Source organism: Lacrimispora sp. 38-1 (assembly GCF_049890855.1).
Taxonomy (GTDB): Bacteria; Bacillota; Clostridia; order Lachnospirales; family Lachnospiraceae; genus Lacrimispora.
In genome coordinates this window covers 56,432-137,207 of sequence record NZ_JBANEW010000061.1, presented here as the reverse complement: position 1 = coordinate 137,207, position 80,776 = coordinate 56,432, and the positions used below count along the sequence as shown (strand labels likewise).

The 80,776-nt window shown below is 43.2% G+C and carries 57 protein-coding genes, 3 pseudogenes and 1 other annotated feature (1 of these 61 only partly in view); of the genes and pseudogenes, 8 read left to right on the top strand and 52 right to left on the bottom strand.

The features are described from left to right. The 9 genes from V7D18_RS17885 to V7D18_RS17845 form a co-directional block, all read right to left on the bottom strand. Nucleotides 1-199: hypothetical protein (locus V7D18_RS17885; RefSeq protein WP_426156141.1), on the bottom strand; the 199-nt coding region annotated here is incomplete at its 3' end. Nucleotides 200-376: 177 nt separating this feature from the next. Next, nucleotides 377-553 carry a hypothetical protein gene (locus tag V7D18_RS17880; protein ID WP_426156139.1) on the bottom strand — a complete coding sequence of 59 codons (177 nt, stop codon included), beginning with the start codon at nt 551-553 and terminating at the stop codon, nt 377-379. An 18-nt stretch (nt 554-571) separates the two neighbouring features. Beyond that, a complete protein-coding gene (locus V7D18_RS17875) occupies nt 572-1,012 on the bottom strand; it encodes a hypothetical protein (protein ID WP_426156136.1) in 441 nt (146 codons plus the stop codon). Between the two features lie 12 nt (nt 1,013-1,024). Further along, the gene (locus V7D18_RS17870) at nt 1,025-1,972 is read right to left on the bottom strand and encodes a ParM/StbA family protein (RefSeq protein WP_426156146.1); all 948 of its coding nucleotides are present in this window, start codon (nt 1,970-1,972) and stop codon (nt 1,025-1,027) included. Further along, nucleotides 1,935-2,390: a hypothetical protein gene (locus tag V7D18_RS17865; protein WP_426156134.1), complete on the bottom strand. Its 456-nt coding sequence runs from the start codon at nt 2,388-2,390 to the stop codon at nt 1,935-1,937. Before V7D18_RS17865 ends, V7D18_RS17870 begins: the two co-directional genes overlap by 38 nt. Before the next feature lie 160 nt (nt 2,391-2,550). After that, nucleotides 2,551-3,447, bottom strand: coding sequence for a ParB/RepB/Spo0J family partition protein (locus V7D18_RS17860; protein ID WP_426156132.1), 897 nt, complete (start codon nt 3,445-3,447; stop codon nt 2,551-2,553). 347 nt (nt 3,448-3,794) lie between these two features. Then, entirely contained in the window at nt 3,795-4,700 is a 906-nt protein-coding gene (metA, locus tag V7D18_RS17855; protein ID WP_426156130.1) for a homoserine O-acetyltransferase MetA, read from the bottom strand. 3 nt (nt 4,701-4,703) lie between these two features. Then, nucleotides 4,704-6,662 (bottom strand): NAD-dependent DNA ligase LigA, encoded by a 1,959-nt coding sequence (gene ligA, locus V7D18_RS17850; RefSeq protein ID WP_426156129.1) that lies wholly within the window; start codon nt 6,660-6,662, stop codon nt 4,704-4,706. Then, complete coding sequence (locus V7D18_RS17845; RefSeq protein WP_426156127.1) at nt 6,652-7,440, bottom strand: pseudouridine synthase; 789 nt, start codon at nt 7,438-7,440, stop codon at nt 6,652-6,654. The genes ligA and V7D18_RS17845 overlap by 11 nt, the downstream gene beginning before the upstream one ends. Nucleotides 7,441-7,618: 178 nt before the next feature. Between V7D18_RS17845 and V7D18_RS17840 the strand changes: the two genes are divergently transcribed. Continuing rightward, complete coding sequence (locus V7D18_RS17840) at nt 7,619-8,017, top strand: bacteriohemerythrin (RefSeq protein ID WP_426156124.1); 399 nt, start codon at nt 7,619-7,621, stop codon at nt 8,015-8,017. A gap of 52 nt (nt 8,018-8,069) precedes the next feature. Here the strand turns inward: V7D18_RS17840 and V7D18_RS17835 are convergent, their stop codons facing one another. The 9 genes and pseudogenes from V7D18_RS17835 to V7D18_RS17795 form a co-directional block, all read right to left on the bottom strand. Further along, entirely contained in the window at nt 8,070-8,297 is a 228-nt protein-coding gene (locus V7D18_RS17835; protein ID WP_426156123.1) for a hypothetical protein, read from the bottom strand. A gap of 64 nt (nt 8,298-8,361) precedes the next feature. Continuing rightward, nucleotides 8,362-9,207, bottom strand: a pseudogene (locus V7D18_RS17830) (nucleoside recognition domain-containing protein); the annotation flags it as partial. Nucleotides 9,208-9,219: 12 nt separating this feature from the next. After that, the gene (locus V7D18_RS17825; protein WP_426156121.1) at nt 9,220-10,845 is read right to left on the bottom strand and encodes a recombinase family protein; all 1,626 of its coding nucleotides are present in this window, start codon (nt 10,843-10,845) and stop codon (nt 9,220-9,222) included. After that, complete coding sequence (locus V7D18_RS17820) at nt 10,842-11,096, bottom strand: hypothetical protein (protein ID WP_426156120.1); 255 nt, start codon at nt 11,094-11,096, stop codon at nt 10,842-10,844. Before V7D18_RS17820 ends, V7D18_RS17825 begins: the two co-directional genes overlap by 4 nt. A gap of 12 nt (nt 11,097-11,108) precedes the next feature. Beyond that, entirely contained in the window at nt 11,109-17,249 is a 6,141-nt protein-coding gene (locus V7D18_RS17815; RefSeq protein WP_426156118.1) for a hypothetical protein, read from the bottom strand. Nucleotides 17,250-17,620: 371 nt separating this feature from the next. Further along, on the bottom strand, nt 17,621-19,129 hold the full coding sequence (locus V7D18_RS17810) for a VanW family protein (protein ID WP_426156116.1): 1,509 nt from the start codon (nt 19,127-19,129) through the stop codon (nt 17,621-17,623). 4 nt (nt 19,130-19,133) lie between these two features. Then, nucleotides 19,134-20,459, bottom strand: coding sequence for a cytochrome c biogenesis protein CcdA (locus V7D18_RS17805; protein ID WP_426156114.1), 1,326 nt, complete (start codon nt 20,457-20,459; stop codon nt 19,134-19,136). A gap of 169 nt (nt 20,460-20,628) precedes the next feature. Next, nucleotides 20,629-21,324 carry a hypothetical protein gene (locus tag V7D18_RS17800; RefSeq protein WP_426156145.1) on the bottom strand — a complete coding sequence of 232 codons (696 nt, stop codon included), beginning with the start codon at nt 21,322-21,324 and terminating at the stop codon, nt 20,629-20,631. 84 nt (nt 21,325-21,408) lie between these two features. Further along, nucleotides 21,409-21,774 (bottom strand): annotated as a pseudogene (locus tag V7D18_RS17795) (FeoB small GTPase domain-containing protein); the annotation flags it as partial. Between the two features lie 285 nt (nt 21,775-22,059). Here V7D18_RS17795 and V7D18_RS17790 point away from each other — a divergent pair. Beyond that, on the top strand, nt 22,060-22,413 hold the full coding sequence (locus V7D18_RS17790; RefSeq protein ID WP_426156112.1) for a hypothetical protein: 354 nt from the start codon (nt 22,060-22,062) through the stop codon (nt 22,411-22,413). Nucleotides 22,414-22,445: 32 nt separating this feature from the next. Here the strand turns inward: V7D18_RS17790 and V7D18_RS17785 are convergent, their stop codons facing one another. After that, complete coding sequence (locus V7D18_RS17785) at nt 22,446-22,604, bottom strand: hypothetical protein (protein ID WP_426156110.1); 159 nt, start codon at nt 22,602-22,604, stop codon at nt 22,446-22,448. Between the two features lie 129 nt (nt 22,605-22,733). On the opposite strand from V7D18_RS17785, the gene V7D18_RS17780 reads away from it, so the two are divergent. Continuing rightward, a complete protein-coding gene (locus V7D18_RS17780; RefSeq protein WP_426156108.1) occupies nt 22,734-24,131 on the top strand; it encodes a recombinase family protein in 1,398 nt (465 codons plus the stop codon). Nucleotides 24,132-24,157: 26 nt separating this feature from the next. Here the strand turns inward: V7D18_RS17780 and V7D18_RS17775 are convergent. Beyond that, nucleotides 24,158-24,316: pseudogene (locus V7D18_RS17775) on the bottom strand (FeoB small GTPase domain-containing protein); the annotation flags it as partial. Then, nucleotides 24,307-24,621 carry a FeoA family protein gene (locus tag V7D18_RS17770; protein WP_426156106.1) on the bottom strand — a complete coding sequence of 105 codons (315 nt, stop codon included), beginning with the start codon at nt 24,619-24,621 and terminating at the stop codon, nt 24,307-24,309. The pseudogene V7D18_RS17775 and the gene V7D18_RS17770, both read right to left, overlap by 10 nt. Nucleotides 24,622-24,781: 160 nt before the next feature. Here V7D18_RS17770 and V7D18_RS17765 point away from each other — a divergent pair, with 160 nt between their 5' ends. Continuing rightward, entirely contained in the window at nt 24,782-25,201 is a 420-nt protein-coding gene (locus V7D18_RS17765; RefSeq protein WP_426156104.1) for a metal-dependent transcriptional regulator, read from the top strand. 72 nt (nt 25,202-25,273) lie between these two features. Beyond that, the gene (locus V7D18_RS17760; protein ID WP_426156102.1) at nt 25,274-26,470 is read left to right on the top strand and encodes an NADP-dependent isocitrate dehydrogenase; all 1,197 of its coding nucleotides are present in this window, start codon (nt 25,274-25,276) and stop codon (nt 26,468-26,470) included. A 69-nt stretch (nt 26,471-26,539) separates the two neighbouring features. Here V7D18_RS17760 and V7D18_RS17755 read toward each other — a convergent pair whose 3' ends face one another. Further along, nucleotides 26,540-27,079, bottom strand: coding sequence for a hypothetical protein (locus tag V7D18_RS17755; protein WP_426156101.1), 540 nt, complete (start codon nt 27,077-27,079; stop codon nt 26,540-26,542). Nucleotides 27,080-27,304: 225 nt separating this feature from the next. Here V7D18_RS17755 and V7D18_RS17750 point away from each other — a divergent pair, with 225 nt between their 5' ends. Then, the gene (locus tag V7D18_RS17750) at nt 27,305-28,183 is read left to right on the top strand and encodes a LysR family transcriptional regulator (protein ID WP_426156100.1); all 879 of its coding nucleotides are present in this window, start codon (nt 27,305-27,307) and stop codon (nt 28,181-28,183) included. Nucleotides 28,184-28,254: 71 nt separating this feature from the next. Here V7D18_RS17750 and V7D18_RS17745 read toward each other — a convergent pair whose 3' ends face one another. From V7D18_RS17745 to V7D18_RS17710, 8 genes are all read right to left on the bottom strand, one after another. Continuing rightward, nucleotides 28,255-29,544: an aminotransferase class I/II-fold pyridoxal phosphate-dependent enzyme gene (locus V7D18_RS17745; protein ID WP_426156098.1), complete on the bottom strand. Its 1,290-nt coding sequence runs from the start codon at nt 29,542-29,544 to the stop codon at nt 28,255-28,257. Nucleotides 29,545-29,572: 28 nt separating this feature from the next. Beyond that, nucleotides 29,573-31,006 (bottom strand): Asp-tRNA(Asn)/Glu-tRNA(Gln) amidotransferase subunit GatB, encoded by a 1,434-nt coding sequence (gene gatB / locus V7D18_RS17740; RefSeq protein ID WP_426156096.1) that lies wholly within the window; start codon nt 31,004-31,006, stop codon nt 29,573-29,575. Next, complete coding sequence (gene gatA / locus V7D18_RS17735; protein WP_426156094.1) at nt 31,007-32,503, bottom strand: Asp-tRNA(Asn)/Glu-tRNA(Gln) amidotransferase subunit GatA; 1,497 nt, start codon at nt 32,501-32,503, stop codon at nt 31,007-31,009. Between the two features lie 11 nt (nt 32,504-32,514). After that, nucleotides 32,515-32,808 carry an Asp-tRNA(Asn)/Glu-tRNA(Gln) amidotransferase subunit GatC gene (gene gatC, locus V7D18_RS17730; RefSeq protein ID WP_426156092.1) on the bottom strand — a complete coding sequence of 98 codons (294 nt, stop codon included), beginning with the start codon at nt 32,806-32,808 and terminating at the stop codon, nt 32,515-32,517. A gap of 27 nt (nt 32,809-32,835) precedes the next feature. Further along, nucleotides 32,836-34,167, bottom strand: a complete 1,332-nt coding sequence (gene aspS / locus V7D18_RS17725) for an aspartate--tRNA(Asn) ligase (RefSeq protein WP_426156091.1) — start codon at nt 34,165-34,167, stop codon at nt 32,836-32,838. 476 nt (nt 34,168-34,643) lie between these two features. Further along, nucleotides 34,644-36,077 (bottom strand): MFS transporter, encoded by a 1,434-nt coding sequence (locus V7D18_RS17720; RefSeq protein WP_426156090.1) that lies wholly within the window; start codon nt 36,075-36,077, stop codon nt 34,644-34,646. A 13-nt stretch (nt 36,078-36,090) separates the two neighbouring features. After that, nucleotides 36,091-36,525, bottom strand: a complete 435-nt coding sequence (locus tag V7D18_RS17715; protein WP_426156088.1) for a MarR family winged helix-turn-helix transcriptional regulator — start codon at nt 36,523-36,525, stop codon at nt 36,091-36,093. Between the two features lie 132 nt (nt 36,526-36,657). After that, nucleotides 36,658-36,966, bottom strand: coding sequence for a hypothetical protein (locus V7D18_RS17710; protein ID WP_426156087.1), 309 nt, complete (start codon nt 36,964-36,966; stop codon nt 36,658-36,660). Between the two features lie 332 nt (nt 36,967-37,298). Here V7D18_RS17710 and V7D18_RS17705 point away from each other — a divergent pair, with 332 nt between their 5' ends. Continuing rightward, nucleotides 37,299-37,862, top strand: coding sequence for a manganese efflux pump MntP family protein (locus V7D18_RS17705; RefSeq protein WP_426156086.1), 564 nt, complete (start codon nt 37,299-37,301; stop codon nt 37,860-37,862). Between the two features lie 13 nt (nt 37,863-37,875). Here the strand turns inward: V7D18_RS17705 and V7D18_RS17700 are convergent, their stop codons facing one another. The 11 genes from V7D18_RS17700 to V7D18_RS17650 all read right to left on the bottom strand — a co-directional run bounded on the left by V7D18_RS17700 (nt 37,876) and on the right by V7D18_RS17650 (nt 58,853). Then, the gene (locus V7D18_RS17700) at nt 37,876-38,685 is read right to left on the bottom strand and encodes a polysaccharide deacetylase family protein (RefSeq protein ID WP_426156084.1); all 810 of its coding nucleotides are present in this window, start codon (nt 38,683-38,685) and stop codon (nt 37,876-37,878) included. Then, the gene (locus tag V7D18_RS17695; RefSeq protein ID WP_426156083.1) at nt 38,682-39,731 is read right to left on the bottom strand and encodes a glycoside hydrolase family 88/105 protein; all 1,050 of its coding nucleotides are present in this window, start codon (nt 39,729-39,731) and stop codon (nt 38,682-38,684) included. The genes V7D18_RS17700 and V7D18_RS17695 overlap by 4 nt, the downstream gene beginning before the upstream one ends. Nucleotide 39,732: 1 nt before the next feature. After that, entirely contained in the window at nt 39,733-42,903 is a 3,171-nt protein-coding gene (locus V7D18_RS17690; RefSeq protein WP_426156081.1) for an SGNH/GDSL hydrolase family protein, read from the bottom strand. 35 nt (nt 42,904-42,938) lie between these two features. Then, a complete protein-coding gene (locus tag V7D18_RS17685) occupies nt 42,939-45,560 on the bottom strand; it encodes a hypothetical protein (RefSeq protein WP_426156080.1) in 2,622 nt (873 codons plus the stop codon). An 85-nt stretch (nt 45,561-45,645) separates the two neighbouring features. Next, nucleotides 45,646-47,208: an extracellular solute-binding protein gene (locus tag V7D18_RS17680; RefSeq protein WP_426156078.1), complete on the bottom strand. Its 1,563-nt coding sequence runs from the start codon at nt 47,206-47,208 to the stop codon at nt 45,646-45,648. A gap of 37 nt (nt 47,209-47,245) precedes the next feature. Then, a complete protein-coding gene (locus V7D18_RS17675; protein WP_426156076.1) occupies nt 47,246-48,148 on the bottom strand; it encodes a carbohydrate ABC transporter permease in 903 nt (300 codons plus the stop codon). A 16-nt stretch (nt 48,149-48,164) separates the two neighbouring features. Then, nucleotides 48,165-49,127: an ABC transporter permease gene (locus V7D18_RS17670; protein ID WP_426156074.1), complete on the bottom strand. Its 963-nt coding sequence runs from the start codon at nt 49,125-49,127 to the stop codon at nt 48,165-48,167. A 225-nt stretch (nt 49,128-49,352) separates the two neighbouring features. Further along, complete coding sequence (locus tag V7D18_RS17665; protein WP_426156073.1) at nt 49,353-51,536, bottom strand: helix-turn-helix domain-containing protein; 2,184 nt, start codon at nt 51,534-51,536, stop codon at nt 49,353-49,355. Nucleotides 51,537-51,548: 12 nt separating this feature from the next. Further along, nucleotides 51,549-54,599 (bottom strand): glycoside hydrolase family 2 TIM barrel-domain containing protein, encoded by a 3,051-nt coding sequence (locus V7D18_RS17660; protein WP_426156071.1) that lies wholly within the window; start codon nt 54,597-54,599, stop codon nt 51,549-51,551. Nucleotides 54,600-54,711: 112 nt separating this feature from the next. Continuing rightward, complete coding sequence (locus V7D18_RS17655; protein ID WP_426156070.1) at nt 54,712-57,990, bottom strand: sugar-binding domain-containing protein; 3,279 nt, start codon at nt 57,988-57,990, stop codon at nt 54,712-54,714. A gap of 164 nt (nt 57,991-58,154) precedes the next feature. Continuing rightward, nucleotides 58,155-58,853, bottom strand: coding sequence for a DUF1961 family protein (locus V7D18_RS17650; protein ID WP_426156068.1), 699 nt, complete (start codon nt 58,851-58,853; stop codon nt 58,155-58,157). Between the two features lie 198 nt (nt 58,854-59,051). On the opposite strand from V7D18_RS17650, the gene V7D18_RS17645 reads away from it, so the two are divergent. After that, on the top strand, nt 59,052-60,383 hold the full coding sequence (locus tag V7D18_RS17645) for an HD domain-containing phosphohydrolase (RefSeq protein ID WP_426156066.1): 1,332 nt from the start codon (nt 59,052-59,054) through the stop codon (nt 60,381-60,383). 101 nt (nt 60,384-60,484) lie between these two features. On the opposite strand, the gene tyrS is transcribed toward V7D18_RS17645, so the two are convergent. The 11 genes from tyrS to V7D18_RS17590 form a co-directional block, all read right to left on the bottom strand. Then, complete coding sequence (gene tyrS, locus V7D18_RS17640; RefSeq protein ID WP_426156065.1) at nt 60,485-61,705, bottom strand: tyrosine--tRNA ligase; 1,221 nt, start codon at nt 61,703-61,705, stop codon at nt 60,485-60,487. 41 nt (nt 61,706-61,746) lie between these two features. Beyond that, nucleotides 61,747-62,001 (bottom strand) — a binding site (T-box leader). Between the two features lie 92 nt (nt 62,002-62,093). Next, nucleotides 62,094-62,858 (bottom strand): type I 3-dehydroquinate dehydratase, encoded by a 765-nt coding sequence (gene aroD / locus V7D18_RS17635; RefSeq protein ID WP_426156063.1) that lies wholly within the window; start codon nt 62,856-62,858, stop codon nt 62,094-62,096. A 234-nt stretch (nt 62,859-63,092) separates the two neighbouring features. Continuing rightward, nucleotides 63,093-64,928, bottom strand: coding sequence for a flavocytochrome c (locus V7D18_RS17630; protein ID WP_426156061.1), 1,836 nt, complete (start codon nt 64,926-64,928; stop codon nt 63,093-63,095). 281 nt (nt 64,929-65,209) lie between these two features. Continuing rightward, nucleotides 65,210-66,082, bottom strand: a complete 873-nt coding sequence (locus tag V7D18_RS17625; RefSeq protein WP_426156059.1) for a sugar ABC transporter permease — start codon at nt 66,080-66,082, stop codon at nt 65,210-65,212. Next, nucleotides 66,082-67,476 (bottom strand): carbohydrate ABC transporter permease, encoded by a 1,395-nt coding sequence (locus tag V7D18_RS17620; RefSeq protein ID WP_426156057.1) that lies wholly within the window; start codon nt 67,474-67,476, stop codon nt 66,082-66,084. Before V7D18_RS17620 ends, V7D18_RS17625 begins: the two co-directional genes overlap by 1 nt. A gap of 48 nt (nt 67,477-67,524) precedes the next feature. Further along, nucleotides 67,525-68,805 (bottom strand): extracellular solute-binding protein, encoded by a 1,281-nt coding sequence (locus tag V7D18_RS17615; protein WP_426156055.1) that lies wholly within the window; start codon nt 68,803-68,805, stop codon nt 67,525-67,527. A 109-nt stretch (nt 68,806-68,914) separates the two neighbouring features. Beyond that, nucleotides 68,915-71,164: a glycogen/starch/alpha-glucan phosphorylase gene (locus V7D18_RS17610; protein WP_426156053.1), complete on the bottom strand. Its 2,250-nt coding sequence runs from the start codon at nt 71,162-71,164 to the stop codon at nt 68,915-68,917. Between the two features lie 17 nt (nt 71,165-71,181). Continuing rightward, a complete protein-coding gene (gene malQ, locus V7D18_RS17605; RefSeq protein WP_426156052.1) occupies nt 71,182-72,639 on the bottom strand; it encodes a 4-alpha-glucanotransferase in 1,458 nt (485 codons plus the stop codon). A 114-nt stretch (nt 72,640-72,753) separates the two neighbouring features. Then, nucleotides 72,754-73,749 carry a LacI family DNA-binding transcriptional regulator gene (locus V7D18_RS17600; RefSeq protein WP_426156050.1) on the bottom strand — a complete coding sequence of 332 codons (996 nt, stop codon included), beginning with the start codon at nt 73,747-73,749 and terminating at the stop codon, nt 72,754-72,756. 197 nt (nt 73,750-73,946) lie between these two features. Then, nucleotides 73,947-75,044 (bottom strand): GGDEF domain-containing protein, encoded by a 1,098-nt coding sequence (locus V7D18_RS17595; protein ID WP_426156048.1) that lies wholly within the window; start codon nt 75,042-75,044, stop codon nt 73,947-73,949. A gap of 221 nt (nt 75,045-75,265) precedes the next feature. Then, nucleotides 75,266-80,776 carry the 3' portion of a fibronectin type III domain-containing protein gene (locus tag V7D18_RS17590; RefSeq protein WP_426156046.1) on the bottom strand. 438 nt of this gene lie beyond the right edge of the window, so 5,511 of the gene's 5,949 nt are visible here — the last part of the coding sequence; its start codon lies off the right edge, out of view — the gene reads right to left on this strand; the stop codon is at nt 75,266-75,268.

Below are 80,776 nucleotides of genomic sequence, written 5' to 3'. Positions count from 1 at the left end.
TTGCTACCAATGCACTAATTGCCACTGCTGCAATAATTACTGATCCGTACTGTTCAAAAATCTCTTTCATTTGATTTACCTCATTCTCTCTTAAATTTATTTTTATATTAAAAAAACAGCCTCTACCAGCTGCTTTGATTTGCCTACCCATTACTTGTATGGGATAGGCTTGGTTGTGTTCCGCATCAAACCTATCCACTATACAATTGGACTTCTTAATCTTTGATTTTACGGAGACAACCTATGGTTTGTCCCGTATCCAGTGCATTTTCTCCTCCTATGCAAACTCTTTCTGATACATCTTGAAAAAATACTGTACCAATCTACGATTTGCCAAATAGTTCTTAAATCTCATAAGCATATGCCTCACCCCCTTTCAAGGAGTGCCTGCTCTGACAAATGCAAGGAAAATTCTCATTATCAAACCAAAGAGTAATAAAGCAATCTTTAGCATTTCAATTGTAAACTGAAAAATTACAAGTATCACTTTTAGAGTACCTTTCAGTATCATTCCAAAAATCCACACCAGACTGCTTAAAATTCTCCCTATCATAAAGAGCACCTCCTTAAATTAACCCCATTTTGTTGCTAGTCCATCCATCGTATCATCAGTTTCAATTTCAAATGCTTCAAGCTCTATAGCACTTACAGCTGTCTGCTTAGCAACAGGCGAAAATGAATTAGCCATATTTCCAGTAAATGTTCCTAGAAGTGCCAACATTTCCTTTTGCATTTCTATCATGATACCGTCTCTGATTTCACATTTAATTTTTTCCAAATCTCCACGAGTAACAAAACTGTTTCTTTTTTCTTTCTCCATTGCCCCCGTTAACGTCAAATCATCCTTATCAAGAGCATTTGTATAATATTCAATGGCATCTACAATGTACTGATTTTTAGATTTAACCACATTGGGATTTAGATCCCTCAGTATTTTATTAACACTCACATGTTGAGCATTGCTATTGCTTAATCTAAAATTGTGATAATTTCCTTTGTCTACCTTTGCCATGAAACTGCCCTCCTATCTAGCTTTGCGTCTGCTATTCAAAAACACCTTAGCAAGATATTCATAACCTTTGGCATTTGCCTTCACATCTTCAATGTATTGAATATTACTGTGCTTTAAATTGCCAAATAACTTCATAACAGTTGCTCCTCCACCAACAAAAGTAATTGGGGTAGTCTCCAAATTGTAACCATATTCTATAAGCTTGTTTGAGATTTCTGCCACAAACCTCTTGATCTCAGTTTCGATGATTGCATAATACCTGCTGTCAATATCGCTAGTTCCATACATCATTACCTGCTTAATATCGCTTTCTTCAATGGTGCCATTTAATTGTCTGATGCATTCGTCTTTAATCGTTCTCATACAAGTAAGAAGACCTTCATTAACTGTCCTGCATCTTGATTCATCCGGTGATTTATCTTCAATTGGCATTATATCAATTGTCCACGAACCAATGTCTACAACTACTCTTTTTCTGACATAATCAGAAATCTGCTCTGTAACCGCTGAATAACACTGAGGAAATACCGATACTCTGAAAATGGTTATATTATATGTTCTTTTTTCAAATCGAAATGTGACCTGTCTGTTTTTTGACAGATAATCAATGAAGTCCTGTTTCTCTGCTCCAAATCTAGTTAATGGAAGTCCAACAGCAAGAAATACATTTGCACAGCGTAACCCTTTCCGTTCTAATTCCTTTGCAACGGCTGCCAGCGTTAGAAGATAGTAATTTTCATCTTCCACTTTTGTCTTTTTTACCTCAAGTCGTTTTCCACCAATCTTATAATACTTTCCTCTATATTCAAGTACATTATCATAAAGTGCAGGTTCTGTAGTTATCTCCTTAATTCCCGAAACAAAAATTTCATTGCAGGACTTCATATTTGCCCAACCGTGATCTATTCCAATTACTTCAATATTATTGTTTTCCACTTCTTCGCTCCTCCTTAAATTCATTAACAATCTTCTGCATGCAGAATCCAAAACATGTACCAACTTCATTTCCATATGGACAATTTCCTTCCTTATCCTTTGGACATTTTATTTTCTCGACAATTTCCTTTTCTTCAAATTCTTTTCCTGATTCTAGAGGACACCTTGTTTTCTCAAAGCATTTTCTGGGTCTTTCGTAATATAAGCAGTACTCACAATCATGTCTTTCCCGAAAATTCTTAGTATCCTCTCTTTTCTTAATAAGGCGGTATCGTTTTAAAAGATAATCTAAATTAAGTGTCTTTTCTTTTTCAGTTACCGACCTGGTTATGTTGGCAAATTCAATTTCTGAATTAATCTGTTTAACAAGTGTAATTAATTCCTGTTCACTTTTTACATTGATTTCTTGAAAATTAATAATTCCATTTTTTTGTAATCCCATCTTCCAACCCTCCTATCTTCTATAAAAAAAGACTAGAGTAGTCAGAATCAAGCCATTGCTTGTATCTTAGCTAATCTAGTCTATCTTGTGATTATTGTTTACTTTAATTTAGTGACCATAAAGCAAACACTAAATTAGCTAATATACTATATTTTATTGTCTATCTTTCCTTTTTGGATCTACATTTCATATTCCATTCTTTCACCAACTTTTCAATCAGCTTTATTTTTTGTTCTACAGTGAAATTTTTCGGAAAATATTTACTGAGTGAATCTGCACGTATTTTAATCATTTCAATTTGATTTGGTTTCTCCTCTTCCATTATTTGATATATTTGTTCTACATCTAAGGTCCCGTCTTGACTCATTCTCTTCATTTTCTGTGCCTGGGATAATGTTGGTGTACATTGCTCTAAATCCATTACCTCAAATAATTCACGTTGCTCTTCATTTTTTAAAAATGATATTTCAACAGCAGGACGAAAAGCTATTTGACCCATATCGACCATATCTAAAATTTCAGGTAATAAGTTAGTCAATCGAACATATCGAGCAATCTGTGCCTGACTTTCACCTACTAACTTACCTAACTCTTCTGTAGAATTTATCTTTTTATCCATTGGATAAAAAGTATCGGTAGATAAATCTGTTCTTTTTCCTTGCCGTTTCATGGCATCTAATTTCAACTTATATGCAAATGCTTTTTCGCTAGGTTTGATGCTTTCTCTTTGCAAATTGCTATCTACCATAGCAATTATAGCCTGATTGTCATCCAGCTCTTTTATTATTACTGGCACTTCATCTATTCCAGCCCACTTACTTGCTTCTTTTCGTCTATGACCGGCTATTATTTCGAAGCCATCACCGTTTGGATTTGGTCTTGCTAACAATGGTACTAGTACACCTTCTTCCTCAATACTTCTCATCAGTTCAAACAGTTCCTTGTCATTTTCTACTTTAAAAGGATGTTTTTCAAAATCATGTAATTCATTAATTTTGATATTTCTTATAACAGTTACTTGCTGGTTTTTATTCATTTCCTCCTTCGTTTGATCCAACTTTATCACTTCCTTTCGATATTAACCAATGTGCAAATAATCTTCTAAACAAAAAAAGACCTCTTATTTCCAATTGGCTTAGAAATAAAAGGTCACTTCAATGATTAAGTTATTACCATCAAAAAAGGTATCACCATATAGGCAATACCTGATCTGAATTGTAAAAAACTTAATTCTTTTTCTATTGTTTTTTTGTTATTACCGTACGCCACGAAAATCTCTACCGTACGCCATTCGTACGCCATTTTTCATAAAAACTACGGTATTTTGCGATAAATTACGATATGTTTGATTTTATCTTCATATCGTCTAAACCCTTGATAAATCAAGGTTTTAAGGCACTTTTCCTATAGCTCATAAGGGGTTACCTGATAAACATAATAATTCAACCAATTCCCATAAATCGTATTCGCCGCATTCCTCCAGCACAGCACCGGCATCGTATCGGGATCATCGTCCTCATAATAATTACAGGGAATCTCCGGATTCATCCCCTTATCCAGATCCCTGTGATACTCCCCATTCAGCGTCATCCGGTCATATTCCGGATGCCCCTGAATAAATACCTGCTTCCCATCCTCACTCATCACCATCAAGATCCCGGCCTCTTTCGATTCCGCCAGAATCTTCAGTCCCGGATGTTTCTCAATATCCTCTCTCCTCACTTCAGTATACCGTGAGTGAGGCGCCATCACATAATCATCAAGGCTGCGCACCAGCGGCACTTTCCTGTCCAGCACCCTATGCCTGTAAATACCAGAAAGCTTCTTATCCCTCTTATACTTCGGCACTCCATAATGATAATAAAGTCCAGCCTGAGCGCCCCAGCAGATATGAAGAGAGCTGGTCACATTTGTCTTGCTCCACTCCATAATCTTCGACAGCTCCTCCCAGTAGTTCACCTCTTCAAATTCCATATTCTCAACAGGTGCTCCTGTGATAATCATACCATCGAACTTTTTCTCTTTTACCTCATCAAAGAACACATAAAATTTATTCAAATGACTGGCGGAGGTATTCTTTGAAGTATGACTCTCCAGCATCAAAAATGTACAATCCACCTGCAGCGGAGTATTGGACAGTGCACGGAGAAGCTGTGTTTCCGTCTCTTCTTTAATCGGCATTAAGTTAATAATCAGGATTTCAAGGGGACGGATGTCCTGGCTTAAGGCCCGGTCCTCGTCCATGATAAATATGTTCTCTGTCTCCAGTATGGCTTTCGCAGGTAAATCCTTTTGTACTTTAATCGGCATAATTTATCCCTCCAGCAGTTTTATGAAATCCTCTTCTGAAATAATGGGCACTCCCAGTTCCTTTGCCTTTTTATTTTTGGACGAATTGGATGTGGTATCGTTGTTGATTAAATAAGTTGTCTTGGAAGTGACTGACCCGGTGGCTTTGCCTCCCTGTGCCTCGATGGCTTCCTGAAGTGCCTTCCGGTTCTCAAAATGCTCCACTGATCCGGTAATGACGAATATCATTCCCTCCAGCCGCTTCTCTCCCCCGGTCTCTGCCTCCTGCTCAATGGTTACCTCTGCTAACAGACGGTCTGTCATCTCGTTGTTCTTCTCGTCCTTAAAGTAGGTAATCCATGCATCTGCCAGCACCTTTCCGATGCCTGAGACAGCAGTCAGCTCCTCTTCCTCTGCGTGACGCATTCGGTCAAAATCGTAGCGGAATTCCCGGCAGAGCATCTTCGCATTGGCAACACCGATTCCGGCAATTCCAAGTCCGTAGATCAGACGGGGCAGTGTCGTATGGGACGCCTTTTTCACTGCCTGAATTAAATTATCATAAGATTTTTTGCCGAAGCCCTCCATCTGGGTAATGGCTTCCTCATGCTGGTCTAAATGAAACATATCGGCAAACTCCCGGATAAATCCGGCTCCGATAAACTTCTCCAGTGTGGCTTCTGATAAACCGTCAATATTTAAAGCATCCCGGCTAACAAACAGGGAAAATCCCTTGATCCGCTTTGCCTGACAATCCGGGTTCGTACAGTATAAACTTTTTACATCATTGACTTTACGGATTTCAGTCCTTCCGTCACAAACCGGACAATGGTCCGGAATCTTTATTTTTCCACTTCTGGTTAAGTTGTCAGCAATCTGGGGAATAATCATATTCGCCTTGTAAACCGTGATCTGATCCCCTTCTCCAAGCTCCAGAGCTTCCATAATGCTTAGATTATGCACACTGGCGCGGCTTACCGTTGTCCCCTCTAATTCCACCGGTTCAAAGATGGCTACCGGGTTAATCAGACCGGTTCTTGACGCACTCCATTCAATTTCCGTCAGCGTTGTTTCCCTGATCTCGTCAGCCCATTTAAATGCAATGGCGTTGCGGGGAAACTTGGCAGTCCGCCCAAGTGATTCTCCATAAGCGATATCATCAAGCAAAAGCACAAGCCCGTCTGATGGAATGTCATATTCCGGAACGGTCTTTGCAAATTCAGCCACTGCCTCACCTATGGTATCCTTCGTTACCATCTTATAATCCACCACATCAAAGCCCTGGGCTTTCAGCCACTGAAACTGCTCATTTCTGGAGTTTTTAAAATCAACACCTGCAGCTGAAACAAGAGCAAATGCCTTGAAATTCACATTTCGGCGTGCTGTGATCTGGTTGTTTAACTGTCTGACGGAACCGCTGCATAAATTTCTTGGATTCTTATACTTTGCGGTAACATCCTCAATTTCGTCATTAATCCGGTTAAAGTCGGAATATTTTATCACAGCCTCTCCTCTTAAAACCAGTTCTCCCTGGTATGAAATAGTAAGAGGGATATTGGCAAATACCCTGGCATTGTTGGTAATTACTTCTCCGATTTCCCCATTTCCCCGGGTAACTGCTTTTTGAAGAGTCCCCTCCCGGTAGACTAAGACAACGGTCAGTCCGTCCAGCTTCCATGAAAGAATTCCTCTCTGGTCTCCCAGCCAGTCCGCTAAATCCTCCGTGCTTTTCGTCTTATCCAGAGAAAGCATGGGGGATTCATGGGCTTCCTTGGGAAGCTCGCTTAAGACCTGATAGCCTACGTTCTGGGTTGGGCTGTTGGAAAGAACAATTCCGGTTTCTTCTTCCAGCGCCGCCAGTTCATCATAAAGACGGTCATACTCATAATTGCTCATGATTTCCCGGCTTTCCTGGTAGTAGGCCTTTCCTGCCTCCTGTAACAGGGTAATCAGTTCTTTGATTCTGTTTAATTTATCGTCCATCAGATTTCTCCTTTTTCTGTTCTTGATAGGAAAGACTGGTCGAGCCTTTTAAAGATTCCTTCATCTGGTGGTATTCACGCCGGGAAAGTTCACGGTAGGCACCCGGCTTTAAATCTCCTAATTCTATATTCATAATCCGCATTCGTTTTAACATTCGTACCTCAAAACCAAGCTGGCTGCACATTCGCCGGATCTGACGGTTTAACCCCTGGGTTAGTACGATGCGGAATGCTTTCTCTCCCGCTTTCTCTGCAAAGCAGGGTTTTGTGGTTACGTTTAACTCGGAAAGAGTAACGCCCTTCCGCATCTTTCTGATGAAATCATCTGTGACAGGACGGTTCACTTTTACTAAATATTCCTTTTCATGAGCATTACCGCTGCGCATGATTTTATTCACTAAATCTCCCTGGTTGGTCATGAGAATCAGACCTTCGGATTCCTTGTCCAGTCGGCCTATGGGATAAATCCGCACAGGATAGTTTACCAGATCCACGATATTGGGAGCCCGGTCCTTGTCTGAGGTGGTGCAAACCACTCCCCGGGGTTTATGGACTGCTAAAAAGACAGGCTCTGCCTTATGTCCGGCTTCGCCTTTGGCTGCGTGAACAGGACGGCCCTTTACCATAACAGACTGCCCTGGAAGAACTTTCTGTCCCGGCACTGCAGCCTGTCCGTCGATTTTAACCTTTCCGGTCTCAATAAGCCGGTCTGCCTCCCTGCGGGAACAGATACCTGCCTCGCTTAAATATTTATTCAGACGGATTCCATTTGCATCCATAGTTGTTCTCCCTTACTGTTTGCTAGATAAAAATTATAACATTGCACGGGGGGAACGTCAAATTATTATCTTCATTTTAAAATTGATTTTTCTTTCCTGAATGGTAAAATATGGTTTGCTTTTTTCAACCTTAAGTATTATAATAATAAATATCATTATTACTTAGGAGGATTTGATTATGCCGTGGACACAGAATTTATCAGTTGGAATATCAATGATTGACGATCAGCACAAGATGTGGTTTCAGAAAGCAGAAGCACTTTTTGACGCAGGAAAGAATAACAAAGCAAAGGAATACGTGGGAGAGCTGTTAGATTTTCTCGACGATTATACAAAGAAACATTTTGCAGACGAGGAAGTTTACATGCAGAAGATCCATTACCCGGGTTATGCCGAGCAGAAGCAGGCTCACACTGCTTTCATTGCCCAGCTTACCAAGCTTAGAAGCGATTATAAAACTTCAGGCGGTAATCTGCTTGTTATTTTAAATGCAAATCAGATGGTGCTGGAATGGCTGACAAAACACATCTCAAATATGGACAAAAAGATCGGCGAATACGCAAAGACCGCCCATTAAAAGGAAAAGAGGACTTAAATGCATTTCCATTCAAGCCCTCTTTTTATTATTCTTACGTAAACTTATAATGCACTTCACAGCCGTCAGAAATGCGGTTGCAGATATTTACCACCCGCTCCATGACAGCCGTAATCTTGCTGTTTTCCATCTCAATGTTCATTACCTTCAAGTCTTCTGAGATCTTTATTACCCTCACCCCATCAACCTTCGCAATCTCCCGCTCAATTTTTCTGGCCTTCAGCCGGTCTGACAGGGCGTAAACGTGGTAACTCCTGTTCACGCTTCTCCCTCCTTTCTATGAGTGTCTTACCCCTATTGTAGACAATCAGAAGGGATTTTAAACATTACAGGAACGCTCTTGCGGCGGTGGTAAACAAAAAGCAGACTATCACCCCGGTAACAGTCGGCACAAGCCAGGAAAGAAGAGTCCATTTCATGCTTCCTGTCTCCTTTTTTATGGTCAGACAGGTGGTGGAACAGGGCCAGTGCATGAGGGAAAAAAGCAGGGTGCTGACAGCAGTCACCCAGGTCCAGCCATTGGCAGTTAAAAGATCCCTTAATATGGATAAATCATTGATTTCCCGTATGCTTCCTTCGGAAAGATAGGCCATAATCATGATGGGAACAACGATCTCATTGGCAGGAAAGCCAAGGATGAATGCCAGAAGAATCACGCCGTCAAGACCGATTACTCTGGCGAAAGGATCTAAAAAACCGGAGCAGTGGGATAATAAGGTCATATCTCCTACTGTGATATTTGCCATCAGCCAGATTATCAGACCAGCCGGAGCAGCTACTGCAGCTGCCCTTCCAAGAACAAAGAGCGTCCGGTCAAATATGGACCGGACAATAACCTTTCCGATCTGGGGTCTGCGGTAAGGAGGCAGCTCTAAGGTAAAGGAAGACGGAATCCCCTTTAATATGGTTAAAGAGAGGATTTTGGATATTACAAGGGTCATCAGAATTCCAAGAAGAATAATACCTGACAGGATACCCGCAGATAATATAGTGGAAAATGGTCCCGCCGCTCCTCCGATAAAAAACATGGTAATAATTGCAATCATGGTTGGAAAACGCCCGTTGCAGGGGACAAAGTTATTGGTGATCATTGCAATGAGACGTTCTCTTGGAGAATCAATAATCCGGCAGCCTACAATCCCTGCCGCGTTGCAGCCAAATCCCATGCACATGACGGAGGAAATCTATGCTTTTTTGATGCCCGGCGGCTCTGACCGGTAACAGATCCGGACGGTAAGAAGCCTTTTGTCTTTCTGATCCGTATCTTTCCCGGACTGAAAAATTTCAATACGTTCAATAAACTGTTGCAAAAGATCGAAAGCAGGAATTCCGTTTTCCATTAACTCATTTAACAACCGGTCCACATCATGTTCTGATTTTCCTGTGCTTTTCCACACAGATGCAGTGGTTTCCTTCAATGCAGCTTCTTCTGCCTGTATCTCCTTTAGTTCGTGTTCATAAGAAGCGATAAGCTTATAAAAACGTTCTTCCTCTACCACTGCGTTAACACGGTCCTCGTAAAGCTTTCTTATGATACGGTCAATCTCCCTTTCCCTCTTTTTTAAAGAAGTGGCTGCCTGCTTTTCATCCGGATTACCCTTTTTTTTACCATAGGCTTCCAATTCTTTTGCAATCTCTTTTCTTTCTTTTTCCGTCAGGGTAATAAGTGCCGTAAGCTCCTGAGACACAATCTGGCAGAGCAGACCGTATTCCATGTAATGATTGGTACATGCTGTTTTCCCATACTGCTTATATCCGCTGCATACCAGCTTTCTCTCCTCTCCCTTCCTGCCTGCCATGGTTGTCGTCATTACTCTTTTACAGTCCCCGCAGTATACCAGTCCGGAAAATACATTGGTAAATTGGGAGGATTTTGATCTTTTTCTTGAAATTTTCCGCCTTCCTGCCTGCTCAAACATTTCTCTGGTTACGATTGGCTGGTGCTTATCCTTTACAACAATCCAATCCTCTTTGGGTATATTTAAGGTAATCTGGCTTTTAAAGGACAGCTTGGAGGATTTCCCCTGTACGATATCTCCTGTATAGACAGGATTGGACAGAACCTTGCAAATAGTACCGGATACCCACTCTTTATTTCCTTCCCCGTTTTCCAGAAAGAGTTCGTGGCGAAGGAAACAGCGATATTCCGCCGGAGTTTTAACTCCTTTCTGATTAAGAAGCTTTGCAATCTTCAAGGGTGCCTCACCCTTCGATGCGCGCTCAAAAATCTCTCTGACAACCGGAGCTGTAACCGGGTCAATCAGAAGATGATTTTTATCCTCCGGGTCTTTCCTGTACCCATATGGGGCAAAATTTCCGATAAATGCCCCCTCTTTCATTTTGGTCCTTAATGCGCTGCGGATCTTTTTTGAGGTATCTCTGGCATACATTTCATTCACAATATTCTGGAAAGGTGCCAGGTCGTTTCCCGGATTGAGGGAATCGTAACCATCATTTACCGCAATATAACGGACCCCTCTGGCTGGAAAATAGATCTCCGTATACTGACCGGTAAGGATATAGTCCCTTCCGAGCCTGGAAAGATCTCTGGTAATTACCAGATTGACTTTACCGGCTTCTATATCTGCAAGAAGGCATTTCCATGCCGGGCGTTCAAACGTAGTCCCGCTGAAGCCGTCATCTACATATTCCCGGTAAACAAAAAAACCGTTTTCTCTGGCATATTCCCGGAGCATGCTCCGCTGGGTGCTGATACTGGCGCTCTCTCCCGCTCCGTCATCTTTGGAAAGGCGCATGTAGAGTGCCGCCTGGCATCTGACTCCCTCCCCTCCTTTTACACCCCCGCTCATCTTAGACCTCCCCCTGCATGAAGACGCCTTTTCAGAAGATTAAGAATTATTTGCTGTATTGTTGCTTCACATTGAAAGCATCGCTCCACTTTGACTGTTACCGGCTTTTCTCCGCTTTCTTTTTCATAGGTGATCTCTTTGGACAAATCCATAGTGCCCACCTCCTGAAAGATCTTATTCTGCCAGGTTTGTACCTTATACTTGCGGAGACTGCATACAAATGAAAAAGGCATGGCAGCAATTCGTGCCATACCTTTCTCACCTTATGAACTGACTCTCGCCCCATCCGGGCCTACCCGGTAACCATCCGGGGTTACCGTATCCGTAAGCAGAGAACCTTCTTTTTCATCCGCTGTTTCCTTAAAATAATACCAGACTCCGTCAATGATCTGCCACCCTTTGAGCATGCAGCCTTTGTTCGTGCCATCCATAGGATTTAAATAATACAGATGTTCTCCATACCGAAACCAGCCGGTTACAATATAACCCTTTTCATCAAAGAAATACCAGCTGTCTGACCCGTTCCAGCCGGCTTTCGCCCAGCGGTTTGAGGGGTGAGATCCATCCTTTGCTACCAGCTTCCAGCCGTTGTTATCCTGCTGCCAGGAGCCATCATAATAATCAGTATCTTTTGATTTGTAATAATTTTGATCGTAACTATCGTCCTCTTCTTCCTCTTTCCGGATCACTGTAACTGTAAATAAATCCGTAAAACGGCGTTCCTCTCCCTTTTTGTCCTGCCCATAATAAACCACCTTTACATTTCTGGTTCCAGGCAGGGAAAGATCATACTCCACATCATAGTCATCTTCCGTGAGAATATTTTTACGCACTGCATTGGAAGGACTGGCCTTTTGATATTCCGTGACAACTAATCCTTCCGTGTCCAGATCTTCTCCCAGCTCATATTTTAACTTTCTTGGCTTTTTGGTTATCTCTATTTTAGAAGTATAATATTCGTCTTCCGGAACCATTTCACGGACTGTAACCGGAAAAGTATCCGTAAAGATTTTTTCTGTTCCATCTTCAGCCCACTCATAGTAGGAAACTGACACATCCGTTCTTCCTGGCCGGGAAAAATCATACTCCGTCTGATATTCATCTTCTGATAAAATGATTTCTCTTACGGCATTACTCGGGCTTGCTACTGCATATCTCGTGACCTCCATACCGGTCTGATCAAGTTCCTGTCCTGTTTCATACTCTTTTTTCACTGGTTTTTTAGTTACCCGGATTTTGGTCGTCTCATAGACTGATTCCTGGGGCGGCTCCTCATCCTTTACTTCATTTACGGCAAGCCAGCTGATCACCGGATCGCTGTCACCCGTTTTCTTCACCTTAAATTCCACAGTCTGATCAGCCGGAATCTCTATATTTACCAAAGGCTTCAAAATAGACTCTTCAGGCTTTGAAATGGTAATCTTACCCAAAGAAACGGTTACTTCTTTCCCCTCCTTATCCTGGTAAATCACAGATGCCTCCATTGGACGGATCACGCTCCACCATTCATAAAATCCGCTGTAAAACTGATAAATTCCAGCTTTTAATGGAAGCTTATAACTAATATCTTTACCATTCCTCGCCCACCAGCCGCTCTGAGACCGGCTGTCACTGTCTTCACCCATTGGACCACCTAAATCTTCCGGGTTTGTATAACCCCAGGAGTCCTCTTCATAGGGCTGGTCAGGTGTCTGGTTAAGCAGTCCTTCCTCTTCCTGTGAAATTGAGCGGTAACAGGAAGACGCTTCGCTGTCTGCCACTCCCGAATCAATAAAATACACCAGATGATCCGGTATGACTTCCACAGTCACTGCCACCGGCAGACCAAGATCTTTTATGGTGCCATTTATTTTTACCGTTGACCATGGCTTGGCGAAATCAGACTCTTTGACTTTCTTCCAGATAATCTCCTTCTCTTCTCCATCAACCATACCGCTAACCGGCAGTTCCGGCAGTTCCCCTGCCTTTGTTACCACAACGGAAGGGACATCTGCACTGACTTCCCTTGCTGCAGCAAGCCAGCTGATTAAGTGAATTTTGGTATCTGCCTTTTTGATTCTTACCTCGACCAGACCATCTTTTGGTATTTGCACATTTTTTACAAACTGGATATTATCAGAAGAAGAACTGACTGTAGCCGTTCCCAGTTCTTTTGTCTGCCACACTCCGTCTGTGTCTTCATAACCAATTTCAATTCTGCCGGAATGGGTTTCCCCCCAATACGCCTGAGCACCAATCATGAACCGGTAACTTCCCGCTTTCATGGGCAGTTTATAAATAATATCACGATCTGTATTATAATCCACATAAAGACCGGATTCATAGATACCCGTGTTATAGCCTACACTGCTTCCGCCTTTTACCGTCACTGCACTGTCTGCCACATATCCCCATGAGCCATCTTCATATACCTGGTCGGACCGGTCATTCTCCAGTTGTGTATTGGCTGCGATAACATCATATAAGCTGGAATGACCGGTTTCTCCGTTTTCATCAGTAACTCCGGCAGTTCCGCTGTCTATAAAATAGGACAGGCCATAGGGCACTACAGTAACCATAGTGCTGACCTTTAAGTCTGTGTCTTCCACCGTTCCAGTCACTGATACGGTACTCCAGAGTGTTTGAAACTGTTCTTCTGACACATCCCATGACACCGGTTTTTCCGATTCTTCCATGGCCGCATTTACCACTGTCACGGTATCCGGAAGATCCGGAATGCTAAACTGGACAGCTGTCAGAGATGCGGGTACATTCTTTACCTCTACAATGGTGTCGGAAGGTACCAGCTTTAACAGGGCATTACGCAGTTCGATTCCTGCCAGATCCGCTTCCATCTGGCTTGCCGGGTGAGCAAGCACTTCCTGAGCGGCTTTCGTCTTTTCTTCCAGCAAAAGCAGCAGCACCTGAGGATACTGACTGGAATCAAAGGTCTGGTTTTTTACATAGTTTACTAAATTGGACAGCGTTTCCGTCTCTATTTCTTCCCCATCCTCGCAAGCAGAAGTAAAAAGGTTGATTCCGTCTACCTGCCAGGTTCCCTGCACTACCTCTATGACCACCTCATGGTTTCCATTTGCAAGGGATTCATTCCAGTAAGAAGTCTGACGGTCTCCTGCGCTTATGGTATTGACAGTCTCCTCCTGCCCGTCAACGGTAACTTTAATCCTGGCAGATGAGGATTTTCCAAACACATCAAAGCCCACCCCATCTGCAGCCTCAAATGTCATCCGGCTGCCTGCAGGCATGGAGGTATAGCTTCTGTTATAAAATGCAAATCCCTGGCAGATGTTATGAGTTACATTCCCGTTCCAGGTGATCTCAGGAGATGTATCATCAAGCTTTGATAAAGCATAGGGGGCAGTTCCTTCAACAGGAAGAACTTCCAGATTGTCAAAACTGGTCTGATAAAATCCGCTCATCAAAGCAACACGTCCAGTCATGACCGGATTGGCTAAATCCACGAAACTTCCTGTTTCTGCCCCGTCAACGTACATGGTTATTGTGTTTTCTTCTGCCTTAAGCTGAAGTTTATGCCAGAGTGACGGAGAAAAATGGTCAATGGTCCCGGACTTTTTGACTGTATTGAAATTAAGCAGCTCCCATTTTCCGCTTTCGTAGAGCTTTGCCCGGTAAGGAGCTCCGCTTGAATGAACTAATTCCCTCACTCCCAATACCGCAAAATTATCTCCGTATCCATTTCCTTTCGTATCCAGTTTTACATCGATCCCTGCTGTATAGTTCGCCCAGCGGTGATCTCCCAGAACAGTCCATGGAACCGCTGTGGTCTGGCTGCTTTCATCGCTTCCGCTTCCCCAGGGATTCCAGTTATAGGGCCTGTTATCCCCATTAATCATCTGCGTCAGCACGTATCCGGTATCATCGGATTTTTTAACTTCAAACGCTCCCTCTAAATCTGTAGTGAACAAAGGCGTTCCTCCCCGTTCCTCCACAAATGAATCATCGTAATCGAAATGATCCCGGTAAGGAAGTTCCAGTACTGACCGGCTGGTTCCGCAGTCATTCTGCCCGCTTTCATAGCTGGTTCCCCGATCTGTCAGGCTTGTTACAGTAACTATGGAGTAAGGTTTTACAGTGAGCTCGATCTCGGATGTATTGTCTTTGCCCGTCAAAGGCATTTCCTGGTCAGTAATCTTTTGAAACCAATTGGCATCATAGGCTTCCCCGGAATCCGGACCTCTGGTCTCCCAGACATTGTATGCCTTCTCTCTGGTCTTCATATTTTTAAGAGAGATGCGGTATTTCCGTTCTTTGGAGGTATTGTTTGCAAACATAATGGAATAATCATCGGTTTCCGGGTCCTTCACTGCCAGACGGGTATCTGTAGAAGTATCTGTTGTAATATCTCCGTCTCCGGTTGAACCGTCTGAATAACATGCGCCCGGGAGATAATTCCAGTCACTGTCAGCAAACTCCATAAAATGCTTTGCCATCTGGATTCCGCCATCTGCTTCATAGTAGCCAGACCATGGATCAAAGGCTCCGATTAATTGCTTGGGACTGTAGGCACTTCCCTCGTAAAAGGCTCCGATTGCAGGCTGAAACAGCAATTCTGTCATATGGCTGGTAAAACCGTCTGCATTTTTGTATGCGTATGCAGCAATAAATCGTTCTGCCATGGCCGCAATTCCTGCTGATCCCCCGATTCCTCCGCGGTCCGGGTCCACATTTGCACGGTAAGAGGCATTGATCATGGGAGCTGTGGACTCTCCGTACCAGATCTCTTTTCCATATTCCTGATTAAGTTTTGTTAAAGAGGCGCTCCCCATCCAGATCTGATAATGGTCAGAAATAACATCTACCAGATCCTGAAATTCCTTATCCTTCATGAGATAATCTACGGTAGTGTTCATACCTCTGTATAAATCAGCAGCAACAATTTTGATTTTTCCATAATCAAAGGCTCCTACCCCATTTTCACTGTCTTCCTCAAAACGCTTTGCACAATATTTTATCCAGGCAAAATCATCCGCGTAGTCTTTCCTTCTTTCGTTCTGCCCCGGACTGACCTCTGTTATCTCATAGCCATATGTCTCGTATACTGCATCTATGGTCTTACGGTACCACTGATATCGGGCTTCATATTTCGGATTTTCGAATTCTTTATAGCCAATTCCCTCCTGCGTCCATTTTGGTTCTCCCCATCGCAGGATTTCTACCGTAATGTCCGGGTTTATGGACTTGGCATCCGCTGCAAAGGAAAATCCGGCTCCCCGTTTCACATTGGGGATTTCATCGAAAGAACGCATGGTAGCCGGTTCAGTCCCGGAAGATGAGTTAACATCTGCACCCATTTCTATTTTCACATGATTTAATCCGGCTCCTTCTTCTTTATCAAAAAGAAGATTCATCATTTTCCAGTACTGATCCTCATGAAGTGATTTATAATCCATTAAAAGTCTGGAAGTATTGTTACAGGTTACGGAGCCAAATCCTCCAAAGGTATTAGCCTCATCGATCTTAGTCCCGTCTACAGTTACATCAATCACATCCTTTGGTGGCAGTTCTTCTTCCGCCTTCAGAATGGTGAAACCGGATAATACTGCCTCCTGACCTGTTCCTGTCTTTTTTTCAAATATCAGCTGTACTTCCTGACTGCTGGTAAGCGTAAAGCTGCCCGCAGCTGTACTTTTGCTAAACTGATCTCCTAATACTGCGGTGTCAAGTAAATCCGTTCTGATCTGGCCGGCTGTGTCTGTATAGGTCACAGACATATTGACAGATCTTTGGTAACTGCCCCACCACTCTGCACATTCTCCTGCGGCAATATAGGTCCCTGCCTCAAGGGGAATCCGGTAGACAATGCGTTTTCCGGATAATGCATAATAACCGGTCTCATTCCTGGTGTTTTTATGCTGGCTGACTGCTCCCTTTTTACTCATATCTGTTCCAACTGAACCTGCATACCCCCATGTTCCGCTGCTGTACGCCTGATCGGGAACCTGGTTTTTCAGCAAAGCTGTGTCTCCGTTTTGTAAAAACGCAGTATACTCAGCAGAATTTGCTGCAGCAGTAACGTTCGCATCTACTAAGTACACCACCTGTTTTGGTACCGCCAGAATCGTGGCTTCCACCTTCTGACCATTTTCTGTAATAGTACCGGTCACAGATACCCTGCTTCCTGCGTTATAAAAGGAATCATTTCCATTTATTTCCCATGTAATGTTCTTTGGTGTCTGTATAGAACTGCCTTCTGCTACACAGTTCACACTGGTTGGCAGGCTCTCAATCGAAGACGCCTTTGTCGGAATCTCGCCTTCCTGAACTGCATACTGGGCGGCATGACTGGTCAATATGCCTCCCAACGGTAAACCGCTTCCAATCATCCCTGTACAAAGCAGGAGACAGACCGACCTGCGTATTTCCTTTTTTAAATTTACCCCCAATTTACGTTCCTCCCTCAATCGTTTTTCCTGCAGACTCCAATCACCGGCTGGATTATCAGCAGTTTTTTGCGCATATTTTACATATGCATAGCTATACCCCTTTGTTTTTTGTATCTTTTTTCTCCTTTCCAACTGTTATTTTTTATTTTACTGATTGGTTCTGGAGTTTTGAATGTAATTAATTATATAATTCCTGTACTTTTTTGTTAAATATTTCCAAAATTAGAATCAGTAAAAAATATGCATAAATAATCCTGTACTTTTTTTACAGTTTCCTGTAATATTTTTGTTTTCCATTTGTCCAAATAAAAAAAGAACAGGATACAGATAATTCGTTTAAGAATCTGTCCTGTTCTTTTACTTTCAAAAATTTACTGAACGTTTGCCCCTGTAACACCAGGTCCCACATTCTCTGCCTCATCTGTCTCTCTCTGGCCTTCTGCCGGTGGCAGACTGCTTTCTGCTTCCGTATGAGTTTCCTGCACCGTTTCTTCCGGCTTTAAGGTGGTATTCCTCTGAATCACTTCCGGCTTTCCTTTATAACTGCTGTTATGAAGAGGTTCTTCCTTAATTACAGTGTCGCCCTTCTTTAATACCCGGTAGCTTTTATAATATCCGCCCACAGTTCCTTTATCAACAACCTTCTCCGTTCCAAAAGGCAGGGCTGTATTTTCCTCATAGGTGACCGGAAGAGGATCTGAGTCCTTTACCTTTTCAGAACGAATGGTCACTTTTACTCCATCTTCCAGAACCGGAATCCCGACAACAGAAATTTTTAAAGTGGTTCCCTCTAAGGAAGCCCTCAATATTACGGAGGTACTTCCAGTATTGACAAATTTCAAATCCGGTCCGGCATAACCATCAAAGCTGACCATGGCATCCTGACCCTTTTCCACATAGGAAGGGGCAAAGCTGTGGGAATTCCGTTCCGTGGTCTTAAATCCGCTCTCTATAATCGCGTGATACAGTGTGGTGGAAACCTGGCATACCCCGCCTCCCGGCTCCTCAATCAGAACGCCGTTTCGATAGGCACCTGCAGGCTGGTATCCCTTTTCACTGGTTCGGTTTCCTGTGGCATTGTTAAAGGAAAATTCCTCACCGGGTTTTAAGACCAGACCATTGATTGCACCCACTGCCAGACTGATATTCTGATTGCGGTTTTTATTGGTGGTAGTTTTCGTGGTAAAAGTCCCGATTACCTTATACTGTTCTTTTGCCTGGGCCTGGGTTCTTTCGGGAGCCTTAAGTGAAAATTCTGCCGGAATCTCTGCCTGAAAATTCTCTTCTTTTGCGGCATCCAAAAGCTGCGTTACCAACTTCTCCTGGTCTAATACTCTTCCGCTTTGCTCTTTTGTATAACTGTATGCCCCTGTTTTCCGGTCAAAGGATTCCACTTCAGAATTGACTCCGTCTTTGTTCCAGCGTTTTGCAAGTATTTCTGCCTGCTTTTTAAAGTCTTCCTTCATGGAATCGTAATCAAGCTGGTAATCCTGGGGCTGATCTGGGGAAGCTTCACTCAGCTGTTTTAATATTTCCTCCAGCTGTCCGCTTATACTGTCATCGATTACTACGGAATCCGTCCCATCCGTAACTGTCATTCCCCACTGGTAACGTTCTTCAATGGTATCCTTTGCCTCTTTCACAGTCAGCCCGGAGAGGTTCGTCTGTCCGATCCTGGCCGATACCAATGCTTTCTCTGAAGCTGTTTCCCTGGCTTTTGTATCTGTAACGACCTGGCTGCTGTCAGAATCTCTGCTTTTTATGCTTCTTGCAAAACTATATAAAATACCAACTGTTAACAGGGCAGCTAAAAGCAATAATCCATAAACTATTTTTCTGTTTCTTCTTTCACGTATTCTTCTGGCCCTGTTTTTATCCATATTATCAGTTTCTTTCTCCTTTCATTGTCTGTTCAATAATGCTCTTCATCGTATCTTCTGATAATTGTCCGCTTGCGTAGCCGAATACATTGCCATCCCGGTCAATCATAAAGGTGGTTGGATAGGAGTATATCCCATAAGCTTCAAATAATTCAGCATCCGTATCAATGAGTACCGGATAGGTATATCCATTCTCTTTTAAGAAATTTTTAATTCCTTCCTCATCCTTTTCATTCCCGTAACCGGGAGCTGCTACTCCAAGGACTATCAGCGCATCATCGCCTTCTGTGCTGTAAGTTTCATATACTTTCTGTATATCCGGCATTTCTGCCCTGCAGGGCGGACACCAGGTCGCCCAGAAATTTAAAAAGATGGTTTTCCCTTTATAATCAGAAAGGGAATGGGTCTTGCCAAACTGGTCTGTTAAAGTGAAATCAATGGCCGGAAGAATCTTATCTTCTCCATCCTGGGCTCCATCCGTCTGTGACTCAGAATCAGTCTCTGCCGCCTCAGATTCCTGAGATGCCTGTGAAACAGTTTCCTCCGTCGTTGGCTCTGTCTCTTCCACCGGCTTTGGGGACTCCTTTGTAAAAGGAGACTTTACAGAAGAAAGATAACCGGTTACAGAATTCATCTTACCTGTAAACATAAGTAATCCCATAATTATCATCAGAACTCCGCCGACCTTAACTGCATTTTTTGCAACATTGCGGTGGGTTTTGAAAAATTCCAGAACTGAGGTGGTAAAAAATCCTACTGCCAGAAATGGCAGAACAAATCCCAGTGTATAGACTCCGATCAGCATAAAGCCCAGTGTTTTGGTGGAAGCAGATGCCGCCATGATCAGAACGCTGGCCAGTGCTGGTCCCACACAGGGCGTCCATGCGAAGCTGAAGGTAAATCCCATAAGCAAAGCGGTCAGGGGAGACATGGCAAGCTTGTCAAAAGAAACGGATAGCCTGCGCTCCTTCCCCAGCAAAGAGGAACTGCCTAAGAATCCCAGCTGATATAATCCAAACAGGAATACCAGAATTCCCCCCAGTCTTGCAAATAAAAGCTGATTGGTTTTAAAAAAACTGCCAAGTGCCGAGACACCAATTCCCAGCAGAAAAAAAGTAAAGCTGATTCCAATCACGAAACAAACGGTATGTATCATGACTTTACTGCGCTTATAGTAAATCCTGCCATCCTCACCTGTTACTCCGGTTCCCCCTGAGAGATAACCAATGTAAAGCGGAATCAAAGGCAGTACACAGGGCGAAAAGAAGCTTACAATCCCCTGTAAAAATACGGTTAAAACCGGAACACTCATGTCAAACGAAAATCCCAAATGTTTACCTCCTGTAAATAATGCTTTCACTGCATAGTTTATGCAGTTAACTTCGTGTTTCTGTACTATTTTTAATTACAGTTTATAGTTGTAACTATAACATTCAGAATAAAAAGTGTCAAGACAGTAATCCATCATTTAACAGTTAAAAAGGCATAGATTTCTTCTGTCACATGGTCAGTGCCTGCTTTCCGCATGCGGAGCACCGCTTAAAGCAGCGGTCCAGATTAAAGGCTACTCTGGGAAGGTAACCAAAATCTTCCAGGAGTGTAAAAAGCGGAAAGAAAATCGCCATAGGCGGCAGCATAACCGATATTACCCATGCCAGAACCCGGTAAACACCATGAATCAAAAGCCCGGAAACAAGTGCCGGAACCCCTGCTGCATCTGCGGCAATTGTAAGACGGTCTTCAATGGCAAACAGCACATTGCTTAGCAGCTGGGACGGATAATTGGCGCCAGTGATTGTCAGCCAGAAAACTCCTAGCAGAACCAGAAACATAATGGGAAATCCAGTAGCTTTGCTGGTAAAGATCCGATCCAGCTTCCGGTCTTTCCAGTTATAGGCTTTATTTTCAAATACGACTACTCCCCTGCATAAATCCTCCGCTTTCCGAATGAACACAGCAGCCATATCATCACTTACTTTTTCCTGACTGATCCCCTGCTCCCTCCACTCGTTCCAGATTTCCGTAAGGCAGGTCTTTACCTCCTCTGAATCTGCTATGGATTTTAAATATTTTCGTACCGCTCCCATCAGGTTTTCATTGGCATCCAACATCCTTGCACAAAGCCAGCGCACCTTTGCCCTGCCGTCTGAGGCCTCCTCTACTGCCGGAGCCAGCTTCTCAATTGCCTCTTCAATATATTCCGGGTAACGTATGAGTATGGGCCTTTCATAATCAGTCTCTCTCTCTGTTATACAGCGCCTTAAGCCCTGGTAAATCTGGTTCAGTCCCTTTTTACTTCTTGCTGTTGTTCCCACTACAGGGGCATGAAGCCGCTCTTCCAGCACATCCAGATTGAGGACAATCCGTTTCTTCTTTGCCTCATCCATCAGATTTACACAGATTACCACACAATCCGATGCTTCCATGATCTGGAGTACAAGGTTTAAATTCCGTTCCAGGCAGGTGGCATCGCAGACCGTTACCACAGCATCGGGATTTTCAAAACATATGAAATCTCTTGCCACCTCTTCCTCTGTGGAGTGGGCCATAAGAGAATAACATCCTGGTATGTCTACCATAACATACCCCTGATTTCCGTCACTGCACCAGCCCTGGGCATTTGCAACCGTTTTACCTGGCCAGTTTCCGGTGGGCTGATGTTATTAACGATAAAATGAAAATTCTTAATATCCAATTACGGGTTTGTGATGAAAGTTTGATCAAACTGTGAAATATTTGTGAATTTATTCTTAATTTTAACTAAATTCTATTTTTTTTATACAACTTAATTTTTTTTAAGAAATAAATAACAAATTTGCCATTGATTTTCTTCAATTTCGGTGCTACACTGAGTTCTGACTTCAGGGACATAGGACAACCGGAAGCCATACAACCATAATACCTATGCAGTCTCAAGGAGGAAAATAATTATGAGGTTAACAACAAAGAAAATGTTACTGACAGGTGTTGCAGTATTGACAATGGCAGCTATCTCCGCATGTGGAAATACCAAGAGTTCTGAAACAACTGCCGCTACAAAAGCAGAAGTGACAACCGAAGCAGCTACAAAACCAGCAGAAACGAAAAAAGAAGTAAAAGAAAGCAGTTCCTTAGCAGAAACCAAAAAAGACGAAACTAAGAAAGAAGAAACCAAAAAAGACGAATCCAAGAAAGAGGAAACTTCAGCAGTAGAAACCAAGGCTGGTGACAGCAAAGTGAAGGCAGACTCCCCAGCTGCAAAAGACAGCTCAGCAGTTACCGAAACAAAGAAAACTTCTAATTAGTAAGATCAGTACATAGCACACCAAAAGGCAGATCAGTCTATCCGATCTGCCTTTTTTGTTTCCTTTTCTTCCTTTTCCCGGAGACTTTTTAAAGTGATCTCAAGTCCCTCTTTTTCCCCTATAATTCTTGCCAAAGCCTCAAATGCCCTCACTGGATCCGCCTGATTCACTGTGGTGACAGTATCTGCCACTGCTACCGCCTCCTTTCTGGTAAAATGTATGTACCACAGTTTGTACTTCTTTCCCTTAATTAAGGCAATCCCATGAAACAGGTTTTAATTTCCTGTTGGAACGAGTAGATTATACCAGGAGATGATAGAATGAAACGTGCTCAGGAATCAGAGAAGCTGCTGCGTGTAGCCGTCTACATCCGTGTCTCTTCCGATGAACAGGCAGAGCGGGGAGATTCCATCCGGGATCAAAAAGAACGGGGGATCAGATATATAAAAGAACATAAAAACATGATATTGCAGGATATTTATCTGGATGATGGTGTTTCCGGACAGAAACTTGACCGGGACGATTTTACCCGTCTGATTAATCATGTAAAAGAGGGACTTGTGGATCTGATCATATTTACCAAGCTGGACCGCTGGTTCCGCAGCCTGCGCCATTACTTAAATACCCAGGCCATCCTTGAAAAATATAATGCTGCATGGACAGCCATTGACCAGCCGTTCTTTGACACCTCCACTCCTTACGGCAGGGCATTTGTGGCTCAGTCCATGACCTGGGCCGAGCTGGAAGCGCAGAATGGCGGTCTCCGTGTAGCTGACGTCTTCCGGACAAAGGTAACCCATGGAGAAGTTATAACGGGCAAAGTCCCCCGGGGATATGAGATAAAAGATAAACATCTGGTGTTATCAGAGGAGGCCCCTGCCATCTGTGATGCCATTCTGTATTTTTTGAAACATCAGTCAATGAACGGAGCTGTACAGTATTTAAAAGAAACATACGGAATCGTCATGACACTGCAGAATTTTAAGCAGTCAATTCTCCGTAACGAAAAAATTACCGGTCGTTACAGAGGGAATGAATCTTACTGCCCGCGTCTGATTTCCGATGAAGCTTTCCTTGATATACAGCGCATTCTTGATCAAAACAGCAATATAAAATCGGGCCAGAAGTACCCCTACATTTTTACAGGTCTTCTGGTGTGTGCTGAGTGCGGTCATAAAATGGGAGGGTGCCAGATCAATACAGTTTCAAAACGCAAAGACGGTACTGTACTCCGGTATAAATATCCAGCCTACGAATGCAAGCAGCATCGGTCTTACCGGAAATGCAGCAATCGGGGAGAAATCAGGGAAGTCCGTATAGAAGAATACTTATTAAAAAATGTTGGGAAGCAGTTTGATTCTTACATTGCGGATTTCGAAACCAAAAGCGCTGATGCAGTTGATAATCGTATGAAAAAGAATCAGCTTCGCAGGAAAATCAACCGGTTAAAGGAATTGTATTTAAATGAAGCAATATCATTAGAAGAATATAAAAATGACAGGGCAGGGTTAGAGGCCCGGCTGGAGCAGATTCCTGACATCACACTGCCGGCTGAGAATCCTGGTGCTTTAATAAGTATGCAGAATACCGGCTTTGAAAGCATGTATCTGCACCTTGACAATCAGCAGAAGCGACTGTTCTGGCGGTCAGTTATCAAGGAAATCCGCTTAAGCAGGTGCTCCTGCAGTCATCGGGAGTTCACCATCATTTTTTTATGAAATTTTTACCTCTAAACACAGCAGCAGGTGTGCTGGTTCATACCGGTCAGCTGGTTAAATACTGTGCTTTTTCCGACATTGGGATTTCCGGCAAGAGCAATCACCAGATCTCCTGCCTCCTTTTTTTTGATCTCCAGGCCGCAGTCCACCGATTTGATTCCCATGGATTCCCTGCTTAGTCCCATATTTTTTCCTCCGCTGTGGCACAGGCAGCCACAATCCCTTCTCCATAACCTGGTTCAAACGACTCCTGATCCTTATTCTTTATAAGAACCCTGACGGAATCTTCATTTCGCAGGGCTATTACAGCACCTCTGATTAAAAATGCAGTTGGGTCCCCAAGAGGACTTTTACCGACACACTCCACCACTGTGCCCTCAATCAGCCCCATATCCTGTAATCTCCGTCTCATATCATCACAAACGGTCAGTCTTGCAATGATACCTTTCTGACCTCTTTTTAAGTCATTTAAACAAAAGCGTCCCGACATCTCTTTAACCTCCGAAAAGTTTCCATATCCTAACATATGCAGCTGATAAAAAACAGGTTCCACTCTTACTGTCAGCCCGGTCCTGCCACTGATGATACATAGAATCCGCCGGTAGTGAATAGATATAAATAACATCCATGTATAGCAGGAGGAAATGACTATGCCGCAGACCGATAATTTTTATACATTAAAAGGCTATTCCCTTTTAGAGCATACAAAGATTACTTCCTCAATGGAAGATTACCTGGAAATGATATGCCGGTTGTCTCACGAAAATCAGCCTGTCCGCATTAAGGAACTGGCAGAGCAGCTTCATGTCAAACCCTCATCTGCGTCTAAAATGACTGGTAATTTAAGGAAACAGGGATTGGTTGGGTTTGAAAAATACGGAACTGTTTCTCTGACCAGTGATGGGCTGGAATTAGGCGAATATCTCCTTTTCAGGCATCAGATCCTTACTCGTTTCTTTTGTTATGTAAACCAAAGGAACGATGACCTGGAACAGGTAGAGAAGGTGGAGCATTTTATTGACCCGGAAACAGTGTATAATATTCAAAAATGGTTGGATAAATTTGCATAGATATGCTTGTGTGATTTGACAATTCGTCGTATACTATAGCATAACACGAACATTTCTAAGGAGGAGAAACACATGGATAAGATAAAGATGACAACCCCCATAGTCGAAATGGATGGCGATGAGATGACACGTATTCTCTGGCAGATGATTAAGGACAACCTTCTGCTGCCCTATATTGACTTAAAGACAGAATATTATGACCTGGGACTGGAGTACCGGGATCAGACAGATGATAAAGTAACCACTGATTCTGCTTTGGCCACAAAAAAATATAAAGTAGCCGTGAAATGTGCCACCATTACTCCCAATGCTGCCCGTGTAAAGGAATACAGCTTAAAAGAGATGTGGAAGAGCCCTAACGGCACCATCCGTGCAATCCTCGACGGAACCGTATTCCGGGCACCTATTGTTGTTAAGGGAATCGAACCATGTGTTGTAAACTGGAAAAAACCAATCACCATCGCCAGACATGCTTACGGTGATGTCTATAAAGGCTCCGAGATGAAGATACCAGGTGCCGGGAAAGTGGAACTGGTCTATACCGCAGCTGACGGAACAGAAGTCAGGGAACTGGTTCATAACTTTGACAGTGCCGGAATCGTCCAGGGCATGCATAATATTAACAACTCCATTGAAAGCTTTGCAAGAAGCTGCTTTAATTATGCACTGGATACCAAGCAGGATTTATGGTTTGCAACTAAGGATACTATCTCCAAAAAGTACGACCATACCTTTAAGGACATCTTCCAGGATATCTTTGATGCCGAGTATGAGAACCGCTTTAAGGAAGCCGGTATTGAATATTTCTATACCCTGATCGATGATGCGGTAGCCAGAGTTATGAAGTCAGAGGGTGGTTATATCTGGGCCTGCAAGAATTACGACGGAGATGTAATGAGCGATATGGTTTCCTCCGCTTTCGGATCTCTTGCCATGATGACTTCCGTTCTGGTTTCCCCTGACGGTGACTTTGAATATGAAGCAGCTCACGGAACTGTACAGAGACATTATTATAAGCACTTAAAGGGTGAGGAGACTTCTACCAACTCCGTTGCTACGATTTTCGCATGGACCGGAGCTTTAAGAAAGCGCGGAGAGCTTGACGGAAATAAGGAACTGGCTGCATTTGCGGATAAGCTGGAACAGGCTACCATCGATACCATTGAGGCTGGAGAGATGACAAAAGACCTTGCTCTTATCACTACAATTGAAAACCCCACTGTTTTAAACAGTGAGGAGTTTATTAAGGCGATTGCAACACGGCTTTAGTAAAACGAAAAACCAAGAATCGTAATTCTTATTCGTGAAAAAGGAAGGCATCATGATGCCTTCCTTTATTTAATCTTCCATGTCACCAGATGCACCAACATACCTGTCGCAAGCTGATATAGCTTCAATAGTACCATTTATACCAATAATTTCTGATGAGCAGTACACTCCATAATCACTTTTTTCTGCTTTCTGAGGAATATCCTTTTTTAACACCTTTGAATAATTACTGCCGTCCTTTTTATAGTATAACTGCCTTAAATCAGTGCTTCCTGGATTCTCATAGGAAGTAAGAGAATCGATAGAATCACCCACTTTTATACCATTCATCAATTTCCAGCTATCATCCTTCACCTGTATATAGGTAAGCAGATTTTCTTTATATCCAACAATGATATTTCCATAATCATAGCCTCCTGTCCAGCTACGTTCTTCCGTCTCTCCCAGAATTTTTTCTGCTTCTTCTCTTGGCATATATAGTTCAAGAATTTTCCCTTCTGAATTCTTAACTGCCAATTCTTCTGGAACTGATATTTTTTTTCCGCTGGCTGAGCAAGAACATAATAAAACAGACATGAATAATATTGAGATACAGATAAATTTTTTCATGGTTCCCCCTTAAAATTAATAATATTAATTGTTAAAGTCACTATAACATTTTACATAAATTCCAATATATAATCAACCATTATTTTCCAGTTACACTCAATAAACTTTAAATTATATCAAATAAATCATATCGACATTTTTTTCAAAATCTCTGTTCAACCCATTATCAAAATGATATAATGAAAGTTATCATATGAATCACTGGTAATGGAAGGACCTACAAACATGAATCTACGACATCTAACAATCTTTAAAACAGTATGTGAGGAAGGAAGCATCACCGGAGCGGCTAAGGCGTTGTCCATGACTCAGCCCGCTATCTCTCATGCCATCAACGAGCTGGAAGAATCCGTTGGCTCTCCCCTGTTTGACCGCGTATCACGCAAGGTAATGATCAACGAAAACGGAAAATTTTATTTATCCAAAGTGATTCCTCTTCTGGAGTTATACCAGGATCTGGAGAACTATTCCGGTTCCCTGCACTTACAGGCACCTTTGCGGGTGGGCTCCTGTGTGACTCTGGCCAGCTACTTACTTCCAAACGCTGTTTCCCGTTTCGCTCTGACAAATCCTGACATACAGCTGAAGGTTACCGTGGATAACTCCGGAGAAATCATCAGTAAGCTGTTAAGAAATGAGCTGGACCTGGCTCTTGTAGAGGGTGTCGTATCCGATGAACAGCTGGAGAAAATTCCATTCTCCTCCTATCCCATGGCCGTAATCTGCTCTCCAAGCCACCCCTTTGCAAACCGGGCTGCGCAGCCTGTATCACTGGACAGGCTGATTGAGGAACCTCTTTTATTAAGAGAGACCGGATGTACCATCAGGGATACGTTTGACTGCGCTCTGGCACTGAATAACTTATCTGCTGAACCGTTGTGGACCAGTACCAATTCCGACGTAATTCTGCAGGCAGCAAGAGAAAATATCGGTATCGGCGTTGTTCCGAGGATCTTTGCCGACGAATCCATTAAAAAAGGTGATATTTTTGAAATAGAGATAAAAGATATGGAAATCAGCTGCATGAACCATGTGGTTTTTCATAAAGACAAATTTCAGACAGAATCCTTTCAGGCTTTTATTAATCAGGTCTTATTTGATTAATATCAGACAACTGTAAAAACGCCGCACATCATCTCCCGTAAGGGGGGGGGACTTGTGCGGCGCTTTCTATTTTATGCTTTTTCAGCCAGAATATGGTCAATGCTTACGATCTTAACACAAATTGTAAATAATTCCATTGCCTGTTTTAAATCTGGCAGCGTCGGATAAGACGGTGCGATCCGAATGTTTTTATCATAAGGGTCCTTACCATATGGATAAGCAGCTCCTGCGCCAGTCATGACCAGACCTGCTTTTTTACATTTTGCAATAATGGTCTTTGCACAGCCATCCAAAGAATCAAAAGATATAAAATATCCGCCTTTTGGACTGGTCCATTCTCCCACTTCAAGACCGCCTAACTCTTTTTCAAGAGTTTCAATGACAGCTTCAAATTTTGGTCTCATGATGTCTGCATGCCTTCTCATATGTTCAACCATTCCATGAATGTCCTTGAAGAAACGCACATGACGAAGCTGATTTACTTTATCATGACCGATTGTCTGTATCTTCAGCTGCTTCATGATATCCGTTAAGTTATTCTCGCTGGCAGCTATGGCTGCAATACCGGAACCTGGGAAGCTTACCTTTGAGGTGGAAGCAAACTTATAAACCATATCCGGATTTCCGGCTCTCTTACACTCAGCCAGAATTTCAATTAAATGATCCTGATCATTGTCGTATAAATGGTGAATGGTATAAGCATTATCCCAATAGATGCGGAAGTCGCTGGCTGCCGGTTTTAAACGGGCAAAACGGCGTACTGTTTCATCAGAATAGGAAATTCCCTGAGGATTGGAGTACTTGGGTACACACCAGATACCCTTGATGGTATCGTCTGAAGCCACCAGCTGCTCTACCAGATCCATATCCGGGCCGGTTGGAGTCATGGGAACGTTCACCATCTCGATTCCAAAGTACTCTGTTATGGAGAAATGTCTGTCATACCCGGGTACAGGACAAAGGAATTTCACCTTATCCAGCTTACACCACGGAGTGCTTCCCATAACGCCGTGAGTCATGGAACGGGAAACTGTATCATACATTACATTTAAGCTGGAGTTCCCATAAATAATAATGTGATCCGGTGCAACCTCCATCATATCGGCAAGAAGTTCCTTTGCCTCCTTGATTCCGTCAAGTACACCATAATTGCGGCAGTCCGTACCGTCATCACAGGTTAAATCATCGCTGCTGCTTAACACATCCATCATTCCCATGGAAATATCCAGCTGCTCGGCACTTGGCTTTCCTCTGGACATATCAAGCTTTAAGTCTCTGCCCTGAAACTCCTTATACTGTGCAGAAAGTTCCTTTCTAAGCTCCTGTAACTCATCCTTTGTCATTTCAACATACGGCTTCATAGATTTCTTCCTCCTCATAAAGATTCCTTTAACCTAACAGTTCCTTCAGGATTCGGTTGACCGCTCCCGGATCAGCCTTTCCTTTCATGGAACGCATGGTCTGACCTACCAGAAAGCCCATGGCTTTCTCTTTTCCGTTCCGGTAATCCTCCACAGACTGGGGATTTGCAGCAAGAATCGCCTCAATGGCGGACTTAAGAGCACCTTCATCGCTCACTACTTTCAGTCCCTTTTCCTCTACGTAACGCTCCGGATCCGTATCCTTTAAGAAAATCTGCTCAAACACTTCCTTGGCTACCGTGCGGTTAATGGTTCCATTATCCACTAAGTTAATCAGTTTTGCAAGATTTTCCGCAGAAAATGTCATATTTTCCATTTCCATCTCATGCTCTTTTAACAGTCTCATCCCCTCTACCATCAGCCAGTTTGCAGCTTCTTTCGGCTTCTGACAGATGGATGTAACCTCTTCAAATATATCTGCCATATGCTTGGATCCGGTAATAATATCTGCATCATATTCTGAAAGATTATATTCCTCCTGATACCTTGCCATTTTTTCCGTCCGCAGCTCCGGCTGTTTCTCCCTTATACTCTGAATCCATTCATCGCTGATAGAGATGGGCGGCAGATCGGGATCAGGGAAATAACGGTAATCCTTGGCATCCTCTTTGGAACGCATGGCATGGGAGGATTCCTTGTTGTCATCCCATCGCCTTGTTTCCTGAACAACTGCCTTCCCTTCCTCAATCAGCTCGATCTGGCGCTTTCTTTCGCCTTCAATCGCACGGGCTATGGCTTTAAAGGAGTTTAAATTCTTCATCTCTGTTCTGGTTCCGAACTGGGAAGAGCCTGCCTCTCTTACCGATAAGTTCACATCAGCTCTCATGGAACCTTCCTGCAGCTTGCAGTCAGAGGCGCCTAAGTACTGAATCATTAAACGCAGCTTCTCTAAATAGGCAATTACCTCATCCGCGCTTCTCATATCCGGCTCGGAAACGATCTCAATCAAGGGAACTCCGCTTCGGTTAAAGTCAACTAAGGAGCAGTCTTCCCATTCATCGTGAATCAGCTTCCCAGCATCCTCTTCCATATGGATTTCGTGAATTCCTACCTTCTTCTTTCCTGCTGCTGTATCAATCTCCACATATCCGTCGTGGCAGATGGGCAGATAAAGCTGGGAGATCTGATAGTTCTGGGGATTGTCGGGATAAAAATAATTTTTCCGGTCAAATTTGCAATTCTGGTTGATCTGGCAGTTTGCAGCAAGACCGACCGCAAGGGCGTATTCCACCACCTGTTTGTTAAGAACCGGAAGGGACCCCGGCATACCGGTGCAGACCGGACAGGTATGGGTGTTGGGCGCTCCGCCGAACTCTGTGGAACAGGAACAGAAGATTTTTGTTTTTGTAGCAAGCTCAACATGAACTTCCAGACCGATCACTGTTTCATACTGTTTGCTCATTTACTTCTCCTCCTTTTCTATCATTGCCTTTGCAGCCAGAGAAGGCATCTCGAAGGCTCTGCTTTGCTCCACAGCAAAACCAGCCCTTAAAATATTCTTTTCCTGGAAGCAGTCTGCAATCAGCTGTACGCCGATGGGAAGACCCTTCTGATCCGTTCCAAAGGGAACGGAAAGACCTGGAAGTCCGGCTAAATTCACAGAAATTGTATAGATATCTCCAAGATACATCTTTAAGGGATCGCTTAAGCTCTCGCCCAGTCCCGGGGCTGTGGTCGGTGCCGCAGGCCCTAAGATCACATCATATTTGGAAAATGCCTCATCAAAGGCTTTCTTAATCAGCGCTTTTGTCTTTAAAGCCTTCAAATAATACGCGTCATAATAACCGGAACTGAGCACAAAGGAACCTAACATAATCCGCCGTTTTACTTCCGGACCGAATCCTTCCGAACGGCTCTTTTTATACATGCCGTGAAGACCTGTATATTCCTTTGCCCGGTAGCCGTATTTTACACCGTCAAAACGGGAGAGGTTAGAGCTTGCTTCTGCAGAAGCAATGACATAATAGGCAGGAATGGCGTATTCCACCATGCCAAGATCAAAGGTCTCCACAACGGCTCCCTTTTCTTCCAGAACCTTCGCCGCCTTTAAAACAGCCTCTTTCACTTCCGGGTCAAGACCATTTCCCATATAATCTGCAGGAATACCAACCTTTAAGCCTTTTACCTCACCGGTTAAGTACTTCGTAAACTCATGATCTTCCCGCTGTACAGAAGTGCTGTCCATTTCATCATGGGAAGCCAGAACCTCAAGAATAGCCGCGCAGTCTGTCACATCCTTCGCTACCGGTCCAATCTGATCCAGAGAGGAACCGTAAGCAATCAGACCGTAACGGGATATGGTGCCGTAGGTTGGCTTTAATCCCGTAACTCCGCAGAAGGAAGCCGGCTGTCTGATGGAACCGCCCGTATCAGAGCCAAGAGCGAAAAAGCACTCTGCAGCTGCAACCGCGGCACAGGAGCCGCCGGAAGAACCGCCGGGAACATGCTCCGTATTCCAGGGATTTCTGGTAACACCAAATGCAGAGGTTTCTGTAGTACTTCCCATTGCAAACTCATCCATATTGGTCTTTCCGATGATCACAGCTCCTGCCTGTTTTAAATTCTCCACAGCCTTTGCCGTATACGTGGGGATAAAATCAGAAAGGATTTTAGAACCGCAGGTAGTTTTCAGTCCTTCAATGCAGATATTATCCTTTACCGCTGCCGGAACACCGGCAAGAGGACCTGTAAGCTCTCCGGATTCAATGCGCTTCTGGATCTCCTCTGCCTGTTTTAATGCACCCTCTTCATCAATGGTTACATAGCTGTTTAGCTCCGGTTCCATAGCCTTAATCTGGCTCAAAACCGCTTTTACAGCTTCCATGGAGGTAACCTCTCCGTTTTTTATTTTTTTCCCCAGCTGTACCGCTGTGAGGGACAATATTTCACTTGCTGTCATTTCAATTCCCCCTATTCCACTGTCTTCGGCACTTTGAACGCTCCATCTTTGCTTTCCGGTGCATTCATTAAGATCTGGTCTCTGTTGTCTCCGTTTTTCACTGCATCTTCCCGGAATACATTGTATACTGGAAATACATGTGACATAGGTTCAATCCCATCTGTGTCAAGTTCGTTTAATTTATCAATATAATCAAGCATACGGCCCATATCCTTTTTCGCCGCTTCCTTTTCTGCATCATCAAGTTCCAGCTTCGCAAGAATGCCTACATACTCGATTGTTTCATCATCAATGATGTGTGCCATTTCTTTTTGTCTCCTTTCTGCTTTCTGTTACGGTTCCAGCCTTGTGACATCTCTTGGGAACAGAGTGGTCTCTCTGACGTTTGATTCATCAAGAAGACGCATGGTCAGACGTTCCAGACCGATTCCCAAACCTCCGTGAGGGGGCATTCCATACTTAAATATCATTAAATAGGAAGAAATGTCTTCCGGATTCATTCCTCTGGCCTCCATCTTTTTAATGATGGTGTCATAATCATGGATTCTCTGACCTCCGGTTGTGATCTCAAGTCCCTTAAAGAGTAAGTCAAAACTTAAGGTGAATTTGGAATCTGCCGGATCATCCATGGCATAGAACGGGCGTTTTTTGGAAGGATAATGAGTGACAAATACGAAATCACTGCCATACTCTTCTTTAAAGTACCGTCCGATTAAAACTTCCTCCTCCGGTTCTAAATCATAGGGGTTTTTAATCTTTCTGTTATATTTTTCAGATACCAGCTCTTTGGCCTTTTCAAAACGGACCTGCGGAATGTTTGTTACATCAGGAAGGCTGATCTTTAACATGGCAAGTTCCTGTGCATATTCCTCACAAAGCAGCTCAAAGACATACTGGAGCATGGCTGTTTCCATTTCCATGATCTCCTCAAAGCTGTCGATGTATCCCATTTCAAAATCCATGCTGGTATATTCATTCAAATGTCTGGTTGTATTGTGTTTCTCTGCGCGGAAAACGGGAGCGACTTCAAATACCCGGTCATATACCCCAACCATGGTCTGCTTGTAGAACTGCGGACTCTGGCCCAGCTCTGCTTTTTTATTAAAATAATCCAGTTTGAATACATTGGATCCGCCTTCTGCGCCCCGGGCTACAATCTTTGGTGTACGGATCTCAGTAAAATTCTGGGAATGAAGAAAATCCCGGAAGCCTCTTACAATTCCTTCCTGAATGCGGAATTTTGCACGCTCCATCGGATTACGCAAGGTGATCGGGCGCAGGCCCAGCTTCGTCTCCAGGGAAGTTTTTAACTTCCATTTGCTGATGGCGATGGGAAGCACTTCTGCCGGCTCTGACAGCACGGTTATTTCCTGAAGCCTGATTTCAAATCCATGAGGAGCCCGCTCCTCGCCGCTTACCACACCGGTAACCCGGATTGCAGACTCTTCCTTTAACTGGCTTAAATCGAAAGCTGTCTTTCCTTCTTCGAATACACACTGCACCAGTCCTTCGGCTTTCCGCAAAATGATAAAAGCTACTTCACCCATGTCACGAATGGTATGGACACTTCCTTCCAGCCTGACCGTTTTTCCTGCATAATCACCAGATATAATTTCCTGGATTCCCATTGTTTCTTTCTGTTTTACACCACTGATAAATTCCATGACTGTTTTCTCCTTACCTGAATGTAATTGCTTTGATTCCGGAGAAATATTTTATGACAATAAAATATCCCGTCCCGGAATACAGTTACATATTCCGGGACGGGATTACTATGGCAATAGACTCCCGCGGTACCACCCGCATTGAGATAAAGATATCTCCACTCAAACATTTAACGCATGTATACGGATAAACCTACTCATGTCACCGGTACAAAACTCAGTCAGTACCAGCCGCTTCGATCTATCGGCTCCGGAGTGTTCCCATAGCCAAGTCTCTCGTGAAAGCGCTCTCAGTCGGTGACGCAATCTTCCTGTCCGGATCCATAGGCCAGAGTCTCCTTCTCTGCCTTTTTTAAGTATTTATTTCATTCTGTAGCTTCATCATGCCCTGTTTTCAACTTTTTAAACAGTTCAACACTTCACTACAATGAATTTCACTTATAATATCACAATCCTTTTCCTGATGCAATATTTTTTTATAATTTATTTCCGGCCATGGCTGTGATGTTTTTTCTCTTTAATCTGAAAAATGTCAAAACAGCTCCAATCATACAGATCACAGAAGCAGTGATATATACGATATTCATGCCAAATAAAAACACATCACTTCTCCCCGGAATATAGTCAGTTACGCGGTATCCCAGCCTGCTGCTCATCATACCATAAAGAAGGGTGGTGGCAAGGGCGATTCCACATACCATACCCATATTTCTCACAAGAGCATTGATGCTTCCTGCCACGCCCAGCTTATCCCTCGGTACAGTAGACATAATAAGGGAATTATTGGGAGACTGAAACAATCCATTTCCAACAGACATAATTCCAATAAAACAGACCATCGTAATTACGGCTGAATTCTCATTTAAAAAGGACATAAAAAACAGCCCGATGCTGGTGAAAACAAGTCCGACAAATGTGAGAATTTCAGAGCCTGTTTTATCGGAGAAATGACCGCTCACAGGTGCGGCTACCATGAGTATGAGCGGATAGGCCATCATAATAAGCCCCGCCTTTTGAGGTGAAAATTCCATAACATCCTGTAAATAAAAAGGAAGTATAATATTGTTGCAGAACAAGGCTACAAAACTGATAAAGCCGCAGAATATACTTAAGGAAAACAAGCCGTTTTTAAAAATATCCAGCTGAATCATGGGATCCTTCCGATTCTTCTCTACAAAGAGAAATGCTGCAAAACAGGCTGCTGCAACCAAAAATCCTGTTAAAATAAGCGGATTCCCGAATCCCAGATTCAGGCCTTCACTCAGAGCACCAAATAGAGAGACGATTGTCACGATGAATAAAACAGCACCGATCAAATCCATCTTTCCTTTCGCTTTTGCCTTTGTTTTTGGAAGGAGACAGAATGCTCCTGCCGCTGCAATGATTCCTATTGGAACATTAATGGTAAAAATATATTCCCAGCTTAATACGCCTACAATCATTCCTCCAAGTCCTGGTCCCACCAGAGACCCCAGTGCAACCGCTGTCCCAAGGAGTCCAAGTGCCTTTCCTCTTTCATTAACAGGAAACACTTCTGTTATGATTCCCTGGTTATTTGCCATGGTTCCCGCCGCGCCAATTGCCTGAACAGCTCTCGCCATGATTAAAATCCAGAAGGAATGAGACAAACCACACAGCAGAGAGCCGATGGTAAAAACGATAACGCCTAATGTGAACATGCTTGTCTTACCAAACATATCTCCCAGCTTTCCAAAAATCAGAACAGTCCCCGATATTACAATTAAATAGCTTGTGGCAACGAACTGGATGCTCGCTGTGGTGACTCCCAGGGAGTCAGCCATACGGGGCAGTGCCACATTGACAATGCTGCTGTCTAACGTTGACATGAAGGTCGATAATACAACAATGATTAATACCAACCATTTATTTTGTTTCCTTACTTCTTCCATCTTAAATCCCTTCTTATGTGTTAAGTTCAAGCGTTTTATTAAGAATTTTAACAAGCGAAGATAAGGTAATTTCTTTTTCCTCTTTCGTCAAATCAACCGTAATAAGTTCTGTCAATTTATTTAATTTTTCTCTGATCTCCGGAAGTATAAGCCTTGCTTTATCAGTCAGATACAGCTTATATGCCCTGCTGTCCAACTGATCCTCTATTCTGACTACATAACCAAGTTCTGTCAGCCTGTTAATCGTTCTGGCAGACATTGCCTTATCGTGGCCAATCAGTTCACTGATCCTGCTCTGACATAACCCTTCATTTTTTTCCATTATAAATAAATAGCGAAAAGACCCGCTGCTCAGATCATATTTTTTCAATGCTTTGTCTAAATAACTCTGCGTATTTCTATATATTTTACTGTTTATCATCATCAGATTCACAGGTTCATTTCCCATTCTCTCACCACCTTTTCAATTCAAATTTTTATATTTTCAGATTTTGGTTGATTAGTCAACTATCAGCCCCAAAAAAAGACAGGTATCCTTGATACAAGTCTTTTTACTTCTTATGTAAACCACAAATATCTTTTAAATCTGGTTTATTAACCCTCTCCGCTCCACTTCTTCTTTGAATAAAAGGTATTTTCCTTCATTCAGATTTAAAAATGAGCGGTAAAATACGCCGTATGCCAGGAATGCAAGAAACTTATTTTTGCGGTTTCTGTCCGCTGTCTTATAAAAATAAATCAGCTTCCTGTCGTTAATCTTACCTTTTGCAATTCTCTTTTTAATATTATTTTGTGTTACTTTTCCCATAAAATTGATATAGAGTCCGTTTATCAAAAATAATATTCCAAGAAAGACAATAAATATTACAATAGCAAAAAAATCTTCCATAATTTTCCCTCCATGGTTTCAAAATCACGAAGAATATAACATAATTTCCCATTTTTGTAAAGATATCAAATCGATTTCTTCTTGACAGAATTACCCGAATCCGTTAGAATAGGCAAAAGATGAGGGAGTAGTCAGCACCTGACCGGGTCAGATCAGGTGCCTGCTAAGTCAACATACTGACAGAATTTTCTGTCTGGCTTTGCTAATTTGCTTTCGACGCAAAAAGATGAGACTTATCTGTGTGTTTTTTTCGTACACACAGATAAGTCTCTTTTATTATCTCCTTCCTCTCAACATATAGTTATAAAGCACATACACAGGAGGAATATCACATGTCATTACCAGAGTTGTTCATCATTGCGGTGGGGCTGTCCATGGATGCGTTTGCCGTTTCCATCTGCAAAGGTCTTTGCATGCCCCGGATGAACTGGCGAAATGCAGTTATTGCCGGATTATACTTCGGAGGTTTCCAGGCGGGAATGCCGGTTATCGGTTATCTGCTGGGGTCCCAGTTCAAGGAAGCCATTACCTCCTACGATCACTGGATTGCCTTTGTCCTTCTTGGCATTATAGGCATAAATATGATCAAGGAATCTTTCAGCAAAGATGAAGTGGAATGCACGGACTGTTCTCTGGATCCTAAGAATATGTTTATGCTTGCCATTGCAACCAGCATCGACGCACTGGCTGTCGGTGTAACCTTTGCATTTCTAAAGGTTCAGATCATCCCTGCAGTTTCATTTATCGGTGTAACCACCTTTACTCTCTCTGTTGCCGGAATAAAGGTGGGAAATGTTTTCGGTACACGCTTTAAATCAAAAGCGGAATTCGCCGGCGGAGTCATTCTCATACTGATGGGAATCAAAATTCTGCTCCAGCACCTCTTTGGAATGTAACGAAAGCCAAAAATCAAATCATGATCTGGCTTCCGCCAGGCACTTCCACAATCGTTCCATCCACACTGATCCAGACAGCCTTTGCTGATGGATTGTACACAAGGTCTCCGTCAATGGTATACTTAAGGGCAGCTGCCGCATTCATATAATCAACAATCTCAATATTTGTTGCATACCAGGTATCCCCGCGCTGCCCTGCCATACGGCAGAATTCTTCCATAAGCTCCCAGTTGTCATCTCTGGGAAATTCATAGCTGTGTCCCCATACATACATCAAATAAAGATACTGGGTTTTATTAAGCTCAATGAACCGTTTTCCATTTTCCAGCAGATTGTGGTTATGATGGCAGGTGGATTTCCATGTTAAATAGTTTTCCGGCATGTTAAAATCATCAGTGCTTCCAACCACCCTGCAGTATTCAATTCCCAGACCTGGAAGCATATCCACAATTTCCTGTGTATACGAACCATTGGGATAAGACATTCCCCGTACCGGGCAGCCTGCTGCCCTCTCTAACGCCCTCCTGTCCTCCAGTACCTGAAGGGCCACCTGAGGAAGAGGACACCTGGCAATCGTAGGATGGAGTACCGTATGGCAGGACACCTCATGGCCTCTGTATAATTCTTTCCATTCCTCCGGTTTTATCCGGTTTTCATCATCCATGAGTCCTGAATTTAAATGAAAAGTACCTTTTATGCCGTAATGATTAAAGATTTCAATAAGTCTCCGGTCCTCAAGCTTACCATCGTCATAGCTCATGGTAAGAACCTTATGCTTCCCTCCCGGAAAGCAGGTATAAATTCGTTTCAATTGATTCATCATAATGCACCATCCCCTGCAATATTATCATAATTCAGAACTGCGGCAAAGAATGCAAGTGCCATGCCCTGTCCCCAGCCCTGAATCCATTTTTTTGAAATATTCCGGTAACCGTCACGGTCCTTCATCACAGCAGTTCCCCCCGAAACCTCCGTAACTCTGCCATCAGCAGCCACATGGGCCAATACACCTTCAATGGATTTTTCTATGTATTTGATATGAAGCGGATTCCCCTTTAAAGTCATAGCCGCCGCAATACCGGCAGAAGCGGATAGCTCCTCATAGGATTCTCCATCATTTAAGATGGTCCTCCACAGGCCTTTCTCCGTCTGCAGAAGCTTTAATGCAGAGAGCTGTTCATTTAAGCTTCCCACGATTTCTAAGTACTGGGGATAGAGGTAGCACTCCGGCAGGATCAGCCCTACCTTGCTCATGGTATAAGCTGCCCAGCAGTTAGCCCTTCCCCAGTAAAATCCCGACATATGGTCCTTTGTAATATTGTTGTAGCCATGATACCATAATCCGGTATTTTCATCCTGAAGATACTGGATATGCCAGTAATACTGGTTTAAAGCATCGCCTGTCAATTCCTCGTCCTTTGTCATAACACCGACCCGTAACAGAAAAAATGCTGCCATAAACAGAGTATCTGCCCAGCACTGCTCCGGGAAATCGTTGTTGGCGGAAACCGTATGCTGCAGCACATGGTCGCCGAAACGCAGGGCATCCTTCCTTAAGTATTCCGTCTTGGAGCAGATGATGTCCATGTATTTCTCATCCCCCGTGGCCTGGTACAATGTTATGAGGCAATGACCCATGGCACAAGTGTTTACAGTCCAGGCTGGGAGTCCCAGATCAATCAGTTCATCCACCCGTTCCTTTAAAAATTCCAGATAACCTTCCTTTTTCGTTACCTCATAAGCTTCCGCAAGTCCATAATATGCGACGCCACAGGGCCAGTCCCAGGACATATCCATCCGTTTTGTCCGTTCCACAATGCGGTCCATAGCTTCTTCCAGCCTGTCCCTGTCATAATGAATCCTACCCATCTTACAATCCGCCTTCCTTCTCCGGTTTCTGCCGGTCAATTTGATTATTTTTATCTATTATAAGTGTTTTCCCTTCATTTGCCAATAATGCGGCATAACAATCTGCCCCTTCCCTGCTCAAATGTACCAGATCGGGAATGTATAGTCTTCTCGAATCCATTTCGTCTGCTGTTTCACAATGCTGTTTCGTCAGACGGTTCATATCTATATAAAGGATGCCCTCTTTCTTTGCAAACACCTCCATCTGACGGCAATAACCGGGCAGAAGACGGGAAATCTCCCCCTTCTCCCCTTCCTGGTTCTCTTTGCACGGACATAAGCTGACTGGAGAAATCAGAACCGGAACAGCCCCCGCTTTTCTGGCTGTATCCACAAAATGTTTCAGATACAAAGGAAAATCAGAAACCGGAACATATCGTTCTGCCTTGGAGACAGATGCATCGTTGTGGCCAAACTGAATAAAAAGATAATCACCTTCACTGATATGGCTCCGGATATCCTCCAGGCGTCCCTCTTCCAGAAATGTCCTGGCTGACCTGCCGGCCATGGCGCAGTTATCCACAATCAAATGGCGGCTTTCATACCGCATTTCCTGTTTAAAGGGACAGTCCTCCCTGTGATAGGTCTCATAGAAGTTTCCTTCATCCAGATACTTTAGAAGCATTTCTCCAAGTCCGTATCTGGGCCTGTCTTCTTCCCCTCCGGTCTGTGTAATCGAATCACCGGCCAGGTAAATAACAGGTTTCCGGTTCATATAAGGAAGGACCCTGTTAAATTCCATGTCGGAAGCATAGTAAAATTCCGGATAGCACGGCTGGTTGTAGCAGTTGTTCTGCCATGCCACGCCGCACCGGTACTGGACATCATGCATCAGGGTAAACAGCTTGTGGTCCGTCAGCTCCGTATTGGTATAAATGCGGATCGCCGAGCTGTCCTCCGTCCGAAGAAGAATCTCTTCCCTGAAATCTCCGAAGATATCAGCTGCCAGACAGGGATTTCCTTTGGTCCCGTTGTTGGTCAGGGTGTTATCCGGCCACAGCATGATTCCATGGGTAAAATCATTGATCACTCCTACTGGCTTCTGGCTTAAATAGTCCGCCCCATCCGTGATCTGTGTGGTCAGATCGCCTGCCCACCGAATGGACATGTTACTGCCTAATGTTTCTTTCTTAAGAAGCTTTCCATGGCAGTCATACGTCCCCACTCCGTTGACCCAGCACTGCATCCCCCGCACACCGGGAACCACATCGCCGATCATGCACCGGCCTAAATCTTTCTTAGCATACTCTCCGAACAGGACTTTCCCTGACTGCGCATCCCTGAGGGCATAACCGTAAGGTGCATGGTCTGCCCCTTCAAATACGTTAAATATCTCATAGCCCGGCCGGTCCGGGTCGATATCCGCCACGTGCATGGCATCTCCGTGACCCAGCTTTGCGGTCCTGCCGTCCGGAAGCTTATCCCTGGAGCTGTAAAGCAGGCTTCCATCGTGATCGATGCAGGCGGCCCCGTATAGGATCTCCATACAGCCATCCCCATCCACGTCGGCAGTAGAAACGGAATGATTCCCCTGGCCTGCCAGTTCTCCGTAAACAGGATGAGTTCCGCATAAATCATGGGGATTGTCGCAGAACGGATTCTTCATGGGCACAAATCCACTGTCCACAGACCAGATCTCGTGAAAACAGTTATCAAAAAAATCATAAGCAGCGATTGCAGCTCTTGTATAATAACCGCGGCAGACCACCAGATAAGGCCGCTTTCCGTCCAGATAGGCCACTGCAGACAAAAAACGATCCACCCGGTTGCAGGGTTCGATCCGGTTCATGGCATAATCGCCCCAGAGAAGACCGTCATCCACCCTTTCAAATGGAAACGGAATCGTCTGAAGCTCTTTCCCGTCTCCCCCGAACATAGTCAGGTACTCCGGTCCTTCAAAAATGAAGCCCTCGAACTCCCGCAGATTATTTTTAGGGCTCCTGGATGGTGCATAAATATCCAGGAAATAATCTGTCAGACATTCTGAATCTTCCTGGTTTAATGGGTAAGAATACTTCCTGGGGATGCCAAAGCACTGTTCCAGGCTTTCCGGCCAATGCCCTGCCTTCACTTCCGGATGATCGTTCCATGAACGGAACACTTCCGTTAAATGCTTCCGGTAGCTCTTAAAGCTGCACACATAGGAATCGTCATGGCTATACCCATGATTTAAGTCCTCCTTCGGCATAGTGATAAAGAATTCCTCTGCAGGCCTCCCATCCGGCCCATAGACCGTCATTGCGGTGCCCGGAGCGGTTTTCACCGCCATTTCAGCCTTTCCGTCTCCATTGAAGTCGTAGCACATAAACTGAGTATAATGAGCCCCTGCCCGGATGTTGGGCCCCATGTCGAGCCGCCATAAAAGAGTTCCATCCAGTTTGTAGCAGTCTATGTAACAGCGGCCTGTATACCCTTTTATGGAAACATCATGGGAATTAGAAGGATCCCATTTTACGATGTATTCATATTCCCCGTCTCCATCCACATCTGCAATGGACATGTCGTTAGCGGAATAGGTAAAGGCTTCCCCGGAAGGTGTCACGCCCGGCTCCGGCTTCTTAAGCGGTATGTCCAGATACGCCTTATCCCACACCTTTACAGGCGGGCAGGCATCGTATTCCATCCCGTTTATTGCAGGAGCCACTCCATATTCTGATTGTACATCCCCCTCCGGGTCCAGATAGTTTGTACTGTCTTTCACTTCCGCAATTTTCGTTCCATTCCGATAGAGATGAAAATGAACTCCGGTCAAACCACCGTTTTTATAACCGGTAACTTCTGTTAAAAACAATCTCCAGCTTAAAAATACTCCGTTCTTTGTCCTTACAGCTGTCAGTCCTCTGTTAAGTGTCTCCAGCTGTTCCCGTTTTATATAGTGAACAGATGTAACATACACCTCTTCATGAATCGTGCTGTCCGATTTCACTGCACAGATTCTGATATAATGAGGAATATGGGTAGATTTATAAAGGGTAAACCGCAGTGTGTCATCTGCGGATATCTCCTTCATAAACCGGTAATTCTCCAGTTCTGTATCCCGGTCGGACCAATAGACACGGTAAACTTTTGCTCCCTCCAGCCGGTCCCAGGAAACTGTCACCTCCTGGTCCGATATCTCTTCTATCCTGATCATGTTTCCCTCCATTTTTCTGGCTAAACAAAGTTTCATTATGCCTTATGGAACGTTTCCTCCGGCATGCTTTCTACCAGTTCATCACCTTCCTTTAGTGTCTTCGGAAGATAACTTCGGATAAATTCAAGAACAACAATTACATTTAAGCACCACTGTGCGGTAAAATTCGTAGATATCCATGGAATCTCTTTCAGATTTTTTTGATTCCCCTGATTGGAAACGGTAAGAATTTTAAATCCGTCATGATTTCCCTGGCTGATGGAAGCATGCAGGAGATGCTGCCACGTTCTTTCTGCCAGCACCTGATCTTTTAAGTACCAGGCTCCGTAGGCTCCCATAGCCGCCGCCATAAAAGGAAGGCTGAATTCCCTTTTGCCTATGATGCCGTCTGACTCTTCTATCTGCTGCTTACGGGGCAGATAATAAAACCTGCCGTAATCTGCCAGCATCCGCTTCCATTCCTCATCCTCTATTAAGTCAGATAATTCCATCCATACCTCAGGTGCTCCCATGCAGATTTGAAGATGGGTGCCTCCTGACGCCCTCTCTCCGATATAACGCAGATGGACATCAGCCGGATTAAATTCAAAATCAGGACCTGATATCAGCTTTAAAGGCGCCTTTTTAATATCCCGGATTCCCGTAAGAATCTTATCTCTGTATTTCTTATCGTCAAACCGCTCCCACTCAGTCAGCCAGTTTGCACACAGAGAAGACCAGTCCGGTCCGGTTCTGGCATGAGCCGGATAAACCATTTTCTCCTTGTCATAAAAATCACCCAGGGGGTCCTTATTTAAAAATGTTATTTCATTATCCTTTAATTCTTCAAATATATCTTCCAGCCGCCGGTCTCCGGTCAGATAATAATAAAACCGGTGATGGGCCGCCATGGCAATCCGTGCCTCCTTGCAGGGGCAGCCCCAGTGCCTGACATTATGGCGGGAACCCAGTCCCTTATATCTGCCCATGTGGTATACATCAACCTCGGAAGCATGTCTTGACAGTTTCTCTGCCAGGACAAAGATATCCTCCCGGCCTGTTCTCATGAATGCATACCATAACCAGAGAGTGGGAACCAGTTCCGTATTGTCCCAGGCATATCCGCCCATATCATACCGCCACTGATGGCGCTCCCTGTCATAGGTATGCATGAAATCACCATAATTAAACAGCCCATACCAGTTTCTCTGATCCACTTCATTCCGGTAAAAATCCACGGCCATATCAAGCTGATCCTCGAGCCAGCATTCCATCTGCGTATTCCGCTGCGGCAGGGACCAGTACCCAAATGCCTTCCTCTCATGATAATATTCCGGTGTTCCCAAATACTGAGCAGGCCGCTTTACTGATTCAGCAAATTCAGCCAGTTCCTGGTTTTTTGGAATCATCTCCTCCGATAGCATGACAGAACATTCGCTGGTACAGGCGATTCCGTAAGGTGTGGCGCCTTTATAATCATACCCCTCATAATATACCTGGTTATAACCCCGGTTTGCATAGTGACGGAAGTCCATGGCCTGGGCACTGGGAGACCACAGCCACATGACAGTCTCCGCCATATCACCATCCAGATTCCGGAACGTATAACCTGACGGATACTTTTCCCAAAAATCCCTGATTGAAAACAATACCGAGCCATGCTCAGATCCGAATGCGGCCGCTCCCTCTGTCCTTTTTCCGTGGAGGCAGTCCAGAAAGCAGCAGTTTTCATCCTTTATTTTCTTTTTGATGCAGAAATGGTTTGCACTGTCCTGGCATAAATCATATTCACTCCAAAACGGCATGTCTTTCAGGACTGTGTCCACTGTCTCTTTATCACTTCCGGTAAGCTTCAGTCTTTCTCCCTTAATCTGCTTTTCATAAATTTCCTGTGGAACCTTTGGCCTCCATGACAGAAGCTGGGCCATACTTTCATGGAACACGCCATGGTCCCCCATGAATTTTACATGCCGGTTATAAATCTTCCCCTCTAAAGGAGATTGAAAGCGAATCCCGATTCCTTTTAAAAAATCTTTCTCTTCATCACCGTCATATAAAAATGTATGTATAAAATCAATACGCGGACTGTCAAATCCGACTTTCATACGGATGACAAACGGAATCTTTTTATCTCCGTCAGCTGATTCGTGATAACCGGTATATTTAATAATAACCTGTAATTCTCCTTCCTCCTCCACTGATAGTTCTGTAATCCTTGAATCATATTCCTTTTCAATTTTGACTGAATTGCCGTTCCACACGGAAGGTTCCTCCAAAAGCAAAACAGTTCTGCCATTTATGAGAAACTTTTTTTCATGAAAATAAATGGAATCGATCAGCTTCCTGCTGTCACAGGCAATTTTTACCTTGATGCTCCCGGCCAGAATCTCCATAAAACCGTCTTTTTTCATAACCTTAATTTTCTGCTTTAATTGAGAAGGGGTTCCGGGCACGACTTCAATCTCATTTCCCAAAAGGGCAGCATCCGCCGTATGAGCGGTCCATTTTACGGAACCATCGGGCCACCAGGCTGTAATCCGGCTCTGCATCGGAAGATTATCTTTCTGCCTGTTTTTTAACTGATACTCCGTTTCTTTCGTACAGCTTCCTTTCTCCCACAAACAACCCCAGGTTGTATATCCAGACAGCCTTCTGTCTCCCAGACTATGTAATATCATATCAATCTGCCTCCTGAAAATCCTGCTGCACAAAAGGCTTCAACCGTTATCACACGCCTGAAGCCTTTTGTATCATTGCTGTTTATTATTTTGACGTATCGTTCTGGTAAAGCTGGTTGATCTCCTCTACCAGTCTGTCACCGCCGCGGTCCATCCACTGTTTTGCTGCTGCCTCCAAACCTTCATCATCAATCTGTCCGCAGATATACTGGGTTCTGGCGTCATCAATGATCTGCTCTATGTCTGTTCCCACCTCTGCATTTACCTCAGAATTGGCCAGGTATCCAAGAGCCGGGTTATAAACGGCAACCTTTTCATTTCTTTCATATGCCTGATCCTGTGCGATCATCGGCTCATCCTTTTCCAGGGCTGGAGATTTCGGTTCCCGGTTTGGAATATAACAAATACTCTGGTTTAGGCCTGCAGACGGGGTATATTGTGCCTCCATTTCATGTCTCAGCACAACTTTCCCTGCTTCATTTAAATCGTAAGTAACTCCTTCTAAGCCGTAGTCAGCCAGCACAAGCATCTCATCATCACACATCTTATCCAGGAAATGCAGACAGTTCTTTACCTCTTCCTCTGTCTTCGCCCCTGCCCTGGTAATCAGATAGTATCCGTTAAAGCCGCTGTTTGCCAGTGTTCTGTCATTGATTGGTCCTACCAATGTCATGGAAGCATTCTTAGAGGGATCTGTCACTGATTTTACACTATTCATATTATAATAGGACCAGATTCTTTTAGCACCATCCATAACATCAATAAACGCTCCTGCTTCCCCTTTCTTACATCCATCCTGAAAGGTTCCGGAGTCTACCGTAGCCCAGTCTTTTCTGATCAGGCCATCGTCATATATCTTTTTCATCCACTTTAAAGCTTCTTTGTATTCTTCTGTCTGGTGGACCGGTACCAGCTTTCCGTCTTTTTCCACCCATTCATTCCCACAGCCAAACCATGTCTGGATAATATCAAGCGGCCCGGTATATTTTGTCATTTCAAGGCCATAGGTATCATTGACTCCATTGCCATCCGGGTCGTCATACGTAAATTTGTAAAGCATATTGTAAACATCTTCCACCGTTTTCGGCTCTTCAGTAATACCTACCGCCTCTGCCCAGTCTGTACGGTAAGAAAATCCGTAACGGCCGATCACCCTGGACCGGTAAACACCTATGATTTTTCCATCAACAGTCAATGCCTTCAGCACTTTCGGATTTGCCTGTGACAGATTTTTATAATTCTCCTTATCCTGCAAATATGGTGTCAGGTCCCAGAATGCGCCCTTTCTCGCCGCATCCACCACATTAGCCGTTAAGTCTCCGGAAGCAGTTACTACCATGGGCATATTGTCTTTATCCATTAAAGTAAGTCCAAGCTTTTCTTTATAAGTATCATTGGATTCCCATTGCCAGTTCACATGAGTGCCGGTGTAATCTTCAAATCTTTTAATAACCTCATCAGACTTATCATTCTTTAAATCGGTACCATGAAATGATGGTGCCATGAAAGTAATGGTTGGTTTTCCATCTGCCGGTGTATTGGCAGCCTCCTTTTGGGCGGATGCCGCTGAACCGCCGCAGGCAGTCACTGATAATGCCACCGCACCTGCTAATGATACCGATACCGCTCGTTTCCATGTCTTTTTCATCTTAAACCTCTCCTTTTAAATATAATAATTTTTGCACTCAGCCTTTCACTGAGCCTACCATAACACCCTGGGTAAAGTACTTCTGTATAAATGGATATACCACTAAGATCGGAATAGTGGCAACCACAGTTGTGGCCATTTTAACCGCCTTCTCCGGAGGCATACCAAACAGCCCCCAGTCAAATCCACCTTCCGTTGCAACGGAAGACGTCAGAAAAATAATTCGTCTTAATACAATCTGAATTACTTCTTTGTTTTTATCAGAAATATACATCATTGCATCAAAGTAAGAATTCCAGTGGAAGACTGCATAGAAAAGCGATACACTTGCAATGACCGGTTTGGAAAGGGGAAGTATAATTTTTAAAAATATCTGTGCATCATTACCTCCATCCATTCTGGCCGCTTCCTCTAATTCTGCGGGAAGTCCCTGAAAATAATTTTTAATAATTATCATATTAAAAGCATTCACTGCCCCCGGAAGCCATAATGACCAATACGAATTTTTTAAATGTAATACATTGGAAACCAGCATGTAGGTAGGAACCATACCACCCGAAAACAGCATGGTGATAATGACCATATTGGTAAAGAAAATCCGTCCTTTGAAATACGGTCTGGACAAAGGATAGGCCAGTGTGCAGGAAAGAATCATATTAATCAAAACACCAATGATTGTCACAAACAGAGAATTGAACAATCCTTTTACCGTATCACCCGTTTTAAATATATACTGGTACGCATTAAAGGAAATGGTATGAGGGAACAGAAAAAAGGCACGCTCTGTCAGTTCCCTTTCTGTTGCAAAAGAACCTGCAACAATATAAACAAATGGAAGAAGAGTAATTAATGCAAATATTCCTATGAAAAGGTAGATGAGACCCTGAACCAGTTCATCTCCCGGACTTCTTTTCACTTTCAAATGCTTTGTTTTAGCCATTGTTTCATTCTCCTTTTTAATAGAATCCGGACTCTCCAAACACTTTCGCCAGCTTATTTGCTCCTAAAACCATAATCATACTGACGATGGATTTAAACATACCTGCTGCGGTTGCCATTGAATAATTCCCGTTTACAACCCCTTTCGTATAGATGTAGGTATCAAAAACATCGGAAACGGACCGGTTCATGGAATTTTGCATCAGAAAGATCTGTTCATAGCTGGTATTTAAAATTGTACCGATTTTTAAGATCAGCATAATAACAATCGTAGACCGGATCGCTGGCAATGTAATATGCCACATTTTCTGCCATCGGTTGGCTCCATCAACCTCTGCTGCTTCATAAAGCTGGACATCAACACCGGAAAGTGCCGCCAGGAAAATAATGGTGCCATATCCGGTTTCCTTCCACATGCTCTGCCCCACAATCATATGGACAAACAGCCCGGGATTTGACATGATATCCGGCGCATTGGCTCTTCCGAACATCTGGACCAGCACATGGTAAACCAGACCATCTGTCGTACTAAAAAGCTGAGCAGTCAATGCTGCCACAATTACCATGGAAATAAAATGGGGAATATACACCATTGTCTGTGTTACACGCTTAAAAGCCACATTCTTTATCTCGTTTAAGAATAATGCCAGTATAATCGGAGCAGGAAAGTAAAAGATTAAACTGGCAAAAGAAATAGACAGCGTATTTTTAAGAACCCTCAAAAAATCCGGGCCTGTAAAAAACTTTTTAAATATATCCAATCCTACAAACGGACTTTGGATAAACGCACCAATCATGGAGTCGCCGTTATAAGGGCTGAAATCCTGAAATGCCATAATTAGTCCGCCCATGGGAAGATACCGGAATACCAGCATATAAATCACACCTGGTACAATCATGATATACAGCCACTTATGTACGGAAAGTTCATGTCTCCATGTACCCGCTCTGGGCCTTGCATTGCTTTGCATCTTTTCCATATGCTCTCCTTTTCAATTTCCCCTTTTCATAAATCCACCTGATTTTGGTGATTATGTCTGGTTTTTGTAGTTTGCGGCACCGCTGTGTGAGCACATTTTATATCCTGTAACTCCCATTTGTAAATAATCATTTTATAACCGGTTTAAAACAGAAAAAAAGCCCCATATCCCGCATAATGTAACGGTTTTATGAGGCTGAGAAAGTGAAATTATCAATTTCTTCCATCACTTACGGTGTTCCCTGCGAAATGCTGCGGGGGTAAATCCCACATTATTTTTAAAAAAGCGGATAAAGTTTTGTACATTATTATAGGTCAGTTTTTCAGAAATCTCAGCCACGGAGTATTCTGTTGTCAAAAGCATATATTTTGCCTGCTTCAGTTTCTCTTCCGTTGCCATATCGGTAAACGTAATTCCTAACTCCCGCTTAATGACCTTGCTTAAATAATTGGGATGATAGGACAGCTTTTCTGCACAATCATTGAGGCTCATATTCCCTTTGCTGTCTTTAATCAGATCAACTGCATGCCGGACAATGAAAGACTCCTCTCCCTCCTGCTCCTTTTTGTTCAGCCTGGAGATAATTGGCTTAATAATCTGATCATTCACTGCTGAAATAACTTTTTTCTTATCATAGATCTGAGTGATGGAATTGAGTATATTATACTGTTCACTGTCAAATACATCCGATAACGAAATATTGGCAGATGACGGTATGTTCAACATAGCAGTGAGTAACCTTGTCAAATAAAAATTACGTTCGATCCCTACCACATTTTTAATTTCCATCCGGTCAATAATTACATTCAGCAGGCATGCTGCCTCTTCTTCCTTGCCGCTTGTAATCGACTGGATCAATTCATTTTCCATAATCATATCGTAAACATTTCCCACCTGGCTCTTCATTAAATAATCATCAAACAGGACCAAAGTGGAATTATTCATGTCCGCTTTATTTGATTTATTATACAGCGCCTCTGCACATTCACTGTATGCACGTCTTACATGGTGGAGTCTGTGAAATGGCTGGCTGATGCCCGATGCAATGACAAGGCCATAAGATTCTGCGATATAATCTTTCAGCCCCTTATAAAGCACAGCTGTTTTCGCATCCACATCCATATCGTTTTGTGCCCCTATTATGAATATCAGTTTATCCCGGTAATAGACAGGAGCGATAAAAATATCGTTTTCCAATGCCTTAGGCAGCCCAGAAAGAATTTCCGTATATTTATCCTTTCCTTTTTCCTCCTCATACGGAACACTTTTACAGATCATGGCAATCATCCGGTATGCAAATAAGGGCATGATTTCCGACTTCTTTAATGCTTCTTCTATATTTTTCTCATTCAGTTCCCCCTCAATTAAATTGGAGACCAGCAGCTTTTTTATCTGACGATCCTGGTCATCCACATATTTTTCCAGCCTTCTGAGAGGCTTGGCAAATGCAGCCGCAGTCAGCTGAATGGAAAACAGGATAAGGGCAAAACCCGCCAAAACAGCAAAAGAGGCAAAAATAAATACGAAGGCATCCTTTTTTACGTTGGCTGTATTATACCCCACCAGATAGTTTAGTCCGCTTATCTCATCGGTCCGAACATTTATATGATATTTATCGCCGTTTTCACTCTTATAAACTCCGGAACCTTCTCTCCCGCTGTTTCGATACACATTCGTCATTGTGGGATTGGTTTCCAGAAGCACTTCCCCGCTTCCGATTATTGAAACATCATACCCCATCATTTTATAGGACTTAGCCATTTCATTCAGCTGGTTTTTATCAATCTTAATGGTAAGAAGCCAGGATAATCCGCCAATTCCCTGTTCTTTTTTAATAACCAGGCGAAGACCGGAGGAATCCACGGTATTCGTCATCCTCATACTTCCGTTCATGGGACTAAGAGCCCCGGACCGGTTCAGCCAGTACACCGACAACAGCATATTTTCCTGTTCTTTTAAAAAATGTTCTGTCTCTTCCAGGTTCTTCATTTTATCAAATGAAAACATTCCATATTTATTAAACACCCAGCCATACTTTACATTGATGAACTCATAGTCAGCAATATATCTTCTCATAAAGTAATTGCCTTCTAAAATCCTCTGGGCCTGTTTTAAATTGCTGTACTTAGAAAACGGAGGATCTTCCTGACGTTCCAGCCAGTGAATGTCATCTTTGCTGGCTGCTTCAATATAGTATTCTTTTAAAGTAGACAAAATATTTTCGTATTCCCGCGAAACCTCATCACTATAAGAGTTTAAAGCCATCTGTTTTTTTGAAGTCTCTCCCTTAATATAGATATTGCACGATATAATCCCCATAACAATGAGCGGTATCGTCACCAGCCCCAGCAGTTTCACAAATATCTGCTTTTCATAGGTTAATGAGCTAATAATTTTTTTAATCCGCATATTCCCCATTCCTTAATTGTCAATTTCTTTCGTCTTGCTCTTTCGAAACTGTTTCCAGAAAAGCGTGTCACTTCCCTGTACCTTTTTATCGCAGATTATATGTAATCCGGCTGTCTGTATGGCAGGTATGCCCTGTTTTTTTATACAATGCCAGCCATCAGACCGCTCTTCCCATACCGGCCGTTCCCCCATAGCGTAACCGGAAAGCGCTGTAAATTTTATTGCTTCTGTATCATATTCTTTATCAAACCAGGCTTTCTGAGACAAAAAGGAGGCGGCAAAATGCCCTCTGGCTGCTTCCTTCCAGTTCTCTCCCTGCTTCACATGAACTACGTAGTCTTTTATACAGCCCTGATGCATTCGGTCTTTTTGATCCGGTACAACAATCAGTCCCGATACCAAAATCCTCTCACGGAAAGAAATTTCCACAGAAATCGGGTAATTGTCTTTTTCTATCCACACTGAATGGTCTGGGTTTTCATCTTCAAGAGCTGTGAAATTTATTACAGCTGCCTCTGGTTCTGCCCTGTAAGTGGCATTCAGCAGTCTCATTCTGTTATTTGGAAAGAGGTGGTTCTCAATCCATTCCGGCCTAAGCTCTGTTTCCGGGCAGAATGATTCTGAAGATGCATAGGTAAGAAGAGCCTTCTTTAAACTCCAGGCTGCCGGCCGTTTCCGAAACTCCCCTTCCAGACATGCTGAGATAAAAAGAAGCCTGCCTGCGCTTACTCTTCCTTCGAAAATCAGTCCCAGCGGCAGATTCCTGTTCCAATCATCAATCACTGAAACGATGGGAGTCAGTCCTTTGGGCATTTCATCAAGAAGAAAGCCTCTTGCCCGATCCTGAATCTCCTCCCACTGCCAGCCTCCGTATTCCTCTGTTGGAAAATTCCGAAACAGGGGATGATCACTCTGTATCACCAGTCCAAGACTTCTTGTCCATCCCGGTCCCATCTGGCTGTTCCAGAATACTGGTCTCATGGAAAGAGGAGGGCAGTCGAAGTCGAGCTCAGATAGATAGGGGGAATAAACCACCCGTTTTCCCCGCTCCAGTTCTCTTTTCGCCTCCTGCCACTCTCTGGTGTACACAACCTCACTGATTTTTTCCATATCAAAACAATCACTGCTTTTCTTATACACAAAAAAATCCCAGTGATTTCTCACCTTTCCCATCTCCACAGTCAGAGTGAGCTTTTTATTTTCTTTTATTACCGTAAAATCAGGTTGGATTTCCCCGATCTGCGTATTCTTTGCTGCAGGGATAAAACAATCCTTCCACACTCCCTTAAAAATTACGGTTTTTAAGCCATTTTCTTCTGTCTCAATGCTCCATTTGACATCGCAGCTTTTTATGGGCTCTTTTCCAAAATGACATACTTCAACCGGAATAATAACCTGGTCTGCTGTCTGGTAAACATAGGATGGTATCCTGGCCAGAAGTACGGTTTCTCCACAAAATTCCCGGAATTCCTCCGGCTTTATATAGCCCTTACTTTCCCAGAATGGATCCAGCACCCCTACAAGGGCAGTTCCCTGTCCCAGATAATCATGTAAGTCCAGCATTTCAAATCCATAAAGATGAGGAGTCCGAAAATTAGCTTCCATGTCTTCCTTGTACATCAACACCTGGTTTTTTCCGGAACACCAGGCAAATTCGCGGCATTTTTGAAGCACGCCGTGTGCTCTGGCACTTTCCCGGAATACGTTATAATTACCCGGTTTTAAATATCCGGTAAATTTCTCCATGACTGAAAAATCCGGATAAGAACACCATTGCCCCATCTCATGGCAAATGACAGGAAGCCTCGCCCCCTTTAAAGAAGCCCGGTAATCCTTCCCCCGCCAGCCTTCAAACCCACGAATGTTTCCTCCCAGAATCGGTCCATAAGCCGAGCGGTGAAAATAAATATAATCGGTTCCTGTTATCTCTTCGGGAGGTGTATCGTAAAACCAGCCTGACTGGGCCGTATAAAGCCGTCTTCCTTCATACCCCAGACTGCGGTCGTATTCCCGGGTCTCTTTCACCCAGCGTTTCAGCGGACCGTACCATTTTCCGGATGGCTCATTGGATGCAGATAAGAGCACAAAGGACGGGTGATGACCAAACTGGTTTAAGATTCTCCTAGTCTCATCTTTTAACACGGAAAGCATTGGAATCCCCTCCTCAAATACATTCCACATCCCACATTCTGCCTGAATATAAACTCCTGCACGGTCGGCTGCGGCAAATGCCGCTTCAGGCGGACAGTACGAATGGCACCTGAGAAAATTAAATCCCCATTCCTTTATGGTTTCCATAAGTTTCTCCCACCAGTCCGGGTTCGTCTCCGGATATCCGGTCAAAGGATAATCACCGCCAAAATGGGTCCCACGAAAATATTCCGGCCGGCCATCCACATAGAACAAACCTTCTCTCACCTCCAGAAATCTGGGTTGTTCCTTTGCATATCGTTTTTTTTCTTCCAGACGCCGCTTTGCTTCACCGGCGGAAATTACAGCGATTTCTCCAGCCATACCATTCCATGTTGTTCCCAGGGCATCCGATACCTCATGTCCATCGGGACGGTAAGGATACTGGAACCGGTTATCGATACAGACCGTCAATGTATGGGTTCCTGCACTCAGCTTTCCCAGACTGATCTGATGCGCAGTACACAACGAACAATCCCCGCCCCGCGGCGTTTTATCAACCCATGCAAAAGAGCGCCATCTGGTTAATTCAACAAAGAGATAGAATTCATCTTCTGTATCCTCTGTAACAGTAAATTCTCTCTCATACCAGGCTCTTCCTATGTAATGACGCGGAGGTTGCGAAAGGAACGGAATACTTAAGCCCCCATCCTGTCCGTACGAATATTCTTCCCTTTCATACCAGAAGGGATCATGAAGCCCGCTGACCCACGGAGTATCCACCGTAACCGGGTTACCATATCCCTGGGCCTGCAGAATCCCAGGAAGTATAACCGATCCATCTGGCTTCTTTTTCGGCCGTTCCTTTTCCGGTATTTCTTCCTCTGTATGTTCCAGCCATACCTCCCATTTCCCCGCCAAATCCATTAACATACGTTCACCTTACCTTTCATTTTATCTGTGATTTTCTTCTATCATGCATACAGGCATAAAAAAAGAGAGCAAAAGCTGCGTATTCTTATACTAACGCAGCTTTTGTTCCGTTTTATCTTCCTGTTTCTATCCGATATACACCTACCTTATCATCAAATAACGCAGTCACACCATTAATATAAGGAATCAGTGCATTTACTTCCATGACAAAACCTCCCTCCGGCGTTACATACGGTTCTCCATCCATCAGATTTTCTTTCCCATTTACCAGAAGATGGGTTCTTCCGGCTTCCGCCTCCACCGTATCATTCCCTGACACCAGTATCAGTTTCTTTTCATCAGGCAGATACGTATAGGTGAAAGCATGGCCCCACTCCTGCTTCAGCCGTTCAAGAATACAAAGGACTGCTCCCCAGATGCTGCCGTTTTTATTGACGCTTCTTATGCCTCTGGTATCAGGCTCCTGTCCATTGACCAGAATCTTGCAGTAATCCTGGTCTTCAGGCTTGTATTTAGCAGCATCCGCCTGCAAATTCGCAGGAAATGCAGGCTGTAAAACTGGAGCCTCATCCGGGTAATCATGATACCACGCCACCGGACCGGTTACTGTTAAAGGGGACAGATCCGCAGCATGGCTCTCCCATTTTATGCTTTCTTTCATCCCATCTGCCATCCGGGCCTGTAACAGAATCGTCCCGCTCTGTCTTGTGGATCGGATAAAGACTCTGTTTGTACCGCATTCTGCGTACACGTAATCCTCATGAATCACGCTGTCATCCTTTCCATAACCTGCGAATCGTCCGCCGTTATAGCCCCCCAGGAAGATTCCTTCTCCCTCCAGGGTAAATTCAATCCTGTCTCCGCAAAGAGGACATATTCTTCCTTCTTTATCTACCACTTTTACATCAACATAGGCAATATCTGCCCCATCAGCCAGCATGCCCATGGGAGAAGTATGCAGGCTAAGATTGATCCCGGCAGGGACACCGGCTGTTGGAATCCCGGCCTTTGCTGCCAGCTTCCCGTCATATCCAAAACCATAAGCTTCCACGATTCCCTGTCTTGTCACATCAACATCCGGGAATACGAATACAAACGTATCCTCAGGTTTTTCACAGCTGCCTGCTTTATTCCCATTGATAAAAAGGTCCACCCGGGCAATATCATAGCTGCCGATTATATAAACCGTCTTATGTTTTGGATCCCGGTACCTGACCGTTCCATTCTCTTCCCAGTAATTCCCATTAAAAGTCTTTTCCATATAGCGGTAATTTATGTCGTCTTCCGGGGGATAATTCCAATGTCCTACCACGTGTATCTGCGGAACAGGTGATTGCATGACTCTGAAAACATCAAAATTCTGTTTTTTAATACGAACGGGATCCACCCGCCCGCTCATCCTTCCATTTTCACTGAACGCCTGACGTCCATGCTGCGCGGAATCCGTCCAGCAAAGAGCGGCACAGGCACTATAATAATTCTTTCCCGACGCACCACCAATCCTGTCATTAAAAAACTCGCTGTAGCCCCTGGCGGCAGTCAAAGCAAAATCTTCTGATGTGAGGTCATAAAAATCCCTGCCCACCTGCTTTTTTCCGCCTTTACCAACCCATTTATTTCTATAATCAAAATCCGGCGGTGAAAAATCATCCCATATCCGCCTTGGCGCTTCCTCTCTTGCGTATTCCGTTTCCGTAACAGGGCCGTGCTCAGCCAGAAACCGGGCCGCATGGCGGTTTAACATAGTACCCGTATATTCGGACTCATTTACCACTTCTTCCGTATTCAGGGTCCGGCATCCCATAAAGCGCCCGCCTTTCGAATCCAGTTTTTCCTTTAAGAGCCTCATTTCCTTCATATGCTCTTTACTGATGGAATTATTGCCGGCTTCCCAAAAGAGGATGGAAGGATGGTTTCGGAACGAAATGATTACATCCCGCATCAGTTCTACTCTCTGATCCCATTGCCTTCCAAAACTTTCCCGTTCCTTGTCACCGGCCGGCTGGGTACAGATAACTCCATGACGGTCGTAGGAACGGATATCGGCAGGAGAAGCCGCCACATGCATAAAACGGACGTGATTGCTGTTGCTTTCCCGGATCCAAATGGCATCCTGGTCCTTCAGCCATTCAGGAGCGATTCCGATAACCGCCCATTCATTTGCGGCACGCTGGGCATATCCTGTCAGCCAGACCGGAACCCCGTTAATCAGGATTCCACGGTCTTTATCATACCCTGTACTGCGAAAGCCTGTTTCGATGGTGGTACTGTCCGCTGCCGCTCCTTCGACGAATAATATCACCTCTACCCGGTAAAGATACGGGTCCTCTATATTCCAGTAACGGACTTCAGTCTGGGCCGACACTGCACTCAGGAGCGAAACCGATAACGAATCTGTAATCGTTTCCGCCACTTCTGTTTCATCCTCTACGGGTACATAACGTCCTTCATTTTTATTCCATATGTAAGCATCCTCCGGTGTTATAGAAAGAGGAGTTCCTGTCTCTCCCGACGGAACAATCTGCTTTTTTTCGGAAAGAAAACTGGTTATCTCATTTCCGTTTATATCCCTGACCGTAATCTCCAGCCATGCCTCTACATTTCTCTGGCTTTCATTGCGGATTTCCGCCTCCACCCCTATCTGAACGCTCTTTTCTTCAATATGATAATTCTGTCCATAAACATAAACTCCCTTTGTCTGTAAATTACTGTAGAGAGGAAGAGTCAGATAGACTTCCGGTTTAAAATGCAGTTTTACGGGACGGGTAATTCCTCCCACAGATGGATTAAAATCATTGCAGTTCCAAAAAAATCCTACCCCTTCTCTGTCTTTCGGCACTTTTGCACCCTGGGGGGATAAATAGGTTCCCGGAACCACATCAGGCTTATTTGGTGTCTCTGCAATGCAGAAATTTATATTCCGGGTGGCGGTATTATCGGTTGCCACCGCGATCAGATTCGGAGTATCATAACAGATCCACGGCGTTAAGTCAAAACCAAATGGCGCAGTTCCAGCCTCATAATACCCTGCCATATTCCCGTTGATATACAGGTAACAGGTCTGACGCATACCTTCAAATTCTATAAACACCTTCTGCCCGTGGTGCTTTTCCGGCACAGAAAACCATTTTCGGTAAAAGGCCGCTGTCCTTTTCTGCCCGCTTCCTGCATCCTGTATCCTGTCCCGGAACAGATCACTGTCATTAAACGTATGGGGAAGTGTTACCTCCTGCCAGTCCTCCCCGCAATAATCTTTATCATAAAAATAGCGTCCTGTATTATCACGTTTTTTTTCCATTGCTTTTTCCATTGGGAATTCATCTGCAAGAAGGAATTTCCAGCCGTTATGAAAATAATATGTTTTACCTGATACTTTTTCTTCTGATGCCATGATACCTCCTGATTACGCTATGCCCTTTTTGTGGCATATTATATCCCTGGCCCTGATAATTGTAAACAATCATTTTCTATCCACTTCTTGTCTGATCTGCTTCTCAATGACAATGAATTTTTTCCGGTTTTAAACGGTAGTTATCAATTTATGCCTTTTAAAAACTAGATCAATTCATACACCTTTAAATTCCTGTAATCCGCAGTAAGAGGCGCCAGCTGCCGGAATCCGATTTTGCCTCCCTTTAAAACCTCTCCAAATGTATGTCCATCGTCATCAAATTCAAATACCTGAAGATCATTGACTGAAAAACGGATCTCGTTATGATATTTCCGAATGGATATCCGGTAAAACCCATTGGCATCCGCTGCTCCCGGCAAAGGATCCGCCCCCTGTGCAACCAGATGGAACCCGTAGCTTTTTCTTAAATTACAGGTATGAAAAGCTCTCTCATCCGGTTCCTTCCTGCGGAAATAAGAGACATGAAAGGCATTGATATCACCGCTGTGATACTGGGGATATTCTCCAGTACGATCTGCCAGGGCCGAGTCAAATAAGTCTTCTCCGTTCCGTCCCGAAGCAGCAAAAAATAAAATGCACAGCCCCTGGTCGGTAACCGGCTTAAATTCCCAGGTAATCTTTACATTTTCCGGAAATTCCTCTGGACACCACAAAACGTAATTGGCCTTTTGCCCCAGTTCCTGATCCAGACCATTTTTTAAACGCATACTTCCCTCTTCAAAGCTTATCGAAGCATTTCCTTCCACCACGAAGTTCTCCACATCTTCCGGTCTGGAAAGGGGATTGTCGTATATTAATTTTTCTTCAATCAGTTGAATGTAACCCGTTGTTTCTTTCTTCATGCTATTCCCTCCATAAGCACCTTTCCTTATCATACATAACCAGTTTATTATACAACCGCTCTCCATTATTCTCAACTCGTTTTCCAGAGCTGTATTTGAAAAATTTTATACTTAAAAGCCACCATTCTCATCTTTCCATATCTGGACTAATATGGTAAACTATGTTACAGAACTGTGTACGAAAGGAGAATTCCATGCATGCAAGTGCAGTATACCAAAGCTATTAATAACGAAAGTATTCTTGACATCATACGCCGTTTTTGCAATTATATAGATCCCAGGCTCACCGAACATGGCTCCCATGTATCTTACATCGTTTTCCGTATGCTTAAGGACAGTGGTAAATTTTCCAAAGAAGAGCTTAGAAACATCTGTTTTGTAGCCCAGCTTCATGATGTAGGAGCTTACAAGACAGAAGAAATCTCCCGAATGATTCAGTTTGAAACGAAAGATGTCTGGGACCATTCTTTCTATGGATATCTTTTTATCCGTTATTTCTCCCCCCTAAAGGATTTAGCATATGCAGTACTCCTGCACCATATTAACTGGGATTTTCTGGAAAATGAGAGCAGTCTCGATCCTGTAATGAAGGATTTAGGGCAGCTGATACATATTGCAGACAGGATTGATGTCTTAATGTCTCTGCAGAAATGTACCTGGGAAGAAACGCTTTCTTTCTTAAAAAAAGATCAGGGAACCGTTTATGCCCCTCACATCGTAGAGCAGGCAGGAAAACTCTCTTTTAAAAACTCCATTGAAGAAGAATGTAAAATGGACAGCCAGTTCAATGATTTTCTCACTGGAATTCCTCTTTCCGGGGAAGATATCACGGATTATTTGAAAATGCTGGTTTTTATCATTGATTTCAGAAGCCACCACACAGTCACCCATACCATTACCACAACAAGCATCAGTTACGAGCTTGGAAAGCTTCTTTCCTATCCGGATGAACGCTTAAATGTGATTCTCTGCGGCGCTCTGCTTCATGATCTTGGAAAAATCGCAGTTCCTGTGGAGATACTTGAATACCCGGGAAAATTAAGCCGCCAGGCAATGAATATCATGAGAACTCATGTAGATTACACGGAAGAGATTTTTGGCGGGAGCATTGACGAGGCGGTTGCACGAATTGCTCTGCGCCATCACGAAAAGCTGAACGGTTCCGGCTATCCAAAGGGTCTGTCTGCAAAGGACTTATCAAAAGAGGAGCGTCTGGTGGCCATTGCAGATATCATCAGTGCACTTACCGGGACGAGAAGCTATAAGGATACTTATCCGACGGAAAAGATAAAGACGTTACTGGAAGGAATGAAAAACGATCAGCTTGTGGATCCAGATATTGTGAGCATCGCCGTAATGCATCTGGATTGCATTCTTGATACTACAGATGTCCGCTGCAGACCCATCCTTCATATCTATGAAAAGCTGAATAAGGAATACCAGTATCTTTTAGAACTTCCTTCCGATGAGGAAAAACTCCGTTTTTCCCTTTCCATAAAGCAGCCGGAAAAAGCATCTTTATGGCCATAAATCAAAAAGGTTTCTTAAACCTTTTTAAGCACAAAAATGCTCCCTTCCTGGCGAACAAGTAATTTGTCTTACTTGTCTGCCTGAAAGGGAGCATGACATTTTTATTTAGCAATAACCTTCACGAATTTCTTCTTACCACGTCTCACAACTACGCCGTTAACCAGTTGTTCCCTTGTATAGGAAGTTTTTATATCGTTAACTGCTTCTCCATCTACGGTAACTCCGCCCTGTTCCACATTCCGTCTGGCTTCTGAACGGGATGGTGCCAGGCCTGATTTCTGGAGAATGGTTAAGATGTCAACACTTCCGTCTGTAAAATCTGCTTCTCCCAGCTCACATACAGGCATGTTTTCTGCATTGCCGCCTGTAAACAGCTCTCTTGCGCTCTTTTTCGCCTTCTCAGCCTCTTCTTCCCCATGTACCAGCTTGGTCAGCTCGTAAGCGAGGATTTCCTTTGCCTCGTTTAACTGGCTGCCTTCCCAGCTGTCCATCTCATCAATCTGGCTTAATGGAAGGAAGGTGAGCATACGCAGGCACTTTAAAACATCAGCGTCTGCAATATTTCTCCAGTACTGGAAGAAATCGAAAGGAGAAGTCTTCTCCGGATCAAGCCACACAGCACCTGACTGGGTTTTTCCCATCTTTTTGCCTTCGGAATTTAACAGCAGGGTGATCGTCATGGCATGGGCGTCCTTACCAAGCTTTCTGCGGATCAGCTCGGTTCCGCCAAGCATGTTGCTCCACTGGTCATCTCCGCCGAACTGCATGTTGCAGCCATAGCGCTGGAACAGCTCATAAAAATCGTAGCTCTGCATGATCATGTAGTTAAACTCCAGGAAGCTTAATCCTTTTTCCATACGCTGTTTGTAGCACTCTGCACTGAGCATTCGGTTTACGGAGAAATGCGGACCGATTTCCCGGAGAAAATCAACGTAGTTTAAATCCATCAGCCAGTCAGCATTGTTCACCATCATGGCTTTTCCTTCGGAGAAGTCAATAAAACGGCTCATCTGCTTTTTGAAGCAGTCGCAGTTATGGGCGATGGTTTCCACTGTCATCATCTGACGCATGTCGCTTCTTCCGGAAGGATCGCCAATCATAGCGGTTCCTCCGCCGATTAAGGCGATTGGTTTATTACCAGCCGCCTGCAGACGTTTCATTAAACACAGAGCCATAAAATGTCCCACATGCAGACTGTCTGCTGTCGGGTCGAATCCAATATAGAATACTGCCTTTCCTTCATTGACCATTTTACTGATCTCTTCTTCATTGGTCACCTGGGCAATCAGCCCTCTGGCTTTCAGTTCTTCGTAGATTGTCATTCCAATTCTCCTTTACCTAAAAAAAATAAACCCCGTCCTGTTAAAAGGACGAGGTTAAAATCTCGCGTTACCACCTTTTTTTATAAACAGCTCACGCTGCTTATCTCTTCGAGTACTGATGTGATACTCTAGCACAATAACGGGTGCAGGAATCCGTCGCCGCCTACCGGGCCTTAAAACCTTTGGGAGCGAAGCTCAAAGATGTATTCGCAGTCCGTTTTCCATGCGCCTCTCATCAACCGGCTGCTTTCTGTCTGGCTCTCCGTACTGTTACTTGTTCTTATCAATGCTTTTTCTTTTATATGAAGTTAATTTTTAGTATATGAGGTTTTTTTTTATTTGTCAAGATCCTTTTTTATCAAAGCAAACCTGACAGAAAACGTCAAAATTATGAAATAATATCATGAATCTGATTAAGCATCTTCTTTAAATTACCAGCTTCAATCTGCCCCGGAGCCGATTCTTTTCCGATTGCAGCAAAGGTCAGTGCAGATCCGAAAAACTCACCGGAGAACCGGCTGATCACACCCTCTTTTGACATGGACATGGTAATAATGGGGCGGTCCGAAATATAGTGTGACATCTCATAAGTTGCTGTCAGAAGCACCATAACATCCCCCACATTTCGTGGCATCACGGCAATTTTGGGAATGTCTGCGCCCAGCTCAAGCATCAGCTTCACACGGTGAAACAGTTCCTCTTTCTCCGGTGTTTTCTGGAAATCATGATTGGAAGCGATGACACAGACGCCCTCTTTGTGAGCTTCTTCCACAAGTATCTTCCCGGCTTCTTCATCAAAAAACAGTTCCACATCAATCAGATCCACATAACCGGAACGTATAAGAGCAAGATATAGATCAATATACTGCTGCACACTGATTTCTTTTTCTCCACCTTCCCCTGCAGTACGGAAGGTTGCAAGAAGAGGTATCTCCCCAAGGGCTTTTCGGATACATCCTGCCGCTTCCACAACTTTACTGATATCATGTGCATCATCAAGCCAGTCAATCCGCCATTCCGCCACATCGGCTCCGCCGGCTTTTAAGTTTCCGGCAGACAATACCGCATCTTTCACTTTTGTTTCCACCATAGGCACGCATACCTTTGGCACGCCTTCTCCAATGACCACATCTCTCACTCTGACCGTTTTCATTCTGATTCCCTTTCCTTATGCCCTATAGCTTCCGTGAATTATATTTTTTCTATTATAACGTTGAAGTGTAAATAGTTCAAATACAATTTTCATTTGTTAGATTTATATGCACTGTGAAGCATTCCCTGTACTTTTAACATAGTTCCTCCTGTGTCCTGGTAATCTGCCCAAAAGCATTTAAAAATAGCGCCGGAAAGGTTCCAGCGCTATCTTGATTGCTAACATATTTCAGGTTTATTTTGCCTTTTCAAGAGCCGCCGTCACCGCCTCTTTGATTCCCTTAGAAGAGTTGGTTGCGCCTGACACCCCATCTACAGAAGTACTCTGTGTTCTGATAATGGATGAAGTAACAGTTTTCTCTGCCGCCTCATAGATTCCCGGAGTCTCATGATGATCTGTCAGTTCTATGGCAGTCACGCTTCCGTCTTTCACCACAACTTCTACCGTAATATCTCCGTTATTTCCTTTACCGGTTCCGGTATAGGTTCCGTCCTTATAGTTACCCTTTACTTCCGGCTGTGCTGCTTCTCCCTCTTCTGCGGCCTTCATGGTTTTCTCAGTGAAACCGCCGTTTGCAGCAACATAGTCATAAGCCGCACTTCCTGCCAGTCTTCCGAAAACCACAATATCTGTCACCGCGTTTCCTCCCAGCCGGTTTGCTCCATGAACTCCTCCGACTACCTCTCCGGCTGCAAACAGTCCCGGTATTATACTGCCATCTTCCTTTAACACCTGGGTGGATGTATCAATCTTCACTCCGCCCATGGTATGGTGGACGGCAGGAGCACACAATCCTGCATAGTAAGGCGGCATGCTTAACGGAACTTCCATACTTTCTCTTCCGAATTCTGTATCCTTACCCTCCGCCTGGTACTTTGCATACTGTTCCAGTGCTGCCTTCAGCTGATCCTTATCAACACCGATTGCTTCCGCCAGCTCCTCCGGTGTATCCGCCTGGGTGATAATACCCTGACCGATATATTTTTCAATTGCGGATAAGCTTTCTCTTACAGACTGGTCAAATATCATGAAACAGGTTTTGCCCTCCTGATTTAAAATGGCCTCTGAAACCACATCTCTTGTTTCCAGCTCATTGACAAAACGTTTACCGGATCGGTTGACCAAAATTGCACCGTTTCCACGGACGCCTTCTGTGTACATGGTAGTTGTATCCGGATTAACTGTTGGATGGGTCTGGATCTGATCAATATCCACAAGTCCTGCCTTCAGCTCTTCAGCCATGACAATTCCATCACCGGTAGCACCGGAGTGGTTGGTGGTGCAAAAACCTTCTAAATCCTTTTTGTATTTTACCACCATCTCAGAATTGGCTCCAAATCCTCCCGTTGCTAAAATCACAGCCTTACAAGAGATCGTATAAGGCTCGCCGCCCTTTGTTACTGCCTGTACTCCCTGAACTGCGCCCTCTTCGCTCAGTAAAATATGTACTGCTTCTGTCTCTAAAAATACAGGTACATCCAGTTCCTTCAGCTTTGCATTAAGAGCATTTACAAGCATGGGACCTACTGCGGAAGTATCGGACGGACGATGGATTCTCTTAACACTGGCTCCGCCGAACTGCCCTACTACGGATAGATCGCCGCCTATTTCATTGACCCAGGTAACCGCATCTGCAGACTGCTCCGCCATCACCTGAACAAGCTTTGGATCATTTAAATTTTTTCCGCCTTTCATGGTGTCTTCCACAAACAGATCAATGGAATCCTCAATTCCCTCAGCTTCCTGATACGGTGTTTCAGCTGCATTTAAACCACCGGTAGCGCGGACAGTATTTCCTCCTGTAATCGGCATTTTTTCCAATACAACAAGATTAGTGGCTCCTTTTTGAACCGCTTCAACAGCTGCTGTCATTCCGGCTCCCCCTGCGCCGATAATAACAATGTCCGCCTGCTTTTCTTTCTCGTTTTCATTCCCGCCTTCTGCCGCTGCTTCCTGAGCATTCTTTTTCCCGGATTTGTCAAGACTGGTGTAAACCGGACCAGACAATGCAATTACAGCTGCTGCAGCGGCCGCCATCACGGCAAGCCCCACGAATTTTCCATTTTTCATAACATTCTCCTCACTTTTTTTGCTGTCAGTATCAGTTTTTCAGATGATATTATCGCATGATAACTTTGACAATAATTTATCATATATTGATCAGCTTAAAAAGTTTTGGAATATAAAAAAGAGCTTTTGTAAGTAAAAAATCTGAATATACCGTTTATCTATTACGAATACAGCTGGGCAGACTCAGAAGTTTAGTAAAATCGCACCTCACAATGCGAAGTTCTTTCCAGAACCGTACGTGTGGCTTTTCTTCCACCCGCTAAACCAGTCGTCCAACACGCTTAACCTTTGACAGCACCGGATACTCCCTCCACGTAGTATTTTTGTGATAACAAAAAAATAAATGCAATTGGTATCGAGATCAATACACAGCCTGCAAAGAACTGGGTATAATAATATTCCACAAATTCTTTCTCTAACATCGTCCATAATCCGATCGCAATGGTGTAATACTGTCTGTCCTGCCCCAATATTACCTTGGCAAAAATATAATCCACCCAAGGTCCCATAAAAGAAGTTAAAAGTGTTGTAACAATAACCGGTCTGGATAGAGGAATCGTAATTTTACGAAACACCTCCCACTTCGTTGCTCCATCGATAAATGCTGCTTCATCTATGGTCTTCGGAATGGTATCAAAAAAGCCCTTGATGACTAAATATCCCAGTCCCGAACTGCCTGAATATACCATAACCAGCGCGACTAATTTTAGAGGACCTGCCTCTAAAAATCCAAATCCCTTTAATATATAGTAAACAGCATACATTGACATGAACCCCGGAAACATACCTAGTATCAAAGCAATATTCATCATTATTTTACGCATTTTGAATCTCAGCCTGGATGTTACATAAGCGACACATAAAACAAAAAAAGCGGATAATAAGCAAGAACATATTGCTACGATTAATGTGTTGAAAAACCATCTTTCATAATTTAAGTTGCCTGTCTGATCAAATAATTTCTTATAATTGTTCAGCGTATATCCTCTTGGCAATATATAACTTTTATAAGAGCCGCCTTCTGCACGAAAAGAAGTCAGGATAACAAAGAAAACAGGCAATACCCATATAAATCCGAGAATACCCAATAATACATGAACAATGGTATTATTAATGAATTGTCTTCTTTTTAAAGATTTTGTATCTCTCTTCATTATTGGAAAGCCTCCTCATTTTTATAGGAACCTGTGTGACGATAAGTTAATAATGATAATATTGCCAGTATTATAAAGACTATAATGCCAATGACAGCGCCTAAATTGTAATCCTTATTCGTAATAGTCAATTTATATAACCAGGTCACTAACAGATCTGTCTTACCGGCATAATAGTATTCCAGTGATTCCGGTCCGCCACCAGATAATAAAAAGATAACGTTAAAATTATTAATATTTCCGACAAAAGATGTTATTAAATATGGTGTTGTAATAAACAGCATATAAGGTAATGTTATTTTGAAAAATGTGACAATTGCATTTGCTCCATCCACCTTTGCAGCCTCATATAAATCTTTAGGAATATTTTGCAAAATACCTGTAGTTGTTAACATGGAAAACGGAACACCAATCCAGATATTAATACAGATAATTGTAATCTTAGCCAGTGTCGAATCAGTAAAAAACGGGATCGCCTCCGTCGGTCCAATGATACCGATATTACGCAGCATTCCATTCACCGGGCCGTTGGTATTGAAGATCGTTCTCATGGTAAGCAGCGTTACAAACTGAGGTACTGCAACGGAAATGACAAAGATAAATCTCCAAAATTTTTTATATCTGGTACCTTCACGATTGATTAAAATTGCCAGCAACATTCCTAAAATGTAACAGGAAAATGTAGCAGATACTGCCCATATAATCGTCCAGTTAAATACTGGCCAGAATGTGTTGGATAATGTGCCGTTTTGAGCAAACATTGCTGAAAAGTTTTTAAATCCAACCCAGTCAAAGAGATTTCCCGGTGTCTGATGGCTTTTATCGTAGTTCGTAAACGCAATTAATATCATAAAAACAAGGGGAACAATTGTGAAACATAAGACACCTGATACCGGTAAAAACAAAAGAGATTTATGTAAGTTTTGCTCCTTTAAAGATGCTAAATCTTCTCGGAAGGAGGGGATTGCCTTGCCGTATTCTATTTTTTTCTGCGTTACATAAGCACTTCTTACAGATGTCATTGCAAAAAGTATAAAACTAAGAGTCAGAAAAATTGTTACAACACCATAGAGCAGACATAACATGGAATTATCCCCTGGTACATATTCATAAATCTGCTTTGCTTCATTAAAAACCTCTGCCTGAACACTTGTTCCTAATGTCATAAAATCTGCTATGGAATTAAAACCAGCTGTGATCATATAATAAATATAAGCAATTTCTACGAAAAGCATAAACAAGCCGCGAATAATTTGTTTATGCACTAAATTACCTAAACCAAATATTAGGGCGGATAATTTTGTTATCCAATTTCCTTGAATAAAAGCAGCAATTCCCCCTATATCACGAATCGATGTGTTATTATTTGACTTCTTTTCCTTTCTGCGAACCATGATCCAATCCTCTCTAATAAACTATCCGTGGTTTTTGTTAATAGATTTTTATTCTACCTTTAATGTAGCTACAAATGTATCTAACTTTTTCTGTACATTCTCTTTGTTTAACTCACCAGTTTTGATTTCAGTTGCAATGCCAACAGCATTAGACCAGTATTTTGAGGTGAATTCTACGGATGTAGGCTGCATAACAGATGCGGTATTTACTTCGTCTACAATAACCTTTACCATTTCATCTGCCTGTAATTCTTCGGATTCTCCTGCCTTAAGATTGGTAGGTACCTGACCATTCTTTTTAAATCGCTCTAACTGCATCTCTTCACTCCCGAGATAAGCTGCAAACGCTACTGCTACAGCAGGATTTTGGGACTGGGAATTAACACCAATTGCTTTGGAACCATAGAAGCCTTTTAACTGATAATCCTTTCCGTCTGGATTGAAAGTCGGGATTACTGCCAAACCTAAATCATCGCCTAAAGCATCCTTATAAAGATTATAGTTCCAAGAACCGTCAAACCAAGCGCCTATTCTGTGATCTGCTGTTAATTCGGATAGAGAAACATCATCTGCAAATGCTGTTTTAGGGTTATTTATTAAGTCGATTAAGTAATTTGTAACCGCGACACCGGTCGAATTATTCCAGTTAGCACCAGCTGCAAAATCGGTCTGGCTTTCACCATAGATTGTTAAGTCTGCTCCGTAGTACCAGGCACCTAATTTCCAGCCGCCAGCGGGGTCAAAGCAGAAATTGTAGACTTTATCACCTGTATCTTTCGCCATAATACCTTCAACGGATTTTACGTCTTTGGCACTTAACAATGATTTATCATAATACATAATGAAGGTGTTATGAGTGAATGGAATACCATAGATTGCATCGTCTTTTGTCACTGTTTTTACAACAGATTCTCCCATAGTGGATTTAACCATTTCTTCTGTGCTTCCGCCAAGTCTTGCAATAGCTCCTGCATTGATTAACTCATTTAACTGATCACTTGCAAAAAAGAAGACGTCACCGGCTGCTGATACATCTTTTAATATTTCATCTTTTAAAGTATCCTCCCCTTGTGTTTCAACATTAAATGTAATATTCCATTCAGGGTGTAATGCCTGAAAAGATTTTGTCATAGAATCCAGAGTTCCTGTTTGGATTTGATTTTCAGGAGCCCAAATTTTTAATGTTACAGGCTCTGCTTCTCCCGTTTTGGCTGTGGTTGATTTCATAGGTTCCTGAGCTGTACCACTGCTTGGAACATTCTTACTGCATGCAGAAGAAGATACTACCATTGCAGCGGCCATAAGTAAGGCTAAAAAATTTCTCTTCATAAAATACCTCCCCTTAATAAATAGTTTTGATTTTCATCATTCATAGTTACTATCATAAATCAACAGTTTACTTCATTGATTCACAATCAATCTTATTAAATTTTAAAGCTTATAACTTCCAAATGTCCTGATTATAACCCCTGATTGTTCTGTCGGAGGAGAAATACCCTGCACGGCTGATGTTTTCCAACATCATCTTTGACCATTTAACCCGGTCTTCATAATCTTCAATGATTTCTTCCTTTTTTGAGATGTAATCTCTTAAATCCAGTAAGCACATGAACCAGTCTTTTGAAATAAGTTCATGATGTAAGCGTTCCAGATGTTCTTTCCTGCCGACCTTCATCAGGGTATCGCTTACAATAAAGTCAACCAGTTTATGAATCAAAGCATCATTCTCATAAAAATCTTTTGATACATAATCTTGCTTATTGTAATGGGCAATAACCTCTTCACTGGGTTTTCCGAAGATATAAATATTATCTTTTCCCACTAAATCTGCGATTTCCACATTGGCACCATCCATTGTTCCTAAAGTAATCGCTCCATTTAACATGAACTTCATATTCCCTGTACCGCTGGCTTCCTTGGAGGCCAGAGAGATCTGTTCAGATATCTCACAGGCAGGAATCAGCTTTTCCGCTAATGTGACATTGTAGTTCTCAACCATGACTACGTTTAGATAAGAGTTCACTTCCGGATCCTTAGATATCACGTCCTGCAAGCATAAAATCAGATGGATAATATCTTTTGCTATGATATAAGCAGGAGCTGCTTTCGCACCAAATATGATCGTAATGGGTGTTTTCGGCTTATTGCCTTTTTTGATCTCCAGATATTTATAAATAATATACAGTGCATTCATCTGCTGTCTTTTATATTCGTGTAAGCGCTTGATTTGAATATCAAAGATGGAGTTCTCATTGATCTGAATTCCCTGTGTCTGCATTAAGTATTCTTTTAGTACTTTCTTGTTCGCACTTTTTATCTGAAGTAACGTATTTAATACTTTGCTGTCTTCTTTAAACTCCAACAACTTCTCAAGTTGGTCTGCATCCTTTTTAAATCTGTCACCAATCAATTCGCTGATATAGGAGGTCAATGGATGATTGCAATACATCAACCAGCGTCTGAACGTAATACCATTGGTTTTGTTATTGAATTTCTGAGGATATATTTTATAAAAATTATTCAGTTCATTTTGTTTCAGAATCTCCGTGTGCAGGGCCGCAACTCCGTTTACGCTAAAACCATAATGGATATCAATGTGAGCCATGTGCACACGGTCCTCTTTGTCGATGATATATACGGACGGATCATCAAATTTACTTCTGACCTTTTGATCCAGTATTTTAATAATCGTAAGCATATGAGGCACAACCTTTTCTAAATGTTTAACAGGCCATTTTTCCAAAGCCTCCGCCAAGATTGTATGATTGGTATAGGCACAGGTCTTTGAAACAATCTCTATCGCTTCCTCCATGTCAATTCCCTTTTGTACCAGTAAACGGATCAGTTCAGGAATAATCATAGTAGGATGGGTATCATTAATTTGAATTACCGCATATTCATTTAAGTCCTTTAATGAACTTCCTTTCTTTTCACATTCTTCAATAATCATCTGTGCCCCATTGCTTACCATAAAATACTGTTGGTAGATTCTGAGCAATTCCCCCTTCTCATCACTGTCATCCGGGTATAAGAACAGCGTGAGATTTCGCCTGATATCCTCTTTGTCAAAGGTAATTCCTTCTCCTACAATGGTTTCATCCACTGTATCAATATCAAACAGATGAAGTTGATTGGTACGATTCTCGTAACCAGTTACTGCAATATCATATAACTTTGAAGTGACTGAAAAATCTTTGAAGGTAACCGTATAAGAAGTGTCTCTCTTTGTTAACCAGCTATCTCTGGTAATCCATGGATTGGTGGTTTCTTTTTGCAGATTCTCTTTAAACAACTGACGGAATAACCCCAAGTGGTAATTCAAACCGATACCATCACCGTTTAATCCAAGACTTGCAATGGAATCCAGAAAACATGCTGCTAATCTTCCCAGACCGCCGTTCCCCAAAGATGGTTCCAGTTCTACATTCTCAATTTCTGTAATGGATTTCCCATTTTGAGCCAATTCCTTTCTCACTTCATCGTAAATTCCCAAATTGATTAAGTTATTGGATAATAACTTACCGATTAAAAACTCAGCTGATATGTAGTAAACCTTCTTCTTACTCTCTTCCCCTTTCTTTTCATCTGCCATGCTTCTGGTCATATCCAAAAGAGCTAAGTAGATTTCTTCATTACTGCATTCCTGAAGCTTTTTACCGTATCGATTTTGTAATGATTTTTCTAACATTCTAACTACCATACCTTTCATATATACCGATTACTGTTTTGTATCATCTCTTTGATACTGTCAATTTCCTGTTTGAACTCGTCAAAGCTTTTTAACTTCCATTCCCAGTTAGGAGAACCCAGTGTACCCGGTGTATTGATTCTTCCTTCGTCTCCTAAATCAATCAAATCCTGCATCGGAACAATGGCAATGTCTGCAATACTGTCAAAGGTCATTTTTAAAAAACGCCTTGAAATGGTCTGATCCTTATAACCAAGATTTTCTAATGCTTTTCTGATTGCAGCCCGTGTTTCTTTAACCTGTGAAGCATACCAGCCGCGAATTGTCTGATTATCGTGGCTTCCTGTATAGATCACCATATTACGTACATCTTCAAAATCATTGTTATTTTCTTTCGGATCAAAAGTAAACTGTACAATTTTCATTCCCTTTAAATGGTAGTGATTCTTTAATACATGAACCTCTTTCCTTAAATTTCCTAAATCTTCTGCAATGATCTCCAGCCGTGGAAATTTTTCTTTGATCAAATCAAACACTTCATAACCAGGTGCCTCAATCCAATTTCCTTCAATCGCAGTATCAGAGGTGGAAGGAATCATCCAATAGGTATCAAACGCCCTGAAATGATCAATCCGAATGTAATCAAAAAGTTTACTGTTATATGCTATACGGTCAATCCAAAAGCTATAGTTGGTTTCCTTTAAGTACTCCCAATCATAAATCGGATTCCCCCATCTTTGTCCTGTTTCACTAAAATAATCCGGTGGAACTCCTGCGATAAAGACAGGCTTTCCATCTGAATCCAATAAGAAACATTTCTGATTTATCCATACATCCAATGAATCGATTCCTACATAGAATGGAATATCTCCCATAATTTTGATCCCGTGAATGTTGGCATAATCCTTTAAATTCATCCATTGTTTGTAGAACTCATATTGTACAAACATCTCATACTTAATTTCATTGCTGTAAGCAGAGATATCATACTTCTTATCCTTGATCCATTCCTTTTGTTCCAAGCTCCACTCATTCCAGCATCTTAAGTGATTCTGCTTCTTCAAGGTAAGAAATACCGCATATAAGTACACCCATTCCTGGGCGGCAAAATCCTCATAATCTTTTGCAGGTATAAAGTGTTCAAATGCTTTCTTTAAATAAAGCCCTTTGAATGTCCTTACTTTTTCATAATCCACACAGGAACTGTGCTCCATAAATTTTGGCGGTTCTTTCTTTAATAAGCCTTCTAAATACAACTCTTCCAAGCTGATATAGATCTCATCTCCCGCAAAGGAAGAGTAGGGCTGATAGGGTGAATTACCATACCCCACGGGATTTAACGGGAGTATCTGCCATATATGAAATCCGCTTTTTTCCAATAAATCTATTAATTCATAACCATACTTGCCCATATCTCCAATTCCATGACCGGATGGCAGTGATGATAAAGGCAATAACATTCCTGCTTCTCTCATATATCAGCCTCTCCTTTTTTTAGTCCATCTGCTGTATATAGATTCCTTAAATTAACTGCAGCCGGCCCGGAAAACGGTTTCCGAATTCTGAAAAAAATTATATTGATATTATCCTTATTTCTGAATAACATCCATATAATTAATTTTACATACCTCATAGGGTATCAGAACATGTCTGCCGGTTTCACCATCAAGCAATTTCTTGAGTTCATCAAACGCTTGCCTGGACTTCCTTTTAAAATCCTGTTTCACAGTATTCATAGCTATTTGAGTGTACCCCATTAATCGAATTCCATCAAAACCGCATACAGGGCGGAATAAATCCATCTCCGTCAACGCAAACACCGCACCAATTGCCATTAAGTCTGATGCACATACAACCACATTGATCTCGGACGCATACTTTTGTGTAATCTCTCTTGCTTTATATTCATTAAAGTCACCATACTGTATCATGAGTTCAAAAGCATACTCTTCCTGCAGCCTCGTCATAGCCTTTAATCTTTGGTTCGTTATGTACCCGCCTGCACCTCCTGCAATATAAAGTACATGATTAATGTAGTCATTCTCATCAAAGGTTTTTTTCGCCACATCATACTGTGCCTGAAAATGGTCGATGGATACAGATGATGTTCTTGCATTGCTGATGGGGGAATCAACCAAAACACAAAAAAACTCTTGCCTTTCAATAATCTTGTAAATGTTTTTATTCTCTATGGATAAATTGTATATAATCAAACAATTAATTCTTTGGGATTTCAAAAAATTAGTAACCTCTTTGTAGTTCATCTCCTCAAACTGAGAACTAAAAAATGTCACCACCTCTATACGATATTCTTTCGCTTTTTCAAAAGCGCCTGTCAGGTGCTGCATATTGATTTCCTCGACAAACTCACTGTTATGTCGGATATCTACAATCAGCCCTACCCGGTTAAATTCCTTTTTTGAGAGGGAAATGGCAACTGAGTTCGGTACATATCCTAACTCTTCAACAACTTTCTCCACCTTTAATCTGGTCTCTTCGCTTACCAGAGAATAATTATTTAAAACCTTAGATACTGTTGATTTTGCCACCCCGGCCTTTTTCGCCACATCATTTATAGATACCATCAAATTGCCTCCTGCAGAAAACGGTTTCCGTCATCTTAATATACAATTATTTATTCGTCTTGTCAATGCCGTTTTTAATATTTTTCATAATCATATCCTTACTTTCTGCATTTTTTTAGTAATAATATATAACATTCGCTTCGATATTGATTCCAGCCCAGTAATATAAATTTATTTTACTCTGGCACTCTGCTATTTCATTCCGCTGCCTTCCCCTCTCTCATTTTCGCCTTATTCTGATACATAGCCTCATCTGCACGAAGGATTGCTTCATGAATATAATCTCCCGCCTGATGAACCGCGACTCCGTAGGAAAAAGAAACCGGCAGCTCGATAACCCCGCTGCATTGCTCCTGCGCTGTTTTTAGCACACGGTCCATTTCCTCTTCACAAATCCGGCTGCTGACGAAGACAAATTCATCTCCTCCATAGCGGTATAGCTTCATATGTCTGGACTTCTGCTTTAAAATTGCGGATGTGACGCTGCAGATTGCCACATCTCCTGCGGAATGTCCATACCGGTCATTTAACTGCTTTAAATTGTTTAAATCGATCATTGCAACCGTACAGGGAAGCCTAAAATTTATTTTCTCCATCCGTCTTTCATAGGCAGTACGGCTGTATGTACCAGTCATGGAATCGTACAATATTTTCTGGGTGGTCAGAAGAAGGAAATACAAAACAATACATACGGAAGAAACATTCCATATCATGAAACTCAGTCCAAAAAATACCTCCAGACAGGCAGCTGAGCCAATTCCCCCAAAAGCGGCTATAAGAAATGTTGTCTCCGCCCGCCGGTTGGGCTTATTCTGCTGCTTCGCAGAAAATACAATCAGCGTGAGCAGATAAAAAAATCCAACCGTTAAAGACATGGGAAACAGCGGTCCTCTTCTGTATACGTTGCTGGTGCTCACTGAAAAAATCCATCCGCTCCATATACTCAGGACACTCGTGGTAAAATTTATTATCTGGGGAACGTAAAATATTTTTGGTATTTTTCCTAATACACCTGTATCATAAATCAGCACCAGAATCATGGGAGAACACGGGCCGATTGCAAAATTCAAACAGGTTGTAATGCTTCTCAGCCTCCACGCAAACCCATTATCTCCCATAAATGCAAAATACTGATCCAGCCAGGTAACAGCTATCAAAAAAAGCTGCAGACAAATCTCCAGCAGAAACAGGCGCTTGATCTTCTGCGAAAAAAGCTTGTCCACAAAAACCATGACTCCGAAAAATAACAGGATTAAAAGAGGAGCGTAATAGGACTTCATTGCCTCACGAAACATAATGACTTCCTCCCGATCATAAGATGTCGATCATTTTTAAAGCAGGACAAACAAACATTTATTATAGATCTATATTATCATTTAACGGCTGTTTCCACAATTTCAATTTCTGCCATTTTCTACAATTTTCGACAAAAAGTGTGCTGCAAGAACAGTAATATCTCCTGTCTTGCAGCACTCTCTTTTCATTTTTTATTATGCATTTCTGCAGTCAGATAAAATCAGGATTTCCTCCATGCACCATTTTCATCAACCCGGTATCCATCAGGTGTTACCGTATTTAAAAGGCATTCTCCTTTCTGGTTCAAATAATACCAGGTATCCTTTACCATGACCCACCCGGTTGCCATGGAACCATCTGCATTCATATAGTACCAGTTTCCGTCAGTCAGGATCCAGTTTGTCTGCATGGCGCCGTCTGCCGCCAGATAAAACCAGTTTCCGTCTACCTGCTTCCAGCCAGTAGTCATATATCCGTTTTGTCCAAAATAATACCAGACACCGTTTACTTTTGCCCACTCATCTTTCGGATAGGTTCCGTCTTTCTTCTTGAAACGCCAGCCTTTCTCATCCTGCTTCCAGTCTCCTGAAACCTCTCCTGCTTCTTTTCTGATTGCGTAATCCCGGTCAGATTCAGAATCAGAATCCCGGTTAAAATCGGAGGGATCCGGATTGGGAGCAGGTTCTGGTTCTGGCTCTGGTTCCGGTTCGTTGATTCCAGGCAGCACCGCTCCGGCCTTTGCATTTTTAATTACACTTCCCTTTGCAGGGCGCAGGAAGTCACCAAACATAATTCTTCCTTCAACCCGGTAAAAGCATGCAGCGGGATCGAGGGAAAGAAAATTCTCCCCTCCTATGGTATTTCCGGCTTCTGTAAAGAGATAGTTGTTGCTGATCTCACTAGCTGCTATTTTGTCTGCGTAGACCTTATCCAGTTTCGCGCTGTACGCAGCACTCCGGTAGGAAACATTATTATTTACAATTCCGTCTGCCGTCAGGCTGCCGTCCTCATTTTTCTTATAAGGACTTGGACGTAATATAATATTAAATCTCCGGTTATCAAACGATGTATTGTTTTCAACTCTTAGCTCACCTGGATTAAAGTTATCCGTAATTCCGTCCAGATTGTTGTGGAAAGCAATGCTGTTTCGTAGAATGTGTGGTACTTCCCTGCCCTCTCCCCCAAGCTTGAAACCATTGTTTCCGTTGTTATATGCCACACAGTTTTCAATGATGGTTCTGCCGTTTGGTCCGTCAGAGAGCGTATTATATAAATCCCAGCCATCATCTGCGTTATCATGGGAAACGCAATTTATAAACCGGTTGTTATCACCAGAGCAGGACTTTGATGCAAAACCATCTGCATTAATCATGGATCCGTCCTTATTTTCATAGGATTCACAATTTTCAATCACATTATAAGACGGCCATAAACTCCTGCTGCCTCTTGATTTTGTAATGGTAAGGCCTGCATCGCTGGATGTGTTGTGAATCAGGGAATCCTTCATCAGATTATAGCTTCCGTGAATCATTACCCCGCGGCTGTTTTCCACATTACGCCCATCCACATCAAGTCCTGTAATATTCCAGTAATCAGAATCTAAGACAAATATCTTCGAGCTGCCTGTTATGGTAACCTTTCCCAGTGCCGTCAGAGTCTTTCTCCTGTCCTCATTTCCGGAGGCGGTTAACGGAATCTGGAATGCATGATAGGTTCCCTCATTCATGTAAACGGTTCCGCCCGGAACCAGTTTTTTTACTGCCGTCTCAATGGACATGGGATCTGCGGCTGTTCCAGCCCCAGTATCGGACCCTTCCGGCGAAGCATAGAGATCTGTGCCATAGTCTTCTCTCTTAACCTGAAAAGTCTTTATAATCGCTTTTCCTGCATCTGCCCCCTCGGAAGGCACGAAAGTCAGCTTAAACTCCCCTCCCGATTCATTTATGACTGCTGGCATTTTAAACTGAACGCCTCCGGTCACTGCCATATCCGATCCGATTACACTTCCATCCTGGCTTACTGTCATACTTCCTGACTGGTTCGTCAGCGCCTGAACCATATATTCCCGGCTGTTTGAATATTCACCGGACGCCACATACAGTGAGGCGCCCTCATCATCCGGCGCCACGTATGCCGGTGATTCATCGGGTGTTATAACATCCGTTAAATCCAGAGAAATATTTTTAACCGTCATTCTGGCATTTCGGGAAGCAAAAAAACCGACATACATCAGATCCTCATCTAAATGAGATACAATATTGGGAGTTACATTTTTATCTTTAAAGGTATATGTACTGATTACTTTTCCATCTTTATCCAGATGAGAGGTAATAAATCCTTCATCGGTCCGCTCCAGTTTTAACTTAAGCTCCGTATTATAGCTGTTGGTCTTTCCTCCTGACTTATCCGCTTTTCCAACAGATTTTTCGAATGTTTCTGTCGTCTTTACAGACTTTAGATTTCCTGCCGGACTGTTCACACCATAGCGGGCCGCCGCCAGTAAGTTTAAATCTGCATTCAGGGATTTTCCAGCTGCCCCGGCTTCCAGCATGACCATATTAGAGGCAGCCGGATACTCTTCGTATCCCTCCTCCAGGGGATCTTTTCTTGGAGAACCATTCACATCACGCACCATAAGACCTGCCCCTTCCTGCAGATTCGGCTTGGTACCGTTCTCAGGTCCCATCTTTTCCACGATTACATCTGCAGTGAGAACGAAGTTCTTACTGGTTGGCACTTCGGTATAATAAAATGTAAGTCCATCATGTCCTGCCTGAAGTTTGCCTCCTCTGGATTCGATTACCACATCCTGAACCGGTTCTCCTTCCATTCCCAGGGGAGTACCGGAATTTACCGGCCATGTATAATTAGTTCCAACCTTATCCTCCAGAACATTGGATGAAAAGTTCATATCAGTGGACTGGCCAAATGTCGAAGACCTCCATAGAATTTCAGATCCCATCATTCCAAAGCCATCCCATGTAACCTTAGGTCCGCTGTTTGTCCAGTGGAACGGCCCGCTCCCATTTTGGGCTCTCCACCAGGCATCTGCCGCCTCTACACGAAACGTATGAGGTTCGGATAAATCCAGATTATTTACCGTGTAAAATGCATCCGTTGTTGTATAGGTGCCATTCACATGATTGAAATAATCTCCTTCCGTCGTATAAACTGGTTTCTCATCCACATACACCCTGTATGCATAGATCCCCGATTCATCCTCCGGCGCTTTCCAGGACAGGAGCACGTTCTCTCCTGAAACTGTTGCCTTAAGGGCATCAGGATCCCACACCGGAGCCTTGTAATCGTAATTTTTCATCGTTTTAACTGTCTTTTCCTTATATTCATAAGTCTGTCCTGAGTCGCTGAATGCCTCAACAATTATTTCGTTGCTGTCTTCCATCATGCGCCCGATGGTCATGCTGACGTTACTGGCTTTGGGATCAGCAAGCTGATATTTATAAACAGTAGCTGCCAGCTCTCCGTCTGCATATGCCCGGTAACCGCGGACTCTGGGATCCTTATTGGCCGCGAACTTTGCAGTCGCCCAGGTGTATCCGATTCCGCTAAAAGTAACCTGGCTGGATTCCGGTTCTTTTAACTCCGGATCCTCTCCACTTGTTGTCGTCACCTCATACGCAAGTTCTGGTGTCCTGTTTCCTGTCAAATCAACCCCATAAACCTTAAATAAGTAACAGGTATCCGGTGAGAGTCCTTCCATTTCACAGGATGTCCCGCTTACAGGTTTTGTTTTGTCAATTAACTCATCATCCAGGTATGTTTCCACGATATACCCGGCAATTTCCCCTTTACCCGCTTCCTGATCCCCATCTCTTGCAGCAGGCCATTTTAATGTAACTTTCCGTTCAGATCCGCTCTTTACCGCTTCGGATGCGCTGGCAAGCACGGCTGCGTCCTCCGGCCAGACAGGTTTTGACATCGCATCATAAGAATTTACTGACTGTGTTGTTGTACCGGTAAAATTAAGATCACTGCAGGAGCTTAAATTGGCCCATGCCCTGTAGCTTCCTGCTGCTGCATCATCCGGCTCTTTTTCAATATTCTTCCAGTTCATCACCACGTTATTGAAGGTAACATTGGAAGCTCCTTTTAAAATCTCAGAATTTTTTGCAAGCTTCGTGTCAATATTGGTAAATGTTATATCCTGGAAATAAAGATCATGATGAGTATGGGCAGATTTATAAGGCATCTGATCGTCCACATCTGCCACGATATCAATGGTATTTTTCGTAATGGTGTCAGCTGTAATGCGGAATGCATCAATATTATAAAACTCTGCCGGTTTATCTGCCGGTTCTACCGTCATCGCCTGATTCGCATCGCTGTAAGTCGTATTAAAGGTAAATACCTTTTCTGCATCTCCCACTGCACAGTCCCGGATCAGCACATCATAGATCCCTCCGCCGTTTGCAGGTGCACTCTTAAAACGAAACGGCATATCACTGTGATTTAAAACATTATCCTCCACCAGCATGTTTCCAATACCAGCACCAGTATGACTCCCTGCTGCAATAGCGCCTCCATGGCATTCCCTTAGAAAGTTGTTAAATGTCCAGATATCGCTGGATGGCTTCTGATCTGTATCCTGCACACCCTTTCCCATGCCTGTGGCAAAATTGATTGCGTCATCTCCGGTATCAAAGAAGTTATTAAAGACCATGGCGTTCTGGGTATTTCCAAGTTCTATTCCATCTGCATTGTTGGCATCGTAAGTAATGTATTTAACATTTTCTGAAACCACATTCTCGCTGTCAAGGACCGCAATGGTATGCATTGCCGGGTTTTCCGCTGTGATCCCCTCAATATAAACCCCGTTTACGTTCCGAAGAACAATGAGATTGGGTCTGGCGGCATAGGCAGCGGTATTGCTCAAACCATTGCTTTTGCCGTTGTCAAAGGCACTTTTTGCAAGGATTCCCAGGTCCATGTCATTGTAATTTTTATCTTTTCTTCCCACAAATCCTTTTAGAGCATATCTGGAGAATTCAGCCTTTGCCCAGTCAGGGTCTCCGGTCTTCCCTGGCTGAATGGCCGGAAGGTATCCGTTTCCCTCTGAGGCAGGAACCGTTCCGGAACCGTATTTCCATCCGTTTCCATAGATCGTTCCCTTTCCCACGATACGGATGTTCTCAAAGCCGCCCTCCTCATCTGCACTGTAGGTATTGATTAATGCCCAGGATCTTGTGTCTGTGGAATAAGGATACAAAAGGTAGTTCTGGTCATAATGAGCCACATTCGGTGACCCGAAAAGTACTGCACCTTCTGAAAGCTCAAGAGTCATGTTGCTCTTTAAATACAGGGCCCCAGTCATATAAATTCCTTCGGGAACTACAACCTTACCTCCTTCCGAGCAGGCATCAATGGCACTTTGGATTGCCTTTGTATTGGCCTTTGTAAACGAATTCTTCTCTTCATCGCTGGAAGTAAATCCCTCTTCCAATGACTTTGCGCCGTAATCCGTAATATCAAACACTTCCGGTGTACCTGCAGTGGACCAGGAAATGCTGGCACGGCTTCCAAGTTCCTCTCCTGCCGCGTTGACCGCCACTACAGAAAAGGCATAATCCGTATCCGGTTTCAGTCCGTCTGCATGGAAGGAGTGGATATCTACGTTCACCATATCAATATTTTTTTCCTGATAATAATCGTAAAATGCTTTCATGTAGACAGCTGCCCAGTCTGCATGGTCTGCAAAATTACTTCTTGCATC

Bases quoted from the DNA above. Each gene is read 5' to 3' on its own strand.
- V7D18_RS17880 (WP_426156139.1), bottom strand. From the start codon at position 553: ATGATAGGGAGAATTTTAAGCAGTCTGGTGTGGATTTTTGGAATGATA.
- V7D18_RS17875 (WP_426156136.1), bottom strand. From the start codon at position 1,012: ATGGCAAAGGTAGACAAAGGAAATTATCACAATTTTAGATTAAGCAAT.
- V7D18_RS17870 (WP_426156146.1), bottom strand. From the start codon at position 1,972: ATGAATTTAAGGAGGAGCGAAGAAGTGGAAAACAATAATATTGAAGTA.
- V7D18_RS17865 (WP_426156134.1), bottom strand. From the start codon at position 2,390: ATGGGATTACAAAAAAATGGAATTATTAATTTTCAAGAAATCAATGTA.
- metA (WP_426156130.1), bottom strand. From the start codon at position 4,700: ATGCCGATTAAAGTACAAAAGGATTTACCTGCGAAAGCCATACTGGAG.
- ligA (WP_426156129.1), bottom strand. From the start codon at position 6,662: ATGGACGATAAATTAAACAGAATCAAAGAACTGATTACCCTGTTACAG.
- V7D18_RS17845 (WP_426156127.1), bottom strand. From the start codon at position 7,440: ATGGATGCAAATGGAATCCGTCTGAATAAATATTTAAGCGAGGCAGGT.
- V7D18_RS17840 (WP_426156124.1), top strand. From the start codon at position 7,619: ATGCCGTGGACACAGAATTTATCAGTTGGAATATCAATGATTGACGAT.
- V7D18_RS17825 (WP_426156121.1), bottom strand. From the start codon at position 10,845: ATGAGCGGGGGTGTAAAAGGAGGGGAGGGAGTCAGATGCCAGGCGGCA.
- V7D18_RS17820 (WP_426156120.1), bottom strand. From the start codon at position 11,096: ATGGCACGAATTGCTGCCATGCCTTTTTCATTTGTATGCAGTCTCCGC.
- V7D18_RS17810 (WP_426156116.1), bottom strand. From the start codon at position 19,129: ATGGATAAAAACAGGGCCAGAAGAATACGTGAAAGAAGAAACAGAAAA.
- V7D18_RS17790 (WP_426156112.1), top strand. From the start codon at position 22,060: ATGAGGTTAACAACAAAGAAAATGTTACTGACAGGTGTTGCAGTATTG.
- V7D18_RS17780 (WP_426156108.1), top strand. From the start codon at position 22,734: ATGAAACGTGCTCAGGAATCAGAGAAGCTGCTGCGTGTAGCCGTCTAC.
- V7D18_RS17770 (WP_426156106.1), bottom strand. From the start codon at position 24,621: ATGTCGGGACGCTTTTGTTTAAATGACTTAAAAAGAGGTCAGAAAGGT.
- V7D18_RS17765 (WP_426156104.1), top strand. From the start codon at position 24,782: ATGCCGCAGACCGATAATTTTTATACATTAAAAGGCTATTCCCTTTTA.
- V7D18_RS17760 (WP_426156102.1), top strand. From the start codon at position 25,274: ATGGATAAGATAAAGATGACAACCCCCATAGTCGAAATGGATGGCGAT.
- V7D18_RS17755 (WP_426156101.1), bottom strand. From the start codon at position 27,079: ATGAAAAAATTTATCTGTATCTCAATATTATTCATGTCTGTTTTATTA.
- V7D18_RS17750 (WP_426156100.1), top strand. From the start codon at position 27,305: ATGAATCTACGACATCTAACAATCTTTAAAACAGTATGTGAGGAAGGA.
- V7D18_RS17745 (WP_426156098.1), bottom strand. From the start codon at position 29,544: ATGAAGCCGTATGTTGAAATGACAAAGGATGAGTTACAGGAGCTTAGA.
- gatB (WP_426156096.1), bottom strand. From the start codon at position 31,006: ATGAGCAAACAGTATGAAACAGTGATCGGTCTGGAAGTTCATGTTGAG.
- gatA (WP_426156094.1), bottom strand. From the start codon at position 32,503: ATGACAGCAAGTGAAATATTGTCCCTCACAGCGGTACAGCTGGGGAAA.
- gatC (WP_426156092.1), bottom strand. From the start codon at position 32,808: ATGGCACACATCATTGATGATGAAACAATCGAGTATGTAGGCATTCTT.
- aspS (WP_426156091.1), bottom strand. From the start codon at position 34,167: ATGGAATTTATCAGTGGTGTAAAACAGAAAGAAACAATGGGAATCCAG.
- V7D18_RS17720 (WP_426156090.1), bottom strand. From the start codon at position 36,077: ATGGAAGAAGTAAGGAAACAAAATAAATGGTTGGTATTAATCATTGTT.
- V7D18_RS17715 (WP_426156088.1), bottom strand. From the start codon at position 36,525: ATGGGAAATGAACCTGTGAATCTGATGATGATAAACAGTAAAATATAT.
- V7D18_RS17710 (WP_426156087.1), bottom strand. From the start codon at position 36,966: ATGGAAGATTTTTTTGCTATTGTAATATTTATTGTCTTTCTTGGAATA.
- V7D18_RS17705 (WP_426156086.1), top strand. From the start codon at position 37,299: ATGTCATTACCAGAGTTGTTCATCATTGCGGTGGGGCTGTCCATGGAT.
- V7D18_RS17700 (WP_426156084.1), bottom strand. From the start codon at position 38,685: ATGATGAATCAATTGAAACGAATTTATACCTGCTTTCCGGGAGGGAAG.
- V7D18_RS17695 (WP_426156083.1), bottom strand. From the start codon at position 39,731: ATGGGTAGGATTCATTATGACAGGGACAGGCTGGAAGAAGCTATGGAC.
- V7D18_RS17690 (WP_426156081.1), bottom strand. From the start codon at position 42,903: ATGATCAGGATAGAAGAGATATCGGACCAGGAGGTGACAGTTTCCTGG.
- V7D18_RS17685 (WP_426156080.1), bottom strand. From the start codon at position 45,560: ATGATATTACATAGTCTGGGAGACAGAAGGCTGTCTGGATATACAACC.
- V7D18_RS17680 (WP_426156078.1), bottom strand. From the start codon at position 47,208: ATGAAAAAGACATGGAAACGAGCGGTATCGGTATCATTAGCAGGTGCG.
- V7D18_RS17675 (WP_426156076.1), bottom strand. From the start codon at position 48,148: ATGGCTAAAACAAAGCATTTGAAAGTGAAAAGAAGTCCGGGAGATGAA.
- V7D18_RS17670 (WP_426156074.1), bottom strand. From the start codon at position 49,127: ATGGAAAAGATGCAAAGCAATGCAAGGCCCAGAGCGGGTACATGGAGA.
- V7D18_RS17665 (WP_426156073.1), bottom strand. From the start codon at position 51,536: ATGCGGATTAAAAAAATTATTAGCTCATTAACCTATGAAAAGCAGATA.
- V7D18_RS17660 (WP_426156071.1), bottom strand. From the start codon at position 54,599: ATGTTAATGGATTTGGCGGGGAAATGGGAGGTATGGCTGGAACATACA.
- V7D18_RS17655 (WP_426156070.1), bottom strand. From the start codon at position 57,990: ATGGCATCAGAAGAAAAAGTATCAGGTAAAACATATTATTTTCATAAC.
- V7D18_RS17650 (WP_426156068.1), bottom strand. From the start codon at position 58,853: ATGAAGAAAGAAACAACGGGTTACATTCAACTGATTGAAGAAAAATTA.
- V7D18_RS17645 (WP_426156066.1), top strand. From the start codon at position 59,052: ATGCAAGTGCAGTATACCAAAGCTATTAATAACGAAAGTATTCTTGAC.
- tyrS (WP_426156065.1), bottom strand. From the start codon at position 61,705: ATGACAATCTACGAAGAACTGAAAGCCAGAGGGCTGATTGCCCAGGTG.
- aroD (WP_426156063.1), bottom strand. From the start codon at position 62,858: ATGAAAACGGTCAGAGTGAGAGATGTGGTCATTGGAGAAGGCGTGCCA.
- V7D18_RS17630 (WP_426156061.1), bottom strand. From the start codon at position 64,928: ATGAAAAATGGAAAATTCGTGGGGCTTGCCGTGATGGCGGCCGCTGCA.
- V7D18_RS17625 (WP_426156059.1), bottom strand. From the start codon at position 66,082: ATGAAGAGAGATACAAAATCTTTAAAAAGAAGACAATTCATTAATAAT.
- V7D18_RS17620 (WP_426156057.1), bottom strand. From the start codon at position 67,476: ATGGTTCGCAGAAAGGAAAAGAAGTCAAATAATAACACATCGATTCGT.
- V7D18_RS17615 (WP_426156055.1), bottom strand. From the start codon at position 68,805: ATGAAGAGAAATTTTTTAGCCTTACTTATGGCCGCTGCAATGGTAGTA.
- V7D18_RS17610 (WP_426156053.1), bottom strand. From the start codon at position 71,164: ATGTTAGAAAAATCATTACAAAATCGATACGGTAAAAAGCTTCAGGAA.
- malQ (WP_426156052.1), bottom strand. From the start codon at position 72,639: ATGAGAGAAGCAGGAATGTTATTGCCTTTATCATCACTGCCATCCGGT.
- V7D18_RS17600 (WP_426156050.1), bottom strand. From the start codon at position 73,749: ATGGTATCTATAAATGATGTGGCGAAAAAGGCCGGGGTGGCAAAATCA.
- V7D18_RS17595 (WP_426156048.1), bottom strand. From the start codon at position 75,044: ATGTTTCGTGAGGCAATGAAGTCCTATTACGCTCCTCTTTTAATCCTG.